Origin of the sequence: Rhodonellum sp. (assembly GCF_030656585.1) — a bacterium.
In the GTDB taxonomy this organism is placed as follows: Bacteria; Bacteroidota; Bacteroidia; order Cytophagales; family Cyclobacteriaceae; genus Rhodonellum; species Rhodonellum psychrophilum.
The window spans coordinates 1-115,343 of the sequence record NZ_JAUSPP010000080.1; the positions used below are offsets into that span (position 1 = coordinate 1).

A 115,343-nucleotide genomic window follows, 5' to 3' on the forward strand; every position below is an offset into this window, starting at 1 on the left:
AGAAAGATATCAGCCTGGGAATTTAGACCAATACCAAAAAGAAATGAAAGAGCGAATGATTGCATCAATTAAAAAAAAGATGAAATCACTGAATATGTCAGCCGATGAATTAAATACTGCCCTATCATAAGTTAGATGGAATATGCAATAGGTTTCCAAATGGGATTGAAACTGAAAGAAAATCAAATACTTGAGATAATAATTTATCACACCTAAAAGACGGAGTCATTAATAGTCAAAACGAATTGATTTTCTGTCAATTACAATATTGATTTGGTATTGCTTAAAATGGGTTTAATCCAAAGCCAACCAGATCCAAGCCCTTTTTCAGCCAAAATAAAACGTTCTGTTCTCTTTATTTTCAAATTGTTATCCATAAAAAGCCCAAATATTGCGCTTCAGCTGTTATCTTGCTTTTTTAAATTTCATTGTTGCCAGAAAACAATTGGTCATTTCTTCATTATTTCCCAAGTGAATTTTAAAGTTGAGAATTGTTATTTTTGATCTAACGCAAAAGCAATGTCACAAAACAAACTGATTCCTGACCTGAACTGTGACCTTGGGGAAGGCATGGGAAATGATGCATTGTTGATGCCTTTTCTAGGCAGCTGCAGCATCGCTTGCGGAGGCCACGTCGGAAATGGAGAGAGCATGCTGCAAAGCCTTTTGTTGGCAAAGGAACTTGGTGTAAAAGTAGGTGCGCACCCCTCCTTTCCCGACAAAATCAATTTTGGAAGGGTTCTGATCCAGATCGAGGAAGAGGAATTGTACCAATCCTTGCTGGATCAAATCAAAGAATTCAAATTTATTTGTGATGGGCTGAAAATGAAAATGTACCATATCAAAGCCCACGGAGCATTGTATAACCATGCTGCAAAAGATCCAAAAACCGCTGCCCTTATGGTCCGTTTAATAAAAGACAATTTCCCTGATTCCTATTTATACTGTCCACCTAAATCCGAGATTTTTGCAAGGGCCGTAAAAGAGAACCTCAACATCAAAGTGGAATTGTTTGCGGATAGGACTTATCAAGAGGATTTTTCTTTATTGCCCAGATCCTTGCCAAATGCATTGCTGACAAATCCGAAAGAGGTATTGAATCAGGTAAAAAACATCGTCAATTTAGGGAAAGTTAGAAGCAACACAGGAAAATTCATCCCCGCTCAAGGAGATACTTTGTGCATTCATGGAGACAATCCAAATGCCCTTGAAATTTTAAAAAGCATCACTGAAGAATTTGACAGCTAAGCTATGGAAAAAACTTTTTTCATTGTTCATCCAAAACTTATAGAGATCTCCTGGCCCGCCAAAATTTCCAAGGATATATTGTTCGAGCAACTGGCATGGAAGGATTTTTTGGAGAAGCATTATGGCAAAAAACTGGAAGAGGCAAGATTGGGTTTCAACACCCTGTCCTTAGCATTTCTAGACAAAACCCACCTATACGAGTGGGATATTGTATTTCACCACCTGCTTTCCATCAAGGCCGATGATAATACCTATCAAGGCAGTTGTTGGATTGTGCCGGTTTGTTATGAAAAACCATTTGCAAAGGATCTGTCATTTGTGGCCGAAAACCATAATATGACGGAAAACCAAGTCATTCAATTGCATTCTGAAAGACCCTATTTGCTGCATTTTTATGGTTTTTTGCCAGGATTTATGTATCTGGGCGGACTTAATGAAGGGCTTTACACGCCTAGAAAATCCAGTCCTGACAGGATGATCAAGGCAGGATCCGTCGCCATCGGAGGCGAGCAAACCGGGATTTATCCCTGCGAAAGCCCCGGTGGCTGGCAAGTTATCGGAAGAAGCCCCTTGTCTTTTTTTGATATTGGACAGAAAATCCCCACCAAACCCCAGATCGGAGATGAGGTGAAATTTGAGCCCATTTCGGTCGAAAAATTTAAATTTTTGCAAGAGCAAGTTCCAAATCCACATTACGAATGGCAGCATGATTAAGGAACCCGGACAAATAACTTTTTTCCAACCAGGGATTTTGACTACCGTCCAAGATCAGGGACGGAAGATGATGTCCCATTTTGGCATCCCTTACGCCGGTGCCATGGATCAATTTTCCTATTTCAAAGCCAATCAAATCCTTTCGAATCAAGAAGGATCCGCTTGTTTGGAAATGACGCTGATGGGTCCGGAAATGGGATTTGAATCGGAAACTCAAATCGTATTCACAGGTGCTACTGCGGTGATTACACAAAACGGCGTGGAAGTGCCCATGGGTAAAATCCTTCAAATCAAGGCTGGAGACAGAGTCAAAGTGATCAGATTTGAAAAAGGCCAATGGCTCTATATGGGGATCAAAGGGGGGATTGAATCAGAATTGATCGGTGGTAGCAGAAGCTTTTATGATGGAATTACCAGAAAGTCTAAAATTTCCAAAGGAGACAAACTTTTTTACCTCAGTGATCCAAAACCCTTTGTTCCCGTTAATTCCTATGCCAAAATCAAAGCCGATTGGTTTGGGACCGACACGATACAGGTTTTCAAGGGACCGGAATGGAGATTCTTGACCAAGAGTCAGCAGGAGATTCTGACCCAAAAGCCCTTTACCCTGTCCAAATTGCAAAACAGAATGGGTATTCACCTCAATGAAGCGGTCATCAACACACTTTCGGAAATTCTTACCGCTCCTGTTTACCCCGGAACAGTCCAACTCACTCCTTCTGGAAAACCCATTGTCTTGATGCGGGATGCCCAGGTGACGGGAGGCTATCCGCGGATTCTTCATGTCTGCGACAGTTCGCTCAATGTTTTGTCCCAAAAAAGACCCGGAGAAAAAATCGTATTTTCCCTAATATAAAAAAAACCAAGTGTGTTTGGGCCCCTTTACACTCCCCTACCTGAATGAAAATCCAATTTTTCATGCGCCGAATTTCGATGAATTGCACCTCGAGGGAACCCTGTTCACTGTAAAAAATCCTTTTGCCATGGTAAGGGCAAAAGAAAGCCTAAAGTGAAGCCCCCAAGCACATTCAAATGAGAGCAGAAATCTGAGCAAATATCTTCGTGGATGTTTTAAAACACCAGCCTCAATCTCTATATTAAGGTTTTCAATTTCAATAAACCTAAAAACATGAACACATCTTTAGAGCAGCAGATACAGAATCAAGGAATGCCCATCAATGAAGTCAAAGCACAAATCAAAAATTTTGAGGAAGGTTTTCCATTTTTACCCATTGTCTCGGCCGCGACGATTGGTAATGGCATCAAATCCTTGACAGATTCTGAAATTAAGCATTTCCAAGATCGCTATCCGGCCAAAGCTGCAGGAAAAGCGATTGTCAAATTTGTACCTGCAAGTGGTGCAGCATCAAGAATGTTTAAGGACCTGTTTTCATTTCTGGAAGGCGATGGAGATCTTTCCAAAAGCCCTTTCACGCAGAAGTTCATTGACAACATCCAAAAATTTGCCTTTTTCAGAGACTTGGACCTGAGCCTCCAAAAATCAGATTCAAGCATCAAAAAGGCTTTGTCCCTAAAGGATTACAAACAGATCGTCGCGCACTTGCTCAATGACGAAGGTTTGGGATATGGAAACCTTCCCAAAGGACTCCTGAAATTCCATCATTATCCAGATCATGATCGCAGCCCAACTTATGAGCATTTTGTGGAAGGTGTCCTGTATGGTCTGGGAAAAGACAATACGGTCCGTTTACATTTTACCGTTTCTCCAGAACACGAAGAAAAATTCAAAGCTGAAGTGGCCGAAATCCAACCCAAACTGGAAAAGGAATACGGAGTGAAATTCGAAGTCAAATACTCCCAGCAAAAAAAATCAACAGATACCATCGCCGTCAACATGGACAATAGCCCATTTTTGGAAGAGGATGGAAGCATACTTTTTCGACCCGCAGGTCATGGAGCCTTACTTGAAAACCTCAACGAAATAGATGGGGACTTGATTTTCATCAAAAACATTGACAATGTCGTGCCTGATCGCTTGAAAGGTACTACCAAAGATTATAAAATTGCCATTGGCGGACTATTGATGGAAATCCAGGGGGAGGTTTTTGAAGCCTTGACAAAACTGGAAGACGCCATAGACCAAGAATCAGTGTCTTTTGCGGAAAATGTATTTGGCGATATGATGGGTGGGAAAATCCCTTCACATTATTCTGCCATGCCAGTCGAAGAAAAAGGACGATATCTCCAGAACAAACTTGACAGGCCGATTAGGGTATGTGGCATGGTGAAAAATACAGGTGAACCCGGTGGTGGTCCTTTTTGGATCCAAGAGGATGACCTCTCTCTCTCCCTTCAAATCGCCGAAACTGCGCAAATCAATACAGACGAACCCAATCAAAAAGAAATTTTTCAATCCTCAACACATTTCAATCCAGTGGATTTGGTGTGTGCAACAAAAGATTACCGGGGAAATAAATTTGATTTGCTCAAGTTTAGGGACATGAGGACAGGTTTCATCACTGAAAAGTCAAAAAGTGGCCGAGATCTTAAAGCACAGGAGCTCCCTGGACTTTGGAACGGGGCAATGGCTGGCTGGAATACGGTTTTTGTAGAAGTGCCCTTGATCACCTTCAATCCAGTGAAAACGGTGAATGATCTCTTAAGAGACGAGCATCAGTAAAAAAAAGGGGACAACTGAATCAGTTGTCCCCTTTTTTAAAAAATGTTGTGTTGATTATTTGTGTCCCAAAAGGTAAAACACTCCCAATTGGAAACCTCTGTTTTTAGAAGTTGTGTTGGTGTTTTCATTGATGTTGCTCAAACCAAGATTGTATCTTGCATCAACACCAAAACCTGATGGCGTATGTACATAACTACCACCAAAACCCAAACCAAAATCGATTGACTTGTAATCGTCTTTGAAGTCTACAGAGTTGTTGTTGGTCTTGTATTTTGCACCCAACAAGAATCCAACTTGAGGACCAGCTTGCAATCTGAATCCGTTGTCAAACATGTATTGCAAAAGAACTGGAACATTGATATAATCCAAGTTAATTTTTGTTTCTACACCACCGTTCATGAATTTTGCACCCTGACCTGAGTACATGATTTCTGGCTGCAATGCAAATTGATTGGCCAAGTGAATATGACCCAATAGGCCCAGATGAATACCCGCTTTGGTATCAAAACTGTTACCAGCACCCAAATCCAAATTGTAAAGATTCAAGCCACCCTTGATACCAATGTTGGCATGTTGTGCACTTACAGTTCCAGTCATTAAAACCAATGACGTCAATACGATTAAATAAAATTTCATAATAAATATTAGTTTGGATAATTAATTTTTGCCGTTAACCTTTCGGCATTTTTAACAGCGTGCAAATGTCTGCTTTATCTCCCACGGAGTTCTTACACAAGAAAATAAATTAGTTACATAATTCACATATTTTAACATTTGGGTTAAATTTTCCAATTTCAATATTTTTAAACCCGTTTGATGCATTCCCAATTCAACCCCGCTATAATTGCCTTATAATCAGTCTTTTTTTGCTGTTTTTGACCTCATAATATCGGTACTATACCTTAATAAACTCTGATTTTTTTGCAGTTTAACACCTTTTAGGAACCGGAATACATGTTTCCATCTCACTTGCTTCTAGTTAGAAGCTTTACGTTACTTTTTCGGTGTCTAAGCATTCAGGCAAAACCCGTTTTATCCATTAGGAACTCAATTCGACATTACAATTAACTAATTTTCGTTTAGTTGTTGTTTTTTTGACTTCACCCTATTGGCATCAGGAATTAGTCTCCCATTAGTCTGATTTTCCTGCAGTTTCGATCTTATTTGGAAACGGAATGCATAATTCGGATTAAAAAGTCAAAGGAGCCAAATTACCAAGTTAGTAATTAAAACCTATTCAAGGTAAATACCTTGTTATTTAAGAACAAATGCATGGTTTTGGCTATATTTTCCAGTATATTTAGTTGTATCATTTGGGTCAATCATCCCTTTTAAACGATTTTGTTATGAAATCCAAATCCATCCCATCCAACAAAAAGACCTCTTCCCCTTCCCCTTCCTTCTCAGATAAAAAAAATGTGCCCGTCAGCAAGCCATTCAAGGACATGCGCAGTGAAAGCAATGTGCTTTCTGGAATCGGTCAAATGGCAAACATGGGAGCTCAATCGCTTCAAATGAAAGGCTTTGAAAATTTGATCAATGCCAATCCTCTTGTCCAAAAAGCAAGAATCCAAATGGAAATGGAACCCTTGCAGGGTAAGTTTGATACTGTCCAAAGAATGGAGCTAGAGGAAGAGGAACCCTTGCAGGGAATGTTCGATTCTGCGCAAAGAATAGAGTTAGAGGAAGAAGAGCCCTTGCAGGGTAAGTTTGATACTGTTCAAAGAATGGGGCTAGAGGAAGAAGAACCCTTGCAGGGAATGTTCGATACTGCGCAAAGAATAGAGCTAGAGGAAGAAGAGCCCTTGCAGGGAATGTTCGATTCTGCGCAAAGAATGGAAGAGGAAGAACTTCAGATGAAGCCCATTTCGGTCCAAAAAAAAGAGAACAAAACAGGTCTGCCAGACAATCTAAAAAATGGAGTTGAAAATCTTTCCGGTCACTCCCTTGATGATGTGAATGTGCATTATAATTCCTCCGAACCAGCTGAAATACAAGCCCATGCCTATGCAAAAGGTACAGATATCCATTTGGCTCCAGGACAGGAGAAGCATTTGCCGCATGAAGCCTGGCATGTTGTCCAACAGAAACAAGGTAGGGTTAAGCCCACCCTTCAGTTGAAAGAAGGCATCCATATCAACGACGATGCAGGATTGGAGAAAGAAGCGGATGTGATGGGCGCTAAATCCATTCAGATGAAATCCGAGCATCTAAACACGATGGAAACCGCAAATAAAAGAGGGATAAAAAACATCATTGTCCAGCGGGTAAAGGTTGGTGGGGATGGCGCGGGAATCATTTTTATTGCAGCGAGATACTTTAATGAGGCATTTAAAGAAGCTGTTGTTGTTCTCGAGCAATTAAAGGAATCTGGAGTTGATTTCGATTCCGTGGATAAAATCGTAGAGAAGGTCCACGAAGATCCAACCGTAGCCAATTTGATGGGAGCTGTCAATGTAAAGAAGGAACTTGCGAGTGCAAAGTCAAAAGAAAGAGAGGCCTCCAAAGTGCTGATGGATTATGGCCATGGTGTTCAGGTTAAAGAATTTGATATTGAAAATGGCACTTGGCAGTCGATTCCGGGCAGGGAGAATGGGGACTTCGAATTGTTGGTGAACATCCCAAGCTATGATACTACCTTCAGTTTCCACGTTCATCCCCCAAAATTCTCGGGTCAAAGACCTATCGCAGGTGAAATAATGAGGAATGGCAAAATGACAAAAACACAAACCCCTAATGATATCATTGATTTCATCATGTCCAAAAAACAGAAGCCGAAATCCTGGTGATTGGATGCTCCATTTTTAAAGAGCGAAAAGGCCCATGGTAGGATAATTCCCCCAAGGACCTGATTTCGATAAGGATCGTTCTCATTTCTACCCTGTACATTTTTTGATCACGGCAAATCCCTGACCTCATATTCCTTACTCATTTTTATTTTTTGGTAGATCATCCCAAAAACAAAACCAAAGAAAATAATCAAGAACAAAACCAAAATGGGAACCTCATCACTTCCTGCCCCAAAATATGGGAAATCAATTTGAAAATACAGATAGGCCAAAAACAGCAATAAAGTCAAAACCAAAGAAATGAAAGTAACAGTTTGGAAACGGCCCTTCCAAGGCCAATCCGATCCCTTTTTCATTATTTTCCAAAAAGTAAATAGCGAAAGTAAAACAAATAGGCAAAACATTACCAAAGTCGCTATCCCATGAAATTGCGCATAGGCATTCCAGCGGGTATAGATGCACAAGCATTGGGTTTCGGAATCCAAATACTTGTATTTTCCTCGGTCTATTTCGATATCCCTATATTTTCCTTGGTTCACTCCAGATGTATTTCCAAAAGTAGAATCCCTATCATCACTTTCGAACAATTCCGATAATTTAACTATAAATGGCTTGAAATATTCTTTATTGTTGCGATCAAAAATATTTGAAGTATGCAAATCAAGCATGGGCTGGATGGATTTTCGTTGATCATCGGTAAGAAGAGTAGAATCTCTTTTGTACTGATCATACCGGCCCGATAAAATCTTGAACGCATCTATCAGACAATATTTTTCACTATCCTTGATAGAATCCCAATCCTCCCTGTAAGGATCTCCCAAATAAATATCATTTGGTGCTGCCCACATCAAATCACTTAAATAAACCAACAAATAATCGAAAAATGATGCTCTCTTTTTCTTTTCACTTTCAGTCACTTTCCTTTCTGAAATCTTCACGGAATCCACGTCAATAAGCGCAGCACCCAAAGCATCCCAAAGATCGAAATAACCGTCATCGCAACCCAAATCCCAAATAGCGACTCCACCTAGGGATTGCTCGAGGGCATAGTTGTACTTTTGGTAAAGGCTGTTTCCGTCCTCAAACCAAATTTTTCGCATTTGGCCATCATCGAAATAATTATAATAAGGGGAAAGCTGTTCGGGATCAAACCCATAGACTGAACCCTCAAAAAAATCTCCAGACTTCCTAAAATCCTTTTGAATATCCATAAACTTATGGTATTTCCCCTTCCCGATCGCTGGACTGTCACCAAAAAAATCCGGTACCCGCCAGCTGATCCCCAAATAGGTCAGGGTCAAAACCAGTTTAGATGGAATCACTTTTCCATTGGTATAAAAATCCAAGGTGGAAGAGATGGAACCAGTAGACTGTCCCTCCGGAGAAAACAAAGGGCTCGGAGCCCTCGGGAAGAGACTGTGCGAGACCGTCAATTCATTGGTCTGCACCATAAAAAAGTCAACATATTTATTCAGCTGATCAAAGTCATACGTATTGGCCCTCTTCCTATCTTTCGACTCGCCGATAGCCGGTAGCGTAATTGTCACCAAAAAAGTCTCACTCTCCTTCATAAACGAGCTTTTTAAATTTGCGATAAATGCGGAAAACTGATCCTTCTCCCCTGGCGACAAGTCTGTGAAAAAAATATTGATGCCCTTGATAGGAATTGATTTCTGCAATTCTTTTATCCGATTGATCAACAAATTCTGAGCGGATTGACTCCTTAGAAAAGTTTGAATTTCAGGGTTTGATTTACTGTAAACAGACAAAGAGAAAGCTACATTGCCTCCCGCAGCCCGCTTGAAAAAACTCCCCTTTCTTAAAGTTTCAAGATCTTCAGGTTTTTGGTTTTCCCCATTTGGACCCAATGCATACCCATGATAAATAATATCGGTTAGATAATTATAATTAAAGTTTTCATAAGCATCCTTTACCCATGAATTGTACCAGCCAAAAACCCTTGTTTTTGCGGTCAAACATTTTTGGTAGGTGACGAAAGTACTGTCGTTGATTTGGTACACCTGGGGAAAAGAACTCCCTATCCCACACTTGAATTCGATATTTTTTATTTCTTTTAGTTTTTTTAGAATTTCATTCCGCTGTTCAATGCTTTCTTTTTTGGATTCGTCCGCCAAGCTTTGCAAAACCAGACCAATCTGATTTTGAATGGAATCGATCACTTGCCTAGGTGCTTTTGATTTCAAATCACTCAATATCCCTTTGATATTTTCCTGAATGTCCTGGTTCTCTTTCTTGGTGAGCTCATAATTTGTGGTGAGATCCAATAGTTCTTTCGTGATGTTGTTGACTGTAGTCGAGTCCACGCGCAAGTCTCCGTAATTGGCAATCTGACGAATCAATTTCAGTATTCTTTCCTTCTTATTCTCCCTCAATCTGAAGGGTTGAACCAATTGATTCAAAAACCCTTCTCTCGTCTTTGTTGATTTTTCAATAGAATCCCCAACCACGACGATACGCGTGGGACCAACCTGACCAAATGCCACGTACGGGGAAAACCAAAAAAACCCCAAAAGGACGATTTGGATGATCAAAGGCTTACTTTTTCCTATTTTTTTCACGTTCCGTAATAATGATTTTTGGATCTCCATATTGTTTAGCGCCAGGTGATTTGAAGTGGTTTTTCCATCCATGGCAGTTTTACCATTTTGAAATTCCATGAAATGGAATCCAACAAAACGTCCACCCCTTTTGAATCTACCTTCAAGCTTGTTTGGGTATTTTCAAATTTCAAGACCCCTTCTCTCTGGATGAAAGTCTCTTGCATGGCTTGAATGGAGGAATTTTTGAGCTTTTCCCAGTTATTAAGCATGCCATTGAGCAGACTATTGATCAGCGTTGATTCTTCCTCTGTCAGCATACTTTCCTGCTCCAAATGGACATTGGCAGGAAGGCCCACCAATAATTTGTTCAATACAAGCTCATATTCGGGAAATTCCATGTGTCCAAAAGCCATGTACTGAAGCAGATAAACTGCCTTGTTTTGGGCTTTTTCATCTACAAATTGATTCTTATCCAATAAGCCAAGCCTTCCAAAGAGCATCGTAAGAAAGGGCCAAGCCAATATCAATCCGGCATTGCCAATCCTTACCTGATCACCTACTTCACCTTTATTTTCAGGTTGAACTGCCAACGTCTTTCTGTCTAAACCAAATTCCAAAACAAATGCTGGCGGAAGGACAGCATCGGGTTCTTTTTTCTCGGATCGGAGATAAATCGCCTGAAAAACACCCTTCCAATTATAAATCGCATATTTCCTTTTGATAAAAATCAAAAATGCCACATGGAATTTCTCTGTGTAGCTTATTGATCCAATGCTATAATATTGAAGGGAAAATTCAAAAACCATTTTCCTCCATTTGACAGCATTCAAATTGCCAAAATACATGAATTTAGAAAGCATCAGTAATCCAAGGACTTGCTTTTTGATTCTCGGATCTTCCTTGAAGAATTTTTGGCTAAGCACCTTATCTTCTTGGTGATAAATGGTAGTATCCAACAGGCTTTTGTCTGTTTGGTAGGAAAAAATCCAGGTCTCTTTATCCATGTTCTTGAAAAGTGAAACCGTGGAAACATCCAGTTTTGGCGATAGGAATCCGGACTTGGATTCAGTCTTCATCTCTGACTTTGAGTGGTGTGAAAGCTTGGAAGTATATTTTACAAAGAATTTTTGAATTGGACGAAATGTATCCTTTTTACCCAATTCAGCGACAATTTCCCCCATTTCGGATAGGGAAAACACCTCACTAACCTTGTCCAGGAATCCAGTATCCATGAACAACAAACCTAGACTTTCCTCTTGGGATTGGCTGAGTGGCAGCTTGTTTTGTCCCAAATCCAATAAAATATTGCATATGGTTTTAAATCTGGACCACCAGGGTAAATACCCTCTTGATACCCAAAAATGAAGGTCCGAAATCGGATGGTAACCCGGGGTTTTATCTTTCTGGAAAACATTGAATCCTCTCTTTTGCATGGATCCGTCTGCGTCCAGTTCCCTTATCATCCACTGCTCGGATTCTTCCAATGGTTTCTCCAACATAGGAAAATCTGAAATCTCAATCTTCAAAGCCATCAAAACCGGTTTCCCAATTTTGGAATCCTTTAATAAGTCAAACAACCCTTTGGGAAAGTCAGAGATCGTATCCAAAACACCGAATTTGAGAAAGGAATGAATACTGGCCTCAAAAACAGCCTTCAGCCAATTGCTGTCAAACCTGGATGACCTGAGCAATTTACCCGGCAATTCAAGAAGGCGGTTCACATTGTCAATTCGCTTGATATCGTTGCCGTAAAAAATGGAAGTGATTTCTTGAGGGGAGAACATCGTACTCAATTTATCCAATTCCTTTTCACCTAACTCAATCCTTGCCAAGTAAAAGCGAAGTCGTTTAGGATCCGGTTTATTGGTCCGTAAAATACTAACCAACACATCAAAGCTGTTATTCAGAACTGTGTGATGATCCGTGATCCCATTTTTTGGGAAACCATCCATTCCCTCAACTCCCGGAATATTTTTTGAGATTTCGGCCCACTCTTTCTTGGATAAGTGCTTTTTGAAATGAAAAACTATTTCATGGGTCATCCCCTTGTTATTCCTTATAAAATCAATCAAAGGTTCAGGATGTACCAAATGTTGGGCAAATATCTTTTTTAAGGACATTTCAATAGGGTAGGCTTGTCCCGTTCTATAGGTAACATCCGTCCTCAAGTAATCGGCAAATTGTCTCAATTCCCTTCTTTGAATTTCATGTATGGAAGATTTTACGGCAGTGAAATCTTCCTCTGAGTTTTTTGCTACTTTAAAAAGTCTTTCCAAAACATACTTTGATTGAAGCAAAGCTTTGCGGATTCCGCTCCTTTCGTCCCTTGTCTCGAAGGAAAAGTTTTTTTTCTTTATTTTGGTTATTTGGCCTGCAAATAAAGGGAAAGGCTGTTCCCATATCTTCTTGTACCAAAACAAATCCCTAGACAATTTCCCTATTTTGAGACCCAAGCTAGGATCCAAGGAATCCAGAAATCCGATGAATTCTGAAAGATGAGCATCCAAAGTGGCGAAGTCCCTCTTGCTTTTATCCGGCGAATCCCCAACATTGGCAATCCATGACAAATGATATTTGGCTTGATAAAACTTGAAAACTGATGATTTTCGGTTTCCCTTTCCCAAAATCAATGCAGACAAAAGGTTCTTTCTAAATGCAACAGTTGCCAAAACCGATTGGGTTGCGGGAACCGAATGGTCATCCACCTCCAAAAAATCAAAAATCAAATGCTCAAATTGTTTGTTCAGATAGTTCAAAAATAGCGCTTGGTTTTTTCTGTTTATCAGTTGATTCAACCTGTACAACAACTCAGATGGGTCGACCGCATCCTCAATCAGTTTTGAGATCAAAACCTCCCCTTCTTGCAACAAATCTTCAAAAATACGCCTGATGTCTTGCTTTCCCAAGTCCTGCTGGGATGGGGATAAAATACCTGACACAAGATAATGGCGGATGATTTTGTTTTTTATCTGTTTTTCATCAATGCCAAGTCCACCGGTTGATTTCATTTCAAACTTCCCGTCCTGCCATCTGACGTCTGAATCAATTGCACTTTGAGTGATTTCTTTCGAAAGAATGGCTTTTGAATGTCCGACTATTTCATTTTCGCCAAATTCTTCAAGCGCTTTGATGAGTGTACCCGTCGCGGGTTTAACCTTCAGCGCAGATCTTACCAGGAGTCCAAACCAAAATCCCATCGGATTGGCTTTTGATCCTGACTCCGTGATGGCCCAAACGCCTTCCTTTAGCAGGACCCGCAACTCATTTTCTTCCGAGAAGCCACTTAGACCAATCCTTTCCGAGGTAAAAAATCGCTGAATCATCTCCTTTATCTGAGCAGATGCCTGGCCGGATAACAATTGGATCAAATTGTAAAGACCTTTGATTTTCAGGTTATCAAGGATATTGGTACCACCGCTTTCCCGAATAAAAAACAAACTGATTTTTTCTCTTTCCACTGGGGAAACCTGATATTTAAAAGCCTCCCAGGTATTGTTGTTGAGCAATTTCAGCCAGCTGATTTCCGGTGCTGGTGTGGGAACTTCAAAATCATCCCTTACCATCTGATTCTGGTTTTGGATTGCTTTCAGCACATTTCCCAAATGTCTGGAGGATAACGTGTCTTTTTCGAGGATTTCCAATGCCTTCACCATCTGGTTGATCAAAGATCCAAAATCCATATTATAATGTGCGGCAGTCTGTTTGAGTATTCTTTCGGAAAATTTTAGTTTGTTAAAACTGCCACCGGTATCCTCCAAGTTAAACCGGAGAATGAATAAATTAATGGATTTTTCGAGCCCAAATGGTTTTGATTTGAACACTTTTTCCTCCTGAAGTGCATTTAGCATTTCACCACGGTACTCCAAAATCCAAGTGGCCTCATTAGGTCTCAATACACCCAACAGTTTGTCAAAATTCTCCAAAGGCAATCCAAAAGCAATTCTTTTTGTAAACTCCAAATTTCTTGCATTTTGGATCATCATCCTGGATATCCCAAGTGGATTGGAGAGCAATAGTTTTTCCATGGAATCGATCAGTTCCAATTTCTTTTCGTACCAATAAGGAAAATAGCCTTTAAGAAAATAAAAAGTCAAGGCTTCAAGATCAAGATCTTGATCTCGACTCATATCGTTGGATTTTCTTTGTTTCAAGAAATCAAATTGATCTTCCATCGCTTTGGAGAGTGCTTTTTCCATCGCTTCCCTAATCATGGGACCCAATCTTGTCAAAAGATCCTCCTCATTTATCTGACCCAAATCAATCTCCAAACGCTCCATCTCTATGGAAACGGCTTCCGGGGAGACAGCCGTGATGGCTTTGTCCATTTCTGGCAACAGATGAAGGCCAAAGATTTGCTCCAAAACATTGTTACAGCGGTTGGCTTGGGCTTTGCCCTGATAGCGAAACTGTATAGTTGATTTTTGGATGATATTGGATCGCATACTCATTTTCTTGCTCCCCCCTTCCAGCCAACAATCAAATTGTGTATTGCCAAGGAAGATTTGACAAATTCTTCTTCATTGGCCTTTGATCCAACTTTTTTGAGCCCCAACCAATCAGAATACGCTGCTTCGAAAACCTCCATTTCCTGAAATCCCAACCAATATAATTCTACCCGAAGGTGAGCGGGAATGCGCTCCCTGACCAAACTTTCAAAATAGTCCCTGAAATTGTTGTCCTGAAATCTGGCAGGCCAATCCGGAAGACAAATACTGATTTTTTGGTCAAAAAAATCTTCTGAAAAAACAGTCCCTGTACTCTGTTTTCTGTTGAGGACTACCCTCCTTTGTCGAAAATTCTTTCCTTGAATTGTGCCTTTCAATCGGATCATTTCGACCTCCGACAAGCCAAGATTCCCTTTTTCCTCGTCGGTCCCGACCATCAACATGGACAGCTCCCTATTGCTTTGGACAAGGGATTCAAATTCTTGCTCATTGAAAGTCTCTCCTTCCTCCAATGTATAAATGGCCAAAACCTGTCGTAAACTATTTTTCAACACCACTGACTTTTCTTCACGGAAATAGAATGCTCTTTCCTTTCCAAAGTGGTAAAATTCTGCCAGCAGGGTACATCTTTCCTCTTCGGTTTTTGCCCATTCGGACTGAAAGGTTTTTTTCCCTTCATGGTCCACGACATAAAAACCCAACAGACATTTATCCAAAAAATCCTTCAAGAGAATATGATCGATCAAGTAAAACCCCTCCGCATCCAAGTTGGATTGCCGGAAATAGTGGATGGTTTCTGAGATTTTTCGGATGGCTTCCGATTCATTGGGTGCTTTCAACAGACCGACCCATGTATTGGGTTCTTTTTGGAAAATCACCTCCACAGAATCGGTTTTGGATTTTATCTTGGAAAGCATATACTTTCTGAAATCCACTGCATTTTTCATCAGTCTTTTCAAACCAATTGGACCAAAATGGATATTCGGAATCCCCCTTTCTATCTTTTGGGTGATGGCCCATTTTTTTTCAGATTCCGTGATCAATCTAAATCCTTCCAAAAAATCATGCTGTTTCACTTTGGGATTTTGGTAGTCATAGTCAGTATCTGTGAAGATCTCCCCTTCCCTTTTGGTGATCATCTTTGAAACCAAAGGGCTATTTTTCTTCTCAATGCCTGTTTTGACAAGCAGAATCTGCTCAATGCCCGAAAGCCCCTCAAATGAATACTTCTCTTGGTCAAAAAATTCTCCTTTGTTTTGGTAATAATTGATGTTTTCCAGTCCGATCAGAAAAGAGGATTTCCGCTTGAGCAATACCTTTCGGAACTCTGTTTCATTTGGGATCAAATTCAGCTTCAAGGCAATCAAAAAAGGCAGATCATCGATTTTTTCTCCAAACCTGGCCAAAAGATGATCAAATAGCCTGTTTTTTCGGTCAAGAAATTCAGATTCGCTTTCACTGGTGTAGGGATTGGAATCAAAACCTATATTGACATCAACAGATCCGGAATCGCTTTTTGTTTTTATTTCCAAATCCTTATATCCGACCACAGAGGTCAGTCTTTGGGAATGGTAAGTGGTTGACTTTTCTTGATAAGAGATACTGAAAATATTGTTGAGATTGGCGAGCTGGGCCAGGTGATTGGCCATGTGCTGTTCGAAAAATACCAAATAGGCACGAAGTTGCATCACCATCGCCTTTCTACCATCGGTTTCCCGTGTTGAAATTCCCTCTTTACCAATCCCATAAATCAAGGGAAACTGATGCTGGATGGAACTGTACTTTCCTGGATTTCGGAAATTTCCTTTTAAGTTTTTTTCAAAATAGTCTTCTTGATAATGATCCAATTGGTAGCTCCGGAAGTTTTTTGACCACAATTCAAGCAGCAGGTTGTTCACCTTGTTTTTGTCTGTCCTCATTGGGTTTCCGTTGGAAAAAATCCTGATGGTCCTAAAAACCCCATCCTCCGAATCGTCAATGTTCAAATTGACATAGGTACCTGGCTTGATCTTTAAAAATTTCCTTTCAGGCTGGGAATCAATTTTGATTTCCCAACACTTTTCCACTCCGGAAACACTGGTAAAAATCTTCTGAAAATGCTCCAAATGCAATTCGTATTTTCTGTCTTTAAGAGCCGAATCCTTGATAAAACCAGAGTTTAACCTTGGACCGGAAAAGATATCGCTCATGTCCATTTTCTCCCCCTTCAATTCCTCAAAACTCGAAAAAGCAACCGGATGGTAAAGAAATTTCTCGAGACCAAAGAGGATCGCTGCCAGGATTTGGTCAGGATCTTCGTCGCGATGGATATTGATATTGGCTTCCAACTTGAATGGTTGTGATTTCAGAAGCGTAATTTCACCAAAATATTCGCCTAAATTCCTGTGACGATTGAGGAAAGTACGCAAGCTTTTTAGGAAATCATTTTCCAGGTTTGGATCCTTCCGAAGTTGTTTTTGAAAAGCCAGTGAAGGAAGAATTTCAAGATTGTTCAGACCACAGAGTCCCTCCTCCCTGTCGTATGGCATGACCGGATTGATCCATACATTCTGGATTTGCCAGAAGCCATCGATCAGCAATTTCCTGAAGTCATTGGAAGTGACGGGATGCCTGCTGAATACCATACGTGGTGAAGAAAACCCGTTGTTTTTGGCATCAATGGGATTATCCTTTGAGGTCGTCAGCAGCTCCTCCACATCATAGGCCGAGCGGTAAGCCAAATCGGTAAGCGCAAAGCAGAGTTGCTCCAAGATTGTCAGTCCGGGATCATGGGCATTATAATCTGTCCAAATCCCACCACTGAGTTGTTGCACGTAATGCAGCCCTTTGTTTTTCAAATAATTGAAATCCATACTGCCTTTCAACGGCTCATTTTTGGAAAACCCTTTTGTACTGTCAGCCATCATCCCTCTTCCAGGTTAAAGCTATTGTCCCATAACTTTGAAATCTTGTAATTGATCTTTGCCTCTTTGCCATAATTGCTCCATGTCTTCATTTGGAGTTTGTATTCAAAAGTATCCCCCTGCCAGCGACAAGTGATTCTATTCCACCAAAAACCATAATAGGCACAGGTTTTCGAGATTTTGGAATGGGATTTTCCAAAAGTACTGATGGCAGTGGCGTGCATCAGGGCATATTTCCCTTTATTTTTTTGGCCTGCCAATGCCATTATTTCGAATGCATTGCAACCTTTAAGATTTACGAGAATGTCGTGCCACTGCCCGTCTGCGGGTATATTACCCTCTTTAAATGTCCCCATCCTTCCCTGGGAGGCGATGATGCCTTGGACTTCGAGTTTCTGTTTTGGCAGCAAGGTCCCTATCCCAACCTTCCCTCCTTGTTCAAAGAAAATGGTGGGCCATTCGTTTTTATCTTCCTTGATGATTAAGCCTTTGCTTTCCCCGGTCTTGCTGACAATGACCCAAGAAGCCTTTTTATCCTTGATGTAATCATAAAAACTCAGCAATTTCTGTTCATCACCAGCGGGGAACACCATCAATCCATCGGTTTCATTTTTGTTGATTCCGTCCTCTGCTTTGTTGAACATGGAATCAATTAAGATCGCAAAATGATTCTCCGTGGGAAGCATCCCCTTTTTGAAGAACTTTTTCAGTTGCTCCCTATTATTGATGATGATTTTGTTTTGACGGTCAATTTCTTCCATATTGGATGTTTTGGAATAATTTTATTTCTAAATGGTTTATTTCAATACGAAGTCGGAATCAATGGATAAATCTCCAATGCTGGACATTACAGGGCTTCTGGAAACATCATCATAAATGACTTCGATGTGGTGGTCTTTGGCAGAGGTGAGAATGGCGTAAGGTGAAATTGTTCTCAACAATTCGATTTCCCTGCCTTGATGCTGGACCGCCGTATCGATGACATTGTAAGCGCCCTGTGCTTCGACGATTTGCAATACTGAAAACTGCCTCACGAAAGCCACATAATTCCTGGCTTCCATAAAATTTAGGATCTCGGATTTGTAAATGGATTGAAGGAATCCTGATTGCCCCTGCTTGTTTGCCGAGTCCGAGGAAAGAAAATCGATCAACTCCTTCACCAAAAGATCCCTGAAGTATCCGGATTGCTGTTCCATATTGAATTTGACACTGCATCTCACTTTCAGTTTTTCAAATACGGGATTCGAAACTTCGAACCGCGCATAAGGAGATACTTTGCTGGAGAGATAGTCCTTGATCTTTAGCAAGGTGACAAAAGGAACCATTTGGGGGCCCTCACTTTCATTTTTGGGACCCAGGGTTTTGGGTGTCACCAACACCTGTACTTTGGTCCCCTTTATCATTTGGTTGGGAAAGGAACTCCTTCCGTAAACCAGTACAGTCCCGATTTCAGGAAATTTTTCCAAGACCAATCGCTCAAAATCCCAAGTCGAGGACGCCCTGTTTTTGTGTCTGAGCAATTCACTGGTCCGGAGATAAAACTGCTCTTCACTCTGGGCATCTTGACCGATATCCAACTGAAAGGGTCCAAAGGAAAGCAAGTTGGAATTGCTTTGAAGAATTGCCGTTTTTTCCACACGGATTCCGGGAATTCCAAGGTTTCCATTGGTCTGGATCGATTCCACACTCTTTACCCTCAAGGCATTGAGTAATATATTCTTGATTCTGGATTTCAAATTCGTTTCACCACGATAAAAAATCCTTAACCAAAATTTTCCCTTCGGTAATTGGCTATTGTCAGTGCTCAAGGAATTTGGGGTTTTGATTTTGACCACTCCTGATTGTAGAAATCCTGCTGTACTGTCTTCCATCAGCAAATTGCCCATGGGTATCCATTTGTTTTTATCCAAATAGGCCCATTCCATATTGGGGGCATGCATTGAAGTAATCGGGAAAACGGCTGACTCAAGTTCAAATCCCAAATTGATGTTTTCATTTGGCTTCACATCTTCCAATCCTATAAACAAATTCCCCTTCAGTCCCTTTTGATTCCTCTTTTCCTGGAGATTTGTCTCTTCTGGCTCTAATTGAGGCAGAAGAAACGAAAATGTCTCCAAGGATGCCGGATAGACCAAAACATGGCCAAATGGATGGAGATGGAAAAGTTTGATCGATTGGTTTTTACCGGCATTTTCTCTCGAAAGATTTTCTTTCGCTTGGTTTTTGTAATCGATCAGAAGATGTTCCAAAACAGGGGTATAAGGCTGCCTAGGCAAGTCGACATTCTTTCTTTTGAATCGGCTGTTTTCGATGGAAGCATTGGCATACAACTCGGAAAAAACATGATGCCCAAACGCTTGGGAAGGGGCTATAAGCGTAAGCAGCATCGACAGTTCATTTCTGCTTCTTTCAACTTCTGTCAGACCAGCACCCTCTGTAAAATCAAAACAAATCAGCTTCACTTCCTGCGTTCTATAAGGATTAAGGTAAGGGCCATCTCCCCTTTCATCCGTTTTAAAAAGTTGGAATTTTTCGTTCTTGCCAGTATTGACCACTTGCTTTTTCCCCTTTTGAATGGAGATGTCTGCCACAAAAGCATCATTGTCGATCCCATAGGGATAGGAGCTGTAATAGGACTTGAACCCCAAACGGTCTTGAGGAAGTGCACTCCATTTATAATTGATGGTTAACTCCGAAAGATATTTTTGGAAAATCAATGGGTTCCGCATGCGCAAATAGGATCCTTGACTGGGCAATGGGCCAAATGGCTGAAAGGGATTGCTTTGGTCGAGTTCTCCAAATTGATTGGAAAGATCCATTTTTTCAACCCCTGTGACATGTGCCTCAATGGAAACCTCTTCGATTTCCAGTAAGCGAAGCGGCTTATAGGGATGGAGTTGTGCTTGATTGTTGAGCACAATTTTCAGCAATGGCCATTCCGTGTCAAAGTCATCACCATGGAGTTCTTTTTGGTAGGGAATCGGCTTTTCCTCTTCTCGTTCGAGCTCAAAGGAAAATTCCAACACCTTTTCACTATCCAAGTAATTCGAAAAAAATGATTCCAAGGCCTTCCAACCGCTTTCAGCCGTAAAGGAAAGTTGAAAGGCTTCTATCAGAAAAGTCTTGATATAGGCAATGCGTTCTCTTTCAGAGATAGCAGCACCCTGGTTTTTGCCAGTGATTCCGCTTTCTTTTAACATCTGAAGATTGAGCAATTCCCTTTTGAATTTATCAAGGGAATTGCCTGAAAAACTCATGGAAACTACCACACGAAGGTTTCCCTGCTCCACGATCAAAACCGGTGAACTGATCGCCAAGCCAAGGGTACTTTCCCACATGGTCCTTTCAGAGGAAACTTTATTGGATTGCTCCTCTCCCAATATGGCAGGAAGATTTGAGGAGAATTTGTTTGGAAAACTTACCTGCTTTGTTTTCCCATTCTTATAGAGCAAGGAATCATACACTACGTTCAGAAATGTCCCATCTCCGATTTTGGATCCGGCAAAAGGGTTGTAAGCGCTTTGGTATAGTGTTCTGATTTCCGAAATGCTTGCCTGGCTGAGCTGTGTACCAAAAAGGGTTTCAAAATCTACTTCAGCTTTGTTCGAAAAGGTAAACCTCACTTTTTGGCCTGCGGGGACATAATTTTCTGCTTGGGAAGTGTTGGGGATTACGCCTATGAGGGCATAACTGGAAGCTTTTGGTTTTTCTGATTGAGAAAGAAGCTTTTTGTAATAAAAATCAAGATGTTTCTTGGTGAAATTGTTGGTATCGGTCTGGATTTCTTGAAAAAGTTTGAAAAAAGCAATCAATAGCCCAATATGGGGATGGTGGTTTTTTGAATCAAACAGTTCGGTTTCAAACTTGATTGCTGCTTTTTCCTTGATAAATAAAATATTTTTATAGACTGTTTTAAAGGTTTCTGAAAAGACAATATTCGTTCTCTTTTCGGGTACAATCGATTCCTCAAACCCAAAAAATCCAGCACTGAATTTTTTCTGGAGAGGCAAAACAGCAACAATCTCGCCTTCGAGGAATTTAAGAATGTTATTGATTTCTTGAAGCAAAGGACCCGAGAAATTTGATTCCTCCAATAAATCGCTCCACCTGACGATATGGGCAGCCAAGCTCAGAATATGGGTGCAGACTTCTTCTTCCAGTTCCTTTTTTTGATAGCCGTTGCCCTGGTCAAGCTTGTATTGGATGGAGTCTATTGTTGATTTAAAATGCTGGATTTCAGCACCCGCAATCAATCCGATGACAAAAACCGGGTCATTGAGAAAAAACGGTTTCCAATTGGCGCTAGGCTTGTTGTCAAAGGAAAAATAATGGATACTCTCCGAGAACTTCAGGGTAAATTGGACCATATCCAAAATGGTATGCTCATCCACTGAAAAATAAGAACTTTCCAGGGCTTTGGGTAAGCGTCCATTCTGACTGATTCCTTTATTCATTTTCGGAATTTTATTTTATCAAAGACTGGTTCCTTCCCTGAAATAGAAAGGGAAGACCATATTGCTTCGCGTATTGGTAATGATTACCGTATAAGAAAGGTGGATCAAAAGAACCCCATCTCCTATCCGGTCAGTGATAATGCTGATCTTTTGAATCTTCACCCTTGGTTCGAAATAAAGGATGGCATCATAAACCAGATCCTTGAGCATAGTCAAATGCGTGGCATCAGAGGTCTCAAAGACATGCTTGATGATATTGCAGCCAAACTTTGGGTTCATGATCCTTTCACCAGGCACGGTACCCAAAACAATGCGGATGCTTTGTTCGATATCTTCTTCCTCTGTCACCATATTGACCTTCTTTGACTCTATGTCAAATGCCGGAGGGAATGACCATCCTTTTCCCAAAAATGATTTATCAGAACCCTCCATATCAACCACCGATCATGACTGTAGGACATCCCAGCACGATCGAGCCTCCATGGGCAGTGGAATCTCCCATTCTGGCAGCGGGTTTTCCACCGATCATGACCGTAGCAGAGCCTTTGACGATGGAATCCGGTGGGCCAACACATACCAATGAATCTCCTAAAACTGCTGCGGGTAGTTTTCCTATCAATACAGTGGGAGTTCCCGGACCTACTATAGGTCCACCCACGTGAGGAATGGGGGGCAAACCGGGTGTTTGCATGGGACAAACGTGCATATCGGTCAATCTGGCTGCTAGTGGCATCTTTTTTTAAGTTTAATTGATCATCACCATCGCTCCTTTGACGGTGGTTTGCCCGGAAGCGGATATTTCTGCAGAGGCATTTCCTGCTGCTTTGAAGCCCACTTGTGCCTCCATTGCGATGTTGAGGGCCTTTGATTTCAGGTCCGCTTTGGAAGATATCCCAATCTCATCCATTGCATCCAAAGTGATTTTCCCTTTGGCGCTGAGGACAATATCCTTTGGGCTATCCAAAGAAATCCCTTTGTCATTCATCGTCAACTTGTTGTTATTGAGATCTTGGACAAGGATTTGCTTATTTTTATCATCCAAAACAAAGGTGTTTCCCCCGGGAGTCGAAATGGTGAGAATTTTTTCTTCATCATCAAATCTGATGGAAATGCCCGATTTGGTGATGATGGATTTAAATTGATTTTTTTCATCGGGAACCTCTTTTGGACTGTTCTTTTTGCTGTAAAGACCACCCACCACCACGGGAAACCTTGGATCATTATTGACGAAACTCACCAAGACTTCATCGTCTATTTCAGGAAAGAAAAACATCCCACAATTTGCGGAAGCATAGTTAAAGGAAATCCTGGCCCATAAGAAAGTATCTGGGGTTTCACTTTTTAAACTCGGAAGGGATATTTTCACCCTGAAATTATCGTCTGGATCCTCATGAATGGCTTTGACTATACCTATATACATGCCCTTTGCCGCAGGCAATAAACCCGAAGCTTCATGCTCCTCCACTTCGGGAAGGGACGAATGCCATCTTGATGAAAGACCAATGAAAATAGAGGTAATCCAATTCCCTTCTTCCAAATCATGGTTCACTTTAGAAACAAAAGCATTTCCACTGAACCGGTCACCAAAACCTGAAAGTTCGAGGAGATCGCCAGCTTTTATTTCGGCTGTTCCGGGGATTTGGATTCTCCCCTTAATTTTGCTGAGCACACTCCGACTCACTGCACTTTTTGCAAAATTTTCAAGCTCAGTTTTTTCCAGAGATGCAGCACTTGCCCTGCTGATCACTACCTCTTCATTGACTCCCGAAAGCTTGACCGCTGAGAGATTTCCAAGATTCAGAGAATCACTTAAACTTGCAGTACTTTCATTTATGGCTTGTGAATCTTCATCCCAAGATACTGTTGTGAAATTTTTATGGATGTTTTCGGCGCTCAGCTCCAAGTCCACATCGAGAGCCAAAGTATCTGCTCCGATTTTGAAGCCAGGTGACACACTTAAATCAAAAAGCTTTATTTTCAGGGTGTTGTTCTCTGTCAATACAAACATATTGTTGACCTCTGCCCGGATCAGGATATAATCCCAATATGAGGAACTGTGTTGTACCAATTGTCCATACATCTGATCGGTGGGGGCCACCTCATTTGCCAAACCATTGTCATTCAGGATTTTCTTGAAAACATCACTGTCTTTACTATCTACATAAATTCCGTTGAACCTGCCCTTGGTCAGCTTAAAGGCTTTGTCACGACACTCGACCTCAATGAAGGAATTGTTCCTTTTAACGACCATCTTCTGCGAAAGGACAATACCGGAATAGACCTTGTTTCTATCATCCCCATAACCCAGAGAAATATCGATTTGGTTTCCGGGAATAAAATCGGGACCATTGCTGTTATCAAAACCCTCATTACCCACCCCAAAAGCACCGCCATCCAAAATCCGGATGTTGGCAGTGGCAATCCTATTGATTTCTTGGGAAATCCGGATGGAGACAACCTCTATGCTATCCTTTATGGGGGATCCATTTATAGCAATGGAAAAAGATATCGGTAGAGGATTCTCTTGAATAAGTGTGGCCATACTTTTAGATTACAGGGGGGAATATTATTTGATCACCTGGAGAAATGTCCCTGAAATTATCCAGCTGGTTAAACTCGGCAACCTTCATGTAAAATCCACTGTCACCATAGATCCGAAAACACATCAAGGGGAGCGTATCTCCGGCAAATACAGTCCGGATATGCGTGAGATCAGCAGAGTTTTTACCAGCTTCCAATGCCTTTTTCTCAGGTGATTTGGATCCAATAAATGAGGCTTTGATCTCGGCACGAAGCGGGGTTCCGTCCGTATCCATCATCGTATTGACTTGCTCAAATGAGGTCAACCGACCTTGGAATTCGGATTGGGTACCCCAATAAATCTTGATGTAATTCGGTTCATGGATATCTCCATTATAGGAATACATCAATTTTATAAGTTCCTCAACCTGATCGTCGACTTTTTTGCTGGTAATGATGCCTGTGCCGTCGAAAAAAAAATTAAACTCGTACTTTTCGGGGCCCGCACCTTTGAATTTTATAGTTTCTGCACTCCCTCCAATCGGAGAGGAATTATTGGTGTACTCCAGTTGACCTTTCTTTGAGGTTTTACTTGGATTAACCAAGACTTCATACTCCCCCAACTGATCGCTGTAATCAGGATCACTATAAGCAACAATCTTTACTTTGTTTATTTTCCCTTCTGACATGAAATTTCTACCTCCTGCTGCGGTTTTCCAATTTTTCCAGCAACTTTTCGAAACAGTCTTGTTCGATTTCCTTCTTCATCTGTGCCAAATACTCCATCAGTACCTTCTCATCCACTTGGGATTCGGAAAACGGGAAATTCCGGTCCATTACCTCCCCTTTGATCACAAGCTCTTTAATAATCAATGTCATATGCTTATCTGAGTTTTTTGAAATACCGGTATTTTAAAGTAAGCGTTTCTATGGCCAATTCATTTTTTGTACTGCTGAGACTACCCAGTTCCCAAGAAACTGGGAATGCTTGCACAATCGACCATGATGCCAAAATATTGGATTTGGGAGCCAAAAGGTGCAAGAAGATGTCCTTTGGTTCAAACTTGAAATTCTCAATGGCATTCCTGCACCACTTTTCCAGGTCTGATCCGGGAAGTAAACATCTTTTCAAAACCAAATTTTCATATTTGATGGATTGTGGCAAATGATGGACGAAGAGATTGTCCCCTCCCTCCTTCATTTCCATGGTTTCAACGGTAACTTTTAACCCGGACACCTCCTGAAAACTGCTATCCAATGGCTTGCTTCTTGGAAATTTTACAGCAAAATAGAAAGCGGTTGGCGGGACGTAGCCGGGTTGGAAGAAACTAACTGTTTCCATATCAATTAACCATTGCTAATCGTAAGGCCCTCATGGGCAATTTCGATACTTTCTACGGCAACCTCATTGGCATCCGACTTCATATCCGTCGAACTGATTTTGGTTGGCCAGGCGTTGTTCAGCGTCCAAGTCATCGTGGGATTGCCTCCCTCATCGCAAAGCTTGATAACCACATTTTGCCTTTCAATGGTATTCATTTTGATCTTGGTATACCAATCCCAGAATTTATTGTCCTTGGCAAACACCCCCTTTTTCATGGTGATGTTGTTGTTTTTGATGATTCCGGGCATGTTTATGGTAGAAAACACGGGACTGTTTCCATGTCTGTACTCAATTTGTTGTGCCTGAACCTCCAAGCCACTCACTTCCTGAAAAGGAATATCAGTGGTACTTCCCCAATCCACTTTGAAATAAAATTTTGGTAATGGCCAATTACTGTCTTGTGCTTCTCCTGCCATGATATTGCTATTTTAAATGATTTTGAATGGTTTTTTGGTTTGCTTATGATTTTTGCATTTGTTGCTCAAATGTGACCACAATGAATTCTGCTGGTCTGACAATCGCCAGTTTGACGGAAATAAGCATTTTGCCTTCTAGTATATCCAAAGCCGTCATGGTGGCTCCCAAACCAATCTGAACATCGAATGCATCCTCCGGAGAAGATCCTGCCAATGCCCCTTGCTTCCATTTTTCGGTGAGGAAATTGACAATGAGACTTTTCACCGTGATCCAGGTATTGGCATCGTTGGGTTCAAAAACATAGGCACGAAGCGCCAATTTGATGGATTGCTCCAACATGATCATGGTTCTTCTTACATTGATGTATTTCCAGTCCAAGCTGTTGCCGTCCAAGGTCCGCGCCCCCCAAACCAAAGTGCCTACACCTTGAAAGGTTCTGATGGCATTTACTGATTTACCCGATATGGCATTGACATTCAAGTCCTCCTGTTGGTCATGGGTGATATTTACGGCTGGCTGCACGACTGAATTCAATCCTACATTGGCAGGTGCTTTCCAGACGCCCCTCCCGTTGTCAACCATCGTGTAGATGCCCGCCATAGCCGCCGAAGCTGGCAACAAATTAAGTTTTGCCCGCAACTCATCCATCAGCGATGCATAACTTGGGCTTACCGCTATCAATCCCAAATGGTAATTCTTTGCGTTGGCCTCAATGTATTCGTCGGTGAATTGCTTTTTTTGGTCATCAGTGGGTACAGCTTCAGTCCCTTCTTCGGGTTTGATTTCGGCAAGTTTGTCACTGAGGTGTTTCTTCACAAAGCCGGCTTTGAATTTTTCAATGGTGACTTTCTCCGAAAGCTGAGGAATCAATTTGTCCCATTCTTTGACATTTTTATAAGTAACATCTCCTTTTTGGACAATGCTGGTATTGAGCCAAGGGTAGTATGCAGCTCCATAACTTAGGTTTTCAGTGCCAATTTTCTCCCTGAAAACTGTAATGATGTCATCATCGTCACCTTCCCTTCTTTCTTCATATCCATCATAGATATCAAAAATCCCCACCCTACTCTGCATTTTTCTACAATGTCTGAGGATGGTGGCATAAATATCATAGGAAACCTCCTTTAAAATCACAGCTTCCGGCATAACGATAATGGTGGGTTCCTGTACCTTGATCAGCTTGAGTAATCCTCCCTCGAGTTCGTCCTTGTCGACTTCAATGGAATCTTTTCCCTTATAGGTACCGACCGAAACAATGTAACAAGTCCCACCTCCATTGGAATAAAACAACCGGATGCTGTTATAAAAAAGAAGTTTGTTGTTGTCGGGATAGATGATGCTGAATTCTTTAGTTCCGATGGTAAAGGACTCCCCTTTTGGCTCTTCAACGCTGGAATCTACAGGGGCAGCAGCTTCCGCATCCGGCTCTGTTGCCCCATCTTCCTGGGGTACCGATGCCGATTTCGGGCCCTTCACATCGAATTTAGCAAGAAAAGGCCCGCCAAATAGGGCGAGATAATCCGCAAAGGAGGTAATCCTTGTGGGTTGGTTGACAAGAGATTTTCCGTTTCGGGAAGCCGTTTCTGTGTACCCAATAAATGCGGGTATGGCAGTGGCAACTTCGACGACGGACCCAGGGAAGGCGTTTTTCTCTTCAATGTAAACTCCCGGTGTCATTAGATTTTGAGCCATAGTTGTTTTGATTTTAAGTGGATTGTTTAAATGAAAATATGTGAGTACAAGGCATCTTTGAATGATGGGTCGTGGTAAAGCATTTCGGGAGAGGCCCGAGGAAGGTTTTTGATGATGATTTTTCCGGTCCTTCGATCTCCCCCATAATTTTCCACCATCTGGAAATCACCAAAATGACTGTCCTGCATCTGGATTTTTTCCAAGGACTCAAAACACCTAATGGCACCAACTCCGTTTAGGAAAATTTCCTTTTCAGTGAAAAACACCTCTTTTTTCTTTGAATCTATGATCGAAAGCTTGTCAAATTTCCAAAATAGTGAATCGGTAAGAAGGTAACGCCACTTTGTTTTTTGGCTTTGAAATGAAATATTGAAAGACAGGGTTCTAGTAGGATCCATTTCTTCAAATAACCTGGCTGGAAAAAGCTCAATGATCCCGATGGGTTTCTTGAACACGCTATTTGGAAAAAAATAACATCCAAATTTTTCGGTTTCACCATGAATAGCACAATATCCGAGTTCACTGGGGCCTTGAATATCGGCTTTCAATCCTTTTTGAATGGTATTTCCCAAAGCATCAACGATGGAAATTTTTTCCTCCGAACCAAAACCCTCTAATGGAAAAACATCTGTACAAAGCCTGACGAGAGATCCGCGATCCACAGTCGGGGAAGGATGTAAATAACAAACATCGGAATTGTTAGATTTACTGACCGTTATGTTGTTAAAATACAAAAGGGAGTTACTTGGATTGAAATCGGGTAAATCGGTAAAATTCAAAAAAAATGAATCTTTCAGGTTCAATTGAATGGACAAAGATCTCCACTCTCCTTCCAACAATTCCGGTGCTCCACTCAAAAGGTGAAAGCCTGAATCAAATGGTTTGATCAAAAGATTTAAATCCAAAAGGCATTTCTTGGTTTCCTCTGAAAGCCCCAATTGGAAGGTATTGCATTCACCCTGAGAAAAATATCCGTGTTTAAAAGTTAAAGTTGCGATATGGGTGAATGAAAATTGCATCTAGTTCCGGTCTTCTTCGCTGCGGGTAATGACTGGAGTGATCTTTGTTATCGGCGATTCGTCAAACACGACAATACCCACCTTATAAAGTGCCGAGGGGAGAAGTTTTGACCCTATCGACGACCAAATATGGCTGAGTTGATCGTAATCCAACTTACACAGTTCAAAACTCAGCTTTTGGACCCTTTTTGACAATCCCAGGGAATTGATGGGCACCAGCGTTTTGTGTTGCTGGAAATAACTGATAATGAATGAAAGGTAATGGAGGCCTTCGGTATAATTTTGATTTCTGAAATTTGCGCAAAAAAACAAATTCAAGTTTAAGTAAAGCGGAGGATGCTTGTCCGAAAAGGAACCATTGGCGATACTGCCTCCCCGACTGTTTGTATTTTTTAAGGAAGATTCTTCTTCAAATCCCAAAAGAAAAAAAACTACTTTATCGTCTACCTCTTTGGCAAAAGAACCGTCGCTTTCAACCAAATTTGAAAGAACAACCTTATTGTCAGAAATGGAGAAATGATTCTTAAAATGTTGATTAAGCAAGTCTCTTATGTAAACTAAAGTAATATCAATCATTCTTAAAACTATTGTTATTTACGCTCTAGGCAAAAACACAAAAATGATGTTTACTTTTGTGATTATCCAAATTTAAAAATATTATTGAGGTAAAAAAATATTTTAAAGAAAGATGTGCTACTTTTAAATCCAATTCACGATTTAATTAGCGTTTATAATTATAAAAAAATTAAAATTAAAAAAGTATTTAATACTATAAATAGGCAATTTATTTTGAACACTTCAATATATACATCTCAATATATTTATATTATCGTGGCTTTGGTTGTAATCTTTTCCATTGCATTGTATATCATGTATTTGAGAAATAAGATGCAAAACATCTTCCTCCTCGAGGAATTGAAGAAAAACGAATACCAATTGAAAAGAAATGAAGAATCCATTGAAGCACTTGAGAAAAAAATAGGGAGAATGACGGAAGAGAATCAAAAAATGGAGATCAAATTCCGTGAAAAAAAAGAGAAGCTTTTGGCGCAAATCAGGGAGAACAAAAATCTGCTGATCCTTATCGATGAACTCAAAAACAAAAACGCCAAGATTGACGATGATGTCACCATTGAATACTTTGTGAAAAAGAAACAGGATTAATGCAGGATACTCTTTCCCTGCTTTATTTTTTCAATCCTAATCCCAGATAGAATGTCCACGTTGATGATCTCCCTATCGCCTCTTTCCAAACATTTCAAAAGGCAAAAATGCAGGACATTGATGATGGATGAACCTGACAACTCATGTCTTTCGGCGAGTTTTTCCACGGAAACCTCCGGATGGTAGTGAAATTGATCTGATACTGAATTTTCCCAAAATTGCATCCGTTGTGAAAAGTCGGGTAGCTCAAAATCCAAGACCAACTGAAAGCGCCTGAAAAATGCCTCATCGATGTTGTTTTTGAAATTGGAGCTGAGAATTACCAAGCCGTCAAAATCCTCGATTCTTTGGAGCAAATAAGAAACTTCCTGATTGGCATACCTGTCGTGCGAATCTGAAGTCTGGCTTCTCTTCCCAAACAATGCATCCGCCTCATCAAAAAACAAAATCCACCCTTTATTTTCCCCGAGGTCAAAAATTTTGGACAGGTTTTTTTCGGTCTCCCCGATATACTTGGAAACCACCATGGAAAGATCGATTCTATAGACATCCATATTGCAGGATTGGCCAAGGACGCTTGCCGTGAAGGTTTTTCCAGTCCCCGGAGGTCCCGTAAACAAGACTTTGAACCCTTTTTTTATCCTCCTCCCAAAATCAAATTGTTCCTTCAGTTCCTTGCCGTGTTTCAACCAGTTTTTTATTTCAGAAATCCCATCCAAGATTGGATCGGAAAGGATCAGATCCTCCCATTTTTGTTCGGTGATGATTCTTTGGGCTGGGAAATCAATATCTGCATCCGGTTTATAAGGTTCACCGGTGGTTAAATACAAAAGATATTCTTTACTGATCCTCAACTGACCACTCAGAAGAGGCTCTCCTGGTAAGGATTTGTCCAGGAATATGATTTTTTCCTTTGCAAAAAAATGGTTTTGACTGAAAAGTGCCATCAGCTCAAACCGCCTTTTGATATTGCTTCCCGCCAACAAAAAAATGGCCGTTTCGCCCGTTGGAAGAAAACCTTTGTGTTTTTCGGCTTTGAGCCCACCAAACTCAGCGAATGGGGTATCAAAATTTTGGTTTTTCACATGCAACAAATCAAGTAAGGAGGGTCGGATATCCGGGATCAAGGAAAGAATCAAAACCAATCTTTCCTCTAAACCCATATTGTGTTTTTGGACAAGCTTTGCATAATTGGATTCCTGTCCGCTGAAATCAGGCAGTGCGGTTCTTCCCATTTCACTTTCTGGAACCGACTCCTCAAAGGTTATTTTTCCCCTGAGGACCATAATGGATTGGAACCACTGCAATTCCATCTCCAAGCAGGCTGCATTTGATGTTAGCTCTTTTTTGGTTTCTTCCTTCATCCTAAATACTCATTTTATTCAATTGTTCCCTAAGATTGACAATCAGTTCTTCTCCTTCCAACACCTTAATTTCGCCTGGAAGCCCCAAGATAAATCTTGCTATTCCAGGCAAATGTGGGAGTTCAGCCTTGAAATAATATTGGTTTCTGTTTTTGGTGTAAGTGAATGGTTTGGTATCCGGATGCTCCTCTATCATCAGTTGAAAGGCTTTCTTGGTCATTTTGAGATGGACAAGAAATTGGTTTTTGCCAGAAAAACCAAATAAACCTTGCTCTAAAGGCTCATGCAATTCTTGGAATTTAAAAGGTTTGGATGTGACCAAAACCTCCCCTATTCTCTCTATTTTGAAAATTTTCATTTTCTTGCTTTCGACCTCCAAAGCATAAATGGAATCGGAATTTTTTGAAAAAACCACCGGTTCCACCAGTCTGTCAGCCACCGAATCGCTGCTGACAGAATAATAATCCCGAAGAATCACCTGGTTTTTGTCCTTGATGGCTTGGGAAACAAGATCCACAAAAATTCCCAAATTGGCGTTGAAAAGCTTGGTCACGCTTTGTTTAAAATCCGAACGGATGCTGATCTTTTGGAGAATGGAATCTTTCAAGAGGTTTTTTTTGCTGCTCCCGCTGATCAAGTCATTCAAAAACAGGATTTCATCGTCCGAAAAAGTCCCAAAGGAATGGTCGTTGGGGTGCTCAACCCTGTCCAGGATTTTGAATTTGGAATGTTCTTTTTCGATTTCAAAGCCCAAAGCCTCGAGGAGCTTGAAATACCGGTAGATGGTCCTTGGATCGGTCCCCAGGGTTTCGGCCAATTTATGGACAGGCTTCCCGATATTGCCCCTGAGCAAATTGATTAGCTTAAAGATCCTGAGAATTTTCTGTTGCTCTATTTGGTTAGATTTTGCCATGACATTGTTTAAAAAAGAAAGATAATGCTTAAAAGTAAAATAAAATGCCCATTGACACATATTGTCAGTTTCAGTGATTGAATGAAGTCGTATTTCTGAAAATCTAAGGAAGAAAAGCTGGATTCTAATTTAAATTACCTTATTTCAATTTAACTTTATCTTTCAAATGAATTCATGCCCTTAAAGCTTCCCCGACAATATCTCAGCCTTTTTGTAGGGTTTCTTTTTCTATCCCTTTATTTTTGGTTGGGGTATGATGGGATCACTTTTAGTGACGATGTCTATTATTTATTGACGGGCAAAAAATTTTGGGAGGGCATTCCGATTTCCGATGACTACCACTTCAGTTCCCGTTTTGGGGCTTATGTTTTTTCTGGGTTTTTCAGCCATTTATTTGGTCTCAACGATCATTTGGCAGCACTGGCTTCTCTTTTTAGCTACTTGATTTCGTTTTACCTGCTGTGGCGTTTGTCCAAGCAAAATACTTATCAGTGGTGGTTTACGGGATTCTCCATTACCCACATTTATTTTCTCCATTTTTTGCCAAAAGTTTACCCCGACAGCCTCCTGGTCTTGTGGGTCATTGTGGTCCCGCTCACTGCCATTTATCGAAACAAATCTCCCTTCTGGATGGCTTTGGCCATGGGATTGGCTTTTATTATCGGGTTTTCAACCAAAGAAACAATGGTGCTTTTGCTTCCTTTTCCCATTATTTTATTTTTTCATGACCTGGTCCATAAGCGACCGATTGCTTTTTACCTATGGTTTGGGATTTGGTCAGTGGTTTTGCTTTCCCTGTATTTTGGATTTTTCCACTGGAAATTCGGCAATGTATTTTACCGTTTGGAAATGGTAAATGAAGGCCATTATATTTCAGAATACACGTACCATGACAAGGGAATGGGGGCAATTTTCAGTCGTTTGACTTACATGCCATTTTTTGCATTTGTGGAAAGGGCTTATTGGCCCTGGCTGGTCTTGGCGATTCCTGGACTTTGGATGGCATTCAAATCCCAGAAACCAATTCTCTTTGAATTTGCACTGACCGTTGGCTGTCTTGTTCTAGGCTTTTGGTTCATGACCTCCACCCTGGATTTTTACAATCCGATCTATCTCAATCCGAGACACCTTATTGTTCTTATTGGACCATTGTCGGTTTTGATTGCGATGGGAGTTTCCGATTGGATGAGTAACAAAATCTGGATCAATTGGCTGAGCATCCTTTTTATTCTGGGTGCAGCAATTGCGCTTTGGCTGCATGATTTTAAAATGTCGGGCTATTTATTGGCCTTTGGTTTGGCTGTTTTTTTCCTGAAAACGACAAAGCAAAAAACTGTGGCCATCGCTATTCTGTTGCTTGTTCCTGTGCTGGCCAGTATCAGACATCAAGGGCAAATCAAGAATTACAATCATTTTATTAAAGCTTTCAATGAAACTGTATTAAACACTGAAAATGATAATCTTATACTGATCAACAACTTCGTTTACTTGAGCAAGGATATCCTCCTTCCGGAACTAGAAATGGCGAAAAAAAAGTTGGTTGCCTTGGAAAATATCGACCGGGTCAAGACTGAAAAACCTGATGAATTTGAGCTTTTCGTTTACAAATATTATCTGCATGCCTATCCATCGGAACAGGAGGATATCAAAGCTTTTGAAGATTGGGCCAAAACTCAAAACTATTTGATAGTGGATGAAAAAGAGGACCAATGGATTTTATCCAGAAGGTATAAAATTAACTAGTCGGCTCTCTTTTTTTTGCCCGTGGCGAAGATTCTGTTGACATTGAATCCCAATCTGAATTTTTCTCCAGCAACACCATTTCCCCCTGCCAATAGATATTGCTCATTCAGCGCTTGAGAGGTTACAAAATACATTTGAAATACGTGGCCTCCTGCTTCCAAATCAATTCCGACTCCCAAATTATTTCTTAAATCATTGTTGAGATTGGGTATCCATTGTAAAGTCAAAGAAGATTTTCCTGTCATCTTGTATTTACCACTGAATCCCAAAGCCAAATAGAGATTTTGGTCTCCTTCAATTTGATAAAGCGCCCTTGGGTCATTGAAATAGGCCATCATCGGACTCAATTGTACACTGATTTTTTCTGAAAATTTTCTGGCGAGCATCAATTGAGCAGCATAACTGGTTCTGTCCAACAAATCCGGCGCATCCTCATTTAAGAAACTGTAATTGGAGGTATTGACTGCTGCGCCTCCCATCATGGAGAGGGAAAAAGGGGTTTTGTTGTCTTGGGTCTGACTAAAAAAATGGTACCTGCCATAAAGATTGTACACCTTATCGGTACTGGCCCTAGCAGCGCCAAGGGAAAATTTTTCGGAAAACCCATATTCAAAACTGAACTGGATATTGGCCCCATTGTCCAAACCATAAAGATCTTGGAGGCCCCCATCGATGGTCCCAAAAGTGTGCATGATCGCAAAATGCAGTGCTTTTTTATCCAAAGGCTCCACGGTAAGCAAATTGATATGCCTTGGCGCATGAAAAATAAGCTCCTCTTTTTGGCTCCCATCGGCCAATTTTCTCTCCAACTGTGCCATTGAGGGATGTGAAAGAAACAGGGCGAGGATTAATATTTTAATTTTCATAGTGCTCGGCTTTGGATTCAAAAATCAGGATGATTTGGAGACGTGATGTTATTTCGTGTTTACAGTTTTTTTCTTCAGGTTTGCCTTGATGCTAATCGTTTGTTCTTCAGACAATTCATAAAAAATCACCGAGGGAATGGCTATATTATAATCACTCAAGAGGATTTTGAAGGTAGCTTCCAACTGGATTTCCGAATCGGAAATCCAAGTGATCTTTCCAGGTACCACCATATTTTTCTCCTTGCCATGTATCTTGAAGGTACCGGTTGCGTTCAGCAATTTGCTTTGGCCTTTTTCCAGTTTAACCTGTTCATTGATTTTACCAGTAAACTCGGCATAAGGGTACTTTTTTGTCTCCAAGTAATTTTCCCGCATGTGCCGATCCCGGAGACCTATTCCAGTTTTAAGGGTATTGAGGTCAATGAAAAAATCAAAACTGTTTTTTTCAAAATCCAACAAGCCATTCAAGTCGTCAGAAACTCCGGTGAACTCGTTTAAGGCTGCTTTGGACAAGAATTCTGCTCTCCCTTTGTCCGTATTGTAGGTTTGACCCTTCATTTCGAAAGAGAAGGTGACAAGGAAAGCAAAAAAGAAAAAGACAATTAAATTTTTCATCATGATTTGGTGATCGTTAAAATTTTGTTGTCGAGACGGGTAGGAAAACTTGCCAAGGCTTGGTTGGCCGGTCCGGTAAGCACATTTCCGTCGGTACTAAATCTTGAGCCATGGCAGGTACATGTAAATACATTGCTGGCAAACCTCCAATCTTTGTCACAACCGGAATGGGTACACACAGAGGTCAAGGCATTGAATGAATTGTTCCCAACATTGACCACTAGCAATTGGGCGGGAATAATCAGAACCCATCCACCAGCAACATTTAACCCTGTTGCCTGATCAAGATTGATGGTGACGGTATTTCCACTGACAGTAATGCCTGTAGCTCCAGCTGGAGGGTTGTTGTTGCCTGTATTTGGATTGGTATCCTCATCACTGCTGCAGGAGGTAAAAAACCCGACCCCAAACATTGACATGATGGCCAAGGAGCCTGTTTTTTTTAGAAAATCCCGTCTGGGATCAGAAAGATTTCCGGTTTTTACTTGGAGAGAATTTTTCATACGGTCATTTACGAGAAGTGTTGAAAGATTGGATCTGGAGTTTCATAATTTATTCACCTGATGGTAAGACAGCTGATTTTAAAACCCCAATTAATTAACACTCGAAAAATTAAATTGTTGATTGCCAATGGCAAAAAAATAAATTTAACCCGAATGCTAAGACACCAAAAAAGTAACGTAAAGCATCTAACTTGATTAAGTTAGATGGAATGTACATTCCATTTCCAAATGGGATTGAAACTGCAAGAAAATCAGACTATTATAGGGATTTGACGTATTCCCGATATGGTGAAGTCAAAAACAATCAACATATAATGAAACATCAGTTAATTATAATATTGAATTGAGTTCGTAATGCATAAAACGAGTTAAACTCCCTAAAAAATTGAATTCCCCGAAACAGGGAAATTTTTAAAAATTCACTTGATCCACATTACCCGGTCAAAAAATAAATTTTTACTCCCTTACAATAAAGCACTTGGAGGGAAAAACTTCAAAACTGTTTTCGATTAAGGATTTCGCTCAGAATAATGGCATCCTTCACGGTAGATGGATCCTTCAGCATACGGCCAATTCTATTGGCAGGCTTTTCTTTTTTGGCTTCCTTGTCCAATTGCAGGACAATTGGACCATTCAAGCTGGATGAAATTCTCACTTGCTCGTCCAATGTCAGGATTTTGGGACGTTCCGAATCCCCAACAAATCCCTGAAAATCCCCATATTTTCTGGAAGTTTCCACGGCGGTTTTATCAGCAGCCACCATCGGCTCCATCGGTCTTGAAACCGGCTTGTTGACTTTGAGCGTAGGCGCAGGTTGAACGGATTGTCCCTGACCTGTTTCTGGTAAGTTGGCTTTTCGCTGATCCTGCCCAGCCCTGATTTCCTTCAGCAGATCTTCAAAGGAAGTTGGCCTTGGTCTTTCATTTTCTACACCGCCATCTTGATCCGTCTCTTCATCCATGAATTCCTTTTCTTTTTTGCCCTTTTTGACGGCAGAATAGATGAAATAAATGATGATGGCGATGATATAAATTATATTCCCTGGTTCCACTTATGTTGTGTTTTTTATAACTGATCCAAGATAGGGATAAAATCCGAAGGTAGAAAAAAGAAGTCCTGAATATAGGCTCTATTGATATGAATTTGCCTCCGCAACCCTGCTTTTCTTGGTTAATTTGGAGAATGGTTTAATTTTGCTTTAGATTCAAAATAATTGGCGTTGGGATGTTGCTGAGCAAACTGGAAATAAAGGGTTTTAAGAGTTTTGGAGACAAAATGGTCATCCATTTTGACAAAGGGATTACCGGTATCGTCGGTCCAAATGGCTGTGGAAAATCCAATGTGGTCGATGCGATCCGTTGGGTTTTGGGGGAACAAAAATCCAGAATGCTCAGATCGGACAAAATGGAGAATGTCATTTTCAATGGCACCAAAAACCGAAAACCAACCAATCTGGCAGAAGTTTCCCTGACTTTTGAGAACACAAAAAACCTCCTTCCAACCGAATTTACCCACGTCACCATCACCCGAAGATACTACAGAAGCGGAGAAAGCGAATACCTGCTCAACGGGGTGGTTTGCCGCCTAAAAGACATCAACAATCTTTTCATGGACACAGGGATCAACTCCAACAGCTATGCCATCATCGAGTTGAAAATGATCGAGGAGCTGCTGAATGACAAGAACAATTCCCGAAGGGAGTTATTTGAGGAGGCCGCCGGGATTTCTAAATTCAAGAATAGGAAAAAGGAAACGCTACGCAAGCTTGAGGATACCGATGCCGATTTGTCCAGAGTGGAAGATGTGCTGTTTGAAATCGAAAAAAACCTGAAAAGCCTTGAAAAACAAGCAAGGCAAACCGCACGGTATTTTGAATTGAAGAAGGAATACAAGGATGCCAGCGTCAATTTGGCAAAAAAATCCGTCAAAAAGCAAAGCGAGAACCTCATCGGTCTCCATGAAAAAGTCCAAGAAGAAAACGACAGAAAACTTCAGGTAAGCTCCAAAATATCAGAAAAGGAGGCTTTTCTCGAACAAAGTAAAGTTGCGCTGCTCCTGAAGGAGAAACTCTTGTCCTCTCGCCAAAAAACCCTAAACGAGCATGTCAACAAAATCAGGCAGTTTGAAAGCGACAAAAAGATAAAAAATGAAAGGCTGCGGTTTTTGGAAGACAGGGCGCAGAAACTTCGCGAACAGATCGACAATGACCGCAAGTCAAATGACAGGGCTGGTTTCAGTATCCGCTCTTTGGAACAAGAAAAAGAGAGTGCAGAAAAGCTCCTCGCAGAGAGGGAATTTACGGTGGAAGCCCTGAAACTTGCCTATGAGGAGCAGAAAGCCAAACAATCCGAAATCCAAGAGAGACAAAAAGAACGCAACAGGGATTTTTCATCCCGAAAAGACTTGGTGTACCAACTCTCCAAAGATCAGGAAATCAAGCAAATTCAACTCTCCACCCTCAAGCAAGAACTAGAAAAGACTACTTCAACCGACCATAACCAAGAAGCGAGTTTGGTGGATTTTGAGGACAAACTGGTCATTCTCAAAGAGGATTTGGATGTAAAAATGGATGATTTGACCAAAATCAAAGCCAAGGAAGAGGATCAAAACCAAAAAATAGAAGAAACAAACCACATCATAGAAATCATCCGGGAGGAAGTCACGCAATCTTCGCGTAAGCTGGATGCCCGACAGAATGAATTCAACTTGACCAAATCATTGGTCGAAAATCTTGAGGGATTTCCAGAGGCAATCAAGTTTCTGAAGAAAAATTCCGATTGGGGAAAAGACATGCTCCTCCTATCGGATATCTTGACCACGGAAGAAAAATACCGGGTGTCGATTGAAAATTTTCTGGAAAACTACATGAATTATTATGTGGTGGAAACAGAGCACCAAGCCATCACTGCGGTAAACCTCTTGAGTGATGCCGCCAAGGGAAAAGCAAATTTCTTTGTTCTTGAGCATTTTGACCGCTTTCAGCCTTCGCATACCAAACTTTTTGCCAACGCCATTCCAGCAACGGAAATCATCGAATATGATGAAAAATATGCCAAACTGATCAGTTTCATTCTGGACGAAGTGTATATCGTCAGGGGAGAATTTCACGATTTTCCGGAGGACAAAGACACCATTTTCATCACCGAAAGTGGAAAATTCACCAAAAGAAAATTCAGCATTTCCGGAGGTTCAGTCGGACTATTCGAGGGAAAACGGATAGGAAGGGCCAAAAACCTGGAAAAACTGGAAAGGGAAATCAAGGAACTGAACAAAAAAGTGAGTCTGACCCGATCCAACCTTGACAAAAAAGTCAGCGACCTGATGAAACTCAAAGAGGTGAGCTACAAGTCCACCATCGAGAAGCTGCAACAGGAAATCAACGAGATCAACCAAGAATACGTGTCCATACGGACCAAAAAGGAACAACTGAGCGAAATCCTTTCCTCCAATGCCAACAAAATGGAAGACATCCTGGAAAGGATCGATCAACTTCAGGAAGAACTTGGGGAAATTGTGCCGGCACTTCTCAAGGAAAGGGCACATTTTGAGTCCCTTGAGGCGGAATTGGAAATGCTGAATGCCGATCTCGAATCAGAATCTGAACATTTGAGCCAAAAATCAAACGGCTTCAACCAAGAAAACATTGCCTATCACCAGCAGGCCAATCGGGTAAACAGCCTCGACCAGGAAATCGATTTCAAGCGGAGCGCCTTCGAAAGCAGCAAGGAAAGAATCGAAAAATCTCAACTTGAACATGCTTCCATTGATCAGGAAATCAGATCCCTTTTGGACAATGATGAAGTTCAGGATGATGAATTGATCGAATTTTATACCGAAAAAGAAAGCATCGAAAGAGGTGTCAACGAAGTCGAAAAGGAGTATTATGCAGCCCGTGGTGAAATAGACGAAACAGACAAACAAATCCGTGAACTCCAAAAAACCAGGCAAAACCTGGACACCATTGTAGGAGAACTCCAAAATTCCCTCAACGAAATCAAGCTTAAGTTGAACAGCATGAAAGAGCGCTTGAGTGTGGAGTTTGAAATTGATTTGGAAGCGATGATGGAAGAAAACCCAGAAGTCGATGAGGAATACACGGCACTTGCCGAGTCAGATATCCGGGAAATCGTCTCCAAAGCCAAAGAAAGGCTTGAAAAAATAGGGCCGATCAATCCCATGGCCATGGAAGCGTATGACGAAATCAAGACGAGACACACCTTCATCACCGAACAAAAAGAGGATTTGGTGAAAGCCAAAAATTCCCTTTTGGATACCATCAAAGAAATCGATCAAGTGGCGAAAGAAACTTTCTTGGATGCATTTGGAAAAATCAAGGAAAATTTCGTGAAGGTTTTTCGATCGCTCTTTACCGCCGAGGATGATTGTGATCTCAAACTCGTCGATCCAGACAATCCATTGGAAAGTCCAATCGAAATCATGGCCAAACCCAAAGGAAAACGACCTCTGACGATCAACCAACTGTCAGGAGGTGAAAAAACCTTAACAGCCACTTCCCTCCTCTTTTCCATATATCTGCTGAAACCCGCACCTTTCTGTATCTTCGATGAGGTAGATGCCCCCTTGGACGATGCCAATATCGACAAGTTCAACACCATCATCCAGACCTTCTCGAAAGAATCCCAGTTTATCATCGTCACCCACAACAAACGAACGATGGCCAGTACGGATATCATTTACGGGATTACCATGATCGAAGCAGGCGTTTCGAGGGTAGTACCGGTGGATTTGCGGGAATTGGTCTAGAGTTGACTTTAATTCAATTCAAGCTGCTTGCTTAGGAAATTGAAATCCATGTCTTAAAAAATATACCGGCTTATTCATCGTCGAAATGCTTACCATGGCAGAAAAAATCCCGCCTTTAAAACCACAATATGCTCGAAGACCTGGACAAAAGCACCCTCAATTTCAACCAGGATTCACTTTTTCTGCTCAATATTTCATTGGCCATCATCATGTTTGGTGTAGCCTTGGATTTGAAATTTTCAGGGTTTAAAGCCATTGCCAAAAACCCAAAAGCTTTTTGGATCGGTCTGTTTTCCCAATTCATTTTCTTGCCTTTTCTGACTTGGATCCTGATCAATATTGTCCAGCCTCCACCGAGTGTGGCGTTGGGTATGTTTTTGGTCGCCGCTTGTCCTGGTGGAAATGTCTCCAACTTTCTCAGTCATTTGGCAAAGGGGAATTCGGAACTTTCTGTCAGTTTAACAGCCTTTTCCACGGTTTTTTCAATTCTCCTTACACCTTTGAATTTTTCGATCTGGTCTGGATTTTATGGACCGACTGCTTCGATGATGCAAGTAATCAGTTTGGATTATTGGGACGTTTTCCAGACGGTTGCTTTGATTTTGGGAATCCCCTTGCTGTTGGGAATCGCCATCAACAATCGCTTTCCCGATTTCGCTATTCGTGCAACCCGGATTCTGAAACCACTGAGCATCTTGATTTTTGCGGCTTTCGTTGGCATTGCTTTCGGAGGAAATTATGATTTGTTTGTGAAGTTTATCGGTGTCATTTTTTTATGGGTTTTGGCGCATAATTTCACCGCTTTGTTTTCTGGTTTTTCCTTGTCCAAAATCTTTCGCTTAAACCTACCTGACACGAAAACCCTGACCATTGAAACTGGAATTCAAAACTCAGGATTGGCATTGGTCTTGATTTTTACTTATTTTGAAGGGTTAGGAGGAATGGCGATCATTGCTGCTTGGTGGGGGATTTGGCACATTGTCTCCGGGATTGCCATCGCATTGGTTTGGAAAAAGGTGAGTTAATCCCTCCTCATCCATCTTATGTGCAATGGATATTTAGCGTCTATTGTCTCACGTTTCACCCTAATCTACAGTTGTTTAATTCAGGCATGAAGGATTTAATAAATTATACAATGACGTTTTTGGTAAAGGTGGCTTTGCACCTATATTATTCCAAAATTCATGTAGTTGGAAGAGAAAATATTCCCAAAAACAAAGCGGTTTTGATTATTGCCAATCATCAGAATGCCCTGATCGATCCTATTCTCATTGCCACCCACCTCAATCTGAAGCCCTATTTTCTAACCCGTGCGAGCATTTTCAAAAATCCAATTGTAGCAAAACTGCTGGATTTCATCAGGATGATTCCAATTTTCCGCGTTCGGGATGGAATTGAAAACATGGAGAAAAACCAGGAAACCTTTGACCTGAGCACCAAAATCCTTTCCAGCAAAAAATCCATCTTGATTTTTGGTGAAGGAAATCATTCCTTAAAAAGAAATCTTAGGCCATTGAAGAAGGGCTTTGCACGCATTGTTGTCAAAACTCTTGAAAAAGACCCCGATTTGGATTTGGTGATCCTTCCAGTGGGGATAAATTACAGCAACCACAAAAATTCCGGGTCAAAAGTCCGCCTTATTATTGGCAAACCTTTTTCCCCAAAAGACTATTGCCCCAATCATGGACAATTGGTTCAGGCAACCCATGCGGCTTTAAAACCCTTGGTCAGCCACATACCAGAAGCCAATTATCAAAAAGATTTGGAGCGCCTCATCGAAAATGGGGTGGATCTCACGGATCCTACTTCAGTGGAATATTTCTTATCACAAGAAGACCTTAAGCATCAAATACCCGAAAAGGTGATCACCAAACCCTATTTGGCCAATAAAGTGATGAAGATTTTTCACTTTCCCATTTATTGGATTTGGCTCGCTATCGCTCGAAAGGTTAAGGATCCTGCCTTTACGGCTACTTTCAAGTTTGTGATCGGATTGGTCGCCATACCGATTTGGTACTTTTTACTCTGGACCATTTTTCCCGAAATGTGGGGAACTGCCTCGGCAATGACTTGGGGAATCTTGGGATTTGTTTATTTATTGGCAAACAAAACCGGACAAGAATGAAGGGTTGATTACAAAACAACAATTGAATTGACTTTGGGTCAATTCAATTGTTGTTTCCAAAAATCCGTAATATTTTGGTACTTCACCCGCATTCCCTTTTAAAATTTTATCTTTGTAATCAGTGAATCTTATACAGAATTATAAACCCAAAAATACAAAAATAATGGAACATGATTTTCTCCCCATCAACGGGACAGACTACGTAGAACTATATGTGGGCAATGCAAAGCAATCTGCCCTATTTTACCAATATGCCTTCGGGTTTGAACTTCTCGGCTATGCCGGTCCGGAAACAGGCGTTAAAGACCGTGCCGCTTATGTCTTGAAACAGGATAAAATAAGATTGGTTCTCACCACTCCCCTTTTTGAAGACCACCCGATAGCTGACCATATCAAAAAACACGGGGACGGCGTAAAAGTCCTCGCACTTTGGGTAGATGATGCAGAGAAATCTTGGAAGGAAACCACCTCAAGAGGTGCTATTTCCTATGAGGAACCGAAGACCATAAAAGATGCATTTGGAGAGGTAAAAGTCGCTTCCATCCATACTTACGGAGAAACCATCCATACTTTTGTGGAGAGAAAAAACTACAAGGGTTTGTTCCTTCCCGGTTTTATCGAAAAGAAAACCGAGTACAAAACACAACCCATCGGCTTGAAATACATCGACCATTGTGTGGGCAATGTAGGCTGGGGTGAGATGAACAAGTGGGTCGAATTCTACGAAAAAACAATGGGCTTCAATCTATTGATCACCTTTGATGACAAGGACATTTCCACAGAATATACTGCCCTGATGTCCAAGGTAGTCAGCAGTGGAAACGGATACATCAAATTCCCGATCAACGAACCCGCAGAAGGCAAGAAGAAATCCCAGATAGAGGAATACCTTGATTTTTACAATGGTCCAGGGGTTCAGCACATGGCCATCGCCACGGACAATATCATCCATACCGTAACTGAATTGAGAAAAAGAGGGGTTGAGTTTTTGGAAGTTCCCGAATCCTATTACACTGATCTTTTGGACCGAGTAGGGAAAATCGACGAAGATTTACAACCCCTCAAGGACCTTAATATCTTGGTAGACAGGGACGAAGAAGGATACCTGTTGCAGATATTCACCAAGCCTGTACAGGACAGACCGACTTTGTTTTTCGAAATCATCCAAAGAAAAGGGGCCAAATCATTCGGAAAGGGAAATTTCAAAGCCCTATTTGAAGCCATTGAGCGAGAGCAGGGATTGAGAGGAAATCTTTAAGCTTTTTCCAAATGAAAAAAGTCCGGTTAAATTTTTAACCGGACTTTTTTTTTAGGTTTTAAACAAAGGAACATAGGAATTATTGCCGAAATATTTAAATTAGAAATTCATTCAAACTTTTTATTAAAATGACAACAATAGATCCAATGATTGTAGCCAAGGCGGAAGCATGGCTAAACAGTGACATTGACGAAAAAAGCAAGGGCGATATCAGGCTTTTGTTGGAATCACCTGACCCTACAGAACTGATCGACTCCTTTTATCGGGACTTGGAATTCGGAACTGGTGGCTTGCGAGGAATAATGGGCGTGGGCTCTAATAGGGTAAATGTCTATACCATTGCGATGGCCACCCAAGGCTTGGCCAATTACCTCCTTCAAAGCTTCCCCGGCGAAGAGATAAAAGTTGCCATCACCCACGACAATAGGATCAACAATACGCTTTTTGCCAATACGACAGCCAATGTATTTACTGCAAATGGCATCAAGGTGAAATATTTTAGGGACCTGAGACCTACGCCTATGCTTTCCTTTGCAATTCGCCATTTTGGCTGCAAAAGTGGCGTCATGGTGACGGCTTCACACAATCCAAAAGAATACAATGGATACAAGGCCTATTGGGATGACGGCGGCCAAGTAGTGGCGCCGCATGATAAAAACATTATCAACGAAGTACAAAAAATCACTTCGTTCGACAAGGTCAACTGGAATAAAAACGATGCGCTTATCGAATATATCGAAGAGGATTTTGATTGGATTTACCTCAATGAGGTAAAAAAATTGAGCCTGTCCCCCAATGAAATCATGGTGAACAGGGCCATGCCGATTGTTTTCTCTCCCATTCATGGCGCCTCCGGCAAAATGGTTCCTGCGGCTTTGAAGATTTATGGTTTTGAAAATATCCATATTGTCAAGGAGCAGGCAGAACCTGACGGAAATTTCCCGACGGTGATTTATCCCAATCCAGAAGAAGCCGAGGCATTGACCATGGCGATTGCACTTGGGAAAAAAGTGGGTGCGGAATTGGTTCTGGCAAGTGATCCAGACGGAGATCGCTATGCAGCTTGCGTTCCTGGTGAAAACGGTGAATACGAGCTGTTGAATGGCAATCAAACCGCAACGCTGCTGACTTATTATTTGCTTAACAAATGGAGGGAATATGGCAAATTGACCGGTGATCAATTTATGGTCAATACCATTGTGACCACGGAATTGATAGACGCGATCTGCCATGATTCCGGTGTGACGTGCTACTCCGTCTTGACGGGATTCAAAAACATCGCAGAAGTGATCAGAAGACTCGAAGGAAAGAAGCAATTTATCGGTGGCGGAGAAGAAAGTTACGGCTACCTCGTTGGGGATTTTGTAAGGGACAAGGATGCAGTTTCCGCTGCAGCAATATTTTCCGAGCTTGTGGCTTATTACAAAACCAAGGGACAATCCGTTCAGGATGTGTTGGCCGAAATCTACATGCAGTTTGGTTTCTATAAAGAATCCTTGATCTCCGTAACCAAAAAAGGCAAGGATGGTGCTGAGCAAATCCAGCACCTAATGACTGGATTCAGAACCAACAAACCAACGACCATCAATGGCATCAAGGTGACGAAGATTGTGGATGTGAAAGAAAGCAAAGTCTTTGATGTCGAAAACGGCACTGAAGCCGAGCTTGATATGGACAAATCCAATGTGATTCAATTCTACCTGGAAGATGGCAGCAAGATTTCCGCCAGACCTTCCGGCACCGAGCCAAAAATCAAATACTACTTCTCCGTGAATGAAGCACTTCCCAATGCGGACGCCTATCGCGCAGTAGAAGCATCATTGGATGAGAAAATTGAAGGTTTGAAAAAATTCTTCGGTTAAAACCCGACAAATCACGGGTTAAACCCGATAGATGCTTCCTGTTTCCGGAAGGAAGTTTAAAATGTTATTATTTGACCGATTATCAATTAATTTCAGGCTTGAATCCAATCGATAAGGCAGAAAACGGGTTTAAAACTTCGAATTAAAAAAGCCCCCATCCGAACATATTGGATGGGGGCTTTTTTGCGTGTTTTGGGATTTTAAATTTCAATCAAGCAGGAAAGGAATCCCAATTTATTCATGAAAAGGGATTCCTTACTACCCAAGAATAATGAAAATGGTTTTGACCTGTTTTATGCATTGCGAACCTAATTCAAGATTGTAATTAGCTGATATTCAATTAGGTATTGCCCATTTTTGACTTTACCCCATTGGTATCAGGAATTAGTTACCCAATAGCCTGGTTTTCATGCAGTTTCGATCCCAATAGGAAACCTAATGCATATTTCGGGTTTAATCAATACTTTCCCCCAGTTCATATTTCAAGGTCCTTCCTTTTTCTACAGCCGGCAATCCCTGGGTCATCCACAATGGTGCTGGGGCTCCTTTTAAATAATGGTCAAAAAACTGGGACAGTCTGATGGATAAATCTTTCCTGTTTTTTCTTTCCTTCAGATTATGGTCCTCACCATTGTACTGAAGTAACCAAGCGGGTTGGTTCAATCTTTTCAAGGCCATAAACATCTCAATTCCCTGATACCAGGGCACGGAACCATCCGCATCGTTGTGCATGATCAAGACTGGGGTTTTGACTCTGTCCATAAAGAACAGCGGTGAATTCTCGATGTAATAAAGCGGCTTGTCCCAAAGTGTTCCTCCAATCCTGGATTGGGTCTGCTCATATTGGAACATTCGGCTCATGCCTGTTCCCCATCGGATTCCCCCGTAAGCGGAAGTCATGTTGACCACCGGCGCTCCTGCTCCTGCAGCCTTGAACATATTGGTTTTGGTGATGAGGTAAGCCACTTGATAGCCACCCCAACTCTGACCTTGAATCGCCATATTCTCGGTGTCCACATATCCTTTGGCTACGATGGCTTGCACGCCTGGAATGATACAGTTGTAGGCACTCGGCCCCGGCAAACCCAGATCGTATTTGATGTCCGGTACAAAAACCAGATAATCGTTACTGACAAAATAAGGGATATTGATCGTCGAAGCGCTCGGTGCTGGAGAACGGTAATTGTGCAATCCATCCGAATTCCGCTCGTAGAAATAGACCATCAACGGATATTTTTTGTTTGGATCAAAATTCTCCGGCTTGAACAACAAACCCTGAAGCGGAACACCATCATTGGCCAGGAAATTGACCAATTCCACATTTCCCCAATTCACAGAACTCTGCTGTGGATTGGTCGTCGACAGTTGGCTGAAATCGGAAAGATTCATCCCGGTGGCAAAGATTTCCGGAGATTCCAAATAGGTGGATCTTCGAACAATCAGCTTTTCCGCCTCCTCAGCTTTGGTCAATCCAAAATACCGATGATCGGTTAAAAGTAGCTTTTCCGGAGATTTTTTCCCTGTAAAATCACCCTTGAAAAACCCGCTTCTCTTGTCTTCCTCATGAAAAGCCGACAAGATCAAAGGCTCCTTCGGGTCGATACCTTCCTCCTCTCTGTCTAACACTTGTCTCCTGAATACAATTTTTTGATTTCTTCCCTCCCCTTTAGTCATGTTCAAAGGAGCTTCCTTGCCCGAAGGATCAAGTTTCCAGATATCGAATCGGTCATAAACCAGGAAGGCTTTGTCATCGGCCATCCAACCTGCATTGCCATAGCTTCCCGGCAAGGAAGGTGAATCATGGAGTTCGTCGTGAAAATCGACAGCCAAGGATTTTGTCTGATTGCTGAAGGTTTTCGCAGCAATGTCATAGACCACCCATGAACTATCCATATTGTCATACCAATAGGCATATTTTGCTCCTGGGGAAAGTTGTGCATTCCCGGAGACTTCCTTTTTGATCAAGGATTTATTTCCGGTCTCCAGATCTACGAGATACAAATCCCTTCCGATCTGAATATCCCAACTGAAGTTTCTCCGATAGGGACTATCATTTGTCGCCAAAGCGATTTTGTGTTTTGCCTTCCTGTCCAGATAGATCTGATAGATATTTTCATCACCGATTTGAATAATCTTTTTATCCTTGATGCGGTATGCGGCAAGGTAGGACCTGTCTTTTTCCCTGTTTTTATTGACCAATTGCATAGGCTGGATTTCTGCATCCTGCCATCCCCAAATATCCAAACTGACCCTTTCCTCGTCCAAAAGCATGGTGTCCTCTTCATAGGCAAATTCTTGGTAACCGGGACTGGCGCCAAAATAAAGCCTGTTTTCATCTTCGGAAAAATAAAGTCTTCCTGTTTTGCTGACCATTCCGTTTGGCAATAATCCAGAAGTCTTTTTGTCCGCAATTTTTGCAAGATCCCCTTTGGCAATGTCAAAAAGGTAAAGATCATAGTAGGGTTTTTTTGACTTCAGGGAATCTTCTGTGGTTAAAAAAGTCAAGAACTTGTTTGTTTTGGAAAATGCTGGCGTGAAATAATCCGTCTTGTTGAGATCAATGATCTTCGAAATACCCGATTTCAGATCCAACAAGAAAATGCCTGCATTCTTCAAAGTGTCTTCGGTTGCTTTTACGTAATAAAGAAAATCCCCATTTTCGGAAAACCCGTAATTCTTGACCGTTTCATACTCATAAGTCTTTTCACCATCTAGACTCCTGACCAGAAGCTTGGATCCATCGGTTTTCTTGGGGTTTACCTTTGCTGCGGATTCCATAGCAATAGTATCACCCTCTGCCCTCTTTTCTGCTTTCACCGGCAATTCTTTTTCAAAATGAACAGCGAGCCAATTGCCTTCTTTATCAGGCAAAGAAAAGGATTTCACCCTAGCCAATTTTTCTGTTTTGCCGGATACAAGATCCAGCACAAACAAACTGTCTTTGGGCATATCGTCGGCTTTGGTTTTCTTGAGTTTCAAAAGTTTCACAGAATCTTTTTGAGCGGCAATCTTACCCACCACAAAGCGATTGTCATTGGAAATCGACCATCTGTTGGCTCTTGGAATGTTGTATTTGGTGAGGGGATTGCTGTGGGAAACAATTTCCAAACGCCCATCGCCTTCCTGCGGATTGATTTCATATCCAACCCATTGGCCGTTTTTGGAAATTTTATCGGATGACAAGGTCTCCCAACCATCATAATCCTCATGGGTCAAAGCTCTTTTTTGCTGGGCCTTGACCTCCAGCAAAGAAAATATCAGTAGTAATGTCAATAGGGTTTTTATCCTGATCATGTCAAAATGCATTTGTTTGTTGCAATTAATAAAAGATGAATTTGTGAAGCATAAGCTTTTATACCAATGGGGCAATTTGTTTTTAAAAAGGCTCAAAAACAAAAAGTCCAAGGTAAGACCCTGGACTTTTTGTTTGGTTAAACAATCGTTCTATTGACTTAAATTCAATTCCCGAGTATGATTTCTCTTTCAACGTATCCCCCGCGGGTGGAAAGCAGCTTTAATTTTGCTTTTACAGGTTCTTTTTGATTGATTTTCACGGTAAACGAAGCTGTTTTGGTCTCTCCCGGATCGGTATATCCTGTATAAATCGTTTTTTCATACAGCTCCGGACTGGTGATCTGGACTTTTGCATTTTCAAAACCTTTGGTAAGCTCCTTGTCAAATTCCAACATCAGCCGGTCTTCCTGCACGATTTTCACCCTTTTGGCTTGTTCAAGTGCGACGGGTAGTTTACCCGAATTTGTCCAAGTGACATCTATTTGATACGTTCCATTGCTGCCCTTTTTGACATCAACTTTTTCAAGCTCGATTTGCGGCAGTTCCTTAGCCATGGCCAAATTGAACAGGGATTGTTTTTTGATCCAACCTTCCAACTGCCAAGGCGGACCGTTTTGCGAGAAGAATTTGGGGTGGAAACCACCGATTTCGACTTCTCCCAATTGAGGATGGTCAAATTTTTCCCATTTCTTGAATCCATTGGATTTGTTTTCTTCATCATCCCAACGCAAGGCATCATAATCATCATAAACGCCATCTCCGTCATAATCCTTCATGGCACCGTTGTTCCAGAGTTCATCGCCGTACCAAATCGATCCATAATAAAAATATCCGAAGTCAGGCCCATGCCCAAACAAAGGGCTTGGCTTCAAAGGATCACCCGTGACCCGATTCACCTTATACCTTGTGCTGTAAGTTTCATACACGTCACCTGCCCAAGGATATCCAGTAATGGTAATACCCAAGCTGTCCAATCTTTCGTAAATCGCCAAATCCTTTGGAAACATACTTTCAGCTCCGGAGGAGGTGGAAGGTGGCCTTAAATGCATGGGAACCCTTGTATCCAGCGAGTTCACCACCGATATATTGGGATGGGATAGAAGAAACAAAACCGTCGAACGGGTTTCTATCTCGCTCAAGGGAAATTCTCCCGCTCCACCTTGTGTATACCCACGCCCAGTAAGGTCTCCATTTCGATCGGGTCTCCAGTTTTCCGGATAATTTCTGTGCAGATCCAATCCACCTATACCGTCTTCGTTGTATTTTCCATCACCATCATTATCGATCCCTTCGGTGAAAAGCAACCAGTCTCCTTTTCCGTCCAACACCCTTTTCATCAATCTACCAGATGGATCCCTAGGATCGAGGATATAATTGGCTTCTTCTTTCTCTTTTTCGGTGATGGCCTTTTTTCTCATGTTGTGAATGACACCATCTCCATTCAAATCTTCCTCCGGATCCTCATCCAAAAGCCCATCACCATCCTCATCATGGGGCCGAACGGTACTTCTGTTTCGTTGTTCGGTATTCAGATACATCGTGGAACCATCAGGGTTGTTTTGTGGTCTTAGATAAATGGTCTTGGAATCGATCAATTTTGTGATTTCAGGATCCTTCCCATAATTTTCGAGCAGGTGCTTGGCCAGCCAAAGGACAGATTCGCTGCTGGTGACTTCGCCCCCATGCCGACCTCCTTCGAAATAGGCGGCTGGTTTATCTGTATCCTTTCCTGTTTTTTTGTTGGTTATCGTCATTTGGAGGATCGGTCTACCCTCATAGGATTTGTCCACTTCATAAAGTGCCGTGATATCGGGGAATTGTTCCGCCCATTTGATAAACCAATGGTACATGACATCCGGACTGTGGTAAATATCAAAAGTCAATTGGTCTTTTGGCACATATTCCACTTCAGGGAATTTGTGTTTTTTGAAAAATGACTGGCCATGCCGTTCTCCTGCGACGGTATAGAAGGTTGATTGCTCATTGTTCTCAGGCCAAATTTTCTTTGGCGAAAGGCCGTAATCCTGTCCACTTGCTCCCATTACGGAAAAAACCGAGAGGGTAAATACGGATAAATATTTCTTCATTACTTTAAGAGGTTGGTTGCAATAAAAATAGGGTTATTTCGAAAACCTTCCTAACCGCTCAAAAAAATCCCTAAGAAATACGGAAAAAGAAAGCATGAAATGCATTTGTATCAAAATTTGATTGACCCAGAATACAGATGGCAATTGGGTGAAAATCGCCACAGCGGCATATTTGGGTGCCTCAGCACCCAATTGGTTATAAAAACAATACTCAAAAAATACGCTGGCTCCTCTTTCTTAAACCTTTAGAAACAAAAAAGTCTTGCTAAAAGCAAGACCCTTTTCAGAATATAAACCCAAATATAACTTTAGAGATTAAAAGTTTTGAATTTTTAAATGACTGATTTTAGAATGGAATCCTATTTTTTCAATCAATTATTTGACAACTCTTTACAATTACCAAATAAAATTAACTATTAATTCTACGGCACCAAAGTAAATGCATTTTTCTCTAAATTACAAATTGAAAAAAATATTTTGCATTATTTTAAGTATTTCATAATTTGACGTCACATTCATTAACAACCCCCTAATTTAACCCCGAAAAAATGGACAAAATTTTAGATATTGACAATGTCGATCTCAAGATAATTTCACTACTAAATGATGATGCAAAAACACCTTATACCGAAATCGCCAAAAAGGTTTTCGTTTCATCCGGCACAGTCCATGTCAGAATGCGAAAACTTGAAGAAATGGGCATCGTCAAAAGTGCAACTTTGAACATTGATTTCTCAAAGTTGGGTTATGACATTTCTGCTTTTTTAGGAATTTATCTGGAAAAAAGCTCCCTTTATGACAATGTCATCGAAAACCTCAAACAGATTTCTGAAGTCATCAATGCATATTATACCACCGGCAACTACAGTATTTTTGCAAAAATCATCTGCAAGGACACCAATCATCTGCGTACCGTTTTGGATAATATTCAGAAAGTGGATGGGATAGACCGGACAGAAACCTTGATTGTCCTTGAAGAGAGTATCAATCGCCCAATCCAATTCTTTGAAAAAGATTTGAAGTAATAAATTTTACTTTAGATTAAATCTAAATAAAGAATTTTTATAAGTATTTAAATATTAATTTACACGAATCCGTTAGCGTTAAGATTTTTGAGGCTAACGGATTTTTTTTGATTTATTCAACTGATCGCGTCCAATCAAGGATATTTTTGCTTGGAAAAGGTTTTTTCCGACAGTACTGAACAATATAATTTGGATTAATGTTGTATCTTCGCACTACAAACTGTAATTAGTCTAAATAACTCAACCACATGAGCAAAGACAATCAAATACTGGAGGATTTAACTTCAAAGGAATACGAACACGGCTGGTCGGTAAATCTTGAAGTTGACGAAGCCCCAACTGGTTTAACAGAAGATACCATCCGATGGATTTCTGCAAAAAAAGAAGAACCCCAATGGCTCTTAGACTGGAGGCTTAAGGCATATAAAATTTGGCTGGCAATGGACGAACCCAAATGGGCCAATGTCCACTATCCAAAAATAGATTTACAATCCCTGAAATTCTATTCTGCTCCAAAGCAGTCAAACAAACCAAAAAGTCTCGACGAAATAGATCCTGAATTGCTTCAGATCTACGAAAGACTGGGTATTTCTTTAAACGAACAAAAAAAATTGCAAGGCATTGCCGTGGATGTGGTCTTGGACTCTGTTTCCGTAGGAACCACTTTCAAGGATACCCTTTCCAAATTGGGCGTGATCTTTTGCTCTTTCAGTGAGGCTGTTAAAGAACATCCGGAACTCGTCAAAAAATATTTGGGTTCGGTGGTTCCGATGACGGACAACTATTATGCAGCGCTAAACTCCGCTGTATTTTCCGACGGTTCATTTTGTTATATTCCAAAAGGCACCAGATGCCCAATGGAACTTTCCACCTATTTCAGGATCAATGCAGCCAACACCGGCCAATTTGAGAGAACCTTGATCATCGCCGAAGACAATTCATATGTATCCTATTTGGAAGGATGCACGGCTCCCCAAAGAGACGAAAACCAACTTCATGCCGCTGTGGTGGAAATTTATGCCGCCAAACATGCCGAGGTGAAGTATTCAACCGTTCAAAACTGGTATCCAGGAAATAAAGAAGGCGTTGGAGGAATTTATAATTTCGTGACCAAAAGAGGGATTTGTGCAGGTGATTATTCCAAAATCTCTTGGACACAAGTGGAAACTGGTTCTGCTGTGACATGGAAATATCCTTCTTGTATCCTGAAAGGGGATTACTCAATCGGTGAATTCTATTCCGTAGCCGTCACCAACAACTACCAGCAAGCCGATACGGGTACCAAAATGATTCACATCGGGAAAAACACAAAATCCAGAATCGTTTCCAAAGGCATCTCCGCGGGACACTCACAGAATTCCTATAGAGGTCAGGTTCAAGTAATGAAGCGTGCAACAAACGCGAGAAACTTTTCCCAATGTGACTCCCTTTTAATGGGAAACAGATGTGGGGCCCATACCTTTCCATACATCGATATCCAAAATCCGAGTGCAAAAGTGGAGCATGAAGCGACCACTTCCAAAATCGGTGAAGATCAACTCTTCTATTGCAACCAAAGAGGCATCGCCACTGAAGATGCGGTAGCATTGATCGTGAATGGCTACGCCAAAGAGGTCTTGAACCAATTGCCAATGGAATTTGCTGTGGAAGCCCAAAAGCTTCTAGCCCTAACCTTGGAAGGTAGTGTAGGTTAAAAACCTTTCCCGAAGGAGAAATCCTCGACTATTCATTTAACTAGATTTTCCCGAATTCATGCGGGGTGTTAATTTCAAATCAAAATCAATAAAATGCTTTCTATAAAAAATTTGCATGCCTCTATTGAAGGTACTCCCATCTTAAGGGGTATTAACCTAGAAGTAAAACCAGGCGAAGTCCATGCGATCATGGGACCAAACGGATCCGGTAAATCCACTCTTGCTTCTGTTTTGGCAGGAAGGGAAGAATACGAAGTCACCGAAGGTGAAGTCATCTTCATGGGTAAAAATCTTTTGGAGTTGAGCCCGGAAGACCGCGCCAGAGAAGGTGTTTTCCTTGCTTTTCAATACCCAGTAGAAATACCGGGAGTGAGCTCCACCAACTTTCTCAGAACTGCTGTCAACCAGGTCCGAGAGTACAGGGGTTTGGAAGCACTGGATGCCGTGAAATTCCTTTCCATCATGAAGGAAAAAATGAAATTGGTGGAAATCGACCAAAAACTACTGAGCAGATCCCTGAATGAAGGTTTTTCCGGTGGGGAGAAAAAAAGAAACGAAATATTTCAAATGGCCATGCTGGAGCCATCCCTTTCCATTTTGGATGAAACGGATTCAGGATTGGACATTGATGCCTTGAGAATAGTTTCGAATGGCGTCAACCAACTCAGGTCACCGGAAAAAGCGACCATTGTCGTCACCCATTATCAGAGATTGCTGGACTATATCGTCCCTGACTTCGTTCACGTCCTTTATAACGGAAGGATCGTAAAATCTGGAACAAAGGAATTGGCGATGGAGTTGGAAGAAAAAGGATATGACTGGATCAAGGAAGAAGCAGATTCCACTGCGGTTTAAACAATCCTTTTTTCACCCATCTAATCAATAACCATGACTGTTATCAAAAGTAACAAATCCACAGATCTCTTTTTGGATCATGTGGTTTCACATACAGATTTCTCAGCATTGAGAGCAAAAGGCCTTGAATTCTTGAAGGAGAAAGGTCTTCCTGCACTCAAAGAAGAGGAATACAAATTCACAGCCATCAGCAAAAAGCTGGAGCAAAGCATCTCGCGTTTTTCCACTGCCGAGAATATCCCACTTACCCAAGAACAGATTAAACCCCACATTTTTGAGGGATTTGATGGAGATCTGGTTGTTTTCAACAATGGGGTTTTTGACCCGTCCGTTTCTTCCGTATCCAAAAAAGGCTATACATTTGAAACACTTTCTGAAAACCAGCCAGAACTTTTGGGCAAAATCGCAAAAACCGAAAAGGATCCTTTTGTGGCCTTGAACAATGTTTTCTTCGAAGATGGTATCTATATAAAGGTAGGAAAAAACCAAAAAATTGAACAGCCCATACTTTTTCTTTATTTCAACCAAGCAAACAAAGGAGAGGTTATCACACCTAGGCTTTTGATTGAAATCGAAGACGGTGCCGAAGTGAAGTTTTTGGAAAATACCATTTCCCTCGATGAGGAATCCTATTTTTCAAATCCTGTGACTGAAATCAAAGTGGGACAAAATGCCCATGTGCATTACTGCAGATTTCAGAATGAAAATAGGAAATCAATTTCTGTCAATAACTTTGAGGTGGACATCCATAAAGACGCCACATTCACGTCAGTCGTCATTTCGATGGCTGGAGACCTGGTTCGAAATAATCTCAGCCTAAATCTTTTGGACACTGGTTGCGAGGGGAATATGTACGGATTGTACCTTCTCAATGGCAAAACCCATGTAGATAACCACACCAATGTGGACCACACCAAACCCCATTGCCAATCCAATGAACTCTACAAAGGTGTTTTGGCAGACAGTTCCCGAGGCATTTTCAACGGGAAAATATTTGTCCGTCAGGACGCACAAAAAACAAATGCCTTTCAACAGAACAACAACATCCTTCTTTCCGAAGATGCTATTGTGAATACCAAGCCACAGCTGGAAATCTGGGCAGATGATGTAAAATGCTCTCACGGTTGTACCACTGGCCAGCTTGATGAGGAAGCTTTGTTTTACCTCCAAGCCAGAGGCATTGGGAAAGAAAATGCAAAAGGACTGCTTTTATTTGCCTTTGCAGGAGAAGTTCTCGAGTACATTGCTGTAGACTCATTCAAGGATTATTGCCTTCATCTTGTACAAGAAAGATTGGGGAGTAATTTTTAAAACCACAAACATGTCGATAAATATTGAAAATATCAGAGCACTTTTCCCTGTACTTCATCAAGAAGTAAACGGAAAACCTTTGGTCTATCTGGACAATGCTGCTACCACACAAAAGCCCATCAGTGTGATAGAAGCTTTGACGGAATATTATTACAAAGACAACTCTAATATCCATCGCGGCGCACACACTTTGGCAGACAGGGCTACGGGGTATTTCGAAAATACCAGGGCTTTGGTCAGGGATTTCATCCATGCGAAAGAAGCGGCTGAAGTCATTTTCACCAAAGGGACCACCGAAAGCATCAATTTGGTTGCATCCACTTTTGGGAGAAAATTTATCGAAAAAGGGGATGAAATCATCATTTCAACGCTGGAACACCACGCCAATATCGTGCCTTGGCAGATGCTTTGCGATGAAAAAGGTGCGCTCTTGAAAATAATCCCCATCAAGGACAATGGGGAAATCCTGATGGAGGAATACGAGAAATTGCTCAGCAACAAAACAAAGCTGGTCAGTATCGTTCATGCTTCAAATACTTTGGGCACCATCAATCCAGTCAAAGAAATTATTGCGAAAGCACACGCTGTCGGTGCGAAGGTACTCCTGGATGGCGCACAATCTACGAGTCATCTGGAAATCGACGTGCAAGACCTGGATTGCGACTTCTTGGCTTTTTCTGCCCACAAACTTTATGGACCAACAGGTCTGGGAATATTGTATGGAAAAAGGGAATTGCTGGAAAGCATGCCTCCTTACCAAGGTGGTGGAGAAATGATCAAGGAAGTCAGTTTTGAGAAGACAATTTATAATGTTTTGCCTTTCAAATTCGAAGCAGGCACGCCCAATATTGCGGACGTGATTGCTTTCCAAAAAGCATTGGAATTCATTTCTGGTTTGGGCAAAAAAAATATTCTTGCCCATGAGACCAGGTTACTGGAATACGCCACCGAAAAATTGGCGGAGATCAAAGGGTTTGTCCCGGTAGGGACCGCAAAAGAAAAAGTCAGTGTGATTTCCTTCAACATCAAGGACATGCATCCTTTTGATGTCGGGATGATGTTGGATGCAAATGGCATTGCAGTCAGAACCGGAACCCACTGTACCCAACCTTTGATAAAACGTTTGGGGATCGAGGGAACTGTTAGAGCCTCCTTCGCTGTTTACAATACCGAATCTGAAATTGACAAGCTTGTAGAAAGTGTAGCTAAAATAGCGAAAATCAAAAACAAATGAAAAGCATCCAGGAAGCCCAAAACGAAATCATAGAAGAATTCAGCATACTTGGAGAGGATCGCGAATCCACGATATTTTATATCATGGAATTGGGCGCACAACTTCCTGATTTTCCAGAGGAAGAAAAAACAGAAGAGAATATCATCAAAGGCTGCCAATCCAAAGTTTGGTTAACCACCAAGGTAGATGCCAACAAGGTTGTTTTTCTGGCCGATTCCAATACCGATATTACCAAAGGTTTGATCAGTCTATTGATCAGGGTCCTTTCGGGAAGGAAGCCAGAAGAAATCCTTAATGCAGATTTGAACTTCATCCAGAAAATTGGAATGGGGAATATCATTGGCACCCAGCGGTCCAACGGACTTGCGGCCATGATCAAACAAATGAAAATGTATGCACTGGCTTATACAGCCAAATTGAACGCTTGATAAGAATATGTCTGACTCTACAAATAATTTGCAGGAAATACCTACACAAGAACTCAAGGAAAAAGTGATCAATGCCATCAAATTGGTCTATGATCCAGAGATTCCTGTGGATGTTTACGAACTTGGTTTGATTTATGAAATCAGCGTTTATCCTGTCAACAATGTGTTTGTTATGATGACCTTGACATCTCCAAATTGTCCTTCCGCGGAATTCATTCCTTCTGAAGTAAAAAGTAAAATCGAACAGATTGAAGGCATCAATCATGTAGAGCTCGAATTGACCTTCGACCCCCCCTATTCCCAAGACATGATGTCTGAAGCTGCCAAATTAGAATTAGGTTTCCTTTAAAATAAATCACTATATATATGTATCCAGAGCAATTAATCGCACCGATGCGTGCGGAACTTTCCGATATCGGTTTCCAAGAATTCAAGACTGCAGAAAGCATAGAAAGTCACCTTACCGACCATGAAGGCACGACCTTCATCGTGGTGAATTCTGTTTGTGGCTGCGCTGCAGGTGCCGCTAGACCGGGGGTCAAAATGGCCCTTGAAAATAGCAGCATAAAGCCAACCGTTTTGGCAACTGTATTTGCAGGAAACGATGTAGATGCGGTGGAAAAATTCAGGGAATTGGTACTGCCTTATCCCCCATCCTCTCCAGCCATGGCTTTATTCAAAAACGGAGAATTGGTTCACTTTATTGAGAGACACCATATCGAAGGTAGAAATGCCCAAATGATCGGTGCTCATTTAGTTGAAGTTTTTGAAGAATTTTGTAAATAAAATTGCCCTTCGGGGCTTTTTTTATTTCCATTCCGAATATGGAGTGAAAGGGTAAGAAATATCCATTTGCAGCGAAATTTATGTATTATTATTAAATCAAATTCATTTTTGTATTATTTTACAATCAATTTATTGTAACAAAAAATATTCTGAATTGTTGATTTGCTGTATAAAATCACCCTTACTCTTTTTGCCATTGATAATATTAATCCTTTAAATAATAGGTGTTTTTACTATCTTAAGGGCATTAATTGCAGTTTCCCAAATTGAATCGAAAACCAAAATAAATAAACATAAGACTTATGTCCGAATTTGCTAAGTTATCGTACGGAGGTAAAGAATTTGAATTGCCTGTAGTAGAGGGCACTGAAAATGAAAAAGCCATCAATATCGCCAAATTGCGCGCTGATACAGGCTTAATCACCCTTGATCCGGGATACAAAAACACAGGAGCCACTAAAAGTGCCATTACCTTTTTGGATGGAGAACTCGGTATTTTAAGGTATAGAGGATACAGAATCGAGGACCTTGCTGAAAAATCCACATTCCTTGAAGTGGCTTATTTGCTGATTTATGGTGAATTGCCAACGCAATCCGAATACGAAAAATTCTCTAGAGAAATTACCACGCATACTTTGGTGCATGAGGACATCAAAAAAATATTGGACGGATTCCCCTCCAATGCACATCCAATGGGCGTTTTATCTTCCATGATTTGCTCCTTAACTGCTTTTTATCCAGATTCCTTGGATCCCAACAGATCCAAAGACGAAGTAGATCTCAGCATCATCAGGTTAATTGCAAAAATGCCGACATTCGCTGCTTGGGCCTACAAGAATGAAGTGGGTCATCCAGTCAACTATCCTGACAACAGTTTGGACTACTGCTCCAACTTCATGAAAATGATGTTTGCCCTTCCAGCGGAAAGGTATGATGTTGATCCAATTGTGGCGAGTGCCTTGGATAAATTGCTGATTCTTCACGCCGATCACGAACAAAATTGCTCTACTTCCACCGTGAGAATTGTCGGTTCTTCTCAAGCAAGCTTGTACGCCTCCATATCCGCAGGTATCAATGCACTTTGGGGACCTTTGCACGGCGGAGCCAACCAATCCGTCATTGAGATGCTGGAAGCCATCAAGGCTGATGGTGGTGATTCCAAGAAATATTTGGCCAAAGCCAAAGACAAAGATGATCCATTCAGATTGATGGGATTTGGACACAGGGTTTACAAAAACTTTGATCCAAGAGCTAAAATCATCAAAAAAGCAGCGGATGATGTATTGGCCAAGTTGGGCGTTAAAGATCCAATTCTTGAAATCGCCAAGGAACTCGAACATGCCGCACTAAATGATCAATATTTCATTGATAGACAACTCTATCCAAATGTTGATTTCTACTCGGGAATCATCTACAGGGCTTTGGGTATTCCTACTGATATGTTTACCGTGATGTTTGCATTGGGAAGACTTCCAGGCTGGATTGCCCAGTGGAAAGAAATGAGAGAAAACAACGAACCTATCGGAAGACCACGTCAAGTTTACACTGGCGCAAACGAAAGGGATTATGTGACCATGAACAAAAGATAATCAAACCATCTTTTGATTTAAAAAAAACCACCGAATTGATCGGTGGTTTTTTTTTGTTTCCATACTGGAAGAAAAATTCACCATTCCGAAAACCAATCCCCCTCACTTCAACCCCATTTAGAAATCTGATACAGATTTCGGGTTTAATATCAATGATTAAGTAAGGATAAATTTGCCATTTCACCTATATTTGGAAACTTAAAACCTATAAATAGTTTACTTATGAGCGCAAATACCCTGGAAGAGGCAGTCGCATTGACCAAAAAATTTACCAGTAAGCCCAGCAACGAAGAATTATTAAAACTCTACGGATTGTACAAACAAGCGACCGAAGGAGACAACAACACTGAAAGACCCGGCGGTTTTGATTTTGTGGCAGCGGCAAAATACAACAGCTGGTCTAATTTTTCAGGCAAATCCAAGAATGAAGCTGCCGAAGAATACATTGCCCTTGTGAACAATATTGCGGCCAAATACAGTTGAAATAATCATGGCTGGAAAATTCAAAACCAGTCATGATTATTACTTTTTCTATCATTTCAACCCCAAAACCAAATTATCTTCAATAAAAAGGGTCATTTCTTGAGATATATTCTATTTTTCTAGAAATAGATTTGCTATTGAAAATAATAAAACCTACATTTGCATCCGAATTAAAATTATAACATTTTTCTAACCGTGGGTTCCCTTACTGTCGCTTACTTTGGGATACTTCTAGGAATACATGGTTTAGAGAAGTAAGGAAACACTTCATGGAACAAGAATTATTATTCTCAGACCTTGGGATTTCGGACGAAATCCTAAAGGCAGTGGAAGATATGGGCTATACCCATCCTTCCCCAATTCAAGCACAAACCATCCCTTTTTTACTTGCCGGACACGATGTGATCGGTCAAGCACAAACAGGAACTGGTAAAACTGCAGCATTCGGCATCCCAATCATTGATTTGGTGGATGCTTCTATCAACAAACCCCAAGCTTTGATCCTTTGCCCGACGCGTGAACTTGCTGTTCAGGTGGAAGGTGAAATCGTGAAATTGTCGCGACACAAAAGAGGAATCAGCAGCACCTGCATTTATGGAGGAGAAGCGATTGACAGACAAATCAGGAGTTTGAGAAAAGGTGTTCAGATCGTAGTTGGTACTCCCGGCAGGATCATGGACCATATGGAAAGAAGAACATTGAATCTAGACCACGTCAGCCTTATTGTGCTGGATGAGGCAGATGAAATGTTGGACATGGGCTTTAGAGAGGACATCGAAACGATTTTGAGCGAAATGCCAAAAGAAAGACAAACTGTCTTTTTCTCCGCTACTATGCCAAAGCCAATCTTGGACTTGACTCGAAAATTCCAAACCAATCCAGAGATTGTAAAGGTTTTGAGGAAAGAATTGACTGTAGAAAACGTTTCTCAGGCATATTACGAAGTAAAACCTTCATTGAGAATTGAATTGATGACAAGGTTGATGAACCTCAATCAATTTAAATTGAGTGTGGTTTTCTGTAATACCAAAAGAGCAACGGATGAAGTTACAGAAGCTTTGATATCTAAAGGTATTATGGCTGAAGCGCTTCACGGAGATCTTTCGCAAGCGCAGCGTACCAAAGTAATGAACAAGTTCAGAAAAGGATCTTGCTCTGTGATGGTTGCTACAGACGTAGCTGCAAGGGGTATTGACGTTGAAAATGTGGAAGTTGTATTCAATTATGACCTTCCTTTAGACGAAGAAAATTACGTACATAGAATCGGTAGAACCGGAAGAGCTGGTAAGTCAGGAATGGCCATCAGTTTTGTAACCGGAAGAAAAGATACACTTCGCCTCAAGGATCTTGAGCGATTTATCAAAACTACCATTTCAAGAATGGATCCCCCTTCAGTGGGAGATTTGGTTGAATTGAAAAAAGCGCAGATGGTGAAAGATGTTCACCGCGTTTTGGCCAAAGAATCTGACAATACTTTCTTCGAAGAAACAATCGGAATGATATTGGCAGAAGGCGTGACCATGGATCAAATCGCCCTTGCATTGATTAAAATGCAAATGGGAGATGCTGTGAAGCACATGAAGGACCAGAATTTCGAATTGGAAGTTGGTCGTGACAGAGAAAGAGGCGGAAGCGGTAGAAGAGAAGGCGGAAGAGACTCAAGAGAGCGTGACTCTGGAAGAGGAAGAGATAGATTCTCTAGATCTGACAGCCGTGGTGATAGCAGAGGAGGTTCTTCTGATAGCCGTGGACCAAGAAAAGAAAGAGGCCCTCGTGAGCAAAGCGAAAGAGAGCCAAACATGTCAAGACTTTTCTTGAGTTTAGGTAAAAAAGACCGTATCAGACCAAATGACATCGTAGGTGCCATCGCTGGAGAAACAGGTGTTCCCGGTAGAAGCATTGGTGGCATTGACATCTTTGACAACTTCTCTTTTGTGGATGTACCTTCCAAGGATGCAGAACACGTGATCAGTGTCATGAGAACCAATACCATCAAAGGACAGTCTTTGACCATTGAAATCTCAAAAGGATAAACAATAGATTGGATCAAAAATCCAGTCCAGTAGAAAAGCGCAGTCTCTTGGAGATTGCGCTTTTTTTATGATTTTTTTGGGGCCATCCACTACCTTTCAAATCCATTGCTTATTTTAGCTATTCAATCACCAATATAATCTATGCAACTATTTTTCCATGAAAATATACAGGGAAACAGCTTTGATCTCGATGCAGACGAGTCCAAACACCTTGTTAAAGTGTTGCGAAAAGTAAAGGGGGACAAAGTGTTTTTTACCGATGGGAAAGGCTTTCTTTTCACTTGCGTCATCATCGACCCCAATCCCAAAAAATGCCATTTGGCCATTCAGGAAAGGTTGTTTACTCCAGAGGATGATTTTTACATCCACTTGGCCATTTGTCCGACCAAAAATGCAGACCGAATGGAATGGCTGGTTGAGAAAATCACGGAAATTGGTGTCCATGAAATCACACTGATGCAATCAACCAACTCCGAAAGAGGCCACTTAAAACTAGAGCGTTTGGAGAAAAAAATCATCTCCGCATGTAAACAAAGTCTCAAAACCAGAGTTCCTAAATTGAATGAAGTCAGGCCTATAAGGGATTTGTTACAAGATAAAATCTTTGATACCTTTGAGAGATTCATCGCTTATGTAGATGAAGAAAATGACCAACACCTGTTTAAAAAAGCAAAACCAAAAAATTCCTATCTTGTACTTATAGGCCCAGAGGGAGATTTCTCGCCAGCAGAACTGGACTTGGCTTTTTCCAATTTCTTCCTCCCTTGCTCATTGGGGAAAAGCAGATTAAGAACAGAGACGGCGGGACTTGCCGCTGTTCACACCCTCCAATTGGTCAACAACGAATAATTTTATGAAAAAAATCATCCTCTATATTTTGGGCGCTTCGCTCGCTTGGTCCTGTCAAATCAAACCCGTAGATGACGCAGTCACCGCTGTCGGTGAAAAGGGTTGGCTCAAAGGCAACACCGAGGAAAAAATGGAAGAAATTGCGCACCAATTGGGCGGTTTCAGTCGGACGATGATGGAAGTCTCCTATCGGTACAGTGAACTGTACTGGGCAGGGATGGATGAAAACTGGGCTTACGCAGATCACCAAGTAGAGCACATTGTGGAAGCAATGGAAGACGGCTTGAAAAGAAGACCCGTGAGAGCGGCCTCCGCCGAATCCTTTATGGAAGAAACCCTTCCTGAAATGGAAGCTGTGATTTCAAAGAAAAACAAGGATGATTTTATTCTGGGATTCAGAGCCCTCACCTCAGGCTGCAACGGTTGCCATGCCAAGGAGGGTGAATCTTTCATCATGATCCAAGAACCTGAAACCAGGCTTTCACCCGTTCGGTTTTAATTATATAGATTACAATCTCACTTTATCATCCATTGCCAAAAACTATTCGCACCCAGTAGTTGGAAATAATTGGCTAAATGAATTTATGAAATGGCTTTTAAAGAAGATTCGGTTTTGACTCCTGATAATCACATCGAGAAAAACACCCGCTTCATCATCCAGGTTTCTACAGATGATGACGATGATAGACCCGTGTATATTTCCGGGAACTTCAACAATTGGCAAACACAAGACAGAAGGTTCCTCTTAGAAAAAGTGTCCGAAGGGAATTATGCGTTTGGTTTTCCCGGTGATTTCAAATTCCCAGAAGAATTGTTGTACAAATTCACAAAGGGAGATTGGTCTGAAGTGGAGATTGACCAATATGGAAACAAGACCCCAAATCGCTCCTGTACATTATTTGAGGGGATTCGAGAAGAACATGTATACAGGTGGCGACGCAACTGGCTGCCTTTTCGGCCCAGCCAACTCCCCAAAGTTCACCTCATTTCCAAGGAGTTTGAGATCCCCCAATTGAATAAAACCCGTAAGGTGTGGGCTTTGTTGCCACACGACTACGACACTTCGAATGAGGTATATCCTGTGCTGTATCTTCAAGATGCCCAAAATCTCTTCAATGAAAATGCTGCTTATGGCAACTGGCAAATCGACAAAAAACTTGCCGTCATGTCTGACTATGGGATTGGTAAAATCATCATCATCGCCATCGAGCATGCGGAAAAAGAAAGGGTTTTGGAATACAATGTCGGAAAAACACTGCTCGGTGAAGGACAGGGAAAAAAGTACATCCGTTTTGTGACCGATACACTAAAGCCATTCGTAGATAAAAATTTCAGGACAAAACCCGACCGGGAATTCACGGGAATTGGTGGGAGTTCGATGGGCGGACTCGTGAGTATCTTTAGTGGACTGATGTATCCTGAGGTGTATGGAAAATTGATGATCTTCTCCCCTTCCCTATGGGTCATCCCTAAAATAAAATTTTCCTTCCTTGATTTTTACGATCCCGCAGAAACCAAAATATACCTATACGCTGGAGGTGAAGAAAGTGAGACGATGGTTAAACATGTTGTGAAGTTCAAAAAACGTCTTCGCAAAAACGATCCCGAAAGGCAAAACATGAAAATCAATCTCAGTATCAATGAAGAAGGCAAACACAATGAGACCTATTGGAGTGACGAATTCCCAAAGGCAATTGAATGGTTGTTCTTTAACGATAAGGCATAAGATTTCCGATCTCTTAATTCATCAAAGAGATCGACCACCACTGATCCCAAATGCCGGTACCCTTTGACCTGCTTTTCACCCCATTCCAAAAAAACATGAAAATATCGATTGATCGTCTCCCACAAAATCACAAAGGATTGATTCTGCTTCCATTTGAGGAAAGTGAATCGCTCCGATACCCTACAGATTTTCAAAAGCTCAAAATCTCCTCTGTCCTTTTTTCAGGAAAAAAAGATACCCAATTCCTATTGGAAGACTCTGCGTCTGAAAGGACCTATCTTTTGATTGGTTTGGGGAAAAATCCTGACTACAAAACAATACAAACGGCTTTCCGGAGGTTGACCGCCAAGCAATCGCGCTTGTTTGAAAAAGGGGCCTTATTGGCAATTCAGGAAGAAATGAAGGATTCTTTTCTGGAGGCTGCAGTTTCCGGGCTTTATTTGGGCACCTATCGATTGGGGCATTTCAAAAAAACAGAAGAACCCAAATTGGATTGGGAGAACGTTTCTCTCCGGATTTCTTCCTCATTTGAGGATGCGGAAAAAATCGCGGAAAGAGCTTCGAAAATCGCAAACGCCCAACTTCAGGTATTTAACCTGGTCGATCTTCCCTCCAATACCGTCACCCCAGAATACCTCTCCGATTGGGCAAGAAATGCGGGGAAGACATTTGGCTTTGAAGTCAAGGTCTTGGGAAGAGCCGAAGCGAAAGAACAACATCTGGATGCTTTTTTGGCCGTCAGTCAGGGAAGCCACAGAGAACCGCAGTTCATCATAGCCCAATACAATCCTGAAAATCCCAAGAAACACATCGGTCTCGTCGGAAAAGGGGTTACTTTCGATACCGGAGGGCTGAACATCAAAACCGCCGGTATGGTCCACATGAAATGTGATATGGGCGGTGCTGCGGCTGTTTTGGGTGCCATGCAAGCCATCGCCGATCTGAAATTGCCCGTGAAAGTTACTGCTATCGTTCCCTGCGTGGAAAATTCGGTGGACAATCAAGCGTTTCTCCCTTCTGATGTAATCGGAAGTTATGCTGGGAAAACAATTGAAATCATCGATACGGATGCCGAAGGCAGATTGATACTTGCAGATGGGCTTTCTTATTTGATCAAAAATCATCAGCCCGATTCCGTGATTGACTTGGCTACTTTGACAGGCAGCACGGTCGGTACATTCGGATATGAATGTGCCGCCTTGTTTACCAATGACATCGATCTATCCCAAAATCTCCAGAAAAGTGGGGAAAGTATTGGGGAAAGAGTTTGGCCTTTGCCACTTTGGGATGTATATCAACCTGAAATCGAAAGTGAAATTGCCGATTTGAAAAATTACCATGGAAAACCCTTTGCAGGTGCCATCGTCGCCGCAAAGTTCTTGGAGGCTTTTACAGAAAATCATGGTTCCTGGGCACATATCGACATCGCGGGAACTGCATTCGGGGATTCGGAATTTGCAAAAACCAAACATGCTACTGGATTTGGTATGCATTTATTGCTTAATTTGTTGGAGAAAATATAAAAAAAATAAATAGACCATGGCCGAGACCGCTAAAACCTTTATTTGTGTCTCCAACTTTTTTAAAGGCGGAGCATTTTTGACCGAGTTAAAAAAATTGGGCAACAAAGTTTACCTCATCACTTCCGAAAACCTGCGGGACAAACCTTGGCCCTTTGCTTACATCGATGAGATTTTCTACATGCCCGGTCAGGATCTGGACTGGAATATGGATCATCTCTTGCTCGGAGTTGCCAATTTGATGAAATCCAACAAAGTGGAATCTATCGTGGCATTGGATGATTATGATGTCGAAAAGGCTACTTTTCTGAGGGAAAACCTCCGGATTCCCGGGATGGGACAAACCACCGGTAGGTTTTTCCGTGACAAATTGGCCATGCGCATGAAAGCAAAATCTTCAGGCGTCTTGGTTCCTGAATTTGCAGCGCTTTTCAATGATGACGAAATCAATCATTTCGCCGATACCGTTCCCGCACCATGGGTGCTGAAGCCCCGCTCTGAAGCTTCCGCAAATGGCATCATCAAGGTGGAAGACAAAGAAAGCCTATGGCACCATATCCATGCATTGGAAGAAAATAGAATCCGTTATCTCGTGGAGCAATTCAAGCCTGGAGATGTCTTCCATGCGGACGGATTGAACCTGGAAGGAAAAACCTTGTTTTGTACCGTATCGAGATACTTATCCACCCCAATGGAAATTTCCCAAGGCGGAGGAATCTTCAGAAGTGCAAATCTCCCCTACAAATCTGAGGACGACAAGGCGATCAACAAGGCCAACAGTGAAGTCATGAAAGCATTTGGAATGAAAAGCGGTGCGACACATACCGAGTTCATCAAGTCCAAAGAAGATGGTAAAATATACTTCCTGGAAACTTCCTCCCGCGTAGGGGGTGCCCATTTGGCTGAAATGGTGGAGGCCGCTACCGGCGTAAACCTTTGGGAAGAATGGGCCAGAATTGAGGATTCCCTTGCAAAAGGGTATAAATACAAATTGCCCAAAGTCCGGAAAGACTATGCTGGGATCGTTTTGACACTTTCCAAGTTCGAACAACCGGATTTGTCAGAGTTCAATGATCCAGAAGTGTATTTCAGGGTTCCGCTGGAATATCACGCAGGACTTATCGTAAAGGCCAAAACACAGGAGCGTGTCCTTGCCCTATTGGATGACTATGCGGAACGCCTAACAACTGGTTTTTCCTCAGTCGCCCAACAAGAGCAATTGAAGAAATTCCACTAGGGAAATAACGGGGACCAATCCTTCACTTGTCATTAACCAAGTTGTGGATTGGTCTTCTCACTTCATTATCTTCTTAAAAAATTTAAGAATAAAAATCATCCCTTTTAAAACATCAATCTTTGTTTGCTTCCCCAATAAACCCTCTTTTAATCATGAAAAAGCTCCTAACAGGCGTGTTTCTTTTGTTTTTTATTTTTCAAGCCATTGGACAGGTGGACACCGTAGAAGTGTACAGCAAGGTAATGGACAAAACCCTGAAGGCAGCAGTAGTCTTCCCTGACGGCTACAAAGAAGCCATGCACAACTTCCCAGTAGTGTATCTCCTCCATGGGGGATCGGGAAGATTCAGCGATTGGCACAACAAAACCACTGACCCCAACCTGCTGATCGATTTGGTCAATCAGTACCAAGTGCTCATCGTCACTCCGGGAGTTGGTCCATCGAGTTATTATTTTGATAGCCCACAGATGGATTCTGTCCAATACGAAAGTTATCTCACCAAGGAATTGATTCCCTTTATCGATGGTAAGTACAAGACCATTTCAGACAGAAAAAGCCGTGCCATTACAGGACTTTCCATGGGTGGACACGGAGCAATGATGCTGAGTGCCAAGAACCCGGAATTATTTATCGCTGCGGGAAGTATGAGTGGAGTCATGAATATCGACACCCGATTGTGGACGGTCAATCCAGAGTTCGCCAGCCAAAGACGACAAGACCAAGCCAAGATGTTGGGTGAAATACAATATGATTCTCCTTTTAGCCAATACACGGCAGTAGGATTGGTGGACAAGATGAAATCAAATGGCATTGCTTTGCTTATTGATTGTGGTGTGGATGATTTCCTGATCGCCACCAACCGACAAATCCATCAGTTATTGCTCGAAAATGGGATACCACATGAATATACCGAAAGGCCAGGAGCGCATACTTGGGAATATTGGTCAGATGCACTCCCCTTTCACATGCTGTTTATCAGCAGAGAATTCAAGAAAAATTTACAGTAAGCAATCCCATCCTTGCTCAAAACAATAGGGCTTTATAATGAAAATCAATAGGTAATCGGATATTTTATCCTATTTTAAACCTATGAATTAAACACCCACCGAATGTTGAAAAAATCCATACTTCTTCTTTTAGGTTTAAGCTGCAGTCTCCTCAGTTTTGCGCAAACAGATCTTGCTCGCTGGGAATTGCGTTCCCAAAACACCGAAATCATCCGTGATCAATGGGGAATTCCCCATGTCTATGGAAAAACCGATGCCGATGCAGTCTTCGGCTTGCTTTACGCCCAATGCGAGGATGATTTCAACAGGGTTGAGGTAAACTTCATCGTCTCACAGGGAAGGATGGCGGAGGTCGAAGGAAGCAATCAACTTTACGCTGACCTCAGAATGAAGCTTTATATAGATGAGGAAGTCGTTAAAAAAGAATATGAAAACAGTCCAGAATGGTTACAAGAGCTTATGGATGCTTGGGCCGATGGAATCAATTATTACCTATACACCCACCCTGAGACAAAACCAAAACTCATCACGAAGTTTGAACCTTGGATGGCGCTTACTTTCAGTGAAGGAAGTATCGGTGGAGACATCGAGACGATCTCCCAAACCGATCTCAAAAAATTTTACGACAAAGATTTCGGCAACAATTTGACTTTGACTGAAAGGAATTTTGATGAAGAGCCAAAGGGTTCAAATGGTTTTGCCATCTCTCCATCGAAAACCAAAAATGGGAATGCGCTGCTCTTGATCAATCCACATACCTCGTTTTATTTTCGTCCGGAAGTCCACATGGTAAGTGAAACAGGATTAAATGCCTACGGAGCAGTGACATGGGGACAGTTCTTTGTTTACCAAGGATTCAACGAATTCAATGGATGGATGCATACTTCGAGTAAGGCGGATGCCATTGACCATTTCGCATTAACAGTAGAAGAGAAAGAAGGAAAATACCAGTATCGATTTGGTGAGGAATGGAGGCCCTTGGAGGAGAAAACAATCAAATTAAAGTACAAGGAAAATGACCAAATCCTAGAAAGGGAAATTACGGCCTTCTATAGCCATCATGGGCCTGTAATCCGGGAAGAAAGCGGAAAATGGATAGCCATTTCACTGATGGTAGAACGGGAAAAAGCACTCACCCAATCTTTCAAGAGAACCAAGACAAGAAACCACCACGAATACAAATCCGTGATGAACCTCAAAACCAATTCCTCAAACAACACCGTTTACGCGGATCGGGATGGAAACATCGTTTACTATCATGGAAATTTTGTTCCTATCAGGAATCCGGAATTCGATTGGAAAGGAGTAGTGGATGGCAGTAACCCAGAAACAGATTGGAAAGGTCTGCATCGACTCGAAGAGATGATTTACCTTCACAATCCAACCAATGGGTGGATCCAAAATTGCAACTCGAGCCCTTTTACCGCAGCAGGTCCTTACAGTCCAAAACCTTCCGATTACCCTTCCTACGTAGCTTGGGATCAGGAAAATGCCCGAGGGCTCAATGCCGTAAGGGTTTTGACTGGTAAAAAGGATTTCACGCTTGAATCTTTGATCGAAACAGCCTATGATCCTTATTTGATGGCTTTTGAACCTTTGATTCCTTCGTTGTTTCAAGCTTATGAAAACCTTTCCAACAAAAATCCCAACAAAGCCAAACTACGGAATCCCATCCAAGTCTTAAGAGATTGGGACAAAGAAACCCATGCTGAATCTGTTGGAACCTCCATTGCCATCTTTTGGGCAACCCAGCTCTTGGCTGATACCAGAACCTTGGAAAGACCCGAAAACGTTTATGTTTTTGATTTCTTGGCCGAGCATGCTTCCGATGAAATGAAGATCTCGGCACTGGAAAAAGCCCTCGAAAGATTAGAAAATGATTTTGGCACATGGAAGACCCCTTGGGGAGAAATAAACCGATTTCAACGAATCACAGGAAACATCGCACCAGAATTTGACGATTCCAAAGCCAGCTTACCCGTGGGATTCACCTCCTCCCAATGGGGTTCTTTGGCAGCCTTTGGCAGCAGGCCCTACACCAATACCAAGAAATGGTATGGGAACGTAGGCAACAGCTTTGTCGCCGTGGTAGAATTTGGAAAAACTTTAAAGGCGAAAAGCATTTTGGCCGGGGGTCAAAGTGGTGATCCATCCTCCCCTCATTTTGATGATCAGGCAGAAATGTACTCAAAAGGTGTTTTCAAGGATGTAAATTTCTACAGAAATGATGTGGAGAAGCATACAGCTTTCCAATACAAACCCGGAGAAAAACAAACCCTCCAGCAGAACTAATCTTTAAATATGGGCTTTGTTTTCCTGAATTTTCGATTTTTGCCCGTATAAAACAATCCCTAGTTAAAATCCTATCTGTCCAATTGGTTAAAATTTTGTTTCTTTGCAGAAGCACTAAACACTAAAGCATGTCATCTTTTGAAGATATAAGACCTTTTTATGATACTGAAGTAAATGGAGCCATCCGCGAAATCATCGATCATCCTATGTTGAAGGCGATGATGAATTTCACTTTCCCTGGTGTTGCTGACGATTACTGGAAGGACTTGATGCTTCATTGCCACTCCATTAGGGATTTTCAGATCAACTTCATCTATCCTGGAATACAAAAGGTCCTGGAAAAAAGCTCTGAGGGTTTGACCACCTCTGGATTCGAAAAACTTGAAAAAAACTGTTCTTACCTTTTCATTTCCAATCATCGAGACATTATTTTAGACACCTCACTTTTGAACTCCTGTCTCTTTGAACATGGGTTGACGATGACTACGTCTGCTATTGGTGACAATTTGGTAAAGAAGCCTTTCTTGAGAACCCTTTCTCGGATCACCAGAAATTTTATGATCAAACGCGGACTGCAATCCCGCGAATTGCTAGGGAGTTCCAAAAACGTTGCCGCCTATATCCGACATTCCTTGATCAGAGAAAACCGATCGGTTTGGATTGCACAGCGGGAAGGAAGGACCAAGGATGGAAACGATGTCACACACAGGGGCGTACTGAAAATGTTGTCGATGGCCACAGAAAATGATGAAACAGCCATTGAGTACTTCAAAAAACTAAATGTCGTTCCGGTTTCCATTTCCTATGAATATGACCCGACTGATGTGCTTAAAATGCCCGAATTGCTAGCGAAAGCAAATTCAGAAATATATGTAAAAGGTGAAAATGAGGATTTCTTGACACTCCTCAATGGCATCATCGGTCAGAAAAAAAGAATCCATATTCACATTGGGGAGATTCTGACTCCGGATATTGAGTTGATTTCCAAAACAGAACCCGTCCCAAGCAAGCAACTTCAGCTATTGGCAGACCTACTCGACAGACACATCCTCGCCGGGTACAAATTATGGCCAACCAATTACATTGCCCACGACCTTTTGTATGAAGATGCTGAGTATGCTGACAAATATACTGCTGATGAAAAAACCCTGTTTGAAAAAAGATTTAGAAAAGGAGTTGATCTCAACAATCCAACGGCAGTAAAAAGCTTTCTGGCCATGTATGCCAATCCTGTAAACAATCAAAAAAGAGTTTTGGAGGAGTTGAAAAACTGACTCCTCCAAAACCAACACTTATCAAAGCGGTAACTCGACCGAAAACACCGCTCCATTATCTTTAGAGGAGGTGATATCAAAAGTGCCTTTCATGCTATTGATCAGATGTGTGACCAGATTCAATCCAAAGCCATATCCCATTTCACCATTGGTGCCATTGACAGAACTGGAAACACCATTGGTGATTTCCTCAATTTTTTCAGGAGTCAATCCAACTCCTGTATCCCGGACCTTGATTTTTAAGTTGATCCTGTTCTCTTCTTCCTCCAAGTCCAGATTAACGGTAACTCTTCCTTGCTCGGGAGTGAATTTCAATGCATTGGAAATCAAATTCCCGACAATTTGCATCAGCTTGTTCTTGGGGAAATTAACCTCTTGGGAAATGTTGCTGTTGATGACCAGCAATTCTATGTTCTTGAGCAAGGCTTGCGGAGCATACATGTCCACGATCTTTTGCTTGAGCGTGACCAGATTGAATTCCGTATGCGGATTGATCTTTTTCACCATTTCTTTTGGCAACCTATAATCTTCCGTCAAAATCTCGTCTGCAAGCTCCAAGATGGATTTCCCGCTTTTTTGAATCAAATGAATAAACTCCAACACTTCTTCAAGTTTGTTTTCGTCTCCTTGTTGTTGGATGATCTGAGCAAGACCAATGATTCCACCTATCGGCCCCCTGATATCATGCGCGACTTTTTTATTGGTTTTTTGGATTTCCCTTACTTCATTCTTCAGATCCTGAATCGCTTTGATCGCTTTTATCCTATTCACGATTTCAGAGGCAATGATTTGAAGCAGTTCAACTTTCTCGGGGCTGATTTCTTTGGGATACTTGTCTAGAACACACAAGGCCCCAAAATTAATACCTTCTCCTACTTTTAATGGAATCCCGAAATAATACTTCAATTCCGGTCCTTCCGTGACATATACTTTATCCTTGAAGCGATCATCCTGAGAAAGATCTTTGACCTCTAAGGGAATCTCATCCATGATGGTATATTGACACACAGACTGATCTCTGGACATTTGCTTCAAATCCAAATTATGGCTGGAAACACTCCATTGGGTAAAGGTATCAATGAGATTGACTAGGGAGATTTCCGTATTGGCTACCTTAGCTGCAAGTCTGGTCAAGTCCTTGAAATTGTCCTCCAAGTCCAAGTAATCCAAATCAAATTCACTAAGCCGAATAATCCTTTCTAGTTCATTTTTAGGAATGACTGAATTGCCTGACATGAAAATAAATATAATTTTTGGGTGAATTAATTATCAAATTAAAGCTAAATATTTCACTTATCAGAAAAAAAATATTCCTAATTAACCCAACTGGATTTAAATCGCATGTTTTTGATCATGAAACCCTAATTTGAGTATTCCTATTTAAATAAAGAAAAAAGGATTCAATGAGCGGCATATCACAACATTTTTCCATTCTTTCACTGAAATTATACCTACGGAAAATACGATTCAAAATCAATAAACAAGCCCCAAATGGCGAACGGCTATCTTCCTGAACACCAAAAAACAACTTGACACAAAACAATTACTCAGAACCATTTCCAATATCCTCAAGTAGGGATGGATTTATGAACTGTAACAATAAACCCAAACCTAAAACTGCTATTCCCAAAAACGCTCCCCAACTGGTGTACACAATACTGGAATAAAGTAAATAAAGACTTGTCATACAGAATCCAATGGGAAGCAAGGGGAAAAATGGTACTCGAAAAGGCCGAATGGCTTCAGGTTCTTTCCTCCTAAGGATAAACAAGGATAAGCCTACCAACAATAGGAAAAACCAAAATACCGGTGCAGTATATTCAACCATGGTCTCAAAACCACTGCGGGTGAAAAGACCCAAGCCAATCAGAATCAAGGAAATCAAACCCTGGAGCAAAAAGGCATTGACAGGTACGGAATTTTTAACTTTCCAATCCCCGATCAGTTCAAATCCAGCGAAATCCCTTCCCATTGCATAATTGGAACGTGCGCCCGTAAATATCGTGGCATTGGCAGAGGCCAATGCAGAAATTGCCACCAATGCGGAAATCATCAGGACTCCCCATTTCCCAAACGCCAACCTCATAAGATCTACCGCCACGGCCTCAGATCCGGACATACCAACCTGACCCAAGGCATTCAACAAAGCCAGGTTGACTAGAAGGTAAATAACCGTAATCAAAACAATACTCATCATCAAAGCCTTTACCACTGATCTTTGGCCGAAGCGCATTTCGGCAGAGATATAGGCAGCTTCATTCCATCCCCCAAAAGTAAGCAGGACAAACACCATAGCTAAGCCCATTGAATTGTCTGATGATGGGTGGGAATCGGGAAGTATGGAAAACTCAGCTTCTGGCACAAAGAAAAAGCCAACTACAATCACAAGTGCCAGTCCCAGTACCTCCACTACAGTGAGTAATTTTTGTGTCTCGGTCCCTTTTCTTATTCCGGCAATATTGATAACCGTAAGGAATAGCACTACGGATGCTGCATAGATGCCAGCGGAAAATTTACCTAAAGAATAGATCTGGCTTGCGTAATCTCCAAAGATAAAGGCGAGTAAGGCTATGGAACCAGTCTGTATGACTGTCATTCTCGCCCAGGCAAAAAGAAATGCGATCCGCTTCCCAAAAGCCAGCCTCAAAAAATAATAATCACCTCCTGTGTTGGGGAAAGTACTCACCAGTTCCGCATAACAGAGTGCCCCGATCAAGGAAACCAAGCCACCAATCACCCATACCAGAATTATTTCCACCCCAGATCCGACATTTGCCGCCACTAAGGAAGGCGTTCGGAATATACCCGCTCCAATGACAATCCCGACGATCAAGGCGACCGCATCGACCGTCCTCAAACGCTTTTTGGGACAAAACATTTCAGCCTCCTCAGGTTCATCTCCCATCCCGTCACTTTTCTTTTTTATGTGTTCTGCCATTATTAAAAAATATTTAAGTAACTCAAATGCAATAATTTACATGTAAAAAATTATCGAAGTAGGTAATCCAATTTAAGCCAAAAATGATTAATTTTAGGTATATTTTTTTTTCAATCATGAAATATCTACCAATATTCTTGATGTTTTTCATATTACAGACGGATCCCTATCAATCCAAGCGGGAACAAATGGTCAAAACCCAAATTGTCGCCAGAGGGATCTCCAATCGAGAGGTCATTGAAGCGATGCTCAAAGTGGAACGCCACAAGTTGGTTCCAGAGAACATGCGGGCAAATGCCTATAGCGATAGTCCATTGCCGATTGGTGGCGGACAGACGATTTCACAGCCTTACATAGTGGCCTACATGACCGATATACTTAGGCCAAAGCCAGGAATGACAGTCTTGGAGGTAGGAACGGGTTCCGGCTATCAGGCCGCTGTCTTGGCAGAAATCGTTAAGGAGGTCTATACCATTGAAATCGTAGCCCAATTGGGTTTGAGGGCCGAGAAAGCACTCAAAGCCATGGGATATGACAATATCCATGTAAAGATTGGAGATGGATATCAAGGTTGGCCGGAAAAGGGGCCCTTTGATGCGATCATTGTGACTGCAGCCGCGCAAAAAATTCCCCCTCCTCTTATCGCACAATTAAATGAAGGTGGCAGGATGATCATTCCCGTCGGGCCGAGCGGAGGGGCCCAACAATTGATGCTGGTGGAGAAATCGAAAGGCAAAACAAAAATCACCAAAATACTGCCTGTGAGGTTTGTGCCTTTTACCAGGGATTCTTTACAGCATGGGGAAAGTTCAACCCTAAATATGCATTAGGTGGTTTCCACATGGGATTGAAACTGCAAGAAAACCAGACTATTTGGAGAATAAGGTATAGTTCCGATGTGGTGAAGACAAAAACAGTAAACCACCTACTAATTATTGGGTAATTGAATCACTGAATGGAATTGGTAATGCATAACACGGGTTTATCGAAGAAAAAGAGGGGCTGTAGGGTGATTTTTTTGACATCAACAAATGGAAACTGATAATACACAGAATTGGACATGGATGATCGATGTGATTTTTGGAGCCATTTTCAGTCTCGGCTTCGTGAAGCTCGATGCTGCGTTCAGAAGAATTTCTCTAAAATCGACAAAGGAAGCGATTCAACACCTTTTTGTTGCAGCCGGATTCTTACTCTTCGTTTTCTACTATGTCAGTGCCTACCACATGATGATCCGGGTCTTTCCCTACACCTTCAGTCCCTACAGTGGCTTTCGCCTATTTGTAGACCTTATTCTTTTGTTCCACGCGATGGCTATCTTGACGCGCTCTATGGGATTGCATCCGGAAAAATCAACAATGGGAATCCTCATCGCCATGTCGGTCTGGCATTTTGGCGCCTCTATTTGGCAACTCATGGCAGCGGTGGAATATGGTGGCGGATTTCAGAATATCAATCCAGTGGTATTTATCCCCCATTATTATTTCATACTCATATATTGGGTGGTTTTCTGGACATGGAAATTTATTGCCAAGAAGAAGCGCTTATCTGCATTGGCTACTTCTCGAAGTTTGATCTTTCTTTTGTCCTTCTCCGCTTTTGCCGTCTCCATTTATCGATATGTGCAATTGTATCGGCTGTTTGGGGAGGGATTCTAGAATTGAAAGACTTAAAAAAGCATATCAAAGATGAGCCGCAATGCTTCATTTTTCCTTAGATATCCCCCTCACAATAAAAAAGGCAACCAATAAATTGGGCAACCAGCAAAGCCACGCAACAATCGGATAGGCGGTAATAAAGTCCCCAAACAGCATCGTCAATAGCGGGAGCCAAATTCTCAGCGTCACAGCGGAAAAACACAGGGCATAACTGTAGATCATCATTTTTTCGTGGTTGTCAATTTGTTTTTTCTTGATCGTAACATAGGCCATGAGTGTAAAGTAAAACCAAAGGATCCCCAATAAAATAAAACCAAGCATCGAGACAAGCCCCCCAGTCGCAAAATGGCCAATGTATATCCCAGCCAATGCACTCAACAAGGCCCCAAAAACATATACTTTACCGATCCGCTTGTGTAGTTTCAAGTGACGGTTCCTAAAACCTGCCCTGAATTGGGTCCAACCGATCAACAATGCAATCCCGCCGAAAATGATGTGGGTATAAAAGCCGACATTCCAAAAATCATAGGTCAGCAATGCATCAGATTTCGTATTCAACAACCCAAATTTTCTGTCCACCAGAAAATATATCGCGGGATACAACCCGATAAGGATGGCCATTACCGCCAATACTACCCAAAGTCCCTTCTTGATCATATTAATTTTTGGGTTTTTCCTTTAACCCGAAATGTGCATTCCGTTCCATAATGGTGGTTGAAACTGCAAGAAAACCAGACTATTTGGAGAATAACACATCTTGCTGACTTCTAAATTCAATATTGTAAACAAAGACTAAATATATTAAGCCATTTCAGGCTTGAATAGAATTGTCAATGCATCTCCCGGGTTAAATTTCTGAATCCTCTACATTTTTCGATGCTAGCCATTTCTAAACACAAGGCTTTCAGCATTTTGAAAAACACTTGAACAACCGAATATTAATCCTCTTTCATTAAGAACAACTCCTTCATCACCAAAATCTTCCTTGGGTCCTCCAGCAAGGACTGATCTGAAAACATCATGATCCCTGTTGCCGGTGACCTTGACCCTAGCTCCATGACATCCCTGAATTCTTCAGGGCTGACAACTCCCGGATGGTTATGTGCCTGAACGATCGGCCAGATCAAGGGAGATCCAATTTTACCAGCCTCGGTAAATTTATCCAGCCAGCCGACATATTCCCCCACCCATTCTGTGGGTCGGTCAGACATTTTATGAAACAACATCGGAGAAAGTACATCGGCCCGCTCAGCCAAACCGGCAAGATCAATCCCCAGTGTTCGATACAAGGCTTGATCGTAGTCCTCAGGAAACCATGCGCAATGGAAAACACCCAATTTGGCTTCCGGTTGATATTCCTTGACGATGGAACCTAAATCCTCCACCCAACCATTTAAAATACTGTTTCTCCACGCCCTCCACTCATTGTCTGTATTGGTCAATATCCATGTGGCGCGGTCGGCTATTTTCCTGCCTGGAATATCGGTTCCGATGTGGTCCCCAAAAAGCCCTGTACAATGGTCGCAGAAACAGGTTTCCGGCAGTATGGGTGCTGCAGTTTCGAATTGTGCATGCAAATGAACATAGTCCAAAAAAACCCCATCTACTTGATATTCCTGGAGAATGCTTTTGAGTTCCGTGGATCGGAATTCTTTGAATGCCACATTGGTGGGACAAATGCCAAGAAACCAATCCGCTGCCGGAGCCTTCTCTCCCTTTTCATTGATCGGCCAAGCCTCGGGATGTTCCTTTAAATAGTCTTGTCCATTGAGTGTGGCAAATTCCACATACACCTTGACATTCTGGGTTTTGGCGCTGGCATAAAAATCGGGATTGAGTGAACCACTCCTTACAAATACGGCATTGATCCCAAGCGAGTCAAAACGATAACCCGCTTCCAGAAGTGTCCCCGGATTCCCATAAACTCCTTTGGTAAAATTGGTAATATCCTCTTTGACTTCCATCGATCTTTTGCAGGAATAAAAAAGCAATGGGGACAATAACAAAAACCATATAGCCTTGGCGAGGAAGGAACTTAAAGAAAAATACCTGAGGGAAAACTTCATTTGCTATCAAATTTGGTTAGGCCTTAATTTAGCAATTCCCTTTTAAAAACTCCTGAAAATTGGAATTTTCAATTCCCAAAAAGATATTGGGAAAGGCAAAAAAAATGGGGCGAAAATTTTCGCCCCATGGAAATTATTTTACGTCCTTCAACAATTCTTCGACGGCTTTTTCCAGTTGCTCGTCAATGCCTTTGTCGATCTTGCCCGGCATGTTCTTGACTTGAAATTGGGGTTTGGTTTCGTTGTTTTCCATCCAATTTCCAGCTTTGTCCTTTGCCGATATGGGTACTACGCCCCATCTCCCTCCATCGGGTAGCATTTCCCAACCCGCAAAAGAACAGGTCCCTGGAGTCGGCATTCCTACGGTCTTACCGATTTTCAGATCGGTGTAGCCGCAGGCAAAGCAATGTCCATCGGAATAGTTGCCCTCATTGAACATCGCCAAGGTAGGCTTGGTCCAGCGAAAAGTAGGCTCATAGCCAACTTCTCTGTCTTCCGTGGCGTAGGTGATGAATTTTTCACCGGTAAAGAACATGGCCAAATCTGCGACAAGGTCCCCTCCTCCATTGAATCTGGTATCGACAATCACGCCATCCCGGTCATGGTATTTGCCCATCATTTCTTCATAAGTGGTTCGGTAAGGTCCATCGGACATACCTGGAATATGTACATACCCCAATTTCCCTCCACTCATACTGTCCACCTCGGCTTGGTTCTTTTTCACCCAGCGTTTGTACAACAATTGGTTTTCTGCACCCAAAGTAATGGGCTTAACTGTCACTTGCTGACGGGTTTTGGTTTTGGGATCAAATACTTCCAGCAGCGTGAACTTATCCGCTTTCCGGTTAAAGTACTGCGCAATGTCTCTATTGACGGCAATGACTTCCCCATCGATTTTCTCGATGATCATCCCCGCTTGGATCTTGATATCGGCCTTATCCAAAGGTCCACCTTTCAGGATTTCGGAAATTTTGATTCCGGCCTCTTTATGGTTGTAATCCATGAAAATCCCCAAGGATGATGTGGCATCTGCCTGAGCTACATTTCGGCTGTATCTTGCTCCCGCATGGGAAACATTCAGTTCCCCGATCATTTCGGATGCCATTTCCGCAAAATCATAGCCATTGCCCAAATGGGGCAAATATTTGGCATATTGTGTGGTCAGGGCATCCCAATCGACGCCATGAAAATCCGGGGTGTAGAAAACTCCCTTTGTTCTGATTTTGATGTGTTCAAACATCTGGGCACGTTCGGCCTCAGTGTCCAATGTCATTTCACCCGCAATCTTGATCTGCTCTTTTTTACTCCCCTTGTCGGTTATTTTGGAAATGCTTCCATCTGACAAAAGAAAGAGGTTTTTCATTTCCTTGTCCCACTCCAATCTTCCAAAACCGGCATCCAATTTCAATTCCATCTTGGTTTCCTTCGTCCGAAGATCCGTGCTCCATAGGTTCATGCCTTTCTCGAATCTGGCGAGGTAGTACAATTTTTCTCCCTCCTTGTCAATAACTGCATCTCCCAAAGATGAAGAATGAATAGTCAGTTTCGCTTTCCTTTCCCTGATGTCTTCCCAATCTATTTTGATATCCTCAACCTTTTCCTCTTTTTTATCCTCTTTCTTATCGTCCTTTTTTTCCTCATCCTTTTTTCCGAGCTTCTCCACTTCCTTCATCAAGTCAAAATCCTCTTTGCTCAATCGAAATTTATCGTAAGCCTCTTGGGTAAGAAACATGGTGTACACATCGTTTTGGGATCCTCCGCTGGTGGCAAAACTCTTCAATCCATCACGGTTACTGAACCAAATAAGCTGCTTTCCGCCGTTGATCCACTTCGGCCTGCTGTCTCCATATCCACTCAAGGTCAGGTTTTCCATCGGTTTTTTCCCCGAAGCATCCAACAAGACGACTTCTCCATTGGCCATGGTGGGATTGTATTCGGCCAATAACCATTTGCTGTCCGGGCTCCAGGCAAAATATTGATCTCCGTCACCCATGTGAAGGAGCTGCTCAGGATTCATCAAGGTGACCGTTGCCTTGGTGGCCAAATCCAATACTTTCAAGGTTCTTCTGCCTTCAATGTAAGCCAGTTTTTTCCCGTCCGGGGAAATGAGCGGCTGGTAATTGTCTGCATCGGAAGTTACGAGTACGGCTTCATTGACCAGCGTACTGGCAAAAAAGAAAGGTTCCTCTTTTTCCCTTCCCCTTTTGGTTTGATAAATCTGCCATTTCCCATCTCTTTCGCTGGCATAAACCAGGGATTTTCCATCCGGCGCAAATTGCACGAATCTTTCTTGCTGCGGAGTATTGGTGATTCTTTTGGTCAATGCGCCATCCACTGAAGTGACGAACACTTCCCCTCTCGCGATGAATGCAATTTCCTTACCGTCCGGTGAAATCGACATTTCCCTCACGCCTCCATTGATGCTGATATAGCTGTCGGTATTGCCGATCGATTGGGTTTTGATGGAAACCGACACTTTTTGCGGCTGTGCGCCATCCTTCAGTGTATAAATTTCTCCATCGTAGGAGAAACTCATCAAACCGTCCTTGGAAATGGTCAGAAACCTAACCGGGAAATCCTTGAGGTCGGTCAAGGCTGTTTTTTGAGTGGGATTGTCCAGACTCATTTTTTGGACATTAAAACTTCCCTTTTCTTCACTCAGATAGAAGATCTCTTTCTCTCCTGGACCAAAAACAGGGTTTCTGTCCTCTCCTGGGAAATCGGTGATCATTTTATGGCTATTGGTAGCGGCATCATACAGCCAGATATCTCTTGTAATCGCAGATTGGTGCTTTTTGCGCCATTCATTTTCACCACCTTTTTTGTCATGATAAATGGTTTTTTGACCATCTGCACTTATCTGAACATACTCGGAGGGAAGGGTCCAAACCTGGTCTACACGACCTCCAGTGACCGGCACCTTGTACAACTCCGGTTGGGATCCACTTGGATATTGGCGGTGCTCCGCCAAATCCTGCCTTACGCCACCGAACAACACAGATGCATCGTCAGCCGAAAAAGTGTAGGGCATTTCGTCATTGGAATGGTAAGTCAATCTGGAAGCCTGACCTCCTTCTGCACCCATGACAAAAACATCAAAATTCCCATAACGGTCAGAAGAAAAGGCGATCTTACTCCCATCTTTGCTCCATACAGGCATGAAATCATGCGCTTCATGAAAAGTCAACTGTGATGCTTTCCCGCCAGCTGTTGGGACAGTGTAAAGGTCACCTTTGTAAGTAAACACAATCTTGGAGCCATCGGGTGAAATCGCCGGATAGCGAAGCCATTGGGGAGCTTCCTGGGCGATGGCAAAACCCATCCAACCCGTCAGTAAAATAGTTAAACTCGATTTGATCAAACGCATAAATATTTGGGAATGGTTTTGGGTTTAAAAATAATGAAAAAACACTCGGGTATTCAAAGAAATTACGTGGTTGGAAAGAAAGTTGATTTGAATAGATCAAAATTTCATTTTCCTTACTATCGTCTGCTGTTCTGAACATGGCATGCTAATTCTCAATTAGTGGTTCAAAAACCGAAGCAAATGCCAATCTGGAATTAATACCAAGGATTTGAAGCGGATTTGGTGTTTTCTGACGGCATTGAGGATAAGCATATTGTATAATAAACAATTCGATATTGAATTTCCATTCAAAAAAAATTCTACACCCCAGATCACTTCAACACTGGAATTTGAAATCGCCAACTCGATGGTCGGTCAGCAAATCATTTGCATGAAATAAAGAAATCGAAAAGGGTAGTTTTAGGACAATACTGGAGAATTAGGGCTTAAAACTTCCAGCCGAGCCTAAACTCTATGTTTTCTGCCACATGGCCATGCGCTTTGAGGCCGATTCCCAATCCCAAATTTTCCCACACTTGATATTGCAGAATATATCTTTGGTAAAATAGATAGTCATTGTATCCATTGGGTTTGTGGGCATAAAGTGACATTCGCTGACTGAAATCTACCCTCCCAAAGAGAAAATGGTGGGAAATAAAGGGTGCCGGCATCAGGTCATTCGAAACCCCATCTTCTCCATCAAAGGAAAAATCCCGATTCAGTTCCAAGCCGAGTCCTAGCGCGTTGATTCCGGTAATGGATTTAAAGGCACCTCCGGTCAAGGCAAGGGAAGGTTTTCTTTTTTCGGCCCATTCCGAATTCTTGTTTGTGTAGGAAATTTCCCCAAAAAAAACCAATTCTCTTTCCAATGGTTTTTTGGAATGGTTTGGCAATTCGACGCTATTCAGGTAGTGGTAAATCCCAAAACCCAACATGGGATAGTTCATGCCTTTGTTGGGTTTTTTTTGCCCCCCATTGGAAATATGGTTGTAGTTCAAAGCCAATTGCAATGTCCATTCGGGCGTCAAGCTGTATTCCAAGTGAGGTGCAACAAACATCAAAAAACTGATTGGGGCACTGAAAAAAGTATTGGAAGGGTTTGTTTCCGAATCATAAAATCTGGTCAAATAACTGACCCCCATCCCACTTTCCAGACCCAAGACCCACTTCTTATGCCGCCAAAGTATCGGTTCAAATGATCCTGAAAGACTAAAAGCCGCCCCCAGAATATCCGGAGAGTCAAAATTGTGGTAGGAAAACCCGATCCCCAAATAATGGAAACAGTTGCAAGCTTCCCAGTTTTTCTGATCGGTTTTCAAGACCTGGTAACTGCCTTTTAGCCCATAGGGATTGGTCTGGGACACTGGTATCAAATCCGAGGAGTGGGCAATAACAAACCCCCGCGACCCTTCCAATCCAACTCTCCCGATATTTTGGGAAAAGACCTGAAAAGGAATCAAAAAAATCCAAATCCTCAAAAAATTGATGGTAGGTTTCCCCATATCTCTCCTGTTTTTGTATTCCAAAGTGAATTACCTTCATCTCAATTTATAAAAATTATGCCCACTATTCATGATTTCAAGACCGATTTTCAAAATTTTCGGGGATTCACTTTATTACCCCAGATGAGAAAACAGAACTGGTTTTGCAAGGAAAACGCCGCTATTTTATCTTCAGAAGCCAAAACCATTGCTGGCCACAAATACCCGTCAAACATTCTCTTCCGATCATTTGACGGGGTGATTTTTTCATTTGGGTAGAAATAATTTCCCAAATTCCCTTGCTTAAGAAATTCCTTGGGTTTTACTTTGTGACATCCTACCGCTTTTTTGGGTGTTGGGATTTATAAAGAAGAGGTAAGAGACAGGCTCTACGACCCTCTGGCAACCTGGAAAATCCAAGGTGCCAATTCCTGCCAAATGAGAATATCCTCGTTTGGAAATATAGATTCTTAACCAGATGATTTATATTGATTATTCCCGTACCCTTCCTCAAGATTCTTACTCAAAAACAATCACCAGAAGCACACTGATGCTCTGCTTGTGTTGTTTTATGTGAAAATAGTTTTTCACCCCTCCTATATTCCGGGAAATCAAATTTGTTTTCCGTATCTACAAAACACCTTATTAACCATTAAACCCATTTTGTTATGTCAAATTCACATCGTTTTGAAACGCTTCAACTCCATGCAGGCCAAGCACCGGATACCGCAACCAATTCCAGGGCTGTCCCAATTTATCAGACCACGTCCTACGTATTTGATTCGGCTGAGCATGGAGCCAATCTCTTTGCCCTGAAAGAATTCGGAAACATCTACACCCGGATCATGAATCCTACCAATGATGTTTTTGAAAAAAGAATCGCCGCTCTCGAGGGAGGAGTCGCAGCAGTATCCACAGGTTCCGGGATGGCAGCGCAGTTTCTCGCCCTAAACAACATCCTGCAAGCCGGCGAAAACTTTGTCTCTACCCCTTTTCTCTACGGCGGAACATACAATCAATTCAAAGTCGCCTTCAAAAGGATCGGCATTGAAGCACGCTTTGCCAAAGGAAATGACGTGGCTGATTTTGAAAAACTCATCGATGACAAGACCAAGGCGCTTTATTTGGAAACTATTGGAAATCCTGAATTCAACATCCCGGATTTTGAAGCGATCGCCGCTTTGGCCAAGAAACATAACCTGCCATTGGTCGTGGACAATACTTTTGGTGCAGGCGGATACCTGTTCAAACCACTCGCCCATGGTGCCAATGTCGTCACTGCCTCCGCTACCAAGTGGATCGGTGGACATGGTACTTCCATCGGTGGAATCATCGTCGATGGCGGGAATTTTAACTGGGGCAATGGCAAATTCCCACAATTTACCGAACCTTCCGAAGGCTATCATGGCTTGAAATTTTGGGAGGTTTTTGGAGAAAACAATCCTTTAGGCTTGCCCAATATCGCTTTTGCCATCCGTGCACGGGTAGAAGGATTGAGGGATTTTGGTCCAGCATTGAGTCCGTTCAATTCTTTTCTCTTGCTTCAGGGTGTGGAGACATTGTCCCTACGGGTACAAAGAACCGTCGAGAATGCTTTGATATTGGCCGAATGGCTGGAAGCGCATCCAAAAGTCCAGAAGGTCAATTATCCCGGATTAAAATCTTCGCCTTATCATGAACTGGCGAAAAAATACCTGACCAATGGTTTTGGTGGTGTTTTGAGTTTTGAACTTAAGGGCGACAAGGAAAAAGCTTCTGCTTTTATCAACAGCCTACAATTGATCTCCCACTTGGCCAATGTCGGAGATGCCAAAACGCTCATCATCCAACCCGCTGCTACCACGCACCAGCAGCTTTCGGATGTGGAGCAATTGGCTGCAGGTGTCACCCCCACACAATTGAGGATTTCCGCGGGAATCGAACACATTGAGGACATCAAAGCCGATTTGCAACAAGCATTTGAAGCAATCGGATAAAACAAAGATAAAAACCTGGTAAGTCTTCTGGATTTGCCAGGTTTGAATTTTACGAAACAATGAATTTGACAATGAATTTGAAAAGCCCCTACCTGATTATTGATATGGCGCAAGAAACCTACACGAATGAAGACCCTCTAAAATTGGAATCTGGGGAATTCCTTCCAGGATTTCAATTGGCATATACAACACAAGGACACCTCAACACATCCAAGGACAATGTCATTTGGGTGATTCATGCGCTGACTGGAGACGCCAATGTGCAGGAATGGTGGAGTGGTTTGGTCGGTGAAGATAAATTCTACGATCCAACGAAACATTTTATCGTTTGCGCCAATCTATTGGGCTCTTGCTATGGTTCGACCCAACCGCTTAGCGAAAACCCGAAGACAGGGAAACCTTATTATTATGACTTCCCACATTTGACCACAAAAGACATGGCACTTTCCCTTGATCTGTTGCGGGAACATCTCGGGATTATGGAGATCAATACCCTGATCGGAGGATCCCTCGGTGGGCAAGTCGCTTTGGAATGGGCGTATTTGCTGAAACACAAAGTAAAAAACACAGTCATTTTGGCCTCCAATGCCAAAACTTCGCCATGGACAATTGGCTTCAATGAAACCCAAAGAATGGCCATTGAATCCGACTCAACTTGGGGTCAAAGCACGCCGGAAGCTGGAAAAAAAGGATTGGAAGCCGCTCGGGCGATTGCCATGCTTTCCTATCGACATCCTGAGAATTTTGCCGAAAACCAAGCCGATGCGGAAGACAAAACAGATCAATTCAGGGTCAGTTCCTATCTGCGCTACCAAGGAAACAAATTGGCAAATCGCTTCAATGCACTTTCCTATTGGACACTTACCAAAACCATGGACAGTCACGATTTGGGCCGTGGAAGAGGCGGAGTCAAAAAGGCACTGTCCGAAATCCCGTCCAGAGTGCTGGCCATCGGGGTGGACAGGGATTTGCTTTTCCTAAGGGAAGAATCCCAATTTATTGCCCAAAATGTACAACTCGGAACCTACCGAGAAATACAATCACCCTATGGTCACGATGCCTTTTTGATAGAATACAGTCAGTTGAGTTACATCCTCAGCTCATTTTATCTGGAAGCAAACGATTGATCCAAAAAAATATTTTCCAGACGTTCAACACTGATTTTCCTGGCCACTTGGCTTTTAATCATCCAAACTATCGTCATACGGACTAAAGACCAGACCATCCACAGGATGAAGATTCAGTTCCAATTTCATCTCCTCAAATGCGATCATAAAAGTATGGTTCAAGAGGCGATCGTTTTCACTTTCTGCCTTGATTTCCAAAAAAGGGCTTCTTAAAGTCTCCTGCCAAATCTCAAGTGAGGAAGCATCCCGTTTATGGAATTTGATTTTCCCTTGGAATTCACTTTCAATTTCTGCCTTTTGCTTCTCAAAATCAAAAACATCCAAAATACAGATCCCCGTATCCTCCTCATTGATTTTGAAAAAAATTGATTTTTGGGAATCACTCACAAACTCGATTGTATCCTTGAATGTAAAAAGATCCTCGGAATTCATCGTATTGATCCAATAGTAATAGATTACCGATTGGATGGTTTTGTTTTGGTTGAAATCCTTCAAAATCTGGGTTTCAGATGCTGATAAATATGCGGTGTGTTGCATTATCGCTGTTAAATGTTTTTAAGAATTAAAATATAAATCACCAAAAACGAATTGAATCTGGAAATCGTGGGAAGATCAAATGATTTTAAGTTCCGCAATGGGTTTGGTAGTGTCGGTCTCCATTTGCTGGTGGTGTTTGCATCTCATTAAACGCAGGAACGGATTGATAAGGATCGGCGAAAACCTGAAGCAGCTGCTCAAACAATCCGAAATCCCCATTTAGACAGGCATCATCCAACGCCTTTTCCACCAGGTGATTTCTTGGAATGAAGCTTGGATTGTTTTCCTTCATGGTTTTCAAAGTGCTTTGAAAATCTTTCCCATCCAGTGTCATCATCGTTTTCCATTTGGAAAGCCAATTAGAAAAAGATTCCGTGGCATAAACGCCTGTCTTCTCTTTGCTGTCAGATTGTATTTCTAAAAATGTATTGGTGTAATCCGCATTGTTTTTCCCCATCCAAATCAATAGTTCTTGGACCAATTCTTTTCCCAATCCAGAATCAGACAAATGGACCAAACCTAATTTTCTTCCCATCATTTCGGACCACTTCTTTTCATATTTTGATGAAAAAGAATTCAATGCTTCTTCTGCAAGCCGAATGGCCTCTTGTGTGTCGGAATGGATAAGAGGAAGGATGGATTCGGCAAAACACGATAGATTCCAAAGGACTATTTTGGGTTGGTTCCCAAAAGCATAACGCCCCTCTGTATCGATGGCGCTGAAAACAGTTTTTGGGTTATATGCATTCATGAAAGCACAAGGTCCATAATCGAATGTCTCTCCGGCTACGGACATATTGTCGGTATTCATCACGCCATGGATAAATCCAACCCGCATCCAATTCACCACAAGGTCAATCTGCCTTTCCATGACTGCATTCAACAAGGCCAAAGCAGGGTTTTCTGATTTTTTGATTTCGGGATAATGTCTTTCGATCACATAATCGGTCAACTCTTGAAGTGTTTCTTTTGACAAAAAATTCTTGACATATTCAAAAGTCCCAACACGAATATGGCTTGATGATATCCTTGTGAGGACAGCTCCCTGGTTACTTTGTTCCCTGTACACCTTTTCACCTGTTCCGATCACCGCCAAACTTCTTGAGCTGGGAATCACCAATCCGTTCATCGCTTCGCTGATCAAATATTCCCGGAGCATGGACCTGAGTGTGGCCCTCCCATCTCCCCTTCGCGAAAAGGCTGTAAACCCAGCACCTTTTAATTGGATATCAAGCCGTATGTTTTCTGGGGTGATTTGCTCTCCCAACAAGATCGCTCGACCATCACCCAGCATGGTAAAATGACCAAATTGATGGCCGGCATAGGCTTGGGCCAATGGTTTCGCTCCTTCGGGAACAGTGTTTCCAGAAAACAACAACGCTATTTCTTCATCACTTTCCGAATCATATTTCAATCCGATCTCTTCGGCCAATTTGTAATTGAATAAGATTTTTGTAGGCTGGTGAACAGGGCTGGGCGAAGAAAGCGCAAACATTTTTTCCGGTAACCTTGCGTAGCTGTTGTCCAAATTCCATCCTCTTTCCAAGTTCTTCATAAATTTTCAAATTCGATTGGGGAAGCACATCGCATGGGTAGTCCCGATTTTTTTTCACGAATGCTTCATGATTTGCACGCAAGTTAGTGCTTTTGCCGCTTATCCTCAGTTCTGCTTTTCAGAAAATCCATCTCCATCAACTCTCCCTATTTGTCCTTGTTTGGAAAAAGGTGAAATGATTAAGTATCCTACAGAAAGTCAAACTTACCGCTTATGTCTCAAAACCCGAAGGTCAAACAAGCATTTCTCAATCCCCCAAAATCTATTTGATGCATACGCAATTGATGCGTAGCTTCTCTTATGGAATATACACAAATCAAGGAAACCTGCCTTTACATCTCAAATTTGGATACCGCCCAGTATTTTTATGGCGAAGTTCTGGAAATGCCGATAATTTCAAGAGTAGAAAACAGGCATATATTCTTCAGATGTGGAAGTTCCATCCTCCTCTGCTTTATTCCGGAGGTCACCCAAAGCGAGACCAATCTTCCCTCCCATTTTGCCAGGGGAAAACAGCACATTGCCTTTGAAGTTCCTGCCAAGGAATATCTAAAAACCAAGGTGGAGATCTTGAAAAAAGGGATTGTCCTCACACACGAACAGGAATGGAAAAGAGGTCTCCAAAGTTTTTATTTTGAAGACCCCTTCGGCAATGTACTGGAAATTGTCCCCAATGGGATATGGGACTAAAAATGAGCTGTGGTCATAAAACAGTTTCATAAAAGGAATTGCACCCTTTATTTAGCTGTATCAAAGGAGACCAATTATTCCGCTTGCGTCCACTCCACTGTCCTGCCAATAAAAGAAATCCCAATGTATCCCCTGACTTCCAAAGTCTTGCTATTTTTCATTTTGATGGTACAGGAATAGGTTTTTCCATTTTTGGGGTCATAGATGACCCCGTTTTCCCAAACACCGTTTTTGTGCTCAAAATTATCCAACAGGCGCATCCCCATTATAGGTCTGTTCCTTTTGTCTTTATCACTGTTGTTTTTGTCCAGCTTCGGTTTGCTGTTTTCTGTTGGTTCTTGGAGCCAGACGATTTTTCCAAAAAACCTATCCCCTTCTTTGGCGATCTCGATTTTCGCGTCTTTTTCGGTATTGTACCATTGCCCCAAGATAGCATTCGAATCTTGGGCATTTGCTTGCAATGACAAAAGCGTAGCACCGCAAACAAGAATAAATAAAATTGATTTTCTGATCATGTTGAACTGTTTTTATTTCAAAACCTTACGAATAGTAATACTTTTACGGTGCAAAAACAAAATTCCTTTTTGATTCGAGAATTGGAATAGTTTTTTTCGAGAACATAAGCCTGAAAAACAGACAATAAATGACCGGAGTGGATGAAGAAGGGGGGCACGTTTTTGAGGTTTTCAATCGCAACTTGATTTTATTGAAGGAAAAGGCAATTTATTCACCCGAATTGGGATCACTTTTCATTTCAGACCCCCATTTTGGAAAAGCGGCTCATTTCAGGAAAGCCGGGATTCCGATCCCGGAAATCCTGCATGAGGAGGATTTGATGCGGATCAAGGAATTGATCGAAAGATACAAGCCCAAAGACATCTATTTTTTGGGAGACTTGTTTCACAGCGATCTCAATGAAAGTTGGTTTGTGCTCGAGGAATTCTCGGGATTATTCGCGGAAATAAATTTCCATTTGGTAAAGGGCAATCATGATATTTTGTCGGATGCCTGCTACCGGTCCAGTCTTTGGATTATTCATGAGGAGCCTTTGGTTTTGGAAAATCTGATCCTATCGCATGAACCCCTTTCCGCGATTCCAGAAGGAAAATTCAACCTCTGCGGCCACATTCACCCCGGCATCGCGCTCCATGGAAAAGGCAGGCAGCGATTGATGCTCCCCTGTTTTTTTGCAAAGCCCAATCAAATGGTTTTACCCGCATTCGGCAGGTTCACGGGATTGGCCTCCATGAAGTGCACCAAAACCGATCAAGCCTTCGTTATCACAGACAAAAATGTCATTCCGATCGATTTAATGAAATAAGATTGGTTAAATACAGATATGCTGGTTAATTTTGAAAGAATTTGAAGTTTAAACATGAGTCGCAATCCAAGAAAAAAAGCAAAATTAGGTAGGTTCAAATTTGCATCGGTACTTTTCAGTACCACGCTTTCGCTGTTTATTGTCGGACTTTTTGGGGTGATTGTCATCCAAGCCAAAACCTTGACCAAAATCATTCGGGAGAACATCGAAATCCAGGTTTTTCTCAACAAGGACTTAAAAGAAACCGACCTTGCCAAAATCAACGATGCCTTAGTATCAAAGCCTTACATCCTCGAAAATGATGGCGTGCCCAACATCACCTTTATTTCCAAAGACGAGGCTGCAGCATCCTTTTTGGAGAATACTGGAGAAGATTTCACCCGCTTCTTGGATGACAATCCCCTGAGGGACAGCTACACCATCGCTATCAGCGAAGAATACCAAACGCCAGAGTTAATCGAAGAAATCGTACTGGAAATCCAAGGCTTGGACGGCGTATTTGAGGTCACCTACATGACTGATCTGGTAAAATCCATCAACCAAAATCTACTGAAAGTCAGTCTTGTCATGGGTGGTTTTATTCTGATCCTGATCATCACAGTGATCATGTTGATCAACAACACCATTCGACTTGCCCTTTTTTCGCAGCGTTTCCTCATCCGAAGCATGCAATTGGTGGGGGCCACAAGAGGTTTTATCAGAAAGCCTTTCTTAGGAAGAGCTTTTCTTTTTGGCGCTATCGCGGGGTTGCTCGCCTCCGCTTTTCTTTTTATCATCATCGAATATACCAAAGCCAATATCGATGGTTTCGCGATGTTACAAAACTACAATTTGCTGTATCTTCTCTTCGGAGGTTTGGTTCTGTTTGGAGCCTTATTATCTGTATTGAGTACACTCAGGGCTGTAAATAAATACCTCAACATGTCATTGGACGAACTTTACTAAAAATGAACAAAGATTCTTTCCCCTTTTCCCCGAAAAATTACAAACTGATGTTGATCGGTATCGGCATCATTGTTTTGGGCTTCATCATTATTGGACTGGATTCCGAACCCCATGGATTTGGGTTTATGGGCCTCACCCTCGGTCCAATCATCACTTTGACTGGCTTTATATTTGAATTTTACGCCATCTTCTCAAAATCAGAAAATAAGTAAATGGACATTATTGATGCGATTATCTTGGGCATAGTCCAAGGTTTGACGGAGTTTTTGCCTGTATCTTCCAGTGGCCACCTTGAAATCGGAGCAGCCATCCTCGGAGGAAACAAAATACCAAAAGAAAGTATGCTTTTCACGGTGGTGCTGCATTTTGCCACCGCTTTGAGTACCATCTTGGTTTTCAGAAAGGACATTTGGGAAATTGTCCGAGGTCTGTTCCAATTCAAATGGAACGATGAGACTAGATTTTCCCTCAAAATTATCCTATCCATGATCCCTGCAGCAATTGTTGGGCTTTTGTTTGAGGAACAATTGGAGCAATTGTTCGGAGGGAACCTTGCCTTCGTGGGATTCATGCTCTTGGTCACAGCAGTACTGTTATTCTTTGCCGACCGGGCAAAAGACACCCAGAAACCAGTCTCCTATTTTCATGCCGTCATCATCGGCATTGCCCAAGCCATTGCCATCCTTCCTGGGATATCAAGGTCCGGAGCGACGATTTCGACCTCAGTCCTCTTGGGTATCGACAAAGCCAGGGCAGCAAGATTCTCTTTTCTGATGGTCGTACCCCTGATCTTGGGTAAAATCGCAAAAGATATCCTCGACGGTGCACTTACCTATAATGGAGACAGCTTTGGCTATCTTTCCGCAGGATTTGTGGCCGCTTTTGTATCTGGCTTTTTTGCCTGTACCTGGATGATTCAATTGGTCAAGAAAAGCAAATTGACCTATTTCGCCATTTATTGTACCATAGTAGGTCTTATCGCCATCGTCTATGGCTATTTTTATATGTAACATGGAACAGGAAGAACCTTACGGAGAAGTATTTTTGATCGACAAGCCTTTTGAATGGACTTCATTTGATGTGGTCAAAAAAGTCAGAAACGCTCTTCAAATCAAAAAAGTAGGCCATGCGGGCACATTGGATCCATTGGCCACGGGATTGTTGATCGTTTGTTCTGGAAAAAAGACAAAAAGCATCGACACCTTTATGGGGCAGGAAAAGGAATATACCGGTACTTATGTATTGGGAAAAACCACGGAAAGTTTTGATCTCGAAAGGGAAATCGTGGATGTTGCCGACCCTTTCCATCTCACATTAGAGGAAATTGAAAATGCTGCTTCCCAACTTACGGGTGACATCATGCAGATACCACCAGCCCATTCCGCTATCAAGATCGGTGGGAAACGCGTTTATGAATCGGCAAGAAAAGGCATTGAAGTGAAAATCGATCCAAGACCGGTTCAAGTTTCTGTTTTTGAAATCACCAGAATGGAGCTTCCCGAGATAGATTTCAGGATTGTTTGTTCCAAGGGCACCTACATCCGAAGCCTTGCCAGGGATCTTGGGGAAATATTGGGAGTAGGCGCCTATATGTCTGCTTTGGTGAGAACCCGAATTGGAGAATTCAAGTTGGAAGATGCTGAAGGGCTCTTGCCATTGATTGAAAGAATTAAAAGCAGGGCAAATGAAAATCTTTGAAGGATTAGCCAATTTTGTACCTGTGAAAAATGCCGTAGTCACGAGTGGAACCTTTGACGGGGTACATCTCGGCCACCAAAAAATCCTTAAAAGGATCCGCGACATTGCAGATCAATTCAATGGTGAGACGGTCTTGATCACTTTTTGGCCCCATCCAAGGTTGGTGCTTTTTCCCCATGAACACAATTTGCGCTTGTTGAGCACTTTTGAAGAAAAGGCAAAACTCCTCAGGGAATATGGAATCGACCATTTGGTCACGCTACCCTTCACGAAAGAATTTTCAGAGATGAGCTCTGAGGACTTTATCCAAAAAATTCTTGTAGAGAAAATCCAAACCAAAAAACTGGTGATCGGGTACGACCATCGATTCGGAAAAAATCGGGAGGGAAGTTTTGAGTACTTGAAGGAAAATATACAAAAATACCATTTTGAGTTGGAAGAAATCCCACGAGAAGATATCGATCATGTGGGCATTTCCAGTTCCAAAATCAGAAGAGCCCTTGAAATCGGGAACATTGAAATTGCCAATGAGTACTTGGGTAGGGATTATGAGCTGAATGGCATCATTATCAAAGGCCAACAATTGGGCAGATCCATAGGATTCCCGACAGCCAACATCTATATTCCCAACGATTATAAACTTGTCCCCTGCGATGGCGCCTATGCGGTGAAAGTAAGTGTGGAAGGGGCGATTTATAACGGAATGCTCAACATTGGCATGAGACCAACCGTTGACGGAACTAGTCGCAGTATCGAAGTGAATCTCTTTGATTTTAATGGAGACCTGTATGATTTGCGGGTTTGCGTTTATTTTAAGGCTTATCTTAGACCAGAAGTCAAGTTTTCAAATCTTGAATCCTTAAAGGCCCAACTTGAAAACGACAGAATAAAGGCCATTGAAATTTTGTCCCAACAATAACCCAAATGAACGAACGATGATCAATAAAACGGTAAAAGATGCAACCGAAGCTGTTAAGGACGTTTTCTCCAATTCTGTCCTTATGTTTGGTGGATTTGGCTTATGCGGTATTCCTGAAAATTGCCTTAGGGCATTGCTTCTTAAGGATTTGACTGGACTGACCTGTATCTCCAACAATGCCGGTGTGGACGATTTTGGCATAGGACTGATGCTTCAAAAACACATGGTCAAAAAAATGATCTCCAGCTATGTTGGTGAAAATGCCGAATTCGAAAGACAACTCCTCAGCGGAGAACTTGAAGTGGAATTGATCCCCCAAGGAACCTTGGCCGAGAGAGTAAGGGCTGGAGGAGCAGGAATCCCTGCATTTTTCACCCCTGCAGGCGTAGGAACCGAAGTGGCAGATGGAAAGGAAATCCGGGAGTTTGACGGGAAACTTTATCTTTTGGAGAGATGGTTGAAAGCCGATTTTTCTTTTGTAAAAGCCTGGAAGGGAGATACGGCAGGCAATCTTATTTTCAAGGGAACCGCCAGAAATTTCAATCCCATGATGGCAACAGCTGGGAGAATCACAATTGCTGAAGTTGAGGAATTGGTGCCGGCGGGTGAACTGGACCCCAATCAGATCCACACACCAGGTATCTATGTACACAGGATTTTCCAAGGGGAAAAGTACGAGAAAAGAATTGAGCAAAGGACAGTCAGTAAATAAACTGAATTTTTAATTGGAATAACCGCAGGTTTTCCAATTAAAAGGAGAACTCCAAAGTTCAAAAAAATCTGTTTTTCACAAAATCAAAAACCCAAATTTTCCATGCTAGACAAAAACCAAATTGCCAAAAGGATCGCCAAAGAGGTCAAAAACGGTCAGTTCATAAATCTAGGAATCGGAATCCCTACCCTGGTAGCCAACTATATCCCCGAAAACCTTGAAGTGGTATTGCAATCGGAAAATGGTCTGCTAGGAATCGGTCCTTTTCCAACAGAAGAAAACGTGGATCCGGACTTGATCAATGCCGGAAAGCAAACCATTACCATGGTGCAAGGTTCCTCTCTTTTCAGCTCGGCAGATTCTTTTGCCATGATCAGGGGTGGACATATCCATCTGACCATCCTTGGGGCCATGGAAGTTTCCGAAAACGGGGACATTGCAAATTGGAAAATCCCAGGAAAAATGGTCAAGGGAATGGGGGGTGCCATGGATTTGGTCGCTTCAGCGGAAAATATCATCGTGGCGATGCAACACTGCAGCAAGGATGGCCAATCCAAATTGTTAAAAGAGTGTTCTCTCCCGATTACAGGGATGAGGTGCGTGAAAAAAATAGTGACGGATTTGGCCGTCTTGGATGTTTTGCCAGAAGGAGGGTTCAGACTTTTGGAAAGAGCGCCGGGGGTTTCTGTGGATGAAATCAAAGCCAAAACAGAAGGGAAATTGGTCATCGACGGGGAAATCCCCGAAATGGTATTCGACTGATCAAAATCGGACCGGAAAGAAAGCTGAGATTTGCTGATAAAAAAAGCACAACGCATATATCCCTATTATTTTTCGGAACTCAAACAAAGGTTTTGTAGTTTTGCATTCCTAATCATCCAATAAAAAATGAAAAGTTCGGAGATAAAATTCAAAATCAATCTTGACGATAAAAACCTTCCCAAAACCATTCAATGGGATGCTTCCGATAAGGAAGGTGAAGGCTTGGAAGACACCAAAAGCATCAGTTTGAATGTTTGGGACAATCTCAACCACAGCACGCTTAGAATTGACCTTTGGACAGAGGACATGTCTGTGGTGGAGATGAAACGGTTTTATATCGACATTCTTGGGGGAATGGCCCAGACCATTTTGAACGCCACCGGTGATGAATTTATCGCTGACGAAATAAAAGTGCTATGTGACCGTCTTGTCAAACACGTCAACGAAGAAAACAAAAAATCAATCCAATAAAACACAAAAAAGTCTGACCGAATCGTCAGACTTTTTTTTTGAATATTTCAATAGAATATTTTTTAAATCCATGAACTACATTTGGATTCAACCCTGTTTTTAATATTTCAGACTTGATTCCTCTTTTTCTCAAAACGATCCCTTCGTAATGAAAGAAGGAATTCCACTTTGCTTTCAAAATTTATTGGAACTCCTATATTGATAAATGATAATTTCGTTTAAATTTCACATTAATTAACGATTGATAAAATCGTTGGTGTCTGTTTTATCCTAAACCCAAAATCCTTATGCGAAAATTTACTAAAAACCTTTGTCAAACCATCTTGATACCGCTGGTCATGCTGACCTTTGGATTCACGGATGTATTGGCACAGACCACCACTATTTCCGGAACCGTAACCGATCAGGATACCAAAGAAACCTTGATTGGCGTCAATATCATCGTCAAAGGAAAAGTAATCGGAACAGTAACAGACCTCAGAGGAAAATTCAACCTCAGGGTGAACCAAGATCCACCTTTGACACTTGTTTTTTCGATGGTGGGATTTACTTCGCAAGAAGTGGAAATAACCCAAAACAACGTTTCTGATTTGAAAATCAGTATGTCTGAACAGACATTACTTGGTCAGGAAGTGGTGGTATCTGCTTCAAGGATTGAAGAAAGCATTCTCCAGTCCCCTGTATCGATCGAAAAAATGGATATTTTGGCAATCAGAGATACTCCTGCTGACAATTATTACAAAGGAATTGCAAACCTAAAGGGTGTGGATGTTACCTCCTCCTCCGTTAATTTCCAAATCATAAACGCAAGGGGATTCAACTCGACTGGAAATACCAGATTTGTCCAACTGACAGATGGAATGGATACACAAGCTCCAGCACTGAACTTCCCAATTGGAAACCTAAACGGTCCTTCGGAATTGGATGTGGAAAGTGTTGAGTTCATTCCAGGTGCGTCCTCTGCACTTTATGGCCCAAATGCCTTCAACGGAATTCTTTTGGTCAACAGCAAGAATCCTTTTGAATACCAAGGTTTCAGTGCTTTTTACAAACAAGGGTTCAATCACTTTTCAGGCACACCAGGAGAACCAAGTAGCCCACAGCCGATGTACGAAGGTTCAATTCGCTACGCAAAGGCCTTCAACAACAAGTTTGCTTTCAAATTGAATGCTTCCTTTATGAGAGCCGAAGATTGGTACGGAACAGACCTCTCCGACCTCAACCAAAGAACACAAGGAGACTTGCCTACCAATCCAGGTGCAAACAGTGTCCACGTTTTCGGTGATGAGGTTTCCAACAATATCGGCCTTTTGAGAAATGTAGGTGCCATTCAACAACAGGCGAATGCCTTGGGGATTGGTGGGTATATCAATAGCATTCCCGACCAAGTAGTTTCCCGTACCGGTTATGACGAAAGACATTTGGTCGATTATGGCGCAAAAAATTACAAGGTCAATGCGGCATTGCATTACAGGGTCACTGATAAGGCAGAATTGTCCTACACCTTGAACTATGGTTCAGGTACCACGGTCTATACTGGTGCTCAGCGCTATTCCTTAAGAAATTTCGAAATCAGCCAGCACAAACTTGAGCTGAAAGGCGACAATTTTTTCTTGCGTGCTTACACAACGAGAGAAAATTCCGGTGATTCTTACATTGCTGACCTTACCGGAGTAAATATCAACGATCAATGGAAAGACAATTCCACTTGGTTTGGTCAATACACTTTGGCTTACATGGGTGCCATCGCACAGCAAGGTGTAGGTCCTGGCGCATTGGGTACGACCCAGCAGCAGGCCGTTGCCCATGGTGCTGCCCGTGGATTTGCGGATCAAGGACGTTTTATGCCTGGGACACCAGAATTCGAAAATGCATCGAGCGAAGTAAGGAAAAACTTTATCCCACAAGGTTCGCTTTTCAATGACAGGTCAAGAATGTACATGGCAGAAGGTCAATATGATTTCAAAGAGGAAATTTCCTTTATGGACCTTCAGGTTGGCGGTTCTTACAGGGTTTATGATTTGAATTCCAACGGAACCATTTTTGCGGATGTGGAAGGAAACAACATCACGATCAGTGAATATGGTGCTTTTGCACAGGCAGGAAAAAGAGTACTCAATGACAAATTGAAATTCATGGGTTCATTGAGATATGACAAAAACGAAAACTTTGACGGTCAGTTTAGCCCAAGGATTTCCGGTGTTTTCACAGAGAAAAACCAGAATTTCAGGGTCTCCTATCAGACAGGTTTCCGGATGCCTTCAACCCAAGCCCAGCACATCGACTTGAATGTGGTTTCTGCAAGATTGATCGGCGGACTTCCTTTTTATCGTGATAAATATGACGTTTTCACCAATGCCTTTACTTTGGCTTCCGTCAACAATTACGTAGCCGCAGTTGGTGCTGGAGCAAGCCCGGTTTCGCCACAGGCCACTGCATTGTTGCAACCCATTACGGAATTGCCTGCTTTGAGACCAGAGCAAGTAAGATCCATCGAACTTGGCTACAAAAGCCTCTTGGCCAATAGCAAACTCATGATTGATTTTGCCTATTACTACAACGTTTACAATGATTTCATAACGCAGACATCTGTCAGAAAAGCGCCAGGACCAATCTTCCCGGTACCAACTTCGAATGCGGAACTGTCGATCAATGCGATCAACGCCCCTACCCTCTTGACTCCAATCACTATCCCTGGGAGAGAAAATACTTTCCAAACCTACACCAATTTGGTAAACGAGGAAGTAAGGGCACATGGAGCAGCAATCGGAATGGCTTATAATCTTCCTAAAAACTATTCAATCTCTGGTAATTATAATTTCAACAGATTGATCACAGACATCGGCGAAGATTTCCTTTCAGAATTCAACACCCCTGAGCATAAAGTGAACCTTATATTTGGAAATAGAAAATTGACTAAGAATGTGGGATTCAATGTTGCTTATCGTTTCCAGACCGCATTTGATTGGGAATCGTCCTTTGCAGTTGGACGCGTACCTGAGGTGCATACAGTAGATGCTCAGGTAAGTTATAAGGTAAGTCCATGGAAATCCATCATCAAATTGGGAGGATCCAATATCTTCAACAATCGGTATATCCTCAATTACGGTGGCCCGACAATTGGATCGATTTATTATATCTCCATCACCTTTGATGAATTGTTCAATTAAAAAAATCCATGAATATGAAAAATATAAATAAATATTTATACCTCATTTTATTAGGCTCATTTACTGCGTGTACCTATGATTTCCCTGAAGAGGTCATTCAGGAACCTACCGCAGGCGAGGCTAATTTTACCAAAATGATAAGCGTAGGGAATTCCCTTACGGCCGGTTTTATGGATGGCGCACTCTATACCAGAAGCCAGGACAATTCCTTTGCGGTCATCCTATCGGATCAAATGGTCCCCGTTGGCGGTGGGGCATTCAACGTCCCCAATATCAATTCTGTAAATGGATTCTTTGGCCTCGCTCCTGATGGCCAAACACCATTGGGAAGATTAATCCTTACGGTCAATCCACAAACTGGAGCAACGGGACCTGCACCAATTGGACTTGGTGAAATCCCAACGGCTTTTACGGGTGACAAATCGGCATTGAATAATTTTGGCGTTTCAGGTTCCACATTGTTAACTTCCCTGATCCCCCAGACCGGAGGACCAAACGTTCCTCAAAACCCAGCTTTCAATCCCTTGTATGCAAGATTTGCCTCCAATCCAGGGGAATCTACTATTATCGGTGATGCTGCGGCAGCCTTGGGTAATGGAGGAACTTTCTTTACTTTCTGGTTGGGAAGCAATGACGTCTTGGGTTACGCTTTGGGTGGAGCCTCAAACCCGGCTATACTCACTTCAAATATCAATTTTGAACAAAGATTGAGTTTGGCCTTAGGCACAATGCTGCAAGCAAACCCTGAAGCCAAAGGCGCTGTCGCCAATATTCCAAACTTAAATGTATTGCCTTATTTCAATTTGGTGCCTTGGAATGCACTTCCTTTGGATCAGGGAACTGCTGCTTTTGTCAATCAGGCTTATCTTCAATACAACGGAGGACTTGCCCAATTGGCAGGAATGGGATTGATCACTGAAGCTGAAAAAACCAGAAGGACCATTGTGTTTAAGGCTGGCCAAAATGGCTTTGTAATGGCGGACAAAAATCTTACTGACTTGACTGGTTTTGGATTGCCTTCCATCCGTCAAAGCAACAATACAGATAAGCCCGTCCTGACTTTATCCACCGCATTGGGCGTTGCAGTCGGCGGCAATCCACAATTGGTCAGAGGGGTAAGTTTTCCTGTGGAAGACAGTTTCGTCCTGACCCAAATGGAACAAGAGGAATCGCAGTCAAAAATCACTGCCTTCAATGCTTTGATTGCAGCTGCAGTTCAGGCATCCAGCAATCGATTGGTTTTGGTAGACGTCAACAATTTCCTCAATCAAGTACTCCAAGGCCAAGTCAATGCAGGTGGTGCTTCCTTGACTGCTTCCATTATACCTCCTAACGGTGGTTTTTCGGTTGACGGGGTGCATCCAAATGCAAGATCGCATGCATTCATTGCCAATCTCTTTATCGATGCCATCAATGCAAAATGGGGTGCAAATATCCCTAAATCCAATCCAAATGCCTATCCAGGAAATGATCTTCCTGTAGGAGGTTGATTTTGGTTGGCATTGGGATTCCTCATTGTGAATAAAAAGGAATGGGGAATGCCTTCATTCGGGAATTAAAACCTCACCAGAGGGTTTAAATTCCTCCTCCAATAAAATAGAAAAGAAGCCATCCTTTCGGAATGGCTTCTTTTTTTGTGCCCATGTCTGAAACGCCTGTGATGCATACCTTTTCTATTCCGGTCTGAAATTGTTTCATAATCAGTCGGATACTTCTGTTTTTGACCGCCCTGTATTGGGCCTATTAATTAATCTCCAAATAGTCTGATTTTCTTGTAATTACTAATTACTGTCCAATCAGGACCTCTAATGCATATTTCGGGTTTAAATCCAAAATGGGTTACCCTCCTTAAAACCAAAAAGTCCTTCACGATTTTCTTTCCGAAAATCGTGAAGGACTTTTTGTGTACTCCTGTTATGCAATGCTTTTCAATCCATCAATCTTCCTCTTTCAAAGTGGCCAAGAAACTGACCAGATCCCTGATTTCCCTTCTGGAAAGCATATCTTTCATGTCCGGCATGCTGGAGGCTGCATTTTTCCGGGAAACCACATGCGCTTTTTGGATCAAGGTATCGGGCCTATTGCCCATCTTGACCAAGAAAGTACTGTTGGTTTCTTTTTCAAGAACACCATTGAGGGCCTTGCCATTGTTCAGCTCCAACATCACCACTCCGAATCCAGGTGATAATTTTTTACTGGGGTCGATCAAGGATTCCAATAAATCCTGCCTGTCAAGTCGAGCGGCAACGCCATTGAGTCTTGGCCCTGCTATCCCCCCAAAATCGTCATAAGAATGGCAACGCATACATTGTCCCACTTGGGATTGAAAAAATATCCTTCTTCCCTTGATCACATCTCCCCCTTCCAAGCTGCTTTGGTAGGACGCCAACGCATCTCCTTTCCACAGTTTGGTTTCCGCTTCGGTATATTTTGATTTCAAATCAGCATCTCCAGTATTGACGATTGCCTCTGAAAACTCCAGTAACACTTCCGTCTTCAATTTCCCCTTTTCCATATCTGCCAGAAGTTTCCCAAAAGTCTCCTTGGTCGCGGACACAGGCAAAGCTCCCAATGCGGTCAATGCCGCTTGCTTCTCTTCCACCGTCCTTTTTTGGATGACGTCATTCAACAGATTGACTTTTAAGTCATCAGACAAATTAAGATTCCCAAGCAAATCCAAGCCAACCACCCGAACGGATTTCTCACTGTCCTCCAAGGCAATCTTAATGGCCTCAGCTGTATTGGGCGCCTCCATGGCAGTCAACGCCCTTATCGCTGTCATTCTTACCTCAGGATCTCTGTCACGCTTCAAGGCCCCCAATAAAGGCTCCGATGCTTCCGTTATGCGCAGTTTTCCTGTCGCCATGACAGCGCTTAACCTGATGTCTGTTTCTTTGCTTTGGAAAAGTTCCAACAGAGGCATGGATGATGCTTTTCTGACTATCGAGGGCTCTCTGGTGATTGTGCCCCTATTCCGACCATCTACCCTATCCAAAACCGAAGGTTTTGTCCATGTACTCAAGGCTTCTATGGCTTCCTTTCTCATGGCAACAGGTGCTTTTTCCATCGCCATATAAGCGATCAAGTTTTGCATGGATCTTTCCGTGCCCACCCTAAGATTGGCACTGATGGCTCTTCTGATCAAGGCCTCATTGGAAAAAGGAGTACTGAGCAACAAATCCGCCAAAGCTGGTAATGCAGGCTCAATGGAGAAATCATCATTGATGGCCCTTGCGGCTTCGGTGACGATCCATTCGTTTTTATCGGAAAGGAAATTGGCAATCCCCTTGTCCTCCATCCTTCTCAAAGCCAAAACAGCTCCCATTCTAACCGCATCACTTGGATGCGAAGACAATTTTGCGATGGCTTCCGGTTTGTTGATTCTTGCCAAAGCCAAACTTGCAGCATGACGGATAAAAGCATCCTCATCATTGTTCTTTTCGAGATACGCTATCAATGGGTTTATGGCCGGCTCAAAAGCGATCCTGCCCAAAGCTTCAGCAGCAAAGAAGCTTGCCCGGCTATTTTCGTCTTTTAAGAGTGGCAAAAGATCATTTCCCGCATCCTTAAATCGAATATCCCCGATCCATTTAGCTGCCTGGGCCCTGATTTCCGGGTCGGAATCCTTGAGCAAAGGCACCAAAGCTTTTGCGTACTTCATGTCCTTCATTCTGGACAACTGGCTCATCCCGACAATGGCATTGATCCGAGCCACTTGGTTGTCCTTGCTTGCAATTACCGATTCAAAAACTTTTGCCCCCTTGTCACCACGCGTAGCCAGTTCGAACTGTGCTTTCCTTCGGATCCTCATGTCTGCATGTTGGAGGTATTTCTCCAAGTCGGCTTCCTTGAGTTTTTTATAATCCAATACAATAAGTTTTTGTGTTTCCTGTCTTTCAGCAGAATTGGCTCCTTCGGCATCATCCAGTTTCCAGACCCTACCGTAATTTTTGGTATCCCAACCATTGATCCAATCTGACAAATACAATGAGCCATCCGGACCAAAATCCAAACCCGTTGGCAATACTCCTCCCAAAATCTTCTTGGTTTCTGCCAATTCAAAGCTGGCTCCTTTTGGCTTCAATTTGAAAGCATGGATGCCAGATCTGGCTGGGTTGCCTACAAATTCCACTACAAAAAAGGTGTTTTTCCATTTTGGACTCAAGGCTGTTCCTGGATTGTAAACCATTCCCGTAGGTCCATTGACATAGTTGACAATAGCAGGGGTTATATAGGCAGGTTGTTTTTCATGACGGGGGAGATTCAAGCCCTCATCCATCCAAACCTTGTACGTATTGTTGTCTGGATCACGGTACTTGCCAAACTGCCAATTGATCCTCCAACCGGTATCGGATCCATTGACCAAATAAACCAAACGCTCACTCTCTCCTCGATGATCACCATCGTTGTCAACCGAAATCAGGTTGTTGAATTCATCGAAAACAAATTCATGGGTATTTCTGACACCCATGGCAAAAATCTCAAAATCACTTCCATCCGGGTTGGCCCTGGCGATGACACCACGGTTTGGATACTTCCATTCTGTCCCATCGGGACCTTTTCCATTGAAACCAATATCTCCAATTCCCCAATAGATCCTTCCATCCGGTCCCTCTTCAAGACCAGACATTCCGTGTCCACCAAAGCCGACATGAACGCCATACCCATGGGAAATGGAGGTCTTTTCATCCATAATCCCGTCACCGTTGTTGTCCTTCAGTCTCCACATATCGGGACCGACGCCTACAAACAGGTCATCCCCGCGCTTCATCACCGCTCCAGCAACATCTGTAACCTCATCGTGAAAATCCTCCACCATGATCTGGGAATAATCCGCCAATCCGTCTCCATCAGTGTCCATGACGCGGTAAATCTGTTCTTTCTCGATCAGCATGTCTCTCCAATCGTGGGAACCGTCACCATTCACATCCCCCAACCATTGGTTTTCACTGCTTCTCTCCGGAGAAAGTTCTTCCCTCAAAAACGCTCTTTTTTCTTCAACGGTCTGAAGACTTATCGATCTGATTTCCCAACTTTGATGACCCCGAATATCGAACTCGGAGTTTTTCTGACGGTTGGTCCTTGAATAGTATAAAACCCCATTCTCGTCCACATTGATGGAAATGGGATCATTGATCAGGGAGTCGACTGCCCACAATTTGAGCGTCAATCCTTCTTCAATTTCCGGGTTGACGAGGGCTTCTATTTCGGCAGCCATGGCCTGAACAGTGGCTTGATCAAGTCGTTTCTCCCTGAGGTCCACAGGGGGTTTTTCTTTGCAAGAAGTGGCCAGCATCGAAAAAGCAAAGAAAGTACAGCAGGCAGCAAAAAAAACATTTGGAAATGGAGGTTTAGGCTTCATTGGTTTTAGGCTTTGTTAAATCATTGAATATAAAGCAGAAATATAGTGAAAATGTCATTTATACACATAAAATTTTGACAATCGGTTATATTTTAAATTATACTTCGCTTTGTAGGTTGAGGGGTTTAAAAATTCAGGCAAAACCCAAAGGAATTCTACGAAGGGTAGTTGGGGTTCAATCCATGTTATGCGTTCCCAATTCTATTCCGGTGAAATTGCTAATAAGCAATCTGTTATTTCTGTTTTTGGCTTCACCAAATCGGTACGATGTCCTATTCTTCAGATGGTTTGATTTTCTTGCAGTGTCAATCCCTGTGCGGTAACTTCTTGCACAATCCGGGTTTAAGGGATAGAAAGGTGCTTTTGGACAAAGGCAATGCGGCAGTGATCCCAAAAATTGAAAGGCTATTTTTTAGGATTGGTTTGGACAGCTGTTTTTTGGAATCTATATTGTCGGCCCAATGATCTTCCCCACAATGGAAACACGCCAGATCATTTCAAGCATTTAAGTATCAAAGCCATTAAAAAACATTGAATTTCAAATCTTTTTCCCCAAAACCTATGCTCGACCAAATATCCTCCCCCACCCTTTTGCTCAACGAGCAGATCTGCAGAAACAACCTCAAAAAAATGGCCGATAAAGCCAAAAGGAACGGGATGAAACTTGTACCCCATTTTAAGACAGCCCAATCACAACAGATTGGGGAATGGGCAAAGGAATATGGTATCCGGGAAATCACGGTTTCATCGATCAAAATGGCAGAATATTTTTGTGGCCAAGGTTGGGACAATATCCATATCGCATTCCCTTTCAATCCTAGGGAAACCAAAAAAATCAATGATTTAGCCAAAGACCAATCGCTGTCGGTCCAACTGATCAACGTGGCCGTGACCGAAAAACTGGCTATGGAACTGGAAAATCCTTTGGGCTTTTTCATCGAAATCGATGCGGGATATGGAAGAACAGGAGTTGCGGTTACCGATTTCGAATTGATCGAAGGGATCATGAGGATGGCAAAAAAAACGGATAAACTCAAGTTCAAGGGATTTTATATCCATGCGGGTCACTCCTATTATGAAAAGGACATCGAAAAGCTTTATGACCAGACGAGAGCCGCGTTAAACATGCTCAAGAACAAATACAGGTCTGAATATCCCGAATTGGTGACACGAACGGGGGACACTCCGGGATGCTCGGTCATTGAGAATTTTGGAGACATCGACGAGATGGGCCCAGGTAATTTTGTATTTTATGACCTGATGCAGGTAAATTTAGGCAGCTGTAAAAGAGAAGACATTGCTGTAGCACTTGCCGTCCCTGTAGTGGATATCCATCTTGGACGCAAAGAAATCTTGGTTCACGGTGGTGGTGTCCACTTGGCAAAGGATGTATTGACGGAGCCCGATGGTTCAAAGAACTTTGGGGAAGTGGTCTTTCTGAACGAGAATGGATGGGAAATTCCTAGCGAAAGGTCATTCCTAAAAAGTATTTCCCAGGAACATGGCCTTATCAAAGCTTCAGATGAATTGCTCGCCAAAGTTAAAGTTGGTGATCTTTTGGGGATTTTGCCCATCCACAGTTGCATGACGGCGGATTGTATGGGCGCTTACCTCAGCCTAAATGGCCAAATTGTTGATCATGTTGAAGGCCACTAAGTTTTTGATTGACAAAACCGTCAATTGATAAAATAGACAACCCCTAGCTTCAGTAAAAAATCATTTCGGTCAGTCTGGTAACGGATTTCAGGATTGATCCCAAGCTCGTCACTGAGTTTGATGATCCCGCCTGCACCTATGTTGATTGAATTGAAGTTCAATCGTTCATTGGGAATTGCTTCAAACTTTCTTGTGTAGTAACCATATCCGGCCAAACCGTAAAATTGAAGTTTTTCTTCTGTGAAATAATATCGGATATTGACATCCACTCCACTCGCTTTTCCTTTTTTAGGAAGAAAAATGCTGTAGGATGGTACAATGGAGACATTGTCAAAGGCAAAGTATTCCCCCGTAAAATTCATTCCTAAAAACCCAGTATTTATCGCATATTCATTAGCATAATAAATCCTTTGCTGTCCCTTGTATTGAGCAGAAGCCAAGTTCGTAAAACCTGTGAAAACCAAAAAAAACAATACAACTTTCATCATCCTCATATCCAATTATTTCTTAAAATTTCAGGTCTCTGGCTTTGATTACAGGCCTTCTCTTGTTCCGCAAGTCCAAGGTGTACATTAGATTGAGCCGTATGATGTGTCTATTTCTAAAAGTCCCGGGAGTGGAAGTGGGACCATAAGTCCACATATGACCTCCAAAAAACATAAAATTGTTATGGGTATATCCGATAGCAGTATAGACTCGGTTTTCTTCCAAAATATTTATGATATGATTTCCCGTCTCAAAAAATATCTCATTTGATGGGGCCAAGAAGAGGGTTTTATTTTCCATTCTTGGCTTATTCAAGGGGATATAAGCAGTGATTTTATACCTGTATCTATTGGTATACAAATAATCCGAACCTATGGAATTATCTCTTTTGTACCTATGTTCAAATCGGAATTGGTGAAGGACTTTTACCCTTCCCACATTTTGGGTGAGCAACCATTGGTGCCATATTCTTGGTTCTAAAGTGGTATTCACAAATTCAGAATTTTCTGGATCAGGAGTATAATTCCAAACCAAGGTAGGGCCAAAAGTCACCTCGAAATTATCTGCAATCAGATACGTCAAACCAAATCGATTATAAACCTGACTCATTCTGCCCACGAAATCTGCGCGGTTGTCGCTACTGTTTCTTCTTCTATAATGGTTTTCCTGGTACCAAAACCACTTATCACTAAGCCTTAATTTCAAATAAAGTCCATTCCAACTTTCCGTTGTGGGCGCTAAATTCGTCCTTTCCGTAAGCGTATTTTCTTGAGCGATAGATGGATTTATGGTTATTGACATCAAAAAAACCAATACCTTAATCCCTCTACAAAGATTCTTTAACAACATTGATTTTTTATTATAAATCCAATAATGATTTTAATCCACTGATTGATTCCCTACGGTTGAGCCTTCTTTCCAGTCTCCGGGTGTCGGCTGTGTACAACTCAAGCATTCTGACGTTCAATTTCTCGATTTTATTCAACCAAGTTTTGATCTCGGTATATTCCTGCTCAGATTTGATTTGGTCCAGATAATATTCAAAAACCTTTTGTCCGGCCTCAAAAAGCCTTTCCTTAACCCTTTGGTCATATCTGGTGTAGGTAAATGGGTTGAATACCTCTTCCATGTACAAGTCGTCCAATGTGGCATTGACGGCATGGATTTTCAATAGTTTTGGGTGCTGGATTTCCATTTCCGATAACAAATCCAAGATCACCTGGCCAGCCTGGTTCTTGAGTTCAAAATCATCCTCCTTGGCATAATTTTCATTCAGTCGATTGAATGCCGTAGTCAGAATATTAACCCGTATTGCTTCCACCAAACTCTTTTCTTCAGAACTGAAACCGTCTTCACCATCAAATGAATATAGCTTAACCATTGCTTCTTTCTTGACTTGAATATTCTTTTCCAAATTCCTCAAACCTTCATTTTTTTCGATCCGTCTCAAGGCAAAATCCACTATGGATTTTTGCCTTTCCACCTCAGCCACCATTTGATCGAGATAGGAATCCGTCAATGCAAAAAAACTTTTTTCCTGATCGTCTATTGTGTACTCGATTGTTTTCTGGATTTCCTCGTCACCAAACGTGAAATTGATCAGATCCTTATCAGACAAAAAGGAAGGTCTTCTCTCTTCAAAATATCCAAGATCAAAATATTGGATATCCTTCGAATCAAACAATTTGACCAATTCTCCAAGCTGTGTTATTTTCACTTTGTACAGCTGAAAAAACGCATGTGCTTTGGCCAAAGAATCAGATTGAAACCTGTTGAGCGCCAAGGCATTTTTTTCTGAATACTCAGTCACAATCTCTTTAAGGCCATTGTATTTTAGAGGAATTCCCACCAATGCACTTTGATCATCCCTATTGATCTCAAAGACAAACCTCTTGGTGTGGATCGGTGTTTCGATCAATAAGCCCTCAGCATTGACGAACGCCTCATCGAATTTCAATATCTTGCGAAGAAAGGAACTGATAAATGCATTGCCAGAATTTTGCTCAATAACTTCTTTGTAATCTTCCAAAAAGCCATCATTAAAAAACAATCCGAACTTTTCGTCAGCAATTCTGAAACCTGAGTTTTGTTTGTTGTTGACCAGCTGGAGTTTTTCAATAGTTTTGAAAAACACAAGTTCTTCGATCAATGAATCGTTCTCAAGATCCCTTTTGACCAATCCCAAAAGAAACCCCTTTTCGTATTTCCGGATCTCGGATACGAATCTACCACCATCTTCGTATACCAGTGTCCATTCGCCATTCATCAGGCCTCCCTCAAGCACTTCTCCTCGAATAAAATGGGTTCCCTTGCCGTTGAATTCTTTATATTGAAATTTCCCGACGATATCTCCTTTTTTGAACCTGATTTCTTCTGCCTGGGCTTTCGGTTTTAATTTGCCTTCGGAAAATTCATTTTGGACAAAAGCCCAGCGACCATCCGGTATTCCCTGGGAATAGGAAGATTTCAACTTGAATTGCTCACTGTTCAAATCTATAACCACCTTAAAATCTTCGATGTCTTTCAAGACAACATTATGTCTCTCATCTTCATATTCCCAAATTCCCGACTTTAGGTTGTTTTGGAATTGACCGATGATCTCGGTACTATAAAAAATCGTATTGTCAAGCGTGTCGATTTGTTTTCGGAAAAACTGAAAATTACCGTCTTTGATAACCTCTTCGTTTTTTCCTTGGATAAATTCGAAGACACTCTCCCCTTTCAAACCATTGAAAGTATAAGCTCCAGAGTATAATTGTTGGGCTGGGAGTAAAAAGGGAAAGAGAAGGATTAAAAAGGAGACTGTAAATCTTTTCATATTTGGATTTTTCCTAAACAACAGAACATTTCAACTTGTTAAAGTATCAAGTTGAAATGTTCTATAATTTATTGCAAACATATAATTTTTTTGCCCCCCCACCAAATCAAATGGGGACTATTGGAATCTCCTCGCTTTTTATCAATATCGATTTTGAGTGATTTCCTGCAAGGATTTAAGCCAACAATTCAGAAGAAAACTTCTCAAATCAATAACCCAAAATCTTCAACATACTTCCGCTGGTCTGCTCTGGGGCAAATAGCCAATGTGAGATATTTCCATCGGCATCCCTGTCAATGATCACATGCTTGGGGGCAGGAATCAGGCAATGTTGAATCCCTCCGTAACCGCCCAAAGACTCCTGATAGGCTCCTGTATGGAAAAATCCTATGTATTGCTTCTTTTTCTCTTCGATTTTAGGGAGATAGATATTGAACTGGTGTGCTTCCGAATTGTAATAATCCATGCTGTCACAAGTCAATCCACCCAATGAAATGTTGTGGTATTCCTCGTCCCAGTTGTTCACCGCAAGCATGACGTATTTCTGGTTCAGTCCCCAACTGTCTGGTAACTGGGTGATGAAGGATCCATCGATCATGTACCAAAGCTCTTTGTCGTTCTGGAGCTTTTCGTTCAGGACCGAGTACAAAACAGCACCGCTCTCCCCTACTGTATAGCTTCCAAATTCCGTGAAGATATTCGGTTCAACCGTATTGTTTTTGGCACACATCCATTTGATGTTCTTGATGATCTGATCGGCCATATATTGGTAATCATAATCGAAGAAGACATTGGTTTTGATCGGCCATCCGCCACCGATATCCATGGTATCCAAAGAGGGTGATATTTTTTTCAAATCCACATACTTTTGGATAAAACGGGTCAATTCAGACCAATAATATGCCGTATCGCGGATACCGGAATTGATGAAGAAGTGGAGCATCTTCAGGCTCACATTTGGATTGTCCTTGATTTTCTCCTCGTAAAGGCTGATGATGTCATTGTATCTCACGCCCAATCTTGACGTATAAAAACCGAATTTGGGTTCCTCATCGGCAGCGATCCGAATCCCCACTTTGAAAGGAACTTTCACATGCTCCAAATAGTAGTCTATTTCCGTCAGGTTGTCCAAAATCGGCACACAGTTTTCGAATCCATCATTCAGCAATTCTGTGATGTATTGCTTGTAAAGATCCCTTTTAAAACCATTGCAGACAATGTGGGTCTGTTTGGTGATTTTTCCTTTTTCAAAAAGATTCCTGACGAGGGGAATGTCAAATGTCGAGGAGGTTTCGATATGAATATCATTTTTCAAGGCCTCATCCAGAACAAAACTGAAATGGGAGGATTTTGTACAATAACAATAGGTATAGGATCCCTTGTAATCGTGCGATTTCATTGCATTCCCAAAATAGGACTTGGCATTCTGGATGCTTTCTGAAATCTTGGGTAAGTAGGTCAATTTCAATGGCGTGCCATACGTGGCAATGATTTCCATCAAATTCACACCATTAAAATATAACTCGTTGTTTTCTACATTAAATTCCTTAGTGGGGAAATCAAAAGTCTGCTCGATGAGGTCAATGTATTTGTTCATTTCAAGTATCAGAATGGTTACAATGTTACAGGCTGTAAAATTTGCTTTTAATATTGGGAATTCAAACGAAAGAGGGGAAAAACCTCTTGGCCCTTCCCCTCTTTATATCATGATCTTGAATGAATGAAAATTGGAAAATATATTTGAATCCAATTAATAAAACAATTCCTTTTTGAGCAACTGCTCTTCATTTTCAAACCTTTGTTGGTTTTGGATGATTTTTTTGAGGATGGATTTGAACCTGATTTCCTCCTCCACGATTCCGAATATTTTTTGAAGGTAACTTTTCACGGTTTCGGAATTCGATGCATAGAACTTCAGTGTAAAATTTCCCAGCTCCCGATTTTGTTGAAGGATGACTCCATTTGGCTTGCCAAGACTGACCAAGCCTCCAAATAAACTTGTATGTGTTGCATAATCGGAAGAAAGCTCAAAATAGATTACCTGAAAGCTTTTCTTTGCTTCTGGAAAGTTGGGGAAATCAAAGCTTGCCGTCTCTGTCACCTGTACGATTCCGCATGCAACCATCAAATCCATGACACTGAGAGGGTTTTCTACAGTTGTTTGGGTTTTGCTCACTTTTTGGAAAGCAAAATTTGAGTTCGCTGGTGCGTTTGCGGAAGAAATACGGTTGGATACTGACATCGGCTTTAAATTTTGGTTTTGATAAAACTGGCTTTTTTAGATGACCACATTTCAAAAGTAAGCGATCATTTTTTATTATCCTAATAACCCTATAACTTTTATAGGGTATTTGATTTATTTTTTTTCCAATCACAGGAAAATCCATCGTTAAACCCGAATTCTTAGATATCGAAAAAGTAACGTAAAGCATCTAACTTGATTAAGTAAGTTGGAAATATGCATTAGGCTATCTTAGGATTTTGATACCGAAAGAAAATCAGAGCATTGGGAGACTGATTCCTGACACCGATATGGTAAAGTCAAAAAAATGTATAACGCATTGATTATTAATTTATTTAGGACTGGAATAGAAATGGTAAAGTACAATACGGGTTGAAGACTTAATTCAACCCCATGGTGCATCAGAGGAACTCAAGAAATAAAATGAGGATGTAATTTATTAAAGCCTGGCCAATTCCACCACAGATTTTTCCAAAATGGGGAGCATTCCATTTCTGAATTCTCCAAAAAGTTTTCGGATTCTGCATGTCTCCTCATCGATACATTCCAGAAAGGATTCGTAAAACCTTTCCGAAACACAAAGAATCAATCCAATGGGGCCATCGATGACCCGCATGACTTGGGCAATGGTGATTTCGTTTGGATCTTTGGCCAAAATATATCCTCCTTCCGCTCCCCTTACTGTTCTTAAGATTTGATGGGTCTTCAATTGTCTGAAAATATTTTCAAGAAATTTATAGGGAATTCTTTCCTTTTCAGAAATCACTTTCGCAGAAATGGGTAAACCTTGATCGTTTTCATGAAGATAAAGAATGGTTTTAATGGCGTATTTGGCTCTTTTTGACAGCATGTTCGGTATATAGACAATAACGAAAGCACAAAAAAAGAAACCTTTCTATTCGTTTTCAGAACCAAAAGTCAATCAAGTGTGAGATAAAACGTGCGGATGCTCAGAAAAATAATCAATACGCCCACAAATATCATCAAAAGTTTTGGGTTGAGTTTTTTACAAATGATCGCTGCAAAAGGTGCAGCAATGACACCCCCGAGAATCAGACCCAAAATCGGAGCCAGGCTCAAGTCCTTTATAAAAAACAAAAAAGTGGTGGCACTTGCCAAGGAAACAAAAATTTCCACAAAATTCCCCGTACCAATCGCAAATCTGGGAACCTGTCCCTTTCCCATCAGGGTGGAGTTGACGATTGGCCCCCAACCTCCCCCACCAATGGCATCGGCAAATCCTCCAATACTGGCCAAGTAGGGAAGACTTTTGGCATTTGGGTTGAATACTTTCTTTTTCTTCCGGATCACTTTTCCCAAGATGATCAATCCCATGATAAAAAGATAAATGGCAATAATTGGTTTAATGGTGTTTCCATCGATATTGGAAAGGAAATAAGCCCCGATAACCGCTCCCAAAACACCTGGAATCATCAATTTCTTAGCAAGGTCCCATTTTACGTTTCCCAGTTTCCAATGGGAAAACCCCGAAGCCAGGCTGGTAAAGACTTGGGCAAAATGTACCCAAGCGCTGGCCACAGCAGGAGGAATCCCTATCCCCAACAAAATTGAGTTGGAACTGACTCCATAAGCCATACCCAAGGCGCCATCGATGGTTTGGGCCACAAAACCCACCAACAAAAACCAAAAAAACATTTCATAATCCATCTCGAAATTCCCAAGAAGACCCGCAAATGACTTCACGGCGATCAAAGCAATCAACACTGCACTGATGCTGAAAAACATCAACCAAAACGGCTCTTCCCTTAATTTCAAAATAATTCTTTCCATGCTTACGCTCTTGATTTCTGACTTATTTTTCAAAATTAGACCCAAATTTCTTATTATCCAATTATCCCTACCTTTTTTGTAGGGAATAGGATGAATAAAAACCATTGTTTGACACTTTCAGAATCTAAAGCTTTTTACTGGAGAGTTCTGGAATTTTTTTGATTTGGACTGGACTTGCAAAATCAACATTTGACCTGAACGGCTTCCCCAAGCAGTTTTCTTATCAGCATAAAATTATTTGAATAAAACAACTACTTTTTTACCTGCATTATAAGTATAAAATATTTCATGGCATGCTTATTGAATATTGTGTTGCATATAAAAAAATATAAAAATGTCAGGAAAAAATAAAAAACAATTTGGAGTTTGGTTGGATTCTCAACACGCTACAATCGTAGGAAGAGAAGATACAGATTCAGGTGATTTTGTAATCATAGGTCATGAAAAAGCTGACATTCAAGGTGGAAATTCAAACGAAAATGCAGCAAACAATGCTGAAAGAGATTCCATCCAAAAGTTTTTCAAAAGCATCACCGCACACATGCAAAATGTTGACGAATTGCATTTGACAGGAACTGGAATTGTTCAGGAACAATTCATGAAACATTTGGCTGAAACTCCACAATACAAAAACACCATTACCCAAGACAGTACGGCGAACAAAATGAGTGACGAAAGTTTGGTGGAATACATCACTGAGCAATTCAGCTAATTATTATTTTTTTAAAAGTTGGGAAAGCTGCTCTTTTGGTTTGGAGCAGCTTTTTTTATTCCCCATCAAATGACAAACCTCGAACACCAAACAAAGCATCATCCCCTCCCACATTTCCTAGTCGCATTTGAAGGCCTTATTTATTTGACCAATTGCCGCGCAGCTATCTGAACGGGATCCCAAACACCCGATAAGGGAGGGACATAAGCCAAATCC

General features: G+C 41.8%; 93 protein-coding genes and 1 riboswitch (1 of these 94 running past the window's edge). Of the genes, 50 read left to right on the forward strand and 43 right to left on the reverse strand.

Annotated elements, in window-relative coordinates; genetic code table 11:
• Positions 1 to 519: 519 nt before the first annotated feature.
• The 4 genes from Q7J63_RS19275 (at position 520) to Q7J63_RS19290 (ending at position 4,603) form a co-directional block, all read left to right on the forward strand.
• Entirely contained in the window at positions 520 to 1,248 is a 729-nt protein-coding gene (locus tag Q7J63_RS19275; protein ID WP_304888588.1) for a LamB/YcsF family protein, read from the forward strand.
• Between the two features lie 3 nt (positions 1,249 to 1,251).
• The gene (pxpB, locus tag Q7J63_RS19280; RefSeq protein ID WP_019600203.1) at positions 1,252 to 1,962 is read left to right on the forward strand and encodes a 5-oxoprolinase subunit PxpB; all 711 of its coding nucleotides are present in this window, start codon (positions 1,252 to 1,254) and stop codon (positions 1,960 to 1,962) included.
• A 37-nt stretch (positions 1,963 to 1,999) separates the two neighbouring features.
• The gene (locus Q7J63_RS19285) at positions 2,000 to 2,818 is read left to right on the forward strand and encodes a biotin-dependent carboxyltransferase family protein (RefSeq protein ID WP_304888591.1); all 819 of its coding nucleotides are present in this window, start codon (positions 2,000 to 2,002) and stop codon (positions 2,816 to 2,818) included.
• A gap of 273 nt (positions 2,819 to 3,091) precedes the next feature.
• Positions 3,092 to 4,603, forward strand: coding sequence for a DUF4301 family protein (locus Q7J63_RS19290; RefSeq protein WP_304888593.1), 1,512 nt, complete (start codon positions 3,092 to 3,094; stop codon positions 4,601 to 4,603).
• Positions 4,604 to 4,657: 54 nt separating this feature from the next.
• On the opposite strand, the gene Q7J63_RS19295 is transcribed toward Q7J63_RS19290, so the two are convergent.
• A complete protein-coding gene (locus Q7J63_RS19295; RefSeq protein WP_304888595.1) occupies positions 4,658 to 5,239 on the reverse strand; it encodes a porin family protein in 582 nt (193 codons plus the stop codon).
• Positions 5,240 to 5,949: 710 nt separating this feature from the next.
• On the opposite strand from Q7J63_RS19295, the gene Q7J63_RS19300 reads away from it, so the two are divergent.
• On the forward strand, positions 5,950 to 7,392 hold the full coding sequence (locus Q7J63_RS19300; RefSeq protein WP_304888597.1) for a DUF4157 domain-containing protein: 1,443 nt from the start codon (positions 5,950 to 5,952) through the stop codon (positions 7,390 to 7,392).
• A 107-nt stretch (positions 7,393 to 7,499) separates the two neighbouring features.
• Here the strand turns inward: Q7J63_RS19300 and Q7J63_RS19305 are convergent, their stop codons facing one another.
• The 15 genes from Q7J63_RS19305 to Q7J63_RS19375 all read right to left on the reverse strand — a co-directional run bounded on the left by Q7J63_RS19305 (position 7,500) and on the right by Q7J63_RS19375 (position 29,363).
• On the reverse strand, positions 7,500 to 10,043 hold the full coding sequence (locus Q7J63_RS19305; protein WP_304888599.1) for a glycosyl hydrolase family 18 protein: 2,544 nt from the start codon (positions 10,041 to 10,043) through the stop codon (positions 7,500 to 7,502).
• The gene (locus Q7J63_RS19310) at positions 10,007 to 14,401 is read right to left on the reverse strand and encodes a contractile injection system tape measure protein (RefSeq protein WP_304888601.1); all 4,395 of its coding nucleotides are present in this window, start codon (positions 14,399 to 14,401) and stop codon (positions 10,007 to 10,009) included. Before Q7J63_RS19310 ends, Q7J63_RS19305 begins: the two co-directional genes overlap by 37 nt.
• Positions 14,398 to 17,304 carry a hypothetical protein gene (locus tag Q7J63_RS19315; RefSeq protein ID WP_304888603.1) on the reverse strand — a complete coding sequence of 969 codons (2,907 nt, stop codon included), beginning with the start codon at positions 17,302 to 17,304 and terminating at the stop codon, positions 14,398 to 14,400. Before Q7J63_RS19315 ends, Q7J63_RS19310 begins: the two co-directional genes overlap by 4 nt.
• Positions 17,301 to 18,062 carry a hypothetical protein gene (locus Q7J63_RS19320; RefSeq protein WP_019600213.1) on the reverse strand — a complete coding sequence of 254 codons (762 nt, stop codon included), beginning with the start codon at positions 18,060 to 18,062 and terminating at the stop codon, positions 17,301 to 17,303. The genes Q7J63_RS19315 and Q7J63_RS19320 overlap by 4 nt, the downstream gene beginning before the upstream one ends.
• 36 nt (positions 18,063 to 18,098) lie before the next feature.
• Positions 18,099 to 21,755 (reverse strand): hypothetical protein, encoded by a 3,657-nt coding sequence (locus Q7J63_RS19325; protein ID WP_304888606.1) that lies wholly within the window; start codon positions 21,753 to 21,755, stop codon positions 18,099 to 18,101.
• An 18-nt stretch (positions 21,756 to 21,773) separates the two neighbouring features.
• Positions 21,774 to 22,187, reverse strand: a complete 414-nt coding sequence (locus tag Q7J63_RS19330; protein ID WP_031327240.1) for a GPW/gp25 family protein — start codon at positions 22,185 to 22,187, stop codon at positions 21,774 to 21,776.
• Between the two features lies 1 nt (position 22,188).
• Positions 22,189 to 22,488 (reverse strand): PAAR domain-containing protein, encoded by a 300-nt coding sequence (locus Q7J63_RS19335; RefSeq protein WP_026333869.1) that lies wholly within the window; start codon positions 22,486 to 22,488, stop codon positions 22,189 to 22,191.
• A 12-nt stretch (positions 22,489 to 22,500) separates the two neighbouring features.
• Positions 22,501 to 24,297: a type VI secretion system tip protein VgrG gene (gene vgrG / locus Q7J63_RS19340; protein WP_304888610.1), complete on the reverse strand. Its 1,797-nt coding sequence runs from the start codon at positions 24,295 to 24,297 to the stop codon at positions 22,501 to 22,503.
• A gap of 4 nt (positions 24,298 to 24,301) precedes the next feature.
• Positions 24,302 to 24,964, reverse strand: a complete 663-nt coding sequence (locus Q7J63_RS19345) for a LysM peptidoglycan-binding domain-containing protein (protein ID WP_304888612.1) — start codon at positions 24,962 to 24,964, stop codon at positions 24,302 to 24,304.
• A 7-nt stretch (positions 24,965 to 24,971) separates the two neighbouring features.
• Positions 24,972 to 25,154: a DUF5908 family protein gene (locus Q7J63_RS19350; protein WP_019600219.1), complete on the reverse strand. Its 183-nt coding sequence runs from the start codon at positions 25,152 to 25,154 to the stop codon at positions 24,972 to 24,974.
• Positions 25,155 to 25,158: 4 nt separating this feature from the next.
• Complete coding sequence (locus Q7J63_RS19355) at positions 25,159 to 25,617, reverse strand: phage tail protein (RefSeq protein WP_019600220.1); 459 nt, start codon at positions 25,615 to 25,617, stop codon at positions 25,159 to 25,161.
• Positions 25,618 to 25,622: 5 nt separating this feature from the next.
• Positions 25,623 to 26,075, reverse strand: a complete 453-nt coding sequence (locus Q7J63_RS19360; RefSeq protein ID WP_019600221.1) for a phage tail protein — start codon at positions 26,073 to 26,075, stop codon at positions 25,623 to 25,625.
• A gap of 43 nt (positions 26,076 to 26,118) precedes the next feature.
• Complete coding sequence (locus tag Q7J63_RS19365; protein ID WP_304888613.1) at positions 26,119 to 27,768, reverse strand: phage tail sheath C-terminal domain-containing protein; 1,650 nt, start codon at positions 27,766 to 27,768, stop codon at positions 26,119 to 26,121.
• Positions 27,769 to 27,794: 26 nt separating this feature from the next.
• Complete coding sequence (locus Q7J63_RS19370; protein WP_304888615.1) at positions 27,795 to 28,658, reverse strand: hypothetical protein; 864 nt, start codon at positions 28,656 to 28,658, stop codon at positions 27,795 to 27,797.
• Between the two features lie 129 nt (positions 28,659 to 28,787).
• Complete coding sequence (locus tag Q7J63_RS19375; RefSeq protein WP_019600224.1) at positions 28,788 to 29,363, reverse strand: DUF4255 domain-containing protein; 576 nt, start codon at positions 29,361 to 29,363, stop codon at positions 28,788 to 28,790.
• A 213-nt stretch (positions 29,364 to 29,576) separates the two neighbouring features.
• Between Q7J63_RS19375 and Q7J63_RS19380 the strand changes: the two genes are divergently transcribed.
• Entirely contained in the window at positions 29,577 to 29,951 is a 375-nt protein-coding gene (locus Q7J63_RS19380; protein WP_304888618.1) for a hypothetical protein, read from the forward strand.
• On the opposite strand, the gene Q7J63_RS19385 is transcribed toward Q7J63_RS19380, so the two are convergent.
• Both Q7J63_RS19385 and Q7J63_RS19390 read right to left on the reverse strand, forming a co-directional pair.
• Positions 29,948 to 31,315 (reverse strand): ATP-binding protein, encoded by a 1,368-nt coding sequence (locus Q7J63_RS19385; RefSeq protein ID WP_019600226.1) that lies wholly within the window; start codon positions 31,313 to 31,315, stop codon positions 29,948 to 29,950. The two genes, Q7J63_RS19380 and Q7J63_RS19385, sit on opposite strands and share 4 nt — an antisense overlap.
• Position 31,316: 1 nt before the next feature.
• Positions 31,317 to 32,228 carry a YafY family protein gene (locus tag Q7J63_RS19390; RefSeq protein ID WP_304888621.1) on the reverse strand — a complete coding sequence of 304 codons (912 nt, stop codon included), beginning with the start codon at positions 32,226 to 32,228 and terminating at the stop codon, positions 31,317 to 31,319.
• Between the two features lie 174 nt (positions 32,229 to 32,402).
• On the opposite strand from Q7J63_RS19390, the gene Q7J63_RS19395 reads away from it, so the two are divergent.
• The gene (locus Q7J63_RS19395) at positions 32,403 to 33,971 is read left to right on the forward strand and encodes a glycosyltransferase family 39 protein (RefSeq protein WP_304888623.1); all 1,569 of its coding nucleotides are present in this window, start codon (positions 32,403 to 32,405) and stop codon (positions 33,969 to 33,971) included.
• Here the strand turns inward: Q7J63_RS19395 and Q7J63_RS19400 are convergent.
• The 4 genes from Q7J63_RS19400 to Q7J63_RS19415 form a co-directional block, all read right to left on the reverse strand.
• Positions 33,968 to 34,837, reverse strand: a complete 870-nt coding sequence (locus tag Q7J63_RS19400) for a DUF5777 family beta-barrel protein (RefSeq protein WP_304888624.1) — start codon at positions 34,835 to 34,837, stop codon at positions 33,968 to 33,970. The genes Q7J63_RS19395 and Q7J63_RS19400 overlap by 4 nt on opposite strands.
• Before the next feature lie 48 nt (positions 34,838 to 34,885).
• Positions 34,886 to 35,455 (reverse strand): YceI family protein, encoded by a 570-nt coding sequence (locus Q7J63_RS19405; protein ID WP_304888625.1) that lies wholly within the window; start codon positions 35,453 to 35,455, stop codon positions 34,886 to 34,888.
• Entirely contained in the window at positions 35,452 to 35,955 is a 504-nt protein-coding gene (locus Q7J63_RS19410) for a ubiquinol-cytochrome c reductase iron-sulfur subunit (protein WP_019600231.1), read from the reverse strand. Before Q7J63_RS19410 ends, Q7J63_RS19405 begins: the two co-directional genes overlap by 4 nt.
• Before the next feature lie 493 nt (positions 35,956 to 36,448).
• Complete coding sequence (locus Q7J63_RS19415) at positions 36,449 to 37,006, reverse strand: hypothetical protein (protein ID WP_304888628.1); 558 nt, start codon at positions 37,004 to 37,006, stop codon at positions 36,449 to 36,451.
• A 173-nt stretch (positions 37,007 to 37,179) separates the two neighbouring features.
• Between Q7J63_RS19415 and smc the strand changes: the two genes are divergently transcribed.
• The 5 genes from smc (at position 37,180) to Q7J63_RS19440 (ending at position 45,964) form a co-directional block, all read left to right on the forward strand.
• Positions 37,180 to 40,719 carry a chromosome segregation protein SMC gene (gene smc / locus Q7J63_RS19420; protein ID WP_304888630.1) on the forward strand — a complete coding sequence of 1,180 codons (3,540 nt, stop codon included), beginning with the start codon at positions 37,180 to 37,182 and terminating at the stop codon, positions 40,717 to 40,719.
• 128 nt (positions 40,720 to 40,847) lie between these two features.
• Positions 40,848 to 41,744 carry a bile acid:sodium symporter family protein gene (locus Q7J63_RS19425; protein ID WP_304888632.1) on the forward strand — a complete coding sequence of 299 codons (897 nt, stop codon included), beginning with the start codon at positions 40,848 to 40,850 and terminating at the stop codon, positions 41,742 to 41,744.
• Positions 41,745 to 41,830: 86 nt separating this feature from the next.
• Positions 41,831 to 42,844, forward strand: coding sequence for a lysophospholipid acyltransferase family protein (locus Q7J63_RS19430; protein ID WP_304888634.1), 1,014 nt, complete (start codon positions 41,831 to 41,833; stop codon positions 42,842 to 42,844).
• A gap of 163 nt (positions 42,845 to 43,007) precedes the next feature.
• Positions 43,008 to 44,102, forward strand: a complete 1,095-nt coding sequence (gene hppD / locus Q7J63_RS19435) for a 4-hydroxyphenylpyruvate dioxygenase (RefSeq protein WP_304888636.1) — start codon at positions 43,008 to 43,010, stop codon at positions 44,100 to 44,102.
• A 128-nt stretch (positions 44,103 to 44,230) separates the two neighbouring features.
• Positions 44,231 to 45,964 carry a phospho-sugar mutase gene (locus Q7J63_RS19440; RefSeq protein ID WP_304888638.1) on the forward strand — a complete coding sequence of 578 codons (1,734 nt, stop codon included), beginning with the start codon at positions 44,231 to 44,233 and terminating at the stop codon, positions 45,962 to 45,964.
• Between the two features lie 453 nt (positions 45,965 to 46,417).
• Here Q7J63_RS19440 and Q7J63_RS19445 read toward each other — a convergent pair whose 3' ends face one another.
• Both Q7J63_RS19445 and Q7J63_RS19450 read right to left on the reverse strand, forming a co-directional pair.
• Complete coding sequence (locus Q7J63_RS19445; RefSeq protein WP_304888640.1) at positions 46,418 to 49,258, reverse strand: prolyl oligopeptidase family serine peptidase; 2,841 nt, start codon at positions 49,256 to 49,258, stop codon at positions 46,418 to 46,420.
• A 164-nt stretch (positions 49,259 to 49,422) separates the two neighbouring features.
• A complete protein-coding gene (locus Q7J63_RS19450; RefSeq protein ID WP_304888642.1) occupies positions 49,423 to 51,345 on the reverse strand; it encodes a M14 family metallopeptidase in 1,923 nt (640 codons plus the stop codon).
• Positions 51,346 to 51,893: 548 nt separating this feature from the next.
• Between Q7J63_RS19450 and Q7J63_RS19455 the strand changes: the two genes are divergently transcribed.
• From Q7J63_RS19455 to Q7J63_RS19545, 19 genes are all read left to right on the forward strand, one after another.
• Positions 51,894 to 52,370 (forward strand): Lrp/AsnC ligand binding domain-containing protein, encoded by a 477-nt coding sequence (locus Q7J63_RS19455; RefSeq protein ID WP_019600539.1) that lies wholly within the window; start codon positions 51,894 to 51,896, stop codon positions 52,368 to 52,370.
• Positions 52,371 to 52,618: 248 nt separating this feature from the next.
• The gene (sufB, locus tag Q7J63_RS19460) at positions 52,619 to 54,064 is read left to right on the forward strand and encodes a Fe-S cluster assembly protein SufB (RefSeq protein WP_019600538.1); all 1,446 of its coding nucleotides are present in this window, start codon (positions 52,619 to 52,621) and stop codon (positions 54,062 to 54,064) included.
• Positions 54,065 to 54,157: 93 nt separating this feature from the next.
• A complete protein-coding gene (gene sufC / locus Q7J63_RS19465) occupies positions 54,158 to 54,919 on the forward strand; it encodes a Fe-S cluster assembly ATPase SufC (protein ID WP_019600537.1) in 762 nt (253 codons plus the stop codon).
• Positions 54,920 to 54,952: 33 nt separating this feature from the next.
• Complete coding sequence (sufD, locus tag Q7J63_RS19470) at positions 54,953 to 56,230, forward strand: Fe-S cluster assembly protein SufD (protein WP_304888645.1); 1,278 nt, start codon at positions 54,953 to 54,955, stop codon at positions 56,228 to 56,230.
• Between the two features lie 10 nt (positions 56,231 to 56,240).
• On the forward strand, positions 56,241 to 57,464 hold the full coding sequence (locus Q7J63_RS19475; RefSeq protein ID WP_019600535.1) for a cysteine desulfurase: 1,224 nt from the start codon (positions 56,241 to 56,243) through the stop codon (positions 57,462 to 57,464).
• Positions 57,461 to 57,892 (forward strand): SufE family protein, encoded by a 432-nt coding sequence (locus tag Q7J63_RS19480; protein ID WP_019600534.1) that lies wholly within the window; start codon positions 57,461 to 57,463, stop codon positions 57,890 to 57,892. Before Q7J63_RS19475 ends, Q7J63_RS19480 begins: the two co-directional genes overlap by 4 nt.
• A gap of 7 nt (positions 57,893 to 57,899) precedes the next feature.
• On the forward strand, positions 57,900 to 58,241 hold the full coding sequence (locus Q7J63_RS19485; protein WP_019600533.1) for a DUF59 domain-containing protein: 342 nt from the start codon (positions 57,900 to 57,902) through the stop codon (positions 58,239 to 58,241).
• Between the two features lie 17 nt (positions 58,242 to 58,258).
• A complete protein-coding gene (locus tag Q7J63_RS19490) occupies positions 58,259 to 58,678 on the forward strand; it encodes a BrxA/BrxB family bacilliredoxin (RefSeq protein ID WP_019600532.1) in 420 nt (139 codons plus the stop codon).
• A gap of 302 nt (positions 58,679 to 58,980) precedes the next feature.
• A complete protein-coding gene (locus Q7J63_RS19495; RefSeq protein WP_019600531.1) occupies positions 58,981 to 60,267 on the forward strand; it encodes a citrate synthase in 1,287 nt (428 codons plus the stop codon).
• Between the two features lie 222 nt (positions 60,268 to 60,489).
• On the forward strand, positions 60,490 to 60,750 hold the full coding sequence (locus Q7J63_RS19500) for an acyl-CoA-binding protein (RefSeq protein ID WP_304888648.1): 261 nt from the start codon (positions 60,490 to 60,492) through the stop codon (positions 60,748 to 60,750).
• Between the two features lie 269 nt (positions 60,751 to 61,019).
• The gene (locus tag Q7J63_RS19505; RefSeq protein WP_019600528.1) at positions 61,020 to 62,783 is read left to right on the forward strand and encodes a DEAD/DEAH box helicase; all 1,764 of its coding nucleotides are present in this window, start codon (positions 61,020 to 61,022) and stop codon (positions 62,781 to 62,783) included.
• 141 nt (positions 62,784 to 62,924) lie between these two features.
• Positions 62,925 to 63,632 (forward strand): 16S rRNA (uracil(1498)-N(3))-methyltransferase, encoded by a 708-nt coding sequence (locus Q7J63_RS19510; protein ID WP_304888649.1) that lies wholly within the window; start codon positions 62,925 to 62,927, stop codon positions 63,630 to 63,632.
• 4 nt (positions 63,633 to 63,636) lie between these two features.
• On the forward strand, positions 63,637 to 64,131 hold the full coding sequence (locus tag Q7J63_RS19515; RefSeq protein ID WP_304888651.1) for a hypothetical protein: 495 nt from the start codon (positions 63,637 to 63,639) through the stop codon (positions 64,129 to 64,131).
• A gap of 90 nt (positions 64,132 to 64,221) precedes the next feature.
• A complete protein-coding gene (locus Q7J63_RS19520) occupies positions 64,222 to 65,358 on the forward strand; it encodes an alpha/beta hydrolase (RefSeq protein ID WP_304888652.1) in 1,137 nt (378 codons plus the stop codon).
• A 95-nt stretch (positions 65,359 to 65,453) separates the two neighbouring features.
• A complete protein-coding gene (locus tag Q7J63_RS19525) occupies positions 65,454 to 66,881 on the forward strand; it encodes a M17 family metallopeptidase (protein WP_304888653.1) in 1,428 nt (475 codons plus the stop codon).
• A gap of 16 nt (positions 66,882 to 66,897) precedes the next feature.
• A complete protein-coding gene (locus tag Q7J63_RS19530; protein WP_019600523.1) occupies positions 66,898 to 68,115 on the forward strand; it encodes an acetyl-CoA carboxylase biotin carboxylase subunit family protein in 1,218 nt (405 codons plus the stop codon).
• A 152-nt stretch (positions 68,116 to 68,267) separates the two neighbouring features.
• Positions 68,268 to 69,122 (forward strand): alpha/beta hydrolase family protein, encoded by an 855-nt coding sequence (locus Q7J63_RS19535; RefSeq protein ID WP_304888655.1) that lies wholly within the window; start codon positions 68,268 to 68,270, stop codon positions 69,120 to 69,122.
• Positions 69,123 to 69,224: 102 nt separating this feature from the next.
• Positions 69,225 to 71,414 carry an acylase gene (locus tag Q7J63_RS19540; RefSeq protein ID WP_304888656.1) on the forward strand — a complete coding sequence of 730 codons (2,190 nt, stop codon included), beginning with the start codon at positions 69,225 to 69,227 and terminating at the stop codon, positions 71,412 to 71,414.
• Between the two features lie 128 nt (positions 71,415 to 71,542).
• The gene (locus tag Q7J63_RS19545; RefSeq protein WP_304888657.1) at positions 71,543 to 72,688 is read left to right on the forward strand and encodes a 1-acyl-sn-glycerol-3-phosphate acyltransferase; all 1,146 of its coding nucleotides are present in this window, start codon (positions 71,543 to 71,545) and stop codon (positions 72,686 to 72,688) included.
• A 21-nt stretch (positions 72,689 to 72,709) separates the two neighbouring features.
• On the opposite strand, the gene Q7J63_RS19550 is transcribed toward Q7J63_RS19545, so the two are convergent.
• The gene (locus Q7J63_RS19550; RefSeq protein WP_304888659.1) at positions 72,710 to 73,924 is read right to left on the reverse strand and encodes a GAF domain-containing sensor histidine kinase; all 1,215 of its coding nucleotides are present in this window, start codon (positions 73,922 to 73,924) and stop codon (positions 72,710 to 72,712) included.
• Between the two features lie 307 nt (positions 73,925 to 74,231).
• Positions 74,232 to 75,626, reverse strand: coding sequence for an APC family permease (locus tag Q7J63_RS19555; protein ID WP_304888661.1), 1,395 nt, complete (start codon positions 75,624 to 75,626; stop codon positions 74,232 to 74,234).
• Positions 75,627 to 75,742: 116 nt separating this feature from the next.
• Between Q7J63_RS19555 and Q7J63_RS19560 the strand changes: the two genes are divergently transcribed.
• Both Q7J63_RS19560 and Q7J63_RS19565 read left to right on the forward strand, forming a co-directional pair.
• Complete coding sequence (locus tag Q7J63_RS19560; RefSeq protein ID WP_304888662.1) at positions 75,743 to 76,456, forward strand: protein-L-isoaspartate(D-aspartate) O-methyltransferase; 714 nt, start codon at positions 75,743 to 75,745, stop codon at positions 76,454 to 76,456.
• A gap of 201 nt (positions 76,457 to 76,657) precedes the next feature.
• The gene (locus Q7J63_RS19565; RefSeq protein WP_019600516.1) at positions 76,658 to 77,284 is read left to right on the forward strand and encodes a hypothetical protein; all 627 of its coding nucleotides are present in this window, start codon (positions 76,658 to 76,660) and stop codon (positions 77,282 to 77,284) included.
• Positions 77,285 to 77,329: 45 nt separating this feature from the next.
• Here the strand turns inward: Q7J63_RS19565 and Q7J63_RS19570 are convergent, their stop codons facing one another.
• The 4 genes from Q7J63_RS19570 to Q7J63_RS19585 all read right to left on the reverse strand — a co-directional run bounded on the left by Q7J63_RS19570 (position 77,330) and on the right by Q7J63_RS19585 (position 84,198).
• Positions 77,330 to 77,941, reverse strand: coding sequence for a DUF2306 domain-containing protein (locus Q7J63_RS19570; protein ID WP_304888663.1), 612 nt, complete (start codon positions 77,939 to 77,941; stop codon positions 77,330 to 77,332).
• 281 nt (positions 77,942 to 78,222) lie between these two features.
• Complete coding sequence (locus Q7J63_RS19575) at positions 78,223 to 79,350, reverse strand: hypothetical protein (protein WP_304888665.1); 1,128 nt, start codon at positions 79,348 to 79,350, stop codon at positions 78,223 to 78,225.
• A gap of 133 nt (positions 79,351 to 79,483) precedes the next feature.
• A complete protein-coding gene (locus tag Q7J63_RS19580; protein WP_026333525.1) occupies positions 79,484 to 82,717 on the reverse strand; it encodes a S41 family peptidase in 3,234 nt (1,077 codons plus the stop codon).
• Between the two features lie 425 nt (positions 82,718 to 83,142).
• Positions 83,143 to 84,198, reverse strand: a complete 1,056-nt coding sequence (locus Q7J63_RS19585; RefSeq protein WP_304888666.1) for an acyloxyacyl hydrolase — start codon at positions 84,196 to 84,198, stop codon at positions 83,143 to 83,145.
• Positions 84,199 to 84,536: 338 nt separating this feature from the next.
• Positions 84,537 to 84,646: riboswitch (SAM riboswitch) on the forward strand.
• Positions 84,647 to 84,845: 199 nt separating this feature from the next.
• Here Q7J63_RS19585 and Q7J63_RS19590 point away from each other — a divergent pair.
• Positions 84,846 to 86,153 (forward strand): O-acetylhomoserine aminocarboxypropyltransferase/cysteine synthase family protein, encoded by a 1,308-nt coding sequence (locus tag Q7J63_RS19590; RefSeq protein WP_304888668.1) that lies wholly within the window; start codon positions 84,846 to 84,848, stop codon positions 86,151 to 86,153.
• 71 nt (positions 86,154 to 86,224) lie between these two features.
• Positions 86,225 to 87,280, forward strand: a complete 1,056-nt coding sequence (gene metX, locus Q7J63_RS19595) for a homoserine O-acetyltransferase (protein ID WP_026333526.1) — start codon at positions 86,225 to 86,227, stop codon at positions 87,278 to 87,280.
• A gap of 54 nt (positions 87,281 to 87,334) precedes the next feature.
• Here the strand turns inward: metX and Q7J63_RS19600 are convergent, their stop codons facing one another.
• On the reverse strand, positions 87,335 to 87,817 hold the full coding sequence (locus Q7J63_RS19600) for a hypothetical protein (RefSeq protein WP_019596925.1): 483 nt from the start codon (positions 87,815 to 87,817) through the stop codon (positions 87,335 to 87,337).
• Between the two features lie 85 nt (positions 87,818 to 87,902).
• Entirely contained in the window at positions 87,903 to 89,372 is a 1,470-nt protein-coding gene (locus tag Q7J63_RS19605; RefSeq protein ID WP_304888670.1) for a YdiU family protein, read from the reverse strand.
• A 300-nt stretch (positions 89,373 to 89,672) separates the two neighbouring features.
• On the opposite strand from Q7J63_RS19605, the gene Q7J63_RS19610 reads away from it, so the two are divergent.
• A complete protein-coding gene (locus Q7J63_RS19610) occupies positions 89,673 to 90,062 on the forward strand; it encodes a VOC family protein (RefSeq protein WP_304888672.1) in 390 nt (129 codons plus the stop codon).
• Positions 90,063 to 90,136: 74 nt separating this feature from the next.
• Here the strand turns inward: Q7J63_RS19610 and Q7J63_RS19615 are convergent, their stop codons facing one another.
• On the reverse strand, positions 90,137 to 90,577 hold the full coding sequence (locus Q7J63_RS19615) for a DUF2147 domain-containing protein (protein WP_019596928.1): 441 nt from the start codon (positions 90,575 to 90,577) through the stop codon (positions 90,137 to 90,139).
• Positions 90,578 to 90,705: 128 nt separating this feature from the next.
• Between Q7J63_RS19615 and pdeM the strand changes: the two genes are divergently transcribed.
• From pdeM to Q7J63_RS19670, 11 genes are all read left to right on the forward strand, one after another.
• Positions 90,706 to 91,383, forward strand: coding sequence for a ligase-associated DNA damage response endonuclease PdeM (pdeM, locus tag Q7J63_RS19620; RefSeq protein ID WP_304888673.1), 678 nt, complete (start codon positions 90,706 to 90,708; stop codon positions 91,381 to 91,383).
• 54 nt (positions 91,384 to 91,437) lie between these two features.
• A complete protein-coding gene (locus Q7J63_RS19625; protein ID WP_092655389.1) occupies positions 91,438 to 92,328 on the forward strand; it encodes an ABC transporter permease in 891 nt (296 codons plus the stop codon).
• A gap of 2 nt (positions 92,329 to 92,330) precedes the next feature.
• A complete protein-coding gene (locus Q7J63_RS19630; RefSeq protein WP_304888674.1) occupies positions 92,331 to 92,540 on the forward strand; it encodes a DUF3098 domain-containing protein in 210 nt (69 codons plus the stop codon).
• Entirely contained in the window at positions 92,541 to 93,338 is a 798-nt protein-coding gene (locus Q7J63_RS19635; RefSeq protein WP_019596932.1) for an undecaprenyl-diphosphate phosphatase, read from the forward strand.
• 1 nt (position 93,339) lies between these two features.
• Positions 93,340 to 94,026 carry a tRNA pseudouridine(55) synthase TruB gene (gene truB / locus Q7J63_RS19640; protein WP_304888853.1) on the forward strand — a complete coding sequence of 229 codons (687 nt, stop codon included), beginning with the start codon at positions 93,340 to 93,342 and terminating at the stop codon, positions 94,024 to 94,026.
• Positions 94,013 to 94,945, forward strand: a complete 933-nt coding sequence (locus Q7J63_RS19645) for a bifunctional riboflavin kinase/FAD synthetase (RefSeq protein WP_304888675.1) — start codon at positions 94,013 to 94,015, stop codon at positions 94,943 to 94,945. The genes truB and Q7J63_RS19645 overlap by 14 nt, the downstream gene beginning before the upstream one ends.
• Positions 94,946 to 94,961: 16 nt before the next feature.
• Positions 94,962 to 95,657, forward strand: a complete 696-nt coding sequence (locus tag Q7J63_RS19650) for a CoA transferase subunit A (protein ID WP_019596935.1) — start codon at positions 94,962 to 94,964, stop codon at positions 95,655 to 95,657.
• A gap of 102 nt (positions 95,658 to 95,759) precedes the next feature.
• Entirely contained in the window at positions 95,760 to 96,419 is a 660-nt protein-coding gene (locus Q7J63_RS19655) for a 3-oxoacid CoA-transferase subunit B (protein WP_019596936.1), read from the forward strand.
• 126 nt (positions 96,420 to 96,545) lie between these two features.
• Positions 96,546 to 96,890 carry a gliding motility protein GldC gene (gene gldC / locus Q7J63_RS19660; RefSeq protein WP_019596937.1) on the forward strand — a complete coding sequence of 115 codons (345 nt, stop codon included), beginning with the start codon at positions 96,546 to 96,548 and terminating at the stop codon, positions 96,888 to 96,890.
• A gap of 287 nt (positions 96,891 to 97,177) precedes the next feature.
• Positions 97,178 to 100,060, forward strand: a complete 2,883-nt coding sequence (locus Q7J63_RS19665; RefSeq protein WP_304888676.1) for a carboxypeptidase-like regulatory domain-containing protein — start codon at positions 97,178 to 97,180, stop codon at positions 100,058 to 100,060.
• A 14-nt stretch (positions 100,061 to 100,074) separates the two neighbouring features.
• The gene (locus Q7J63_RS19670; protein WP_304888678.1) at positions 100,075 to 101,550 is read left to right on the forward strand and encodes a hypothetical protein; all 1,476 of its coding nucleotides are present in this window, start codon (positions 100,075 to 100,077) and stop codon (positions 101,548 to 101,550) included.
• Positions 101,551 to 101,635: 85 nt separating this feature from the next.
• Here the strand turns inward: Q7J63_RS19670 and Q7J63_RS19675 are convergent, their stop codons facing one another.
• Both Q7J63_RS19675 and Q7J63_RS19680 read right to left on the reverse strand, forming a co-directional pair.
• Positions 101,636 to 101,758, reverse strand: a complete 123-nt coding sequence (locus Q7J63_RS19675) for a hypothetical protein (RefSeq protein WP_304888680.1) — start codon at positions 101,756 to 101,758, stop codon at positions 101,636 to 101,638.
• A gap of 238 nt (positions 101,759 to 101,996) precedes the next feature.
• Complete coding sequence (locus tag Q7J63_RS19680; RefSeq protein WP_304888682.1) at positions 101,997 to 105,422, reverse strand: HEAT repeat domain-containing protein; 3,426 nt, start codon at positions 105,420 to 105,422, stop codon at positions 101,997 to 101,999.
• A gap of 267 nt (positions 105,423 to 105,689) precedes the next feature.
• On the opposite strand from Q7J63_RS19680, the gene Q7J63_RS19685 reads away from it, so the two are divergent.
• Together Q7J63_RS19685 and Q7J63_RS19690 are read left to right on the forward strand one after the other, a co-directional pair.
• Positions 105,690 to 105,887 (forward strand): hypothetical protein, encoded by a 198-nt coding sequence (locus tag Q7J63_RS19685; RefSeq protein WP_304888683.1) that lies wholly within the window; start codon positions 105,690 to 105,692, stop codon positions 105,885 to 105,887.
• 96 nt (positions 105,888 to 105,983) lie between these two features.
• A complete protein-coding gene (locus Q7J63_RS19690; protein ID WP_304888685.1) occupies positions 105,984 to 107,078 on the forward strand; it encodes an alanine racemase in 1,095 nt (364 codons plus the stop codon).
• A gap of 20 nt (positions 107,079 to 107,098) precedes the next feature.
• On the opposite strand, the gene Q7J63_RS19695 is transcribed toward Q7J63_RS19690, so the two are convergent.
• The 7 genes from Q7J63_RS19695 to Q7J63_RS19725 form a co-directional block, all read right to left on the reverse strand.
• The gene (locus Q7J63_RS19695; protein WP_304888686.1) at positions 107,099 to 107,566 is read right to left on the reverse strand and encodes a hypothetical protein; all 468 of its coding nucleotides are present in this window, start codon (positions 107,564 to 107,566) and stop codon (positions 107,099 to 107,101) included.
• Between the two features lie 19 nt (positions 107,567 to 107,585).
• Positions 107,586 to 108,365: a DUF2490 domain-containing protein gene (locus Q7J63_RS19700; protein WP_304888687.1), complete on the reverse strand. Its 780-nt coding sequence runs from the start codon at positions 108,363 to 108,365 to the stop codon at positions 107,586 to 107,588.
• A 58-nt stretch (positions 108,366 to 108,423) separates the two neighbouring features.
• Positions 108,424 to 110,382 (reverse strand): hypothetical protein, encoded by a 1,959-nt coding sequence (locus Q7J63_RS19705; RefSeq protein ID WP_304888688.1) that lies wholly within the window; start codon positions 110,380 to 110,382, stop codon positions 108,424 to 108,426.
• A gap of 208 nt (positions 110,383 to 110,590) precedes the next feature.
• On the reverse strand, positions 110,591 to 111,979 hold the full coding sequence (locus Q7J63_RS19710; RefSeq protein ID WP_304888689.1) for an arginine decarboxylase: 1,389 nt from the start codon (positions 111,977 to 111,979) through the stop codon (positions 110,591 to 110,593).
• Positions 111,980 to 112,132: 153 nt separating this feature from the next.
• On the reverse strand, positions 112,133 to 112,624 hold the full coding sequence (locus Q7J63_RS19715; protein WP_304888690.1) for a hypothetical protein: 492 nt from the start codon (positions 112,622 to 112,624) through the stop codon (positions 112,133 to 112,135).
• Positions 112,625 to 113,063: 439 nt separating this feature from the next.
• The gene (locus tag Q7J63_RS19720; protein ID WP_304888691.1) at positions 113,064 to 113,474 is read right to left on the reverse strand and encodes an Rrf2 family transcriptional regulator; all 411 of its coding nucleotides are present in this window, start codon (positions 113,472 to 113,474) and stop codon (positions 113,064 to 113,066) included.
• Positions 113,475 to 113,542: 68 nt separating this feature from the next.
• Positions 113,543 to 114,415 carry a sulfite exporter TauE/SafE family protein gene (locus tag Q7J63_RS19725; protein ID WP_304888692.1) on the reverse strand — a complete coding sequence of 291 codons (873 nt, stop codon included), beginning with the start codon at positions 114,413 to 114,415 and terminating at the stop codon, positions 113,543 to 113,545.
• A gap of 334 nt (positions 114,416 to 114,749) precedes the next feature.
• On the opposite strand from Q7J63_RS19725, the gene Q7J63_RS19730 reads away from it, so the two are divergent.
• A complete protein-coding gene (locus Q7J63_RS19730) occupies positions 114,750 to 115,127 on the forward strand; it encodes a hypothetical protein (RefSeq protein ID WP_019596953.1) in 378 nt (125 codons plus the stop codon).
• 140 nt (positions 115,128 to 115,267) lie between these two features.
• Here the strand turns inward: Q7J63_RS19730 and Q7J63_RS19735 are convergent, their stop codons facing one another.
• On the reverse strand, positions 115,268 to 115,343 hold the 3' portion of the coding sequence (locus tag Q7J63_RS19735) for an FAD-dependent oxidoreductase (RefSeq protein WP_304888693.1). 1,277 nt of this gene lie beyond the right edge of the window; only the last 76 of its 1,353 coding nucleotides appear in the window; its start codon lies beyond the right edge, outside the window; it ends in the stop codon at positions 115,268 to 115,270.

Coding starts and splice junctions, on each gene's coding strand:
- Q7J63_RS19365 (WP_304888613.1), bottom strand. CDS start 27,768: ATGGCTCAAAATCTAATGACACCGGGAGTTTACATTGAAGAGAAAAAC.
- Q7J63_RS19560 (WP_304888662.1), top strand. CDS start 75,743: ATGAAATATCTACCAATATTCTTGATGTTTTTCATATTACAGACGGAT.
- Q7J63_RS19515 (WP_304888651.1), top strand. CDS start 63,637: ATGAAAAAAATCATCCTCTATATTTTGGGCGCTTCGCTCGCTTGGTCC.
- Q7J63_RS19430 (WP_304888634.1), top strand. CDS start 41,831: ATGAAGGATTTAATAAATTATACAATGACGTTTTTGGTAAAGGTGGCT.
- Q7J63_RS19625 (WP_092655389.1), top strand. CDS start 91,438: ATGAGTCGCAATCCAAGAAAAAAAGCAAAATTAGGTAGGTTCAAATTT.
- Q7J63_RS19525 (WP_304888653.1), top strand. CDS start 65,454: ATGAAAATATCGATTGATCGTCTCCCACAAAATCACAAAGGATTGATT.
- pxpB (WP_019600203.1), top strand. CDS start 1,252: ATGGAAAAAACTTTTTTCATTGTTCATCCAAAACTTATAGAGATCTCC.
- Q7J63_RS19670 (WP_304888678.1), top strand. CDS start 100,075: ATGAAAAATATAAATAAATATTTATACCTCATTTTATTAGGCTCATTT.
- Q7J63_RS19480 (WP_019600534.1), top strand. CDS start 57,461: ATGAAAAGCATCCAGGAAGCCCAAAACGAAATCATAGAAGAATTCAGC.
- Q7J63_RS19575 (WP_304888665.1), bottom strand. CDS start 79,350: ATGAAGTTTTCCCTCAGGTATTTTTCTTTAAGTTCCTTCCTCGCCAAG.
- Q7J63_RS19580 (WP_026333525.1), bottom strand. CDS start 82,717: ATGCGTTTGATCAAATCGAGTTTAACTATTTTACTGACGGGTTGGATG.
- Q7J63_RS19650 (WP_019596935.1), top strand. CDS start 94,962: ATGATCAATAAAACGGTAAAAGATGCAACCGAAGCTGTTAAGGACGTT.
- Q7J63_RS19320 (WP_019600213.1), bottom strand. CDS start 18,062: ATGGAAGAAATTGACCGTCAAAACAAAATCATCATCAATAATAGGGAG.
- Q7J63_RS19315 (WP_304888603.1), bottom strand. CDS start 17,304: ATGATGGCTGACAGTACAAAAGGGTTTTCCAAAAATGAGCCGTTGAAA.
- Q7J63_RS19410 (WP_019600231.1), bottom strand. CDS start 35,955: ATGAAAAATTCTCTCCAAGTAAAAACCGGAAATCTTTCTGATCCCAGA.
- Q7J63_RS19545 (WP_304888657.1), top strand. CDS start 71,543: ATGTCATCTTTTGAAGATATAAGACCTTTTTATGATACTGAAGTAAAT.
- Q7J63_RS19445 (WP_304888640.1), bottom strand. CDS start 49,258: ATGATCAGGATAAAAACCCTATTGACATTACTACTGATATTTTCTTTG.
- sufB (WP_019600538.1), top strand. CDS start 52,619: ATGAGCAAAGACAATCAAATACTGGAGGATTTAACTTCAAAGGAATAC.
- Q7J63_RS19505 (WP_019600528.1), top strand. CDS start 61,020: ATGGAACAAGAATTATTATTCTCAGACCTTGGGATTTCGGACGAAATC.
- Q7J63_RS19605 (WP_304888670.1), bottom strand. CDS start 89,372: ATGAAGAACTTGGAAAGAGGATGGAATTTGGACAACAGCTACGCAAGG.
- Q7J63_RS19275 (WP_304888588.1), top strand. CDS start 520: ATGTCACAAAACAAACTGATTCCTGACCTGAACTGTGACCTTGGGGAA.
- Q7J63_RS19485 (WP_019600533.1), top strand. CDS start 57,900: ATGTCTGACTCTACAAATAATTTGCAGGAAATACCTACACAAGAACTC.
- Q7J63_RS19400 (WP_304888624.1), bottom strand. CDS start 34,837: ATGAAAATTAAAATATTAATCCTCGCCCTGTTTCTTTCACATCCCTCA.
- Q7J63_RS19590 (WP_304888668.1), top strand. CDS start 84,846: ATGTCAAATTCACATCGTTTTGAAACGCTTCAACTCCATGCAGGCCAA.
- Q7J63_RS19375 (WP_019600224.1), bottom strand. CDS start 29,363: ATGATTGATATTACTTTAGTTTACATAAGAGACTTGCTTAATCAACAT.
- Q7J63_RS19490 (WP_019600532.1), top strand. CDS start 58,259: ATGTATCCAGAGCAATTAATCGCACCGATGCGTGCGGAACTTTCCGAT.
- Q7J63_RS19355 (WP_019600220.1), bottom strand. CDS start 25,617: ATGGAAACAGTTAGTTTCTTCCAACCCGGCTACGTCCCGCCAACCGCT.
- hppD (WP_304888636.1), top strand. CDS start 43,008: ATGGAACATGATTTTCTCCCCATCAACGGGACAGACTACGTAGAACTA.
- Q7J63_RS19300 (WP_304888597.1), top strand. CDS start 5,950: ATGAAATCCAAATCCATCCCATCCAACAAAAAGACCTCTTCCCCTTCC.
- Q7J63_RS19705 (WP_304888688.1), bottom strand. CDS start 110,382: ATGAAAAGATTTACAGTCTCCTTTTTAATCCTTCTCTTTCCCTTTTTA.
- Q7J63_RS19630 (WP_304888674.1), top strand. CDS start 92,331: ATGAACAAAGATTCTTTCCCCTTTTCCCCGAAAAATTACAAACTGATG.
- Q7J63_RS19425 (WP_304888632.1), top strand. CDS start 40,848: ATGCTCGAAGACCTGGACAAAAGCACCCTCAATTTCAACCAGGATTCA.
- Q7J63_RS19540 (WP_304888656.1), top strand. CDS start 69,225: ATGTTGAAAAAATCCATACTTCTTCTTTTAGGTTTAAGCTGCAGTCTC.
- Q7J63_RS19720 (WP_304888691.1), bottom strand. CDS start 113,474: ATGCTGTCAAAAAGAGCCAAATACGCCATTAAAACCATTCTTTATCTT.
- Q7J63_RS19330 (WP_031327240.1), bottom strand. CDS start 22,187: ATGGAGGGTTCTGATAAATCATTTTTGGGAAAAGGATGGTCATTCCCT.
- gldC (WP_019596937.1), top strand. CDS start 96,546: ATGAAAAGTTCGGAGATAAAATTCAAAATCAATCTTGACGATAAAAAC.
- Q7J63_RS19495 (WP_019600531.1), top strand. CDS start 58,981: ATGTCCGAATTTGCTAAGTTATCGTACGGAGGTAAAGAATTTGAATTG.
- Q7J63_RS19645 (WP_304888675.1), top strand. CDS start 94,013: ATGAAAATCTTTGAAGGATTAGCCAATTTTGTACCTGTGAAAAATGCC.
- truB (WP_304888853.1), top strand. CDS start 93,340: ATGGAACAGGAAGAACCTTACGGAGAAGTATTTTTGATCGACAAGCCT.
- Q7J63_RS19310 (WP_304888601.1), bottom strand. CDS start 14,401: ATGAGTATGCGATCCAATATCATCCAAAAATCAACTATACAGTTTCGC.
- Q7J63_RS19395 (WP_304888623.1), top strand. CDS start 32,403: ATGCCCTTAAAGCTTCCCCGACAATATCTCAGCCTTTTTGTAGGGTTT.
- metX (WP_026333526.1), top strand. CDS start 86,225: ATGAATTTGAAAAGCCCCTACCTGATTATTGATATGGCGCAAGAAACC.
- Q7J63_RS19360 (WP_019600221.1), bottom strand. CDS start 26,075: ATGGCAGGAGAAGCACAAGACAGTAATTGGCCATTACCAAAATTTTAT.
- Q7J63_RS19725 (WP_304888692.1), bottom strand. CDS start 114,415: ATGGAAAGAATTATTTTGAAATTAAGGGAAGAGCCGTTTTGGTTGATG.
- Q7J63_RS19550 (WP_304888659.1), bottom strand. CDS start 73,924: ATGTCAGGCAATTCAGTCATTCCTAAAAATGAACTAGAAAGGATTATT.
- Q7J63_RS19455 (WP_019600539.1), top strand. CDS start 51,894: ATGGACAAAATTTTAGATATTGACAATGTCGATCTCAAGATAATTTCA.
- Q7J63_RS19585 (WP_304888666.1), bottom strand. CDS start 84,198: ATGGGGAAACCTACCATCAATTTTTTGAGGATTTGGATTTTTTTGATT.
- Q7J63_RS19555 (WP_304888661.1), bottom strand. CDS start 75,626: ATGGCAGAACACATAAAAAAGAAAAGTGACGGGATGGGAGATGAACCT.
- Q7J63_RS19570 (WP_304888663.1), bottom strand. CDS start 77,941: ATGATCAAGAAGGGACTTTGGGTAGTATTGGCGGTAATGGCCATCCTT.
- Q7J63_RS19520 (WP_304888652.1), top strand. CDS start 64,222: ATGGCTTTTAAAGAAGATTCGGTTTTGACTCCTGATAATCACATCGAG.
- Q7J63_RS19345 (WP_304888612.1), bottom strand. CDS start 24,964: ATGTCAGAAGGGAAAATAAACAAAGTAAAGATTGTTGCTTATAGTGAT.
- Q7J63_RS19385 (WP_019600226.1), bottom strand. CDS start 31,315: ATGAAGGAAGAAACCAAAAAAGAGCTAACATCAAATGCAGCCTGCTTG.
- Q7J63_RS19325 (WP_304888606.1), bottom strand. CDS start 21,755: ATGAATAAAGGAATCAGTCAGAATGGACGCTTACCCAAAGCCCTGGAA.
- Q7J63_RS19600 (WP_019596925.1), bottom strand. CDS start 87,817: ATGCAACACACCGCATATTTATCAGCATCTGAAACCCAGATTTTGAAG.
- Q7J63_RS19690 (WP_304888685.1), top strand. CDS start 105,984: ATGCTCGACCAAATATCCTCCCCCACCCTTTTGCTCAACGAGCAGATC.
- Q7J63_RS19335 (WP_026333869.1), bottom strand. CDS start 22,488: ATGCCACTAGCAGCCAGATTGACCGATATGCACGTTTGTCCCATGCAA.
- Q7J63_RS19530 (WP_019600523.1), top strand. CDS start 66,898: ATGGCCGAGACCGCTAAAACCTTTATTTGTGTCTCCAACTTTTTTAAA.
- Q7J63_RS19390 (WP_304888621.1), bottom strand. CDS start 32,228: ATGGCAAAATCTAACCAAATAGAGCAACAGAAAATTCTCAGGATCTTT.
- sufC (WP_019600537.1), top strand. CDS start 54,158: ATGCTTTCTATAAAAAATTTGCATGCCTCTATTGAAGGTACTCCCATC.
- Q7J63_RS19680 (WP_304888682.1), bottom strand. CDS start 105,422: ATGAAGCCTAAACCTCCATTTCCAAATGTTTTTTTTGCTGCCTGCTGT.
- Q7J63_RS19510 (WP_304888649.1), top strand. CDS start 62,925: ATGCAACTATTTTTCCATGAAAATATACAGGGAAACAGCTTTGATCTC.
- Q7J63_RS19295 (WP_304888595.1), bottom strand. CDS start 5,239: ATGAAATTTTATTTAATCGTATTGACGTCATTGGTTTTAATGACTGGA.
- Q7J63_RS19500 (WP_304888648.1), top strand. CDS start 60,490: ATGAGCGCAAATACCCTGGAAGAGGCAGTCGCATTGACCAAAAAATTT.
- smc (WP_304888630.1), top strand. CDS start 37,180: ATGTTGCTGAGCAAACTGGAAATAAAGGGTTTTAAGAGTTTTGGAGAC.
- Q7J63_RS19405 (WP_304888625.1), bottom strand. CDS start 35,455: ATGATGAAAAATTTAATTGTCTTTTTCTTTTTTGCTTTCCTTGTCACC.
- vgrG (WP_304888610.1), bottom strand. CDS start 24,297: ATGGCCACACTTATTCAAGAGAATCCTCTACCGATATCTTTTTCCATT.
- Q7J63_RS19710 (WP_304888689.1), bottom strand. CDS start 111,979: ATGAACAAATACATTGACCTCATCGAGCAGACTTTTGATTTCCCCACT.
- Q7J63_RS19715 (WP_304888690.1), bottom strand. CDS start 112,624: ATGTCAGTATCCAACCGTATTTCTTCCGCAAACGCACCAGCGAACTCA.
- Q7J63_RS19450 (WP_304888642.1), bottom strand. CDS start 51,345: ATGAAGAAATATTTATCCGTATTTACCCTCTCGGTTTTTTCCGTAATG.
- Q7J63_RS19290 (WP_304888593.1), top strand. CDS start 3,092: ATGAACACATCTTTAGAGCAGCAGATACAGAATCAAGGAATGCCCATC.
- Q7J63_RS19635 (WP_019596932.1), top strand. CDS start 92,541: ATGGACATTATTGATGCGATTATCTTGGGCATAGTCCAAGGTTTGACG.
- Q7J63_RS19675 (WP_304888680.1), bottom strand. CDS start 101,758: ATGAAACAATTTCAGACCGGAATAGAAAAGGTATGCATCACAGGCGTT.
- Q7J63_RS19475 (WP_019600535.1), top strand. CDS start 56,241: ATGTCGATAAATATTGAAAATATCAGAGCACTTTTCCCTGTACTTCAT.
- sufD (WP_304888645.1), top strand. CDS start 54,953: ATGACTGTTATCAAAAGTAACAAATCCACAGATCTCTTTTTGGATCAT.
- Q7J63_RS19655 (WP_019596936.1), top strand. CDS start 95,760: ATGCTAGACAAAAACCAAATTGCCAAAAGGATCGCCAAAGAGGTCAAA.
- Q7J63_RS19535 (WP_304888655.1), top strand. CDS start 68,268: ATGAAAAAGCTCCTAACAGGCGTGTTTCTTTTGTTTTTTATTTTTCAA.
- Q7J63_RS19615 (WP_019596928.1), bottom strand. CDS start 90,577: ATGATCAGAAAATCAATTTTATTTATTCTTGTTTGCGGTGCTACGCTT.
- Q7J63_RS19565 (WP_019600516.1), top strand. CDS start 76,658: ATGGAAACTGATAATACACAGAATTGGACATGGATGATCGATGTGATT.
- Q7J63_RS19730 (WP_019596953.1), top strand. CDS start 114,750: ATGTCAGGAAAAAATAAAAAACAATTTGGAGTTTGGTTGGATTCTCAA.
- Q7J63_RS19610 (WP_304888672.1), top strand. CDS start 89,673: ATGGAATATACACAAATCAAGGAAACCTGCCTTTACATCTCAAATTTG.
- Q7J63_RS19700 (WP_304888687.1), bottom strand. CDS start 108,365: ATGTCAATAACCATAAATCCATCTATCGCTCAAGAAAATACGCTTACG.
- Q7J63_RS19685 (WP_304888683.1), top strand. CDS start 105,690: ATGTCCTATTCTTCAGATGGTTTGATTTTCTTGCAGTGTCAATCCCTG.
- Q7J63_RS19695 (WP_304888686.1), bottom strand. CDS start 107,566: ATGATGAAAGTTGTATTGTTTTTTTTGGTTTTCACAGGTTTTACGAAC.
- Q7J63_RS19440 (WP_304888638.1), top strand. CDS start 44,231: ATGACAACAATAGATCCAATGATTGTAGCCAAGGCGGAAGCATGGCTA.
- Q7J63_RS19305 (WP_304888599.1), bottom strand. CDS start 10,043: ATGGATGGAAAAACCACTTCAAATCACCTGGCGCTAAACAATATGGAG.
- pdeM (WP_304888673.1), top strand. CDS start 90,706: ATGACCGGAGTGGATGAAGAAGGGGGGCACGTTTTTGAGGTTTTCAAT.
- Q7J63_RS19350 (WP_019600219.1), bottom strand. CDS start 25,154: ATGACATTGATTATTAAAGAGCTTGTGATCAAAGGGGAGGTAATGGAC.
- Q7J63_RS19665 (WP_304888676.1), top strand. CDS start 97,178: ATGCGAAAATTTACTAAAAACCTTTGTCAAACCATCTTGATACCGCTG.